At 67.5% G+C, this 113319-nt stretch carries 113 protein-coding genes, 5 pseudogenes and 1 riboswitch (2 of these 119 cut by a window edge); of the genes and pseudogenes, 74 read left to right on the forward strand and 44 right to left on the reverse strand.

Going from position 1 to position 113319, the window contains the following annotated elements:
- A protein-coding gene (locus V9G04_05045) for an FAD-dependent oxidoreductase (GenBank protein ID MEI2712664.1) crosses the window boundary here: on the forward strand, positions 1-327 show its 3' portion. 1065 nt of this gene lie to the left of the window's left edge; 327 of the gene's 1392 nt are visible here — the last part of the coding sequence; its start codon lies off the left edge, out of view; its stop codon occupies positions 325-327.
- Positions 328-339: 12 nt separating this feature from the next.
- Positions 340-1830: a CoA-acylating methylmalonate-semialdehyde dehydrogenase gene (locus V9G04_05050; GenBank protein MEI2712665.1), complete on the forward strand. Its 1491-nt coding sequence runs from the start codon at positions 340-342 to the stop codon at positions 1828-1830.
- Positions 1831-1955: 125 nt separating this feature from the next.
- Here the strand turns inward: V9G04_05050 and V9G04_05055 are convergent, their stop codons facing one another.
- Positions 1956-3323 carry an aspartate aminotransferase family protein gene (locus tag V9G04_05055; GenBank protein MEI2712666.1) on the reverse strand — a complete coding sequence of 456 codons (1368 nt, stop codon included), beginning with the start codon at positions 3321-3323 and terminating at the stop codon, positions 1956-1958.
- A 146-nt stretch (positions 3324-3469) separates the two neighbouring features.
- Between V9G04_05055 and V9G04_05060 the strand changes: the two genes are divergently transcribed.
- Genes V9G04_05060 through V9G04_05070 form a run of 3 tightly spaced genes read left to right on the forward strand, consistent with a single transcriptional unit; the run spans position 3470 to position 7763 of the window.
- Complete coding sequence (locus V9G04_05060; GenBank protein MEI2712667.1) at positions 3470-5047, forward strand: amidohydrolase; 1578 nt, start codon at positions 3470-3472, stop codon at positions 5045-5047.
- Between the two features lie 54 nt (positions 5048-5101).
- Entirely contained in the window at positions 5102-6538 is a 1437-nt protein-coding gene (locus V9G04_05065; protein ID MEI2712668.1) for a gamma-aminobutyraldehyde dehydrogenase, read from the forward strand.
- Position 6539: 1 nt separating this feature from the next.
- Complete coding sequence (locus V9G04_05070) at positions 6540-7763, forward strand: saccharopine dehydrogenase C-terminal domain-containing protein (protein ID MEI2712669.1); 1224 nt, start codon at positions 6540-6542, stop codon at positions 7761-7763.
- 284 nt (positions 7764-8047) lie between these two features.
- Here V9G04_05070 and gabT read toward each other — a convergent pair whose 3' ends face one another.
- Positions 8048-9394, reverse strand: coding sequence for a 4-aminobutyrate--2-oxoglutarate transaminase (gene gabT, locus V9G04_05075; GenBank protein MEI2712670.1), 1347 nt, complete (start codon positions 9392-9394; stop codon positions 8048-8050).
- Positions 9395-9501: 107 nt separating this feature from the next.
- Here gabT and V9G04_05080 point away from each other — a divergent pair, with 107 nt between their 5' ends.
- The gene (locus V9G04_05080; protein ID MEI2712671.1) at positions 9502-11397 is read left to right on the forward strand and encodes a propionyl-CoA synthetase; all 1896 of its coding nucleotides are present in this window, start codon (positions 9502-9504) and stop codon (positions 11395-11397) included.
- A gap of 55 nt (positions 11398-11452) precedes the next feature.
- Here the strand turns inward: V9G04_05080 and V9G04_05085 are convergent, their stop codons facing one another.
- From V9G04_05085 to V9G04_05100, 4 genes are read right to left on the reverse strand one after another with little or no spacing between them, the layout of a single operon-like run.
- Complete coding sequence (locus V9G04_05085; GenBank protein ID MEI2712672.1) at positions 11453-12496, reverse strand: ABC transporter ATP-binding protein; 1044 nt, start codon at positions 12494-12496, stop codon at positions 11453-11455.
- Complete coding sequence (locus V9G04_05090) at positions 12496-13281, reverse strand: ABC transporter permease subunit (GenBank protein MEI2712673.1); 786 nt, start codon at positions 13279-13281, stop codon at positions 12496-12498. The genes V9G04_05085 and V9G04_05090 overlap by 1 nt, the downstream gene beginning before the upstream one ends.
- On the reverse strand, positions 13278-14171 hold the full coding sequence (locus V9G04_05095) for an ABC transporter permease subunit (protein ID MEI2712674.1): 894 nt from the start codon (positions 14169-14171) through the stop codon (positions 13278-13280). Before V9G04_05095 ends, V9G04_05090 begins: the two co-directional genes overlap by 4 nt.
- Positions 14172-14175: 4 nt before the next feature.
- Positions 14176-15300: an ABC transporter substrate-binding protein gene (locus V9G04_05100; GenBank protein MEI2712675.1), complete on the reverse strand. Its 1125-nt coding sequence runs from the start codon at positions 15298-15300 to the stop codon at positions 14176-14178.
- Between the two features lie 124 nt (positions 15301-15424).
- Here V9G04_05100 and V9G04_05105 point away from each other — a divergent pair, with 124 nt between their 5' ends.
- Genes V9G04_05105 through ispG form a run of 3 tightly spaced genes read left to right on the forward strand, consistent with a single transcriptional unit; the run spans position 15425 to position 19106 of the window.
- Complete coding sequence (locus V9G04_05105) at positions 15425-16549, forward strand: 1-deoxy-D-xylulose-5-phosphate reductoisomerase (GenBank protein ID MEI2712676.1); 1125 nt, start codon at positions 15425-15427, stop codon at positions 16547-16549.
- Entirely contained in the window at positions 16549-17904 is a 1356-nt protein-coding gene (locus V9G04_05110) for a site-2 protease family protein (protein MEI2712677.1), read from the forward strand. Before V9G04_05105 ends, V9G04_05110 begins: the two co-directional genes overlap by 1 nt.
- A 47-nt stretch (positions 17905-17951) precedes the next feature.
- On the forward strand, positions 17952-19106 hold the full coding sequence (gene ispG / locus V9G04_05115) for a flavodoxin-dependent (E)-4-hydroxy-3-methylbut-2-enyl-diphosphate synthase (protein ID MEI2712678.1): 1155 nt from the start codon (positions 17952-17954) through the stop codon (positions 19104-19106).
- Here ispG and V9G04_05120 read toward each other — a convergent pair.
- Positions 19093-20097, reverse strand: a complete 1005-nt coding sequence (locus tag V9G04_05120) for a hypothetical protein (GenBank protein ID MEI2712679.1) — start codon at positions 20095-20097, stop codon at positions 19093-19095. The genes ispG and V9G04_05120 overlap by 14 nt on opposite strands.
- A 157-nt stretch (positions 20098-20254) precedes the next feature.
- On the opposite strand from V9G04_05120, the gene V9G04_05125 reads away from it, so the two are divergent.
- Positions 20255-21097 (forward strand): GNAT family N-acetyltransferase, encoded by an 843-nt coding sequence (locus V9G04_05125; protein MEI2712680.1) that lies wholly within the window; start codon positions 20255-20257, stop codon positions 21095-21097.
- Positions 21098-21166: 69 nt separating this feature from the next.
- On the opposite strand, the gene V9G04_05130 is transcribed toward V9G04_05125, so the two are convergent.
- Positions 21167-21883, reverse strand: a complete 717-nt coding sequence (locus V9G04_05130; protein ID MEI2712681.1) for a hypothetical protein — start codon at positions 21881-21883, stop codon at positions 21167-21169.
- Positions 21884-22038: 155 nt separating this feature from the next.
- Here V9G04_05130 and V9G04_05135 point away from each other — a divergent pair, with 155 nt between their 5' ends.
- Positions 22039-23814, forward strand: a complete 1776-nt coding sequence (locus V9G04_05135; protein ID MEI2712682.1) for a proline--tRNA ligase — start codon at positions 22039-22041, stop codon at positions 23812-23814.
- A gap of 147 nt (positions 23815-23961) precedes the next feature.
- Complete coding sequence (locus V9G04_05140; protein MEI2712683.1) at positions 23962-24675, forward strand: HAD family hydrolase; 714 nt, start codon at positions 23962-23964, stop codon at positions 24673-24675.
- On the opposite strand, the gene V9G04_05145 is transcribed toward V9G04_05140, so the two are convergent.
- The gene (locus V9G04_05145) at positions 24672-25100 is read right to left on the reverse strand and encodes a ferritin-like domain-containing protein (GenBank protein ID MEI2712684.1); all 429 of its coding nucleotides are present in this window, start codon (positions 25098-25100) and stop codon (positions 24672-24674) included. The two genes, V9G04_05140 and V9G04_05145, sit on opposite strands and share 4 nt — an antisense overlap.
- Complete coding sequence (locus V9G04_05150) at positions 25097-25606, reverse strand: hypothetical protein (GenBank protein MEI2712685.1); 510 nt, start codon at positions 25604-25606, stop codon at positions 25097-25099. The genes V9G04_05145 and V9G04_05150 overlap by 4 nt, the downstream gene beginning before the upstream one ends.
- An 86-nt stretch (positions 25607-25692) precedes the next feature.
- Here V9G04_05150 and rimP point away from each other — a divergent pair, with 86 nt between their 5' ends.
- The 9 genes from rimP (at position 25693) to V9G04_05195 (ending at position 34135) form a co-directional block, all read left to right on the forward strand.
- Positions 25693-26172, forward strand: coding sequence for a ribosome maturation factor RimP (gene rimP / locus V9G04_05155; GenBank protein MEI2712686.1), 480 nt, complete (start codon positions 25693-25695; stop codon positions 26170-26172).
- A complete protein-coding gene (gene nusA, locus V9G04_05160; protein ID MEI2712687.1) occupies positions 26172-27155 on the forward strand; it encodes a transcription termination factor NusA in 984 nt (327 codons plus the stop codon). Before rimP ends, nusA begins: the two co-directional genes overlap by 1 nt.
- A gap of 70 nt (positions 27156-27225) precedes the next feature.
- Complete coding sequence (locus V9G04_05165; protein MEI2712688.1) at positions 27226-27558, forward strand: YlxR family protein; 333 nt, start codon at positions 27226-27228, stop codon at positions 27556-27558.
- A 95-nt stretch (positions 27559-27653) separates the two neighbouring features.
- On the forward strand, positions 27654-30491 hold the full coding sequence (gene infB, locus V9G04_05170; protein MEI2712689.1) for a translation initiation factor IF-2: 2838 nt from the start codon (positions 27654-27656) through the stop codon (positions 30489-30491).
- A 108-nt stretch (positions 30492-30599) separates the two neighbouring features.
- On the forward strand, positions 30600-31061 hold the full coding sequence (gene rbfA / locus V9G04_05175; GenBank protein MEI2712690.1) for a 30S ribosome-binding factor RbfA: 462 nt from the start codon (positions 30600-30602) through the stop codon (positions 31059-31061).
- A complete protein-coding gene (truB, locus tag V9G04_05180) occupies positions 31048-31935 on the forward strand; it encodes a tRNA pseudouridine(55) synthase TruB (protein MEI2712691.1) in 888 nt (295 codons plus the stop codon). The genes rbfA and truB overlap by 14 nt, the downstream gene beginning before the upstream one ends.
- A gap of 38 nt (positions 31936-31973) precedes the next feature.
- On the forward strand, positions 31974-32915 hold the full coding sequence (locus V9G04_05185; GenBank protein MEI2712692.1) for a bifunctional riboflavin kinase/FAD synthetase: 942 nt from the start codon (positions 31974-31976) through the stop codon (positions 32913-32915).
- Positions 32912-33874 carry a hypothetical protein gene (locus V9G04_05190; protein MEI2712693.1) on the forward strand — a complete coding sequence of 321 codons (963 nt, stop codon included), beginning with the start codon at positions 32912-32914 and terminating at the stop codon, positions 33872-33874. Before V9G04_05185 ends, V9G04_05190 begins: the two co-directional genes overlap by 4 nt.
- Positions 33875-33898: 24 nt before the next feature.
- Entirely contained in the window at positions 33899-34135 is a 237-nt protein-coding gene (locus V9G04_05195) for a hypothetical protein (protein MEI2712694.1), read from the forward strand.
- 192 nt (positions 34136-34327) lie between these two features.
- Here V9G04_05195 and V9G04_05200 read toward each other — a convergent pair whose 3' ends face one another.
- On the reverse strand, positions 34328-36457 hold the full coding sequence (locus tag V9G04_05200; GenBank protein MEI2712695.1) for a molybdopterin-dependent oxidoreductase: 2130 nt from the start codon (positions 36455-36457) through the stop codon (positions 34328-34330).
- A 157-nt stretch (positions 36458-36614) separates the two neighbouring features.
- Here V9G04_05200 and V9G04_05205 point away from each other — a divergent pair, with 157 nt between their 5' ends.
- The 8 genes and pseudogenes from V9G04_05205 to V9G04_05240 all read left to right on the forward strand — a co-directional run bounded on the left by V9G04_05205 (position 36615) and on the right by V9G04_05240 (position 44638).
- Positions 36615-36959, forward strand: a complete 345-nt coding sequence (locus V9G04_05205) for a PadR family transcriptional regulator (protein MEI2712696.1) — start codon at positions 36615-36617, stop codon at positions 36957-36959.
- Complete coding sequence (locus V9G04_05210; GenBank protein MEI2712697.1) at positions 36956-37987, forward strand: hypothetical protein; 1032 nt, start codon at positions 36956-36958, stop codon at positions 37985-37987. The genes V9G04_05205 and V9G04_05210 overlap by 4 nt, the downstream gene beginning before the upstream one ends.
- A 127-nt stretch (positions 37988-38114) precedes the next feature.
- On the forward strand, positions 38115-38618 hold the full coding sequence (locus V9G04_05215) for a SigE family RNA polymerase sigma factor (protein ID MEI2712698.1): 504 nt from the start codon (positions 38115-38117) through the stop codon (positions 38616-38618).
- Positions 38618-39811: a hypothetical protein gene (locus V9G04_05220; protein ID MEI2712699.1), complete on the forward strand. Its 1194-nt coding sequence runs from the start codon at positions 38618-38620 to the stop codon at positions 39809-39811. The genes V9G04_05215 and V9G04_05220 overlap by 1 nt, the downstream gene beginning before the upstream one ends.
- A gap of 88 nt (positions 39812-39899) precedes the next feature.
- Positions 39900-40100 (forward strand): annotated as a pseudogene (locus V9G04_05225) (DUF6458 family protein).
- A 282-nt stretch (positions 40101-40382) separates the two neighbouring features.
- Positions 40383-40658 (forward strand): 30S ribosomal protein S15, encoded by a 276-nt coding sequence (gene rpsO, locus V9G04_05230; protein ID MEI2712700.1) that lies wholly within the window; start codon positions 40383-40385, stop codon positions 40656-40658.
- Between the two features lie 369 nt (positions 40659-41027).
- The gene (locus V9G04_05235) at positions 41028-43259 is read left to right on the forward strand and encodes a polyribonucleotide nucleotidyltransferase (GenBank protein MEI2712701.1); all 2232 of its coding nucleotides are present in this window, start codon (positions 41028-41030) and stop codon (positions 43257-43259) included.
- On the forward strand, positions 43256-44638 hold the full coding sequence (locus V9G04_05240) for a pitrilysin family protein (GenBank protein ID MEI2712702.1): 1383 nt from the start codon (positions 43256-43258) through the stop codon (positions 44636-44638). Before V9G04_05235 ends, V9G04_05240 begins: the two co-directional genes overlap by 4 nt.
- Before the next feature lie 86 nt (positions 44639-44724).
- Here V9G04_05240 and V9G04_05245 read toward each other — a convergent pair whose 3' ends face one another.
- Positions 44725-45240 (reverse strand): class I SAM-dependent methyltransferase, encoded by a 516-nt coding sequence (locus tag V9G04_05245; protein MEI2712703.1) that lies wholly within the window; start codon positions 45238-45240, stop codon positions 44725-44727.
- A gap of 86 nt (positions 45241-45326) precedes the next feature.
- On the opposite strand from V9G04_05245, the gene dapB reads away from it, so the two are divergent.
- A complete protein-coding gene (gene dapB, locus V9G04_05250) occupies positions 45327-46073 on the forward strand; it encodes a 4-hydroxy-tetrahydrodipicolinate reductase (GenBank protein ID MEI2712704.1) in 747 nt (248 codons plus the stop codon).
- Positions 46074-46110: 37 nt separating this feature from the next.
- Here the strand turns inward: dapB and V9G04_05255 are convergent, their stop codons facing one another.
- From V9G04_05255 to V9G04_05275, 5 genes are read right to left on the reverse strand one after another with little or no spacing between them, the layout of a single operon-like run.
- Positions 46111-46419, reverse strand: a complete 309-nt coding sequence (locus V9G04_05255; GenBank protein ID MEI2712705.1) for an AzlD domain-containing protein — start codon at positions 46417-46419, stop codon at positions 46111-46113.
- Complete coding sequence (locus V9G04_05260) at positions 46416-47177, reverse strand: AzlC family ABC transporter permease (protein MEI2712706.1); 762 nt, start codon at positions 47175-47177, stop codon at positions 46416-46418. The genes V9G04_05255 and V9G04_05260 overlap by 4 nt, the downstream gene beginning before the upstream one ends.
- 5 nt (positions 47178-47182) lie before the next feature.
- Complete coding sequence (locus tag V9G04_05265) at positions 47183-47701, reverse strand: GNAT family N-acetyltransferase (GenBank protein ID MEI2712707.1); 519 nt, start codon at positions 47699-47701, stop codon at positions 47183-47185.
- Positions 47702-47726: 25 nt separating this feature from the next.
- Complete coding sequence (locus V9G04_05270; GenBank protein ID MEI2712708.1) at positions 47727-48575, reverse strand: hypothetical protein; 849 nt, start codon at positions 48573-48575, stop codon at positions 47727-47729.
- A gap of 2 nt (positions 48576-48577) precedes the next feature.
- On the reverse strand, positions 48578-49174 hold the full coding sequence (locus V9G04_05275; GenBank protein MEI2712709.1) for a DUF3043 domain-containing protein: 597 nt from the start codon (positions 49172-49174) through the stop codon (positions 48578-48580).
- 184 nt (positions 49175-49358) lie between these two features.
- Between V9G04_05275 and V9G04_05280 the strand changes: the two genes are divergently transcribed.
- Genes V9G04_05280 through V9G04_05295 form a run of 4 tightly spaced genes read left to right on the forward strand, consistent with a single transcriptional unit; the run spans position 49359 to position 51967 of the window.
- Positions 49359-50150 (forward strand): PspA/IM30 family protein, encoded by a 792-nt coding sequence (locus tag V9G04_05280; protein ID MEI2712710.1) that lies wholly within the window; start codon positions 49359-49361, stop codon positions 50148-50150.
- The gene (locus V9G04_05285) at positions 50147-50425 is read left to right on the forward strand and encodes a hypothetical protein (GenBank protein MEI2712711.1); all 279 of its coding nucleotides are present in this window, start codon (positions 50147-50149) and stop codon (positions 50423-50425) included. Before V9G04_05280 ends, V9G04_05285 begins: the two co-directional genes overlap by 4 nt.
- A 30-nt stretch (positions 50426-50455) precedes the next feature.
- Complete coding sequence (gene htpX, locus V9G04_05290; protein MEI2712712.1) at positions 50456-51376, forward strand: zinc metalloprotease HtpX; 921 nt, start codon at positions 50456-50458, stop codon at positions 51374-51376.
- A gap of 12 nt (positions 51377-51388) precedes the next feature.
- Entirely contained in the window at positions 51389-51967 is a 579-nt protein-coding gene (locus V9G04_05295; protein MEI2712713.1) for a hypothetical protein, read from the forward strand.
- A 27-nt stretch (positions 51968-51994) separates the two neighbouring features.
- On the opposite strand, the gene nadA is transcribed toward V9G04_05295, so the two are convergent.
- The 3 genes from nadA to V9G04_05310 are packed head-to-tail and all read right to left on the reverse strand — an operon-like array spanning position 51995 to position 54445.
- Positions 51995-53167, reverse strand: coding sequence for a quinolinate synthase NadA (nadA, locus tag V9G04_05300; protein MEI2712714.1), 1173 nt, complete (start codon positions 53165-53167; stop codon positions 51995-51997).
- A 40-nt stretch (positions 53168-53207) separates the two neighbouring features.
- Positions 53208-53549, reverse strand: coding sequence for a hypothetical protein (locus V9G04_05305; protein MEI2712715.1), 342 nt, complete (start codon positions 53547-53549; stop codon positions 53208-53210).
- A gap of 5 nt (positions 53550-53554) precedes the next feature.
- The gene (locus V9G04_05310; GenBank protein MEI2712716.1) at positions 53555-54445 is read right to left on the reverse strand and encodes a GNAT family N-acetyltransferase; all 891 of its coding nucleotides are present in this window, start codon (positions 54443-54445) and stop codon (positions 53555-53557) included.
- A 26-nt stretch (positions 54446-54471) separates the two neighbouring features.
- Here V9G04_05310 and V9G04_05315 point away from each other — a divergent pair, with 26 nt between their 5' ends.
- Positions 54472-55560, forward strand: a complete 1089-nt coding sequence (locus tag V9G04_05315; GenBank protein ID MEI2712717.1) for a glycerate kinase — start codon at positions 54472-54474, stop codon at positions 55558-55560.
- Positions 55561-55650: 90 nt separating this feature from the next.
- Complete coding sequence (gene erpA, locus V9G04_05320; GenBank protein ID MEI2712718.1) at positions 55651-56007, forward strand: iron-sulfur cluster insertion protein ErpA; 357 nt, start codon at positions 55651-55653, stop codon at positions 56005-56007.
- A gap of 46 nt (positions 56008-56053) precedes the next feature.
- On the opposite strand, the gene V9G04_05325 is transcribed toward erpA, so the two are convergent.
- Entirely contained in the window at positions 56054-56290 is a 237-nt protein-coding gene (locus V9G04_05325) for a hypothetical protein (GenBank protein MEI2712719.1), read from the reverse strand.
- Positions 56291-56399: 109 nt separating this feature from the next.
- Here V9G04_05325 and V9G04_05330 point away from each other — a divergent pair, with 109 nt between their 5' ends.
- Complete coding sequence (locus V9G04_05330; protein ID MEI2712720.1) at positions 56400-57371, forward strand: carbohydrate kinase family protein; 972 nt, start codon at positions 56400-56402, stop codon at positions 57369-57371.
- Between the two features lie 31 nt (positions 57372-57402).
- Here the strand turns inward: V9G04_05330 and V9G04_05335 are convergent, their stop codons facing one another.
- On the reverse strand, positions 57403-57603 hold the full coding sequence (locus tag V9G04_05335) for a sulfurtransferase TusA family protein (GenBank protein MEI2712721.1): 201 nt from the start codon (positions 57601-57603) through the stop codon (positions 57403-57405).
- 145 nt (positions 57604-57748) lie between these two features.
- A pseudogene (locus V9G04_05340) lies at positions 57749-58768 on the reverse strand (aminotransferase class V-fold PLP-dependent enzyme).
- A gap of 110 nt (positions 58769-58878) precedes the next feature.
- On the opposite strand from V9G04_05340, the gene coxB reads away from it, so the two are divergent.
- From coxB to V9G04_05355, 3 genes are read left to right on the forward strand one after another with little or no spacing between them, the layout of a single operon-like run.
- The gene (gene coxB, locus V9G04_05345; protein ID MEI2712722.1) at positions 58879-59742 is read left to right on the forward strand and encodes a cytochrome c oxidase subunit II; all 864 of its coding nucleotides are present in this window, start codon (positions 58879-58881) and stop codon (positions 59740-59742) included.
- On the forward strand, positions 59739-61502 hold the full coding sequence (gene ctaD, locus V9G04_05350) for a cytochrome c oxidase subunit I (protein MEI2712723.1): 1764 nt from the start codon (positions 59739-59741) through the stop codon (positions 61500-61502). Before coxB ends, ctaD begins: the two co-directional genes overlap by 4 nt.
- Positions 61502-61942 carry a cytochrome c oxidase subunit 4 gene (locus tag V9G04_05355; protein MEI2712724.1) on the forward strand — a complete coding sequence of 147 codons (441 nt, stop codon included), beginning with the start codon at positions 61502-61504 and terminating at the stop codon, positions 61940-61942. Before ctaD ends, V9G04_05355 begins: the two co-directional genes overlap by 1 nt.
- Positions 61943-61946: 4 nt before the next feature.
- On the opposite strand, the gene istA is transcribed toward V9G04_05355, so the two are convergent.
- The 5 genes from istA to V9G04_05380 all read right to left on the reverse strand — a co-directional run bounded on the left by istA (position 61947) and on the right by V9G04_05380 (position 67818).
- Positions 61947-62903, reverse strand: a complete 957-nt coding sequence (istA, locus tag V9G04_05360; protein MEI2712725.1) for an IS21 family transposase — start codon at positions 62901-62903, stop codon at positions 61947-61949.
- Positions 62904-63442: 539 nt separating this feature from the next.
- Positions 63443-65200, reverse strand: coding sequence for a cytochrome bc complex cytochrome b subunit (locus V9G04_05365; protein MEI2712726.1), 1758 nt, complete (start codon positions 65198-65200; stop codon positions 63443-63445).
- Positions 65197-66264, reverse strand: a complete 1068-nt coding sequence (locus V9G04_05370; GenBank protein MEI2712727.1) for a Rieske 2Fe-2S domain-containing protein — start codon at positions 66262-66264, stop codon at positions 65197-65199. The genes V9G04_05365 and V9G04_05370 overlap by 4 nt, the downstream gene beginning before the upstream one ends.
- A complete protein-coding gene (locus V9G04_05375) occupies positions 66261-67067 on the reverse strand; it encodes a c-type cytochrome (protein ID MEI2712728.1) in 807 nt (268 codons plus the stop codon). Before V9G04_05375 ends, V9G04_05370 begins: the two co-directional genes overlap by 4 nt.
- 103 nt (positions 67068-67170) lie before the next feature.
- Positions 67171-67818 carry a heme-copper oxidase subunit III gene (locus V9G04_05380; GenBank protein MEI2712729.1) on the reverse strand — a complete coding sequence of 216 codons (648 nt, stop codon included), beginning with the start codon at positions 67816-67818 and terminating at the stop codon, positions 67171-67173.
- Positions 67819-67902: 84 nt separating this feature from the next.
- Between V9G04_05380 and V9G04_05385 the strand changes: the two genes are divergently transcribed.
- The 3 genes from V9G04_05385 to trpD are packed head-to-tail and all read left to right on the forward strand — an operon-like array spanning position 67903 to position 70303.
- Positions 67903-68832, forward strand: a complete 930-nt coding sequence (locus tag V9G04_05385) for a cytochrome c oxidase assembly protein (GenBank protein MEI2712730.1) — start codon at positions 67903-67905, stop codon at positions 68830-68832.
- A gap of 12 nt (positions 68833-68844) precedes the next feature.
- Entirely contained in the window at positions 68845-69270 is a 426-nt protein-coding gene (locus V9G04_05390; protein MEI2712731.1) for a hypothetical protein, read from the forward strand.
- Between the two features lie 4 nt (positions 69271-69274).
- The gene (gene trpD, locus V9G04_05395; GenBank protein MEI2712732.1) at positions 69275-70303 is read left to right on the forward strand and encodes an anthranilate phosphoribosyltransferase; all 1029 of its coding nucleotides are present in this window, start codon (positions 69275-69277) and stop codon (positions 70301-70303) included.
- A 12-nt stretch (positions 70304-70315) separates the two neighbouring features.
- On the opposite strand, the gene V9G04_05400 is transcribed toward trpD, so the two are convergent.
- The 3 genes from V9G04_05400 to V9G04_05410 form a co-directional block, all read right to left on the reverse strand.
- On the reverse strand, positions 70316-70942 hold the full coding sequence (locus V9G04_05400; protein MEI2712733.1) for a hypothetical protein: 627 nt from the start codon (positions 70940-70942) through the stop codon (positions 70316-70318).
- Between the two features lie 77 nt (positions 70943-71019).
- A complete protein-coding gene (locus V9G04_05405) occupies positions 71020-71298 on the reverse strand; it encodes an Lrp/AsnC ligand binding domain-containing protein (protein ID MEI2712734.1) in 279 nt (92 codons plus the stop codon).
- A 13-nt stretch (positions 71299-71311) separates the two neighbouring features.
- Positions 71312-73087, reverse strand: a complete 1776-nt coding sequence (locus V9G04_05410; GenBank protein ID MEI2712735.1) for a DEDD exonuclease domain-containing protein — start codon at positions 73085-73087, stop codon at positions 71312-71314.
- Positions 73088-73198: 111 nt separating this feature from the next.
- On the opposite strand from V9G04_05410, the gene V9G04_05415 reads away from it, so the two are divergent.
- The 4 genes from V9G04_05415 to V9G04_05430 all read left to right on the forward strand — a co-directional run bounded on the left by V9G04_05415 (position 73199) and on the right by V9G04_05430 (position 77293).
- Positions 73199-73468: a hypothetical protein gene (locus tag V9G04_05415; protein ID MEI2712736.1), complete on the forward strand. Its 270-nt coding sequence runs from the start codon at positions 73199-73201 to the stop codon at positions 73466-73468.
- A gap of 217 nt (positions 73469-73685) precedes the next feature.
- Positions 73686-73852, forward strand: a riboswitch (cyclic di-AMP (ydaO/yuaA leader).
- A 9-nt stretch (positions 73853-73861) separates the two neighbouring features.
- On the forward strand, positions 73862-74869 hold the full coding sequence (locus V9G04_05420; GenBank protein MEI2712737.1) for an NlpC/P60 family protein: 1008 nt from the start codon (positions 73862-73864) through the stop codon (positions 74867-74869).
- Between the two features lie 37 nt (positions 74870-74906).
- On the forward strand, positions 74907-76091 hold the full coding sequence (locus V9G04_05425; GenBank protein ID MEI2712738.1) for a hypothetical protein: 1185 nt from the start codon (positions 74907-74909) through the stop codon (positions 76089-76091).
- Positions 76088-77293, forward strand: coding sequence for a M48 family metallopeptidase (locus tag V9G04_05430; GenBank protein MEI2712739.1), 1206 nt, complete (start codon positions 76088-76090; stop codon positions 77291-77293). Before V9G04_05425 ends, V9G04_05430 begins: the two co-directional genes overlap by 4 nt.
- A 30-nt stretch (positions 77294-77323) precedes the next feature.
- On the opposite strand, the gene V9G04_05435 is transcribed toward V9G04_05430, so the two are convergent.
- Positions 77324-79216 carry an AMP-dependent synthetase/ligase gene (locus V9G04_05435; GenBank protein ID MEI2712740.1) on the reverse strand — a complete coding sequence of 631 codons (1893 nt, stop codon included), beginning with the start codon at positions 79214-79216 and terminating at the stop codon, positions 77324-77326.
- A 119-nt stretch (positions 79217-79335) separates the two neighbouring features.
- Between V9G04_05435 and V9G04_05440 the strand changes: the two genes are divergently transcribed.
- From V9G04_05440 to V9G04_05455, 4 genes are read left to right on the forward strand one after another with little or no spacing between them, the layout of a single operon-like run.
- On the forward strand, positions 79336-79770 hold the full coding sequence (locus V9G04_05440; GenBank protein MEI2712741.1) for an SRPBCC family protein: 435 nt from the start codon (positions 79336-79338) through the stop codon (positions 79768-79770).
- Positions 79771-79796: 26 nt separating this feature from the next.
- Positions 79797-80210, forward strand: coding sequence for a hypothetical protein (locus V9G04_05445; protein MEI2712742.1), 414 nt, complete (start codon positions 79797-79799; stop codon positions 80208-80210).
- On the forward strand, positions 80207-81163 hold the full coding sequence (locus V9G04_05450) for an ROK family protein (GenBank protein ID MEI2712743.1): 957 nt from the start codon (positions 80207-80209) through the stop codon (positions 81161-81163). Before V9G04_05445 ends, V9G04_05450 begins: the two co-directional genes overlap by 4 nt.
- Positions 81160-81618: a hypothetical protein gene (locus tag V9G04_05455; protein ID MEI2712744.1), complete on the forward strand. Its 459-nt coding sequence runs from the start codon at positions 81160-81162 to the stop codon at positions 81616-81618. The genes V9G04_05450 and V9G04_05455 overlap by 4 nt, the downstream gene beginning before the upstream one ends.
- On the opposite strand, the gene V9G04_05460 is transcribed toward V9G04_05455, so the two are convergent.
- Positions 81615-82394, reverse strand: coding sequence for an alpha/beta fold hydrolase (locus V9G04_05460; GenBank protein ID MEI2712745.1), 780 nt, complete (start codon positions 82392-82394; stop codon positions 81615-81617). The genes V9G04_05455 and V9G04_05460 overlap by 4 nt on opposite strands.
- A 59-nt stretch (positions 82395-82453) precedes the next feature.
- Here V9G04_05460 and V9G04_05465 point away from each other — a divergent pair, with 59 nt between their 5' ends.
- The 7 genes from V9G04_05465 to V9G04_05495 all read left to right on the forward strand — a co-directional run bounded on the left by V9G04_05465 (position 82454) and on the right by V9G04_05495 (position 88193).
- The gene (locus tag V9G04_05465) at positions 82454-83233 is read left to right on the forward strand and encodes a lysophospholipid acyltransferase family protein (GenBank protein MEI2712746.1); all 780 of its coding nucleotides are present in this window, start codon (positions 82454-82456) and stop codon (positions 83231-83233) included.
- Positions 83230-84345, forward strand: a complete 1116-nt coding sequence (locus V9G04_05470; GenBank protein MEI2712747.1) for a DUF5931 domain-containing protein — start codon at positions 83230-83232, stop codon at positions 84343-84345. The genes V9G04_05465 and V9G04_05470 overlap by 4 nt, the downstream gene beginning before the upstream one ends.
- Positions 84342-84857, forward strand: a complete 516-nt coding sequence (locus V9G04_05475) for a flavin reductase (GenBank protein ID MEI2712748.1) — start codon at positions 84342-84344, stop codon at positions 84855-84857. The genes V9G04_05470 and V9G04_05475 overlap by 4 nt, the downstream gene beginning before the upstream one ends.
- Before the next feature lie 22 nt (positions 84858-84879).
- The gene (locus tag V9G04_05480) at positions 84880-85527 is read left to right on the forward strand and encodes a response regulator transcription factor (GenBank protein ID MEI2712749.1); all 648 of its coding nucleotides are present in this window, start codon (positions 84880-84882) and stop codon (positions 85525-85527) included.
- A gap of 193 nt (positions 85528-85720) precedes the next feature.
- The gene (locus tag V9G04_05485; protein ID MEI2712750.1) at positions 85721-86209 is read left to right on the forward strand and encodes a hypothetical protein; all 489 of its coding nucleotides are present in this window, start codon (positions 85721-85723) and stop codon (positions 86207-86209) included.
- Positions 86206-87300, forward strand: coding sequence for a hypothetical protein (locus tag V9G04_05490; protein MEI2712751.1), 1095 nt, complete (start codon positions 86206-86208; stop codon positions 87298-87300). The genes V9G04_05485 and V9G04_05490 overlap by 4 nt, the downstream gene beginning before the upstream one ends.
- Positions 87297-88193 (forward strand): hypothetical protein, encoded by an 897-nt coding sequence (locus tag V9G04_05495; protein MEI2712752.1) that lies wholly within the window; start codon positions 87297-87299, stop codon positions 88191-88193. Before V9G04_05490 ends, V9G04_05495 begins: the two co-directional genes overlap by 4 nt.
- A 147-nt stretch (positions 88194-88340) precedes the next feature.
- On the opposite strand, the gene V9G04_05500 is transcribed toward V9G04_05495, so the two are convergent.
- The 4 genes from V9G04_05500 to V9G04_05515 are packed head-to-tail and all read right to left on the reverse strand — an operon-like array spanning position 88341 to position 91825.
- Complete coding sequence (locus tag V9G04_05500) at positions 88341-89144, reverse strand: FGGY-family carbohydrate kinase (GenBank protein ID MEI2712753.1); 804 nt, start codon at positions 89142-89144, stop codon at positions 88341-88343.
- Positions 89092-89811: an FGGY family carbohydrate kinase gene (locus V9G04_05505; protein ID MEI2712754.1), complete on the reverse strand. Its 720-nt coding sequence runs from the start codon at positions 89809-89811 to the stop codon at positions 89092-89094. Before V9G04_05505 ends, V9G04_05500 begins: the two co-directional genes overlap by 53 nt.
- The gene (locus tag V9G04_05510) at positions 89808-90629 is read right to left on the reverse strand and encodes a DUF1028 domain-containing protein (GenBank protein MEI2712755.1); all 822 of its coding nucleotides are present in this window, start codon (positions 90627-90629) and stop codon (positions 89808-89810) included. Before V9G04_05510 ends, V9G04_05505 begins: the two co-directional genes overlap by 4 nt.
- Complete coding sequence (locus V9G04_05515; GenBank protein MEI2712756.1) at positions 90626-91825, reverse strand: pyrophosphate--fructose-6-phosphate 1-phosphotransferase; 1200 nt, start codon at positions 91823-91825, stop codon at positions 90626-90628. The genes V9G04_05510 and V9G04_05515 overlap by 4 nt, the downstream gene beginning before the upstream one ends.
- Positions 91826-92077: 252 nt before the next feature.
- On the opposite strand from V9G04_05515, the pseudogene V9G04_05520 reads away from it, so the two are divergent.
- The 4 genes and pseudogenes from V9G04_05520 (at position 92078) to V9G04_05535 (ending at position 94801) form a co-directional block, all read left to right on the forward strand.
- Positions 92078-92857 (forward strand): annotated as a pseudogene (locus V9G04_05520) (APC family permease).
- Positions 92858-92954: 97 nt separating this feature from the next.
- A pseudogene (locus V9G04_05525) lies at positions 92955-93206 on the forward strand (amino acid permease).
- A gap of 24 nt (positions 93207-93230) precedes the next feature.
- Complete coding sequence (locus V9G04_05530) at positions 93231-93398, forward strand: hypothetical protein (protein MEI2712757.1); 168 nt, start codon at positions 93231-93233, stop codon at positions 93396-93398.
- 73 nt (positions 93399-93471) lie between these two features.
- A pseudogene (locus tag V9G04_05535) lies at positions 93472-94801 on the forward strand (3-deoxy-7-phosphoheptulonate synthase class II).
- A 45-nt stretch (positions 94802-94846) separates the two neighbouring features.
- Here V9G04_05535 and V9G04_05540 read toward each other — a convergent pair.
- The 3 genes from V9G04_05540 to pknB all read right to left on the reverse strand — a co-directional run bounded on the left by V9G04_05540 (position 94847) and on the right by pknB (position 99033).
- Entirely contained in the window at positions 94847-95674 is an 828-nt protein-coding gene (locus tag V9G04_05540) for a hypothetical protein (GenBank protein MEI2712758.1), read from the reverse strand.
- 48 nt (positions 95675-95722) lie between these two features.
- Positions 95723-96769, reverse strand: coding sequence for a 3-deoxy-7-phosphoheptulonate synthase (gene aroF / locus V9G04_05545; GenBank protein ID MEI2712759.1), 1047 nt, complete (start codon positions 96767-96769; stop codon positions 95723-95725).
- A gap of 200 nt (positions 96770-96969) precedes the next feature.
- On the reverse strand, positions 96970-99033 hold the full coding sequence (gene pknB / locus V9G04_05550; GenBank protein MEI2712760.1) for a Stk1 family PASTA domain-containing Ser/Thr kinase: 2064 nt from the start codon (positions 99031-99033) through the stop codon (positions 96970-96972).
- 116 nt (positions 99034-99149) lie between these two features.
- On the opposite strand from pknB, the gene V9G04_05555 reads away from it, so the two are divergent.
- From V9G04_05555 to V9G04_05565, 3 genes are read left to right on the forward strand one after another with little or no spacing between them, the layout of a single operon-like run.
- On the forward strand, positions 99150-99524 hold the full coding sequence (locus tag V9G04_05555; GenBank protein ID MEI2712761.1) for an Rv2175c family DNA-binding protein: 375 nt from the start codon (positions 99150-99152) through the stop codon (positions 99522-99524).
- A gap of 3 nt (positions 99525-99527) precedes the next feature.
- Positions 99528-99971: a ribonuclease domain-containing protein gene (locus tag V9G04_05560; protein ID MEI2712762.1), complete on the forward strand. Its 444-nt coding sequence runs from the start codon at positions 99528-99530 to the stop codon at positions 99969-99971.
- Positions 99968-100390 carry a barstar family protein gene (locus tag V9G04_05565; protein MEI2712763.1) on the forward strand — a complete coding sequence of 141 codons (423 nt, stop codon included), beginning with the start codon at positions 99968-99970 and terminating at the stop codon, positions 100388-100390. The genes V9G04_05560 and V9G04_05565 overlap by 4 nt, the downstream gene beginning before the upstream one ends.
- Here V9G04_05565 and V9G04_05570 read toward each other — a convergent pair whose 3' ends face one another.
- Positions 100391-101455, reverse strand: coding sequence for a polyprenyl synthetase family protein (locus V9G04_05570; GenBank protein MEI2712764.1), 1065 nt, complete (start codon positions 101453-101455; stop codon positions 100391-100393).
- Positions 101456-101535: 80 nt separating this feature from the next.
- Between V9G04_05570 and metF the strand changes: the two genes are divergently transcribed.
- Together metF and V9G04_05580 are read left to right on the forward strand one after the other, a co-directional pair.
- Positions 101536-102426, forward strand: coding sequence for a methylenetetrahydrofolate reductase [NAD(P)H] (gene metF, locus V9G04_05575; GenBank protein MEI2712765.1), 891 nt, complete (start codon positions 101536-101538; stop codon positions 102424-102426).
- A 10-nt stretch (positions 102427-102436) separates the two neighbouring features.
- Positions 102437-103051, forward strand: a complete 615-nt coding sequence (locus tag V9G04_05580; protein ID MEI2712766.1) for an SIMPL domain-containing protein — start codon at positions 102437-102439, stop codon at positions 103049-103051.
- 7 nt (positions 103052-103058) lie between these two features.
- Here V9G04_05580 and V9G04_05585 read toward each other — a convergent pair whose 3' ends face one another.
- The 3 genes from V9G04_05585 to V9G04_05595 form a co-directional block, all read right to left on the reverse strand.
- On the reverse strand, positions 103059-104369 hold the full coding sequence (locus V9G04_05585) for an NAD(P)/FAD-dependent oxidoreductase (protein ID MEI2712767.1): 1311 nt from the start codon (positions 104367-104369) through the stop codon (positions 103059-103061).
- Entirely contained in the window at positions 104369-104959 is a 591-nt protein-coding gene (locus V9G04_05590) for a DUF4126 domain-containing protein (GenBank protein MEI2712768.1), read from the reverse strand. Before V9G04_05590 ends, V9G04_05585 begins: the two co-directional genes overlap by 1 nt.
- Before the next feature lie 88 nt (positions 104960-105047).
- The gene (locus V9G04_05595) at positions 105048-105518 is read right to left on the reverse strand and encodes a YbaK/EbsC family protein (protein ID MEI2712769.1); all 471 of its coding nucleotides are present in this window, start codon (positions 105516-105518) and stop codon (positions 105048-105050) included.
- 49 nt (positions 105519-105567) lie between these two features.
- On the opposite strand from V9G04_05595, the gene V9G04_05600 reads away from it, so the two are divergent.
- The 7 genes from V9G04_05600 to dinB form a co-directional block, all read left to right on the forward strand.
- Positions 105568-106038 carry a hypothetical protein gene (locus V9G04_05600; GenBank protein ID MEI2712770.1) on the forward strand — a complete coding sequence of 157 codons (471 nt, stop codon included), beginning with the start codon at positions 105568-105570 and terminating at the stop codon, positions 106036-106038.
- Between the two features lie 400 nt (positions 106039-106438).
- The gene (locus V9G04_05605) at positions 106439-107173 is read left to right on the forward strand and encodes a hypothetical protein (protein MEI2712771.1); all 735 of its coding nucleotides are present in this window, start codon (positions 106439-106441) and stop codon (positions 107171-107173) included.
- Positions 107174-107461: 288 nt separating this feature from the next.
- Positions 107462-107818 (forward strand): DUF6504 family protein, encoded by a 357-nt coding sequence (locus V9G04_05610; protein ID MEI2712772.1) that lies wholly within the window; start codon positions 107462-107464, stop codon positions 107816-107818.
- 11 nt (positions 107819-107829) lie between these two features.
- A complete protein-coding gene (locus V9G04_05615; GenBank protein MEI2712773.1) occupies positions 107830-108276 on the forward strand; it encodes an SAV_6107 family HEPN domain-containing protein in 447 nt (148 codons plus the stop codon).
- 15 nt (positions 108277-108291) lie between these two features.
- The gene (gene dnaE, locus V9G04_05620) at positions 108292-112215 is read left to right on the forward strand and encodes a DNA polymerase III subunit alpha (GenBank protein ID MEI2712774.1); all 3924 of its coding nucleotides are present in this window, start codon (positions 108292-108294) and stop codon (positions 112213-112215) included.
- 19 nt (positions 112216-112234) lie between these two features.
- Entirely contained in the window at positions 112235-112972 is a 738-nt protein-coding gene (locus V9G04_05625; protein MEI2712775.1) for a methyltransferase domain-containing protein, read from the forward strand.
- 225 nt (positions 112973-113197) lie between these two features.
- A protein-coding gene (gene dinB, locus V9G04_05630; GenBank protein MEI2712776.1) for a DNA polymerase IV crosses the window boundary here: on the forward strand, positions 113198-113319 show its beginning. It continues 1096 nt past the right edge of the window; 122 of the gene's 1218 nt are visible here — the first part of the coding sequence; it begins with the start codon at positions 113198-113200; the stop codon falls past the right edge of the window.

The raw sequence follows: 113319 nt of genomic DNA on the forward strand, positions 1-113319 counted from the left end.
GTGATCGACACCTGCACCCGCTTCACCGCCTTCTACGGCACCGCGCTGGGCGACCGGGTGGCGTACGCCCTGGGCTTCACCGGTCTGGGTGTCGGCGCGACCCGCTTCGCCGCGGATGTGATGCTCGATCTGCTCAGCGGGCACGAGACGGAACGGACCGCGCTGCGGATGGTGCGCGAGAAGCCGCTGCCGTTCCCGCCGGAGCCGTTGCGCGCATTCGGCATCGGCCTGACGCGGCGAGAACTCGAACGATCCGACAACAACGCGGGCCGCCGCTCGCTGTGGCTCAAAGGGCTGGACGCTGCCGGCCTGGGCTTCGACTCCTGAGAGGAACCGACGATGAACGACCTGATCACGCATTGGAGTGGTGGAGCGCCGTGGACAGGCGCCGGAGAGCGGCGCGGAGACGTGTACGACCCCGCGACCGGGCAGGTCACGCGCGAGGTCGCGTTCGCGAGCAAGGCCGACGTCGACGAGGTGGTCGCCCAAGCGGTGACGGCCGGGCAGTCGTGGGCGCAGACGTCGCTGTCGGGGCGTACGTCGGTGTTGTTCGCCTTCCGTGAGGCGTTGTCACGGCGTCGCCACGAGTTCGCCGCCGCGATCACCGCCGAGCACGGCAAGGTGCTGGACGACGCTCTGGGGGAGGTCCAACGCGGTCTGGAGGTCGCGGAGTTCGCCTGTGGTGCGCCGCACCTGCTCAAGGGTGCGTTCAGCGAGCAGGTGTCGGGCGGAGTCGACGTGCACTCGATCCGGCAGCCCCTCGGTGTGGTCGCGGTGATCTCGCCGTTCAACTTCCCGGCGATGGTGCCGCTGTGGTTCGTGCCGATCGCGATCGCGTGCGGCAATGCGGTCGTGCTCAAACCGTCGGAGAAGGACCCGACCGCGTCGGTGCTGCTGGCGCAGTGCTGGCAGGAGGCGGGACTGCCTGCGGGTGTCTTCAACGTCGTGCACGGCGACAAGGAAGCCGTGGACTCGCTGCTCACCCACCCCGACATCGCTGCGGTGTCCTTCGTCGGTTCGACCCCGATCGCGAAGTACGTCTACGAAACCGGCACCGCGCACGGCAAGCGGGTGCAGGCCCTCGGCGGCGCCAAGAACCACATGGTGGTCATGCCCGACGCCGACCTGGAGGCTGCTGCGGATGCGGCCGTCTCGGCTGGGTTCGGCTCGGCGGGGGAGCGGTGCATGGCGATCTCGGCGCTGGTGTGTGTCGACCCGGTCGCGGACACCCTGGTCCCCCTGATCGCCGAGCGGATGGCAGGTTTGCGTACGGGCGACGGTCGCCGAGGTTGTGACATGGGCCCACTGGTGACCGGCGCCCACCGCGACAAGGTCGCGTCGTACGTCGAGGGTGGCGCCGACTCCGGCGCCGAGTTGGTGGTCGACGGTCGCGATGTCGAGCCCGACGGCGAGGCTGACGGGTTCTGGCTCGGGCCGACGCTCTTCGACCGGGTCCAGCCGGGGATGGCGCTCTATGACGACGAGATCTTCGGCCCGGTGCTGTCGGTGCTCCGCGTGGGTTCCCTCGACGAGGCGATCGAGGTGGTGAACGCGTCGCCTTACGGCAACGGCACCGCGATCTTCACCGCATCAGGTGGCGCCGCACGTCGCTACACCCACGAGGTGAGCGTCGGGATGATCGGCGTCAACGTCCCGATCCCGGTGCCGATGGCGTACTTCTCCTTCGGGGGTTGGAAGGACTCCCTCTTCGGCGACACCCACGCGCACGGGATGGAGGGGATCCACTTCTTCACCCGAGGCAAGGTCGTGACCACCCGGTGGTCCGAGCGCAGTTCGGGACTGGATCTGCAGTTCCCACAGAACCGGTGAATCAGTTCTGAAATCAGTTCTGAAATCAAGTTCCGGGAGGGCGACTCGATGTCACCCTCCCGGAACTGGCCCCCACGTCGCTCCCCACGGCACGTGGACTCATCCCACCCCTGGCCCGGTTGTCCTCACATCAGCGCTGCCGCCTTGTCGAGGACCGTACGCAAGATCTGCTCGATCTCGTCGAAGTGCTCCTGGCCGCACACCAGTGGCGGCGACAACTGGATCACCGGGTCGCCTCGATCGTCGGCACGGCAGTAGAGCCCCTCGGCGAGCAGTTGCTTGGAGACGAAGCCATAGAGGATGCGCTCGCACTCTTCGGCGTTGAAGGTCTCCTTGGTGGTCTGATCCTTGACCAGTTCGATGCCGAAGAAGTAGCCCTCGCCGCGCACATCGCCCACGATCGGCAGGTCGCGCAGTCGTTCCAGAGTCGCGCGGAACGCCACAGAATTGGCCTGGACGTGGTCGAGGATCTTCTCGTCTTCGAAGATCTGCAGGTTCTTCAGTCCCACCGCGGTGGCCACCGGGTGCCCGCCGAAGGTGTAACCGTGCGCGAACACTTCCGCACCCTTGGAGAACGGCTCGAAGAGCCGATCGGAGGCGATCATCGCGCCGAGCGGGGCGTACCCGGAGGTGATGCCCTTGGCGCAGGTGATGATGTCGGGTTCGTAACCGAACTTCTCGGCACCGAACATCGTGCCCAGCCGGCCGAACGCGCAGATCACCTCGTCGGAGACGAGGAGGACGTCGTACGCGTCGCAGATCTCGCGGACTCGCTGCCAATAGCCGGGCGGGGGAGGGAAGCAGCCGCCTGCGTTCTGCACCGGCTCCAAGAACACCGCGGCGACCGTGTCCGGGCCTTCGTTCTCGATCGCGACCGCGATCTGGTCGGCGGCCCAACGGCCGAACGCCTCGGGATCGTCGGCATGGATCGGTGCTCGATAGATGTTGGTGTTGGGCACCCGGAAGGTCGAGGGCACCAGCGGCTCGAACTGCTGTTTGAGGCTGGGCAGGCCGGTGATGGACAGCGCACCCTGCGTGGTGCCGTGGTACGCGATCGCCCGGGAGATCACCTTGTGCTTGAGCGGCTTGCCGGTGACTTTGAAGTAGTTCTTGGCCAACTTCCACGCCGACTCGACCGATTCGCCACCCCCGCTGGTGAAGAAGACGCGGTTGAGTGAGCCCGGAGCGTGGGACGCGATCTTCTCCGCCAACTCGATCGCTGCCGGATGGGCGTACGACCACAGCGGCATGAAAGCCAACTTCTTGGCCTGGTCGGCGGCGACCTGGGCGAGATCCTCACGTCCGTGGCCGAGTTGGGACACGAACAGTCCGGCGAGCGCATCGAGATAACGTCGGCCCTGGACGTCGTAGACATAGACGCCTTCGCCGCGCTCCATGATCGGGATCTCGACCGAGGCGTCATGGCGGGAGAAGTGCAGCCAGAGGTGATCGTGCGCAGCGCGCTGCAGCCGCTCGTAGTCGTGGTCGGACATGGCCTCGGGCACAGATGCTCCTGATGCAGGGGTACAGTCCACGCAATCCTGCCCTCAATGGCGACAGAAGGCAAGGAATTCGCAGTTGCAGAACTAGAATCCGACGAAATCCGCAGTGCTTTCCGAAGGATGGTAGGAATCGCTGCATGCGACTGCACTTCCACAACGGTGCGCTCTTCGACGGCCACCGCCACCATGACCACGCGGATCTCTGGGTCGAGGACGGGGTGATCGTCGCCGCACCCGGCGGCCCCGCGGACGAACGGATCGACCTCGCCGGCGGGTTGGTGGCGCCGGGTTTCATCGATGCCCATGCGCACCCCGTGCAGGGCGGTCTGGAACGGTTGCGATGCGACCTCTCGGGCGGCTCCACGCGCGATGACTACCGGGCCGCGGTCAAGGCGTACGCCGATGCGCACCCCGACGCCGAGTGGATCCTGGGTGGTGGCTGGGCGATGTCGGCGTTCCCCGGCGGCACCCCGAGCCGGGCGGATCTGGACGACCTGGTGCCGGACCGGCCGGTCTATCTGCCCAACCGCGACCACCACGGCGCCTGGGTCAACAGTCGCGCCCTCGAACTCGCAGGAGTCGACACCTCCACTCCGGATCCGCCTGATGGCAGGTTCGAGCGTGCTGCGGACGGCACCCCGACCGGCACCCTGCACGAAGGAGCGATGGCGGCAGTCGCGCGCCTGGTGCCTGCCGAGACCGACGACGACTTGTATGCCGGTCTCCTGGAAGGCCAGCAGTATCTCCACTCGTGCGGTGTCACCGGTTGGCAGGACGCGATCATCGGCAAGTACGCCGGCCACGGCGATCCGGCAACTGCCTACACCCGCGCAGTTGCCGAGGGCACCCTCACCGCCGAGGTGGTGGGCGCCCTGTGGTGGCGCCGCCGCGCGGGCGTGGAGCAGGTCGAGGAGTTGATTGCCCAACGTGCGGCGATCTCCAGTGCTCGCTTCCGGGCAACGAGCGTGAAGATCATGCAGGACGGTGTTGCCGAGAACTACACCGCCGCCATGAACGCGCCCTATCTGGATCGGTGTGGCCATCCGACCGACAACCGTGGCCACTCGTTCGTCGAGGCCGGTGCGCTTCGAGAGGCGGTCACGGCCCTGGCTGCGGCTGATTTTCAGGTGCACGTCCACGCGATCGGGGATCGCGGCGTACGCGAGGCGCTCGACGCCTTCGAAGCCGCGGCCCGCCCTGACCTGCTCCCGCACATCGCGCACCTGCAGGTGGTGGACCCGGTCGATGTGCCGCGCTTTGCCGACCTGGGCGTCACCGCCAACATGCAGATGTTGTGGGCCTGCCTGGAGGACCAGATGGCGGAGTTGACGATCCCGTTCCTCGGCCCGGAGCGCAGCGCCTGGCAATACCCCTTCGGGGCGCTGCACCGCTCGGGCGCGCCCCTGTGCGCGGGGTCCGACTGGCCGGTGTCCACACCTGACCCATTGCAGGCGATCCACACCGCGGTGACGCGGCTGTCGTACGAAGAAGCGACACCCGAGCCGTTCCTGCCTGAGCAGGCGTTGCCCTTGGAAGTCGCGTTCGCCGCCTACACCTCGGGCTCGGCGCGGATCAACCGGAGCCGGGCAGGAACGACGAACCCGGGCCGGCCAGCCGATCTGGTGGTGCTGGATCGGGATCCCTTCGCAGCGCCGATCGAGGAGATCGGGGCGACCCGGGTGGTGTCGACCTGGATCGGCGGTCGTCCGGTCTGATGGCCGAAGGTTGTCCCCTACCCGGGCGCAGGGCAGAGCACTAGGCTCCGCGAGATGACGGACCAGACCTTCCGAAACTTCATCGACGGCGAATCGGTGCCCGCCGCGAGCGGCGAGACCTACGACGTGCTCGACCCCACGACCGGGGAGGCGTACGCCACGGCACCGCTGTCCGGCCCCGAAGATGTCGACCGGGCGTACGCCGCCGCGACCCGCGCCTTCGAAGGCTGGGGGCGTACGACTCCCGCAGAGCGGCAACGGGCGCTCTTGCGGATCGCAGACGCGTTGGAGGCGCGCGCCGACGGGTTCGTCGCCGCCGAGGTGCTCGACACCGGGAAACCGGTGGGCCTCACCGCCGACGAAGAACTCCCACCGTGCGTGGACCAGTTCCGGTTCTTCGCCGGCGCTGCGCGGGTCTTGGAGGGCTTGTCCGCCGGGGAATACCTCAAGGACCACACGTCGTACGTCCGGCGCGAGCCCATCGGCGTGGTCGGCCAGGTGACTCCCTGGAACTACCCGCTGATGATGATGATCTGGAAGATCGCACCCGCACTCGCGGCGGGCAACACGATCGTCCTCAAACCGTCGGACACCACTCCGGCCACGTCGCTGATGCTCGCCGAGTTGTGTCAGGAGTTCCTGCCAAAGGGCGTGCTCAACGTGCTCGCGGGTGATCGCGAGACAGGCCGCGCGGTCGTCGAGCACGACGCGCCTGGGCTGGTGGCGATTACGGGGTCCGTACGAGCCGGACTGGAGGTGGCCGCCTCGGCGGCGCGCAAACTCAAGCGCGCCCACCTCGAACTCGGCGGCAAGGCGCCGGTGGTCGTCTTCGACGACGCCGACCTCGAGAAGGCGGCAGCAGGCATCGCGATGGCTGGCTACTTCAACGCCGGGCAAGACTGCACGGCCGCGACCCGAGTGCTGGCCGGGCCCGGCATCCACGACGACTTCGTGGCCGCCCTGGCCGAGCAGGCCCGCAACACCAAGACCGGGGCACCTGACGAAGAGGGCGTCGACTACGGCCCGATCAACAACGCGAATCAACTTGCCCACGTGTGCGGCCTGGTCGAGCGACTTCCCGACCACGCCAGCATCGCGGCGGGCGGACGACGCCAAGGCGACCGTGGCTACTTCTATGAGCCGACGGTCTTGTCGGGGCTACGCCAAGACGACGAGCAGATCCAGACCGAGATCTTCGGGCCGGTGATCACCGTGCAGCGATTCAGCGACGAATCCGAAGCGGTGCGCTGGGCCAACGACGTCGACTACGGATTGTCGGCCTCGGTGTGGACCCGCGATCACGGTCGGGCCATGCGGCTGACCCGTGATCTCGACTTCGGCTGCGTGTGGGTCAACACCCACATCCCGTTCCTGTCCGAGATGCCCCACGGCGGCTTCAAACACTCGGGCTACGGCAAGGACCTGTCGAAATACGGCCTTGAGGACTACACCCGGATCAAACACGTGATGCACTACATGGGAGAAGACTGAGATGAGAATCCTGCTGGTCGGAGCCGGGGGAGTCGGGGCGGCGTTCGCCGCGATTGCGGCCCGCCGCGACTTCTTCGAGGCGATGGTCATCGCCGACTACGCCCTGGAGTCGGCCGAACGTGCCGCGGCGATCGACGACCGGTTCACCGCAGCCCAGGTGGATGCCTCGTCGGCCGAATCCGTCGCTCAGTTGTGCCGCGACCACGAGATCACTCACGTGATGAACGCCGTGGACCCGCGCTTCGTGATGGGCATCTTCGAGGGTGCGTACGCCGCCGGTGCCGACTATCTGGACATGGCGATGTCACTCTCGCGACCGCACCCTGACGCGCCGTACGCCAAGTGCGGCGTCAAGCTCGGCGACGAACAGTTCGCAGTCGCGTCCGAGTGGGAGGCTGCCGGTCGGCTGGCGCTGGTCGGGATCGGCGTCGAGCCCGGACTCTCGGATGTGTTCGCGCGCTATGCGGCCGATCACGACTTCTCCGAGATTGACGAGCTGGGCACCCGTGACGGCTCCAACCTCACCGTCGAGGGTTACGACTTTGCGCCGTCGTTCTCGATCTGGACCACGATCGAGGAGTGCCTCAACCCGCCGGTGATCTATGAGAAGGCGCGCGCTGACGTGGACGGCGGCTGGTTCACCACACCGCCCTTCTCCGAGCCCGAGGTCTTCGACTTCCCCGAGGGGATCGGACCGGTCGAGTGCGTCAACGTGGAGCACGAGGAGGTGCTGTTGATGCCGCGCTGGGTGGATTGCAAGCGGGCGACTTTCAAGTACGGCCTGGGCGATGAGTTCATCGAAGTCTTGAAGGTGCTGCACAAGGTCGGGCTCGACAAGACTGAGCCGGTCCTGGTCAACGGAGCCGAAGTCTCACCGCGCGATGTCGTGGCAGCCTGCCTGCCCAACCCCGCCACTCTCGGCCCGCAGATGAAGGGCAAGACCTGCGCAGGTTTGTGGGTGACCGGCACCGGCAAGGACGGTCAGCCTCGTTCGACGTACTACTACCACGTCGTCGACAACGAGTGGACGATGGCTGAATACGGCCACCAATGCGTGGTGTGGCAGACCGCGATCAACCCGGTGGTGGCGCTGGAATTGCTCGCCACCGGGGTGTGGAGCGGGGCAGGCGTACTCGGCCCGGAGGCCTTCGACGCCGTGCCGTTCTTGGACCTGCTCACGGCCTACGGTTCCCCGTGGGGCGTCAAGGAGCTGGACCCCGCCTGAGGCGAGTCAGCCGAAGGGCCCCGACCCGGAGGGGGTCCGCTCGCGCGAACCCCCCCACCTGGTCAGACGCGGTTGAGGATGAAGATGAGTAGCGCGATGATCAGCAGTGCGCCGACGATCGTCCAGATCAATCCGGACCCTTGCATGGTCTTTACCTCCGGGGAACGTTGGCGTCACCCGATGTGACGCCTGCCCGGAACGTAATGCGACATAAGGCTCCCCAGGTCCACCCCGAAGGGGGGAATCCCGAACCCGCCGAGGGGTCACAAGATCTCGCCGAGGGGTCACGAAGTCGCGGCAAATGCCTCCGCGACCACGTCGAATGCTTCCTCCAACAACTCGTCGCTGATCGACAGCGGTGGCAAGAAGCGGAACACGTTGCCCCACGTGCCGCAGGTCAGCGTGACCACGCCAGCGGCGTGGCAGCGCTTGTTGATCTCGGCCGTACGAGCCGCGTCGGGCTCCAAGGTGCCCGGCTTGCACAACTCGATCGCCATCATCGCGCCGCGACCACGGATCTCGGCGATCACCGGGTGCTCGACCTGCAACGCCTCCAGGCGGCGTCGGATCAGCGACTCGATCGCCCGCGCACGAGCGTTGAGGTCATGGCTCTTCATCTCCTTAATCGCGCCGAGCGCAGCCGCGCAGGCGATCGGGTTGCCGCCGTACGTTCCGCCAAGGCCGCCAACATGCACCGCGTCCATGATCTCGGCGCGGCCGGTAACCGCAGCCAACGGAAGACCACCCGCGATGCCCTTGGCGGTGGTGATCAGGTCGGGCACGACGCCCTCGTGGTCGCAGGCGAACCATTCACCCGTACGCGCGAAGCCGCTCTGGATCTCGTCGGCGATGAAGACCACGTCGTGGTCGCGACACCAAGCAGCAAGCGCGGGCAGGAAGCCTTCGGCAGGAACGACGAAGCCGCCCTCGCCCAAGATCGGCTCGATCACCACACAGGCCAGGTTGCTGGCGCCGACCTGCTTGTCGATCGCATTGATCGCGCGGGCTGCGGCTTCCTCGCCCTTCATGGTGTCGCGCAGGGGGTAGGACAGCGGGACGCGGTAGACCTCGCCCGCGAACGGGCCGAAGCCTTGCTTGTAGGGCGCGACCTTCGCGGTCATCGCCATGGTGAGGTTCGTACGCCCGTGGTAGGCGTGGTCGAAGACGACGACGGCGTCCTTGCCGGTCGACACGCGCGCGATCTTGACGGCGTTCTCGACGGCCTCCGCGCCGGAGTTGAACAGCGCGGACTTTTTCGCGTGGTCGCCGGGAGTGAGTTCGGCCAGTGCTTCGCACACGTCGACGTACGCGTCGTACGGCGTCACCATGAAGCAGGTGTGGGTGAATCGGCGCACCTGATCGGCCACGCGCTCGGCCACTGAGTCGGCAGCATTGCCGACCGTGGTCACCGCGATGCCCGAGCCCAGATCGATCAGCGAGTTGCCGTCGACATCGACCAGGACGCCGCCGCCCGCAGCCTCCACGAAGACCGGCAGACCGGTCCCGACGCCATCGGCGACGTACTGCTTCTTGCGCGCCAACTTCTCGACCGAGACGGGTCCGGGGATCTCGGTGACGAGCCTGCGCTCCTGGGGAAGGGACGGGCCGCCGGGGGTAGTGCTCTCGCTCATGAGCGCACTCTAGGGCTCCGCCGGCATCGATGTCCGCCCGTCGCGGATTCGAGTCATTTTGGCGCAATGGCGTAGCGCTCTAGGGGCGCGCGCGGCAGGCTGTGCCTATGGGCGACTACCAGGAGATGTACGACCGATCGATCGCGGATCCCGAGAGTTTCTGGGGTGAGCAGGCGGGGCTGATCGACTGGATCAAGAAGCCACAACGCGTGCTCGATGCGGACAATCCGCCATTCTATCGCTGGTTCCCCGACGCCACCCTCAACACCTGCTACAACGCGCTCGACCGGCATGTGATCAACGGACACGCCGACCGCACTGCGCTGATCTACGACTCGGCAGTGACGGGCACCAAGAGCAGCCTGACGTACGCCCAACTCCTCGAAGAAGTCGCGGCCTTCGCGGGTGTCCTGCGCGCGCTCGGGGTCGAGAAGGGCGACCGGGTCGTGATCTACATGCCGATGATCCCCGAGGCGGTCATCGCGATGCTCGCCAGCGCCCGCCTCGGCGCCGTACACAGCGTGGTCTTCGGTGGGTTCGCGCCGCACGAGTTGGCCGTACGCATCGATGACGCCCAGCCCAAGGTCGTCGTCACCGCCAGCTGCGGCATCGAGCCCAGTCGCACGATCGAATACAAGCCCTTCGTCGACAAGGCCCTCGACCTGGCCGAGCACAAGCCGGGTGCCGTCGTGCTCAAGCAGCGCCCCGAGGTCACTGCGCAGATGCAGGATGGGCGCGACCTCGACTGGGATCTGGCGATGAAGGCCGGGCGTACGGATCCCGCCCCCTGCGTCGAGGTCGCCGCCACCGACCCGCTCTACGTGCTCTACACGTCGGGCACCACCGGCAAGCCGAAGGGCATCGTCCGCGACAACGGTGGCCACGCGGTCGCGATGGCGTGGTCCCTGCCCAACATCTATGGCTGCGGCGAGGGCGACGTGTGGTGGGCCGCCTCCGATGTCGGCTGGGTCGTCGGACACTCCTACATCGTGTACTCGCCCCTGATCAACGGCGCGACCACCGTGCTCTACGAAGGCAAGCCCGTGGGCACCCCCGACGCGGGTGCCTTCTGGCGGGTGATCAGCGAGTACGGCGTACGCGCCCTCTTCACCGCCCCCACCGCGATCCGCGCGATCAAGAAGGAGGACCCCGGGGCGGCGCTGCTGGCCGACTACGACCTCAGCACGCTGGAGACTCTCTTCCAGGCCGGTGAAAGACTCGACCCCGACACGTACGAATGGGCGAGCGCGAAGCTGGGCGTGCCAGTCGTCGACAACTGGTGGCAGACCGAGACCGGCTGGCCGATCGCTGCAAACCTGCGCGGCCTGGCTGAGGAAATGCCGATCAAGGCGGGCTCGCCGAGCGTGCCCGTGCCGGGGTACGACGTGCAGATCCTCGACGAGCACGGCCAACCGGTCGGTGCCGACACCGAGGGTGCGATCTGTCTCAAACTGCCGATGCCGCCAGGCACCCTGCCGACCTTGTGGGGTGATGATGACCGCTACGTCTCGTCGTACCTCTCGGCGTTCGACGGCTACTACCTCTCCGGCGACGGTGGCTACGTCGACTCTGACGGCTACCTCTACGTGATGGGGCGTACGGACGACGTGATCAACGTCGCCGGGCACCGACTTTCGACGGGGTCGATGGAGGCAGTCATCGCCCACCACCCCGACGTGGCCGAGTGCGCGGTCATCGGCATCGCCGACACCTTCAAGGGCCAACTGCCGCGCGGGTTCATCGTGTTGAAGACCGGCGTCGAGCGCGATCCCGATGACATCCGTGCCGAGTTGGTGAAGATGGTCCGCGAAGAGATCGGCGCGGTCGCGGCCTTCAAGGAGGTCGAGATCGTCGGCGGACTGCCCAAGACTCGCTCAGGCAAGATCCTGCGCAAGACGATGCGCGAGATCGCCGACGGCAAGGACGCGGTGGTGCCGTCCACGATCGAGGACGAAGGGGTGCTCGACCGGCTGCGGCCGGTGTTGCGCGGGGATGGGGAGTGAGGCGGACTCACGCTCCCACCTTCGCGGATGGCGGTCACGGCGCCGATGGCATTCGTCAGGCGTCGACGACCAGCACCGGGCTCGGGTCGAGGGTGACTCGAACCCGATCGCCGGGGGAGAGTTTGTTGGCCAGCGAGGAACGCATCTGGCACATCACGTGCTGACCGTCGCCGAGATCGGCGTACACCCGCGAGATCGGCCCGAGGAAGCCGACGGAAGCCACCGTGGCCGGACCGTCGGGAGCGGCCTCCAACGTGATCGCTTCGGGGCGCACCATCGCGACTCCTGAAGCGACCGATCCGTCCAGCGCCGGGACCTGGCTGCCCAAGACGCTCGCCACACCACCGGACACGGTGGCTGGCAACTTGTTGTGCAGCCCCACGAACTCGGCGACGAACGCGGTGGCCGGCTGGGCATAGAGCTCGGCCGGGGGAGCGAGTTGCTCGAGACGACCCGCGCTCATCACGCCGACCCGATCGGCGACGGCGAGGGCTTCTTCTTGATCGTGGGTGACGAAGAGGGTCGTCGTGCCGATCTCCAACTGCACCCGCCGGATCTCGTCACGCAGTTGAGCCCGCACCTTCGCATCCAGCGCCGACAGCGGCTCGTCAAGCAGCAACACCGACGGCTCGATCGCCAGCGCACGAGCCAAGGCGACGCGCTGCTGCTGGCCGCCGGAGAGTTGGTGGGCATAGCGGTCGGCGTGCTGGTTGAGCCCGACGAGTTCCAGCATCTCGCCCGCACGCTTGCGCCGCGCGGCACCGTCCTGCCCGCGCAGTTTCAACCCGAAGGCCACATTGTCGATCACCGTCATGTGGGGGAAGAGCGAGTACGCCTGGAAGACCATCCCCATGTCACGCTTGTTGGCCGGCACCCGGGTCAGATCGCGCCCGCCCACCGACACGGTGCCCGAGGTCGCGGTGTCGAGGCCGGCGAGGATCCGCAGCGCGGTGGTCTTGCCGCAACCCGACGGGCCGAGCAGCGCGATGAGTTCGCCGGGCTCCATGTGCAGCGTGAGGCCGTCGAGTGCGCGGACGGGGCCGTACACCCGAGTGAGGTCGGTCAGTTCGACTGCGAGGCCCAACGTGGAGTCGGTCATCAGGATCCCTTCTGGTGCCGGCGACGCTGGTCGGCGAGCGTGAGCAGGAGCAGCAAGAACGCGACCAGAGCCATCGACGCCAGCGCGGCAGCCATCGAGGCCTGCGGGTACTGCTTGTAGACCGCCACCATCTCGACCGGCAAGGTGTCGAAGAGCAGCAGCGAACTGAAGACGTACTCACCCATCACCAACGCCACCGAGATGAAGGCGGCCGACAGCACGCCGCTGATGATGTTGGGCATCACGATGCGGGTGATCACGGTCAACCAGCCGGCGCCGAGTGAGCGCGCGGCTTCGGCCAAGGTCGTCACGTCGATCGCGGCAAGCGCGGTGTCGACGGCGCGATAGGAGTAGGGCAGCACCAAGATGATGTACGCAAACGTCAGCGTCAGGGGTGAGCCGCCGAGCAGGTAGTAGACCCAGTCGTAGACGTTCTTGATGCCCACGACGATCACCAGCGCCGGGATCGTGAGCGGGAGCAGACACAAGAACTCGACCAGCCGGTTGACCTTGGGCACCCGCAAGCGGATCCAGATCATCGTGGGCACGAGCAGTACGACCATCCCGACCACCGTGAGCAGCGCCAGCAGCAGTGAGGCGATGATCGAGGAGCGCAGGTTGCGGTCGGTGATCATGAACTGCCAGGCGTCCAGCGTGCGTCCTTCGGCGGTGCCGCGGGCCTGGAGGCTGAAGTCGAGCAGCGCCAGCAGTGGCACGAAGAAGTATGCCGCGAAGGCGGCCAGCAAGAGCGCGCGTACGACCCGAAAGCCGGTCGAGTGGGTCACTTCATCCACCTCCCGGCGCGGCGCAGCAGCAGGGCGTACCCCGCCATCACGATCGCGACCACGACGATCATCTCGAGCGCGAGCGCGAAGCCGAAGTTGCGACCCGTCAGCAGCACCTCACTGGTGATCGCCTGCCGGATCAGCAACGGCACGATCGGCTGGCCCTGGGAGACCAGGACCGCCGCGGTGGCGTACGCCGCGAAAGCGTTGGCGAACAACAGCAGCAGCGAGCCCAGGAAGGCGGGGGTGAGCAGCGGAATGCCCACGTGCCGCCAGTATTGCCAGTTGTTGGCGCCGAGGTTGACCGCAGCCTCGCGCCACTCCTGACGCAGACCGTCGAGGGCTGGGGTGAAGACGATCACCATCAGGGGGATCTGGAAATAGACATAGACGACGATCAGACCCGGCAGGGAGAAGAGCCAGCCGCTGCCGAAGATGTTGAAGTCGCTCTGCTCCAGGACCCATGCGGTGATCAGGCCGACGGGGCCGATGGTGGCGATCCACGCGAATGCGAGCACGACGCCGCCGAACTGCGCCAGCACACCGGAGATCGACAGCGTGATCCGCTTGAGGAAGCTGTCGGGTCCGGCCGAGACGATCAGGTACGACAGCAGGGCGCCGAGGAAGGCACCGATCAGGGCGGTGCTCGCGGAGAGGATCAGCGAGCCTTTGAGCGCCGACAGCGCCGCGTCGCTGCTGAGCGCGCGGATGTTGGCGGTGGTGAAGGCCCCGGTCTCGGCGTCTTGGAAGGCGCCGATCGCGACCGTGACCGTCGGCACGATCAAGAAGATCGTGAGGAACAAGAAGAACGGGACGAGCGGCAGCAGCCGACCGAGGAGTCCGCTGACCGCGGATCCTCGACCGGACTGCTGCACGCTCGTCGTCGTCATGTGACTACTTGATCGCCTTCGACCAGTTGGCCGCGAGGAACTCTCCGGCGGTAGCGGTCTGCTCGTTGGTCGGGATCACCGGCTCGCCCTCGACGGCCGGGAGTGCGTCCCAGAGCTTCTGGTCGATCGTGCCGGCCTCGGCCATCGCGTCACCGCGAACGGGGCGAGCGCCGCCCTTGAGCCAGAGGTTCTGGCCCTCGTCGCTGTAGAGGAACTCCTGCCACAACCGTGCGGCAGCCGGGTGCGGTGCGTCGGCGTTGATGGCCTGGAAGTAGTAGCCGGCGATGACCGACTCCTTCGGGACGATGGTCTTCCACGTGTCGACATTGGCCGCCGCAGCAGCACCCAGGTAGTCCCAGTCGATGACGACCGGGGTGGTGCCCTGCTCGATGGTGGCCGTGTCAGGGTCGACCGTCAGGAAGTTGCCCGCCTTCTTGAGCTGCTTGAAGAACTTCACACCGGGCGCGATGTCGTCGGCCGAACCGCCGTTGGCGATCGAAGCCATCATCACACCGGAGAAGGCCGCACCGGCCTGGGTCGGGTCACCATTGAGCGCGACCTTGCCCTTGAATTCCGGCTTCAGCAGGTCCTTGACCGAGGTGATGTCCGGAACCTTCGCGGAGTCGTAGCCGATGGCCATGTAGCCGCCGTAGTCGTTGACCCACAGGCCGTTCTCGTCCTTGAACTGCGCCGGGATCTCGTCGAACGTCTCCACCTTGTACGGCGCGTACATGTCGGTGTTCGCCAGCGCCACCGACTGGCCGAGGTCGAAGACGTCGGGCGCGGTGTCCTTGCCCTTGTTCTGCTCTGCGGCGTTGATCTCGTCCTGAGAGGCGGCGGTCGGCTGCTGCGACTCGACCTCGATGTCGTACTTCTTCGAGAAGGTCTCGATGATCTCGCCGTAGTTGGCCCAGTCCGGCGGCAGGGCGATGACGTTGAGCTTGCCCTCCTCCTGAGCGGCCTTGACGAGCTCGTCCATGCCACCGAAGTCCTCGGCCGACGTGGCCTTGGCGGAGTCGACGCCCGACTCGGTCTTGGTGTCTCGCTCCTTCTCCGGCGCCGCGCAGGCCGCCAGGGAGAGCATCAGGGTCGCGCTGGCCAGTGCGGCCAGCATCCGACGGGTCTTCACAATCGCCTCCAGAGTGGAATTAGCCGCGCAAGGAACGCGTGGCACCCGAAAACTAGCCCGTCTCGGCCCGTTGTGGTGCAGAACCCAGGGAGCGGGATGGCAACGAATCGGTGACAATCTGGGGGTGACTCGTCGCGATCTCGTCGTTCTCGGTTCAACCGGCTCCATCGGAACGCAAGCCCTGGACCTGGTCCGTGCCAACCCAGACCGCTTCCGGGTCGTCGGCCTGACCGCGGGTGGCGGCAACCTCGAACTCTTCGAGCAGCAGGTGGCCGAATTCGCGCCGTCGTATTCCGGGCTGGGGGAGGAAGGCTCGGTCGAGGCTGCAGGTCTGGACGTGCATACCGTGCTCAACGGCATCACCGGCGCGGTCGGGCTGCGGCCCACCATTGCGGCGCTAGAAGCGGGCAACGTCTTGGCGCTGGCGAACAAGGAGTCGCTGATCATCGGCGGCTCCGTCGTGACCTCCAAGGCCGCCGAGGGACAGATCGTCCCGGTCGACTCCGAGCACAGTGCGCTCGCGCAGTGCCTACGCGCAGGTCGCGCCGAGGAGGTACGCAAGCTCGTCCTCACCGCCTCGGGTGGGCCGTTTCGTGGTCGTACGAGGGACCAACTCCTCGACGTAACCCTTGACCAGGCGCTGGCGCACCCGACCTGGGCGATGGGCCCGGTCGTGACGATCAACTCCGCGACCTTGGTCAACAAGGGCCTGGAGGTGATCGAGGCGCACCTGCTGTTCGGGCTGTCGTACGACCGGATCGAGGTCGTGGTGCATCCCACGAGCGTGGTGCACTCGATGGTGGAGTTCTTCGACGGGTCGACGTTGGCCCAGGCCAGTCCGCCGACCATGCTGATCCCGATCGCGCTCGGTCTGGCCTGGCCCGACCGCGTCCCCGACGCGGCGCCCGCCGTCGACTGGACCACCCACCAGCGGTGGGACTTCTACCCCCTTGACGACGAGGCGTTCCCCGCAGTCGCCCAAGCCCGTCGCGCCGGAACGCTGGGTGGCACCGCGCCGGCGGTGTACAACGCCGCCAACGAGGTGTGCGTACAGGCCTTCGTGGACGGCCGGGCCCGCTTCGTCGACATCGTGCCGACCGTCGCCGCCGCGCTGGACGCGCACGAAGAGGCCGCCTCGACAGCCACCGACGACGTACGCTCGGCGCGGGACCTCACCGTCGACGACGTCCTGGCCGCCGATGCCTGGGCCCGCGCCGAGGCGGACCGCCTGCTCACCCAAGGAACCTGATGACCGCCCTGCTCTACACCCTCGGGGTGCTCGCTTTCGTCTTCGCCATCTTGGCCTCGATCGGAATTCACGAACTCGGCCACATGATCCCGGCCAAGAAGTTCGGGGGCAAGGTCACCCAATACTTCGTCGGCTTCGGCCCGACGGTGTGGTCGAAGAAGGTGGGGGAGACCGAATACGGCATCAAGGGCGTCCCGCTCGGTGGGTACGTGAAGATCGTCGGGATGCTGCCGCCGGAGAAGCGCGACCAGCGCGCCGGCGTACCCGCACGCGACGAGGACGGCAACCTGCTCCTTCGCGAATCCAATACCGGCATGTTCGGCCAGTTGGTCGCCGACGCGCGCGACGCCGAGTGGGAGCACATCAGGCCCGAGGACGAGCCCCGCTTGTTCTACAAGATGTCGTGGTGGAAGAAGGTCGTCGTGATGGCGGGCGGCCCGACCACCAACATCTTGATCGCGTTCTTCGTCTTCTGGGGTGTCTTCGCGCTCTACGGCGAGCGGTCCTTGCAACCCGATGCAGGACGCCCCGTTATCGAGACGGTGTCGCGGTGCGTGCTGCCGTACGCCGAGAGCAACCGCTCGTGCACTCCCGACGACCCGCCCACCCCGGCGTACGAGGCGGGTCTGCGTCCCGGGGACGTGGTCACCTCCTTCAACGGCACCGCCACCAACTCCTGGGACCAGTTGCGTGAGCTGATCCGCGACAACGCCGACGGGCGCGCCGTGATCGGCTATGAGCGCAACGGCCAGGCGCGTGAGGGCACCACCAACACCACCGTGCAGGCCCGCCCCACGTCCGATACCAACCTGGATCTGACTCAGGTCGGCTTCCTGGGCGTGACGCCGACCAGTCACGTCGAGGTGGAGAAGGGCGGTCCGCTCTTCACCCTCGATCGGATGGGCACCATGACGGTCGAGAGCGTCAAGGCGCTCGCGACTCTGCCCGTGAAGGTCTGGCATGTCGGGTTGGCCATCGTCGGTGTCGAGGAGCGTGCGATCGACAGCCCGGTCAGCGTTGTCGGTGGCGGCCGGATCGCCGGTGAGGTCGCCTCGGCGGACCAGATCGGCGTCTCGGACAAACTCGTGACGCTGGCGATGCTGGTGGGCGGCTTCAACCTCTTCATCGGCCTGTTCAACTTCTTGCCGCTGCTGCCACTCGACGGCGGCCACATCGCGGGTGCGCTCTATGAGGCCGTACGCCGAGGTTTCGCCAAGTTGCGACGCCGTCCCGACCCCGGCTACGTCGATGTGGCCAAACTGCTCCCGGCGGCATACGTCGTCGCGGGGCTGCTGCTGGTGATGGGTGTGGTCCTGATCGTGGGCGACCTGGTGGTCCCCGTCCAACTCGGCTGACGCTTCGCCATTCCGGTGAAGTCGGCGCCCCCGGATACGCTGGAGACATGAGTACGTCCGTCGGTCTTGGCATGCCCGCACTCCCGCCCCCGGTCCTCGCGCCGCGTCGCCAGACCAGGCAGATCCAGGTGGGGTCGGTCGGGGTCGGCAGCGACCACCAGATCTCGGTGCAGTCGATGACCACCACGTTGACCGCCGACGTCAACAGCACCTTGCAGCAGATCGCCGAACTCACCGCCGCAGGTTGCGACATCGTCCGGGTGGCCTGCCCGAGTGCCGACGACGCCGAGGCGCTTCCCGCGATCGCCAAGAAGAGCCAGATCCCGGTGATCGCCGACATCCACTTCCAGCCGAAGTACGTGTTCGCGGCCATCGAGGCCGGTTGCGCTGCCGTACGCGTCAACCCGGGCAACATCAAGAGATTCGACGACCAGGTCAAGGAGATCGCCAAGGCCGCCAAGGACCACGGCACCTCCATCCGGATCGGCGTCAACGCCGGATCGCTGGACAAGCGCCTGATGGAGAAGTACGGCAAGGCCACCCCGGAGGCCCTGGTCGAGTCGGCGGTCTGGGAGGCCAGCCTGTTCGAGGAGCACGACTTCCACGACTTCAAGATCTCGGTCAAGCACAACGACCCCGTGGTGATGGTCCGGGCGTACGAACTGCTCGCCGAGGCAGGCGACTGGCCGCTGCACCTGGGCGTCACCGAGGCGGGTCCGGCCTTCCAAGGCACGATCAAGTCGAGTGTGGCCTTCGGTGCCCTGCTCAGCCAAGGCATCGGCGACACCATCCGCGTCTCTCTCAGCGCGCCCCCGGTCGAGGAGGTCAAGGTCGGTCTGCAGATCCTGCAGAGCCTCAACCTGCGTGAGCGCAAACTCGAGATCGTGTCCTGCCCCAGTTGCGGACGAGCTCAGGTCGACGTCTACACGCTGGCCGAGCAGGTCACCGCGGGCTTGGAGGGGATGGAGGTCCCGCTTCGGGTGGCGGTGATGGGCTGCGTCGTCAACGGTCCCGGCGAGGCCCGGGAGGCCGACCTGGGCGTGGCATCGGGCAACGGAAAGGGTCAGATCTTCGTCAAGGGCGAGGTCATCAAGACCGTGCCCGAGTCGCAGATCGTGGAGACCCTGATCGAAGAGGCGATGCGGATCGCCGAGGAGATGGAGTCGGTCGAGGGCGCCGGCGCCGAGGTCACGGTCGGCTGAACGGCAACCGCAGCGGCTGGCGGTAGACAGTCGACTTCGTGAAGGGTGTCGCCCGGTCACAGGTCGTGCCCACGCAGCGTACGAGTGCCTGCTTCTTGCGACCGATGGTCTCCAGGAGCAGCGCCTTGTCGGACTCCCAGCGCACGGTGCCGAACACCAGCGGGGCGTCGTAGGACGCCTTCAACCGGCCCTTGGCGGTGTGTACCGAGATCCGACCGGGGCCGAGCCCGTCAGCCATCAGGTGCATGGTGGCCACGCGTCGACCGTTGGGCGACATCGTGACGATCGCGTCGGTGCACGACTTCCAGATGGTCTGCTTCGGGGCACTGACCGGCACCAGTCGAGAGCAGCCACCGTCGTAGACGTCCTTGGTGAATACCGCCATCCGGTCCTGGGTCAGGTTCGCCCAATAGGCGGGCAGCTTGCTCACCCTGCGCACGGCGTCGGTCGAGATCGTCCACTCCCACGTCCCGACGACTTCGGATCCCCAGGCGGTCAGCAGCACCCGGTCTCCGGCAGCCGTCTCGACGGAGGCGTACGGGATCGCGAATCGCTTGCGGGCCACTTCCGCGCCGGTGGCGGTGTCGAGCACCACGACACGGGTGCGGTTGCGCCCCGCCCGCTGACGTAGCAGGTGGGCGCCGTCCTCGCTGAGGTCGGCTTGATAGAGGTCGTCTCCGGTCGCGATCACGGTCTGTGTTCCGGTCGGGGTGACCCGGCGGATGTCCACACTGCCCTGGTCGGTGCTGGTCAGCACGATGTGGTCGGCGCCTGCCGCCCCCAGGTAGGTGCCGTTGCGGGGCAGGGTGATCCGGGTGTCGCCGTCGACAAGGGTCCGGCCCGACACGTACGGCACTGCGGGCGCGGCGCCCTTGTCGAGTTGTGCGAAGTCGAGGTCGACGAGCGGTGCCGCCGCCACGGCTGCCGTACCCATGAACGTCACGGCCGCAAGCGCCGTCACCGCGGTGACTCGGCGACGAGTGAGGGGCATCCGGATCATCTGAACAACTCCCGAAGATAGGTGGCGCGGGCAGCCCTGGCACGGTCCAGGGACCTTCTACCAGCATTACGCCGCACGGGGACATGAGGTTGCCTCTCGCGCCCACATTTCTTTCGCGTCCCCGACTAAGGTCGCCCACGTGGAGACGATGACCTCCAGGGGCGTACGCGTGCTCGACCGAGCCGACGTGGCGGACTTCCTCGTGCTCACCCAGCGCGACCCGGTGGTCAACGTGTTCGCCGAATACCGCGCCCGCACCACCAACCTCGAGCCACGGTGGCTCGGTGGCAAGGTGCTGGGGCTACGCGACCTCGACGGCACCCTCGGGGCCGCGATGCATGTCGGTGCCAACCTGGTGCCGGTGTCCTGTTCGCCGGAGGCGGCGCGCGTCTTCGGCCGGTGGCTGCGACGCCAGCCCAGCCAGGTCTCGACGATCTTCGGCCGTGAGCCCGTCGTACGAGCATTCTGGGACGAGGTCGCACCTACCTGGCTCTCGCCGCGGGAGGAGCGTTGGGTCCAGCCCCACCTCGAACTCGCTGCGGACCCCCTCGTCGCGCCAGATCCGCTCGTGCGGCGCAGTGTCCCGGAGGATTTCGACCAGCTCTATCCGGCCTGCGTCGCGATGTACACCGAGGAGGTCGGGGTCTCGCCGGAGCTTCAAGGCACGCGTGAGCTGTATCGGGCCCGCGTACGCCAGCTGATCAGCCGAGGGTGGTCCTTCGCGCGCTATGAAGACGGTCGGCTCGTGTTCAAGGCCGAGATCGGCAGCGTCAGCACCCATGCGGCGCAGATCCAGGGGGTGTACGTGCCCGAGGACCTGCGCGGTCGGGGGCTGGCCACGGCGGGAATGGCGGCGGTAGCCAGACTCGTCCGGCGAGACATCGCCCCGGTCGTGTCGCTGTATGTCAACGACTGGAACATCGGCGCGCGACGGGCGTACGAACGGGTCGGGTTCCGGCAGACCGCAACCTTCGCGACCGTGATGTTCTGAGCGCACCTGCTCACCACAAAGGGGACGGCCCCGGTCGAAACCGGAGCCGCCCCCTCGGGTCGAAGGTGATCAGGGAACGATCGTCACCGTGATCGGAGTGCCGATCAGGTAGTCGTCGGCCGACGAGCCTGCGGTCGGGGTGTAGAACGCGCGGACCTCGTACGTGCCCGGCACGAAGTCGGTGAAGCAGCTCTTATAGGTGAAGTCGAACGTGCCACCCTCCTCGATGGCGTCCATGCACAGGTAGTCAGGACCGGAGATGCCCTTGGTGTACGGCGCCTTGTAGATGTCGACCCAACCACCGGTGCTGCCCGGCTTGCCCTTCCAGGTCACGGTGCCGCTGTAGTTGAACAGCTCGCCTGTGCTCATGGAGTAGGTGAAGGCCGTGGCGTTGGGCTGGATGCCACCGCTGTAGACGGTGAACTTCTTCTTCGCCGAGATCTTCTTGCCCTTGACCTTGGCCTTGATCCGGTACTTGCCGACGGCCAGCTCCGTGGGCAACTTGAACTTCGCCTTGCCCTTCTTGAGCTTCTTGACGGCGAACTTCTTGCCGTTGGCCGAGAGGACGACCTTGCCCTTCTTGGTGGCCTTGGTCTTGAACACGCCCTTGTCAGGCAACTGCTGGTAGTGCTGGTAGCCGCGGGCGAACGACAGTGAACTGGTGGCCTTCGCCTTCGCGGCGGTCCCGGTCGTGGGAGCGGCATTCGCGCCACCCGAGATGAGGACCGGGCCGGTGAGAGCGGCCGCGACCATGGTCGCGGCGACGGCGGCGGTGAACTTGCGCATGGAGTCTCCTGACTTGCGTGAGCATCGGGGCGCCTCGTTGAGAGGGCCTGTGTGCTTCATTGCCTGCTGCCCGCGTGGTTAAACGGCGCTGGCCGAGGAATCCCGTTCGATCTGTCGGTGCCGCCGCAGTTAGCCTTGCGCCCGTGACTGCTCGCATGCTCCGGATGTCCCAGTTGTTCGTGCGCACCTTGCGCGACGACCCGAACGACGCGGAGGTGCCCTCGCACAAGCTCCTGGTCCGCGCGGGCTACATCCGGCGTACGTCACCTGGCATGTACACCTGGCTGCCGCTCGGGCTGCGCGTGCTGCGCAACATCGAGCAGATCATCCGTGACGAGATGGACAACATCGGGGCCCAGGAAGTGTCGTTCCCCGCGCTGCTGCCCAAGGAGCCCTATGAGGCAACGGGCCGCTGGACCGACTACGGCCCCAACATCTTCCGGCTCAAGGACCGCAAGGGTGCCGACTACCTGCTCGGGCCCACGCACGAGGAGATGTTCACCCTCGCGGTCAAGGACCTCTATTCGTCCTACAAGGACCTGCCGCTGTGGATCTATCAGATCCAGACCAAGTACCGCGACGAAGCACGCCCCCGCGCGGGTCTGCTGCGTGGTCGCGAGTTCGTGATGAAGGACTCCTACTCCTTCGACGTCAGCGACGAGGGTCTCGACGCCTCCTATCAGGCGCACCGCGAGGCGTACGTCCGGATCTTCGACCGGCTGGGCTTCGACTACGTGATCGTGAAGGCGACCTCGGGGGCGATGGGCGGCTCGGCGAGTGAGGAGTTCCTGGCGACCGCCTCGGTCGGTGAGGACACGTACGTTCGGTGCAGCAACTGCGACTACGCCGCCAACGTCGAGGCGGTGCAGGTGCGCCCGCCTGCGGAGATGGCGTACGACGACGTTCCCGCGATGCACGCCGAAGACACGCCCGACTCGCCCACGATCGAGTCGTTGGTCAATCTGCTGAACACGAATTTCCCCCGCGAGGATCGTGCGTGGGAGGCCGCGGACACGTTGAAGAACGTGCTGGTGATGCTCAAGCACCCCGACGGCACCCGTGAGCCGCTGGCCATCGGTGTTCCCGGCGACCGCGAGATCGATCTCAAGCGACTCGAGGGCCAACTCGAACCCATCGAGGTCGAGGCGATGGACGAGGCCGAGATGCGCAAGCACCCGACCTTGGTGAAGGGCTATATCGGACCCACTGCGCTCGGCAGCGAGTCGGTCTCAGGCATCCGCTTCCTGGTGGATCCCCGACTCGTGACGGGCAGCCATTGGGTCACCGGCGCCAACGCTCCCGGTCAGCACGCCCTCGACGTCGTGGTCGGGCGCGACTTCACTCCCGACGGCACCATCGAGGCCGCGGACGTGCGCGAGGGTGACGAGTGCCCGCGGTGCTGGTCGGAATTGGGGGGCACCCTGCATACCGCGCGCGGCATCGAGATGGGCCACATCTTCCAATTGGGTCGCAAGTACGCCGACGCCCTCGGGCTTCAGGTGCTCGACGAGAACGGCAAGCTCGTGACGGTGACCATGGGGTCGTACGGCATCGGCCCGTCACGTGCGGTCGCCGCGATCGCGGAGAACACCCACGACGAGCTGGGATTGTGCTGGCCGCGCGAGATCGCGCCCGCCGACGTACACGTGGTCGCGGCAGGCAAGGACGCCGCGATGTTCGAGGCGGCCGAGAAGCTCTCTGCCGAACTCGTCGCCCGCGGCCTGACGGTGATTTACGACGATCGTGCCGGCAAGGTGTCTCCGGGTGTGAAGTTCAAGGACGCCGAGTTGCTCGGCGTGCCGACGATCGTCACGGTCGGCCGCGGCCTGGCCGACGGCAACGTCGAGGTGCGCGACCGCAAGTCGGGGGAGCGTACGGAGGTCTCCGTGGCCGAAGCCGCCGATCACATCGCGGCGCTCCCGCGGACCTGATCCCCACGTCGGGCGAGCTCAGCCCCCGTTTTGTCCGCTCAGCCCCCGGTTCGCCGGGGGTCGAGCGGACCGCGGTGCGCTCAACCCCCGCCGAGGCCCGCCGGGCCGAGGCCCGCCGGGCCGGGCCGGGCAGTAACTTGGCCTCCCATGAGCATCGACGCGGTGATCTTCGACTGGGGCGGCACCTTGACCCAATGGCACGACGTGGACTTCCACGCCGAATCGCTGGCCCTGGCGCAGGCGGTGATCACCACGCCGACACCCGACGACGACCACCACGCCCATGCCGCGCGACTGCACAACGCGGGCAGCGTGATCTGGGGCCGCAGCCGCGACCACCAGCAGAGCGCCACGATCGCGGACCTGTTCACCGAGGCCGGTCTCGAACACGACGAGGAGTTGCTCCAGGCGTACTTCGACTTCTGGCAGCCCCACACGCCGACCGACCCGCAGGTGCGTCCGTTGTGGGAGTGGCTGCACAACCAAGGCATCAAGGTCGGGGTGCTCTCCAACACGATCTGGCCGCGCGCGTGGCACGTCGGTTTCTTCGAGCGCGACGGGGTCTACGACCTGGTCGACGGTGACGTCTATACCAGCGAGATCGCGTGGACCAAGCCCGACGAGCGGGCTTTCCGGGCCGCGATGGACGCTGTGGGAGTGACCGACCCCGAGCGCTGCGTCTACGTCGGGGACCGACTCTTCGACGATGTGTACGGCGCCCAAAGCGCAGGCCTGCGGGCGATCCACATCCCGCACAGCAACATCCCTGATGAGCAGCGCGGCCACACCGAGGGCGAGCCGGATGCGGTGGTGCGCGAACTGAGCGAGATCGTCGACGTGATCGAGGCGTGGCGCGGTTAGGCGTACTCCGACAACCCGGGCAGCGCCGTCGGTGCCTCCCCGAGAGTGGTCAGGCGTACGCCCGTGTCGAGCAAGGCGTCCGCCGCGGCCAATCGTTGGTCGCCGACGGTATTGGCCACCAGGTCGGCGCAGATCTGCGCGCAGGCGTTCTCGATGTCCACCGCAACCGAACGCACCCCGGCGACAGTGTCGGTCGGACCTGACACGGCGTACGCCACCTCGGCCGCCACCGGTGTTTCGCCCAGGGAGCGCAACACCGCAGTAAGCGAATCGCGCCGCGCACGATGCCAGTCGTACGCCTCCACCAGTTGGGCAGACAACGCCGGCTCCGCCGATGCGGACGTACGCCCACCCAGCACGCCGTAGAGATACAAAGCCGCATGCTCAGCGCTCAGAGCGCGCTGCAACGCGTCGACGGTGGTCATGGCCCCTCCCGGAGAGCGGTGATCGCCTGGGCCGTGCCAGCTCGGATCCCGGCGAGCAGGCGCGCGAACTCCCCGCTGCGCACTGCGACAAGGCGCAGCGCCGTCGCCTCGATGAGGTCCTGCTCGGCTTGCAACGCGGCGGCGTACGCCCGGCGTGGCCGACCGGCAGCAGTGACCGGCGTGGGGTCGGTCTCCGACGGCCGTCCCGCCCCGTCGAGCACGTCGAGATGTTGCCGGTGCGCGCGCAGCAGCGGAGCGACCACGCGTCGCAAACCAGGGTGTCGAGTGCGTACGTCCTGCAGCAGCGCCACGAGAGCCAAGAGATCGGCGCGGGTCTGGTCCAGAACCTCCAGATCGGCGTCCTCGCTGGTGGTCGTCGGCGCACCACTGGTGGGCGCGGCGCTCGGCTCCGGGCGCTCGAACTCGCACCCACCCGTACCGAGCGACAGCATCGCCAGTCCGCCGAGCAACGCCGAGCGGCGAGACACGGGAAGGGTGGGCGGCACGCGTCGACCCTATCGATCCCGGGCGTCTCACCTTGCGCTTCCCCCGGCCGCTAGGGTGGCCGGAACAACAGCACAGGGAGGGACCCATGACGCGCGCCGACCAACTACGCGACGAGATCGAGACAGCGCTCATCGGACCCCTGAGCACACTCGGTCTCGACGTCGAAGCCGTCGAGATCACGCCGGCCGGGAAACGCCGGATCCTGCGCGTCGCCGTCGACGGCGACGGCGGAGTCACGCTCGACACCGTCGCGGATGCCACCCGCATGGTCTCCGACACCCTCGACTCGTCAGACGTGATGGGGGAGCAGCCCTACACGCTCGAAGTGACCTCGCGCGGGATCGACCGTCCACTCACTCTTCCGCGGCACTGGCGCCGCAATGTCGACCGACTGGTCAAGGTGACCTTGGCCGGGGGCGACACCTTCACCGGACGCATCGAGAAGTCCGACGACACCGGCGCCACCTGCGACGTCGAGGGCACCCGCCGCACGGTGTCGTACGACGAGATCGCCAAGGCGCTCGTCCAGATCGAGTTCAACCGCAAGTCGGAGGATGACCACTGATGGATATCGACCTGAGCATCCTGCGGATGCTGGAGCGCGAGAAGGAGATCTCCTTCGATGTCCTCGTCGAGGCGATCGAGCAGGCGCTGCTTACCGCCTACCACAAGACGCCCGGCGCCTCGCCGCAGGCGCGAGTCGTCCTCGACCGCAAGTCCGGACGAGTGACCGTCCTCGTGGCCGAACTCGACGACGAGGGCAACAAGATCGCCGAATACGAGCACACTCCCGACGACTTCGGCCGGATCGCGGCGACCACCGCCAAGCAGGTCATGCTGCAGCGGCTCAAGGACGCCGAGGACGAGGTGAAGTTCGGCGAGTTCTCCGGCAAGGAGGGCGATCTGATCTCCGGCACGATCCAGCAGGGTCGCAATCCCGACGACGTGATGATCGATCTCGGCCGGTTGGAGGCGCTGCTGCCCTTGGGCGAGCGGGTGCCCGGCGAGCGGTATCAGCACGGCACTCGGATCAAGACGATCGTGGTCTCGGTGCGCAAGGGCATGCGCGGTCCCCAGGTCACGCTCTCGCGTACGCACCCCAATCTGGTCAAGAAACTGTTCGCGTTGGAGGTCCCCGAGATCGCCGACGGATCGGTCGAGATCGCGGCCATCGCCCGTGAAGCCGGGCACCGGACCAAGATCGCCGTCACCTCGCACGTGGACGGGCTCAACGCCAAGGGCGCATGCATCGGACCGATGGGTCAGCGCGTACGCAATGTGATGGCCGAACTCCACGGCGAGAAGATCGACATCGTCGACTGGCACGACGATCCCGCCCGGCTGATCGCCAACGCACTCTCGCCGTCTCGGGTGACCTCGGTCGAGATCGTCGATCTCGAGGCGCGCTCGGCGCGGGTTGTCGTACCCGACTTCCAGCTTTCGCTGGCGATCGGCAAGGAGGGCCAGAACGCCCGGCTCGCGGCTCGCCTCACCGGCTGGCGCATCGACATCCGTTCCGACGAGGCGCCCGCCCCCATCGACGAATGAGGCGCCGGGGCGATCGCGCCCCAGCCCACCAGTTCGATATCCCGTGGCGCGACACGCTAGACTGCCACAAGTGGTTCGCACCTCGGATTCCCCTGCCCGGACGCCAGTCCGGACCTGCATCGGGTGTCGGGAACGGGCCGCGAAAAGCGAGTTGTTGCGGGTGGTCGCCGGCACGGACGCGCTCGGCCGCCCGGCCGTCGTACCCGATCCGGATGCCATCTGGCCAGGTCGTGGGGCGCACCTGCATCCCACGAGCGCGTGTTACGACCTCGCGGTGCGCCGGCGGGCGTTCACCAGAGCCCTTCGGGTTCAGGTGGGGCTGGCCAGCGAACCGGTGGGCGAGCACCTGCGCTCGCAGTCAACGAAAACGAACACCGACCAGGACTGGAGCACCAGCTCATGAGCACTCGATGAGTACCTCGAAATGAGTGTGCAACACCCCCACTAACGGTCGCCCCGAAACATGCCCAGACATGAGGGTCGGCCAGAAGGAGAAACGTGGCTAAGACCCGAGTGTCAGAACTCGCCAAGGAATACGGCATCACCAGCAAGGAGGCGATCAGCCTCCTCGGTGAGCTCGGTGAGTTCGTGAAGACAGCGTCCAGCAGTGTCGAACTGCCGGCCGTGATGAAGTTCAAGAAGGCTTACGGCGACGACCTGCTCGCCAAGCAGGCTTCCGCAGGTGCCGCCCCGGCCGCAGCCGACGCGCCCGCGCCGGCAGCATCCGGCTCCCCGTCTGATGCCGCATCTGATTCCGGCACGCAGGCGGCTGCGCCGACCCCCGCTCCGACGCCTGCGCCGGCCGCCGCTCCCGCCAAGCCGGCCGGACCGCGACCGGGTCCGCGACCCGGTCCGAAGGCACCGGCCGCAGAGCCGACGCCCGAGCCTGCGCCGGTCGTGGAGACCCAGCCGGAGCCGGTCGTGGAAAGCAAGCCCGAGCCGCCTGCGGCGACGCCACCGGCTGCTGCGGTCGAGACGGACGGCTCTCCCAAGCCCCCCGCGCCCCGCCCCGTCGGACGCCCTGGTGCTCCGCGCCCGGGCAACAACCCGTTTGCCTCCTCGCAAGGTATGGGTCGCCGACCGGCACCGCAGCCGGGGGCAGAAGACATCCCGCGCCCGCCGGCCGCCCGTGAGGGTGGCGCACCGGGTCGCCCGGGTATGCCTCGCCCCAACCCGGCGATGATGCCCAAGTCCCCAGCCGCTTTCGGCACCGGCCCGGCCGGTCGCCCCGGTCGTCCCGGCGCAGGTCCTGGCCGTCCCGGCGCTCCGGGGCGCGGTGCCCCGGGTCGTCCCGGTGCTGGGGCGGGTTCGGGTGCTCCCGGCCGCGGCGGCTTCGGCGGCGGTCCTGGTGGCGGTGCCCCCGGTGGTGGCCCCGGCGGTGGCCGTGGTCGTCCCGGTCAGCGTGGTCAGACCCAGGGTGCCTTCGGTCGCCCTGGTGGTCCGTCGCGTCGTGGCCGCAAGTCCAAGCGGGCTCGTCGTCAAGAGTTCGAGCAGATGGAAGCGCCCACGATCGGTGGCGTGCGCGTGCGCAAGGGCAACGGTGAGACCGTACGCATGGCGCGCGGCTCGTCCCTGACCGACTTCGCCGAGAAGATCAACGTCGACGCCGCTTCGCTGGTGCAGATGCTGTTCTCGCTCGGCGAGATGGTCACCGCGACCGAGTCCGTCAACGACGAGACCTTGGAGTTGCTGGGCGAGGAGCTCAACTACGTCGTCGAGGTCGTCTCGCCCGAGGACGAGGACCGCGAACTGCTCGAGTCCTTCGACCTGGAGTTCGGTTCCGACGAAGGTGACGAGGCGGACCTCGAAGTGCGCCCGCCGGTGGTGACCGTGATGGGTCACGTCGACCACGGAAAGACCAAGCTTCTCGACTCGCTGCGCAACGCCGACGTCGCCAAGGGGGAGGCCGGTGGCATCACCCAGCACATCGGTGCCTATCAGGTGCACGCAGACGTAGACGGCGAAGACCGTCCGATCACCTTCATCGACACCCCGGGTCACGAGGCGTTCACCGCCATGCGTGCGCGTGGTGCGCAGGCGACGGACATCGCGGTGTTGGTGGTCGCGGCAGACGATGGCGTGATGCCGCAGACGGTGGAGGCGCTCAACCACGCCAAGGCCGCCGGTGTGCCGGTCGTGGTCGCGGTGAACAAGATCGACAAGCCCGATTCCGACCCGACCAAGGTCCGCGGTCAACTGGCCGACTACGGCCTGGTGCCCGAGGAGTACGGCGGCGACACGATGTTCGTCGACGTGTCGGCGAAGTCGCAGCTCAACCTCGACAAGTTGCTTGAGGCGATCGTGCTGACGGCCGACGCGTCCTTGGACTTGCGCGCCAACCCCCACCAGGACGCCCAAGGTCTGGTCGTCGAGGCGCACCTCGACCGCGGTCGAGGTCCGGTCGCCACGATCCTGATCCAGCGCGGCACGCTGCGTGTGGGCGACACGGTCGTGGCCGGTCCGGCCCACGGTCGCGTACGCGCCATGCTCGACGAGCACGGCAACAGCATCGATGAGGCGACCCCGTCACGTCCGGCGATGGTGCTCGGTCTCACCGCGGTGCCGGGTGCCGGTCAGAACCTCCTCGTCGTCGAGGACGACCGCACCGCTCGCCAGATTGCCGAGAAGCGTGAGGCCCGCGAGCGCGCCGCCCTCCAGGCCCAACGTCGCGTACGCCGTACGCTCGAGGACTTCATGGCCTCCATGGAGAAGGGCGAGAGCCAGGAGCTCAACCTCATCCTCAAGGGCGACGTGTCCGGTTCGGTCGAGGCGCTCGAGGACTCACTGGCCAAGATCGACGTCGGCGACGAGGTGTCGCTGCGCGTGATCGATCGCGGTGTTGGTGCGATCACCGAGACCAACGTGATGCTGGCCGCGGCGTCCGACGCGATCATCATCGGCTTCAACGTCCGCCCGCAGGGCAAGGCAACGGAGTTGGCCGACAAGGAAGGCGTGGAGATCCGCTACTACAGCGTGATCTACCAGGCCATCGAAGAGATCGAGGCCGCGCTCAAGGGCATGCTCAAGCCCGAGTTCGAGGAGTCGACCCTGGGCCAGGCGGAGATCCGCGCGATCTTCCGCTCGTCCAAGATCGGCAACATCGCGGGCTGCATGGTCACGTCGGGTCTTATCCGCCGCAACGCCAAGGTGCGGGTCATTCGCGACGGCGCGGTCGTGGCGGACAACCTCGACCTGGCCTCGCTCAAGCGGGAGAAGGACGACGCGTCCGAGGTCCGCGAGGGCTTCGAGTGTGGTCTGGTGCTGCGCAACTTCCAGGACATCAAGGAAGGCGACATTGTCGAGGCCTTCGAAATGAAGGAGATCCCACGGTCGTGACCACCGAGACCGCCGGCACGCACTGCGCTGCGTTGTCGGCGGTCGCGGGCCGTCCACCGGTCGCGGGCACCTCACACCATCCACACCACTCACGAAAGAAGACGAGCGATGGCCAATCCTCGTGTGCGCAAGATCGCGGATCGCATCAAGGTGATCGTGGCGGAGATGCTGGAGCGCAGGATCAAGGATCCTCGTCTTGGTTTCGTGACCGTCACCGACGTCCGCGTCACCGGCGACACCCAGCAGGCAACGATCTATTACACGGTCCTCGGTGAGGACGAGAGCATCGCCAGCACGGCTGCCGCGCTGGAGTCTGCCAAGGGGCTGCTCCGCTCCGAGGTGGGCAAGCAACTCGGCATGCGCCACGTCCCCGCGCTCACGTTCGTGGCCGACCAGGTGCCCGAAGAGGCGCGCGCGATGGAAGAACTCCTCGCGCGGGCCAAGGCCCACGACGACGAGTTGGCGGCCCACCGCGGCACCACGTACGCCGGCGACGAGGACCCTTACAAGAAGCCACGCGAGGTCGCTGACGACGAGGACGACCTCGACGATCTCGATGACGAACGCTGAGCCGCGTCCTGGGCTGGTCATCGTCGACAAGCCCGCGGGCATCACGTCACACGATGTGGTGGCACGCGTACGCCGACTCGCGGGCACCCGCAAGGTCGGGCACGCGGGCACACTTGACCCGATGGCGACGGGTGTACTGGTCCTCGGGGTCGGCCGGGCGACCCGCCTGCTCGGTCATCTGATGCTCACCGAGAAGGCGTACGCCGCCACGGCCCGGCTCGGTGTCGCGACGACCACCGACGACGCGGAGGGTGAGATCACGGCCACGGCGAACACCAGCGCGATCTCCGAGGATGACGTACGCGCGGCCTTCGCCGCCTTCGTCGGCGAGATCGAGCAGGTTCCTACGGCCGTTTCGGCCATCAAGGTCGACGGCAAGCGGGCGTATCAGCGCGTACGTGACGGCGAGGAGGTCGTACTCAAAGCGCGTCCGGTGACGATCCACGACCTCGAGGTCTACGACGTCGTCCTGGGTGCGGATGTCGTCGACGTGACGTTCACCGTGCGGGGCTCCAGCGGAACCTACGTACGCGCATTGGCCCGCGACGCGGGCGCGGCTCTTGGTGTCGGTGGACACCTCACCTCGCTGCGTCGCACTGCTGTAGGAAGCTTCGACGACTCCCTGGCCAGCACCCTCGATGACCTTTCCGAGGACTTCCGCCTGCTGTCGATCGCGGACGCGGCGCGGGCCAGCTTCGCGTCGTACGACCTCGACGAGAAGCAGGCGGGCGACGTACGCGTCGGGCGCCCACTCGCGCTCTCCTTGCCGGATCTGGCGCCTGTGGCCGTATTCGCACCGGACGGGGAGTTCCTGGCGTTGTATGCCGCTGCCGGTGCGGACAGCGCGCGTCCCGTGGCAGTGTTCGTCGGCTGAGTCCGGATCGGTGAGCCGTGGAGTCTAGGATTTCGGCCGTGCAACTCGTGCGCTCCCTCGACGACATCCCGGCAGACCTCGCCGCGAGCGTGGTGACCATCGGCAACTTCGACGGCGTACATCTGGGTCACCAGCACGTGATCTCGCTGGCGCGCGCGCAGGCCGACGCCCTCGGCACCGACGTGGTCGCGGTGACCTTCGACCCCCATCCGTTCGCGGTGCTGCGCCCGGAGCACGCGCCCGTGATGCTGTCCGAACTCTCAGAGCGCGCCGGACTCCTTCGTACGGCCGGGGCAGATCACATTCTGGCGTTGCCTTTCGACTCCGACATGGCGGCGTGGTCTCCGACGGACTTCGTCGATCGGGTCCTGGTAGCCGGACTGCGTGCGGTGGTCGTCGTCGTCGGGGCAAACTTCCGGTTCGGTCGGCGAGCGTCCGGAGACGTGAACACCTTGAGTGCGCTGGGGGAGGACCGCGGGTTCCGGGTCGTGGCGGTGCCTTTGGACGGCGGGCCGCAGGTCTGGAGTTCGACGTACGTCCGCAACTGCCTGGCTGCCGGAGATGTGGCGGGTGCCGCCGAGGCATTGGGACGCCCGTACGCCGTGTCCGGTCCGGTGATCCGTGGCGACCAACGTGGGCGCGAACTCGGCTATCCGACCGCCAACGTCGCGTTCACCCCGGGGCTCGCCGCGCCGGCCGACGGCGTGTACGCCGGGTGGTTGACGCGCCTCGACACCGGCGAGCGGTTCCCGGCGGCCATCTCGGTGGGCACGAACCCGACCTTCGAGGGGCACCGCAAGCGCCGAGTGGAGGCGTACGCCCTCGATCGAGATGACCTGGAGCTCTATGGCACCGAGGTTCGCGTGGAGTTCGTCGAGCGCCTGCGCGGGATGGTCGCCTTCGACGGCGTCGAATCCCTGCTGGACGCGATGGCCGACGATGTCGCGCGAGCTCGCCAGATCTTGAGCGGTCCGGCGTGACCCTCTCGCCGCAGGAGCGGTGGTTCGTCGACAGAGGGCTGGCCTACTTCGCCGATCCCGTACGCGCCACCGTGTGGCGGCGGTTGGCCCTGCCGCGGCTGGTGCCCGCACTGCTCGTGCTCTTTCTCCTCTCGGTGTCCGCCGGGGTCCTCACCACCAAACTGATCCCCGGCGAGCAGTTGGCGTGGGTCGGTTTCACCGTGGGCGCGCAGTTGTTCGGCGTGCTGTGCCTGGCGTACGCACTCTTCGCGCTCCGGGCCGGCAGCATCACGCGCTGGGCTATCGGTCGAACCTTCGACAGCCTCTGGCAGCTCTATCCGCTGGTGACCAAGGCGCTGCCGATGCTGCTCGTCTTCATCACGTTTCTGTTCATCAACACCGAGGTCTGGCAGGTCGCCACAACCCTCAACGCCTCCACGATGGCGAGCGTGGTGTCGACCTTCGCGCTGCTGGCGGTGCTCTTCCTGTACGCCAGGCTGGCCAAAGTGGTCGGTCACTATGACGACAAACTTGATGGGCAGCGCGTCTGTGACGCGTGTGCCGGGACGCCCTTCGAGGCGTACGCCGACCTCGACGAACAACCGGGCATCGACGAGCCACTGGACCGCTTGGAGCGCGCCAACCTGGTGCTCGCGATGCTGGTCACCCAGGTAATCCAGGTGTTGCTGCTGTCGTTGGCAGTGATGGCGTTCTTCCTCCTGTTCGGCATGCTCACCATCAATGCCGACGTGGTGAAGTCGTGGACCGGGCACCCGCCCACGCCGATCCTGTGGGGACTGCTCAACCAGGAGATCCTGCGGGTCTCGGTGTTTCTCTCGGGGTTCGCCGCGCTCTATTTCACTGTCACGGCCGTCAACGACGAGACCTATCGACAGGAGTTCTTCGGGTCGCTGGAGGACGAGACCGAGCAGGCGCTGGCCGCGCGCGAGGTGTATCGGGCGATCCAACGCGCCGACTGACCTGTCGCGTGTGCTCTGCGGAATGTGCTCGACCTGTCGCGTCTGCTCTGCTGCTCTGCGGAAAAGCCGAGCATTAGCGACAGGTCGGCCGGTGGCGACGTGCTCGCACGCGACTCGTTCGTGCTCGGCAATGACAACACCGAAACGAGCCAGTCGATGTGGGCCATGCTCCGGCGCCGCAGAGGGCTGCCTGCCCGAATAGCGAGGGCTTATGGCGACCTGATCCCGTGGCCGGTGAAGTTCGAGCATCGCTGGGAGTAGTCCGTACTCATGTTGCGCCAGGAGAGCCGACGCCGACAGGATCTTCCTCTGACCGACGAAAGGCGGAGCACTTGCGGCGTGGAAAGAACGCCTGGCTGGTCCGATGTGCCAGCGAGACCCCGGGATCTCATCCGAGTCCCGACATGAACGTATGAACAGCGGCGCCTTGCGTAGGAGCCGTGAGCGATTGATCTACAGCGTGGATACGCGAACCGGGACGCCATTAAGGGCGTTGTTGCCCGAAATGTCCAGTCGCTGCGGATCGGTCAGATCGTTGATCGACACGCCTGGCGTCTTCGCGCTGCGTGACATCAGCACGCCCGCAAGGCCATGGCCATAACCATGGGGCAGCGACACCACGCCGCGCATCATGTCCACGTTGGCTTTCGCCTCGACTTCGACTGCACCGACACGAGAAGCCACGCGTACGACGTCGCCATCGGCTGCACCGGTCTCGGCGAGGTCATCGGGGTGGATGAAGAGTTCGTGGCGAGTTCGACCCCGGGTCAACCGGTCGGAGTTGTGCATCCACGAGTTGCAGTCCTGCTTGTGACGGCGCCCGATCAGCACAAGCCCGGCAGCGGGGGAGTGCGTACGCAAGCGGTCCAGGTCGGCGATGACGACCGGAGGGGCAAGATCGATGCGCTTGTTCTTCGTCTGCAACCGCGCGGGCATCGCATCAGGGCGCAGCGGCCCGAGGTCGATGCCCTGTGGCCGCGAGCGCAGCTTCTTGAGCGTGATGCCCGAGCCGGTCTGACGCAGCAGCACCGTCAGCATCCGCGTCGGGCTGATGCTGAGTCGCGCCGTGCTGATCGCGCGCGCCTTCAGCGCGGGCTTGCGATCGAGTCGCTTGATCGTACGGAGCGCGATCTCGCGATAGATCTGCCAGTCATGGCGCTGGTCGGCTTCCTTGGCGAAGACCGCCTGGGTGAAGCGAGCGGTGTCGCGCACCGCGAGCGCGTGGAAGACCAAGTCGTAGTGGTCACGCTCCAGTGCCGTGGTCGGCGGCAGAATGACGTCTGCATGGCGGGTGGTCTCGTTGACATAGATGTCGATCGACGCCATGAAATCGAGGTCACGCAGAGCCTGGTCGAGCCCGGCTCCGTCCGGCGTGGACAGCACCGGATTGCCCGCCATCGTCAACAGCGTCCGGATCTGTCCGTCTCCGGGTGTCTCGATCTCCTCACGCAGCACCGAGACGGGAAGTTCGCCCAGCGCCTCAGGCGCCTGGCGTACGCGCGAACGCCACTTGTCGTAGTGGCCGCGCCCGATCAGTCCCTTGCCGACCACGTCGATCGCGGGCCGGGTGAACATCGCGCCGCCGACCCGGTCCAACTTGGCGCCCACGATGTTGAGGCAATTGATCGCCCACTGGCAGATCGTCCCGAACTCGCCGGCCGACAGCCCGATCCGTCCGTAAACCACGGCTTCTGGAGTCGTGGCGAACTCGCGGGCAAGTCGGCGAATGTCGTCGGCGGGCACGTGGCTGTGTCGTTCGGCGAGTTCGGGAGTGAAGTCCGCGACCGCCGCTTCGAGAGTCGACAGGTTGTCGAGGTAGTCCGGCGGCTGCGCCATTCCTTCGGCGAAGATCACCTGCAACATCGCCAGCAGCACGAATGCATCGCTCCCGGGACGTACGAAGTGGTGCTCGTCGGCGACCTTCGCCGTCTCGGTGCGGCGAGGATCGAAGACGACCATCCGACCGCCGCGCTTGTGCAACGCCCGCAACCGGTTAGGGAAGTCGGGCACGGTCATGATCGAGCCGTTGGAGGCCATCGGGTTCCCCCCGAAGACCAAGAACAACTGCGTACGGTCGAGGTCCGGGATCGGCAACAGCAGCTGGTGGCCGAACATCCAATGCCCCACGAGCTGGTGGGGGAGTTGGTCCACGCTGGTGGCGCTGAACGTGTTCTTCGTACGCAGTGCCTTGATCATCCCGACGCCATGGGTCATCGAGCCGAGGCTGTGCGCGTTCGGGTTGCCCAGGTAGACGCCGATCGCATCCGGACCGCGGCTGTTGATCGCCTTGGCGAGGTTGTCCGCGACCAGGTCGTACGCCTCGTCCCAGCCGATCTCCTCCCAGCGTCCCTCCTCGGGTGACCCGACCCGCCTGACGGGGCGCTTGAGTCGGTCCGGGTCGCTGAAAACGTCACCGATCGCGACGCCTTTGGGACAGATGTGCCCACGCGAGAGCGGGTCGGCGTCGTTGCCTCGTACGGCCACCACCTCGCGCGGCTCGGCGCGCACCGTCAACCGGAGTCCGCAGATCGCCTCGCACAGATTGCAGACACCGATCACGGTGCGCTCTCCTGTGTTCGTCATAGGACTCATCATGGTCCACGTCGGTGACTAGACACCCGGTTTGGTCGCTCAGCCCCCGGATCTCCGGGGGTTGAGCGGACCACAGTCCGCTCGACCCCGGCCGACACGCCGGTTCCGCTGCGCGCACTACTGCGGAATCCGCACTACTCTCTCACGCATGGATACCACCCAACTCCTCAAGGGAGTGCTCGACCTGGCGGTGCTCGCCGTGGTCGACGCGGAGGACGGTTACGGCTATGACGTCGTACGCCGCCTGCGCGCCGGCGGGCTCGCTGATGTCGGGGACGCCTCCGTCTACGGCACGCTCCGCCGGCTCTATGCCGCCGGAGCTCTCACCTCGTACGTCGTTCCCTCCGAAGAGGGGCCGCACCGCAAGTACTACGGCATCACGCCGACCGGCCGAGACCAACTCAAGCGGCAACGCGATGACTGGCAGCACTTCGCCGACACCGTCTCAGCTCTGCTCGATTCCGACCTGACCACCAAGGGAGTGCCCGCATGAACGACACCATTCCGCTCCAGATCCGTCCCGACGTCGAGCAGTTCGTCGCGGCAGTACGCCAGCACTTCGCCGACCTGCCGAGCGAGGAGGTCGAGGACCTGCTGTCGGGGTTGGAAGCCGATGTCTCCGACTGGGTGGCGGAGGAGGGTCCGCAGGTGCTCGGCGATCCGGAGGTGTACGCCACCGAGTTGCGCGCCGCAGCGGGGCTCCCGGCGTACCAGCCCACCCGAAGCAGCCGGGACCTCTCGCCGAAGGCGCTCTTGGACGCAAGTGCCACCGGGTGGGCGCGGCTGCTCGACGCGTTGCCAGGCGACTTTGGCGCAGTGCTGCGCTCGGCTCGTCCGGCGTGGTGGGTGCTGCGTGCCTGGGTGGCCGTGATGCTGGTCAGCAGTCGCATTTGGGACGTGTGGCAGCAGGACGTGCCCTATCTGCCGACGCCCAGTGCAGGACTCGGCGCCGCGTTGGTCGCGATCGCGGCCGTCGTCAGCATCCAACTCGGCCGCGGCAAGTTCTGGCCCGGCACCAAGGGCACCGCTGCCCGGGTCGTGCTGCTGGGCCTGAACGCCTTCGCCATCGCCATGACCCCTCAAGTCGTCCAGAGCGTCGAATACACCGCCCAGAGCCAGTACGAGCGGATGACCGACGACACCTACGGGCAGAACGCCCTGATCAGCCCCGGGTATGGCGAGGTCTGCAACCTCCAGCCGTACGACTCCAGCGGCCAGCCGCTCTACGGCGTGCAGCTGTTTACCGAGGACGGGCAGCCTCTCAACGTGAATTGCTGCTGGGAGCAGCACGCCGCCTGGCAGTTGGGTGACGTGGCGCGGCGCAACGTCTTTCCGCAGGCGGAGATGGTCGGCGCGGGCGATCGCAGGTTTGCCAAACTGCGCCGCCTCACCGTGCCCGCCGTGACTGCGCCCAGGGGTGTCGAGGTGCCTGAGGGGACTGCGATGCAGTCGGAGGAAAAGAAGGCCCAAAGGAAGGCCCAAAAAAAGGCCCAGAAGAAGGTCCAGCGCAAACAGTCCTGACCCGGCAAGGTGGAGGATCACGGTCACCCCATGCCTGTGATCCTCCGCCTTGAGGATTTGCTGCGATGTCGAGAGCAACCTTCGCCCACGTCTGGGCGTGTACCCCCATGTGATTGGAGCAGCGCCCGTGGCGCCACCCGCGGCGGATGACTTCGAGGAGTACGCCGCCTCGGCCGGTCCGCGTCTCAAGCGACTCGCGTTCCTGCTCACCGGTGACCTCCACCAAGCCGAGGACCTGCTGCAGACCGCACTGGCCAAAACCATGGTGCGCTGGTCCAAGGTGCGCAGCTATGACCAACCGGATGCGTTCGTACGCCGGGTCATGGTCAATCAGCGCACCTCGTGGTGGCGCCGCGGCGCCACGCGCGAACTAGCGACCGAGCAGATGCCCGAGGTCACTTCTGCGTGCGGAGCCGAATCCGTCAACGACAGCCTCGCGCTGCTCGCCGCGCTCAAGGAACTGCCAAAGCGGCCGCGAGCTGCGGTGGTGCTGCGGCACTGGTGCGACCTGTCCGAGGCCGAGACCGCGCGCACCATGGGGTGCAGCGTCGGCACCGTGAAGAGCAACACCAGCAAAGGCCTTGCGCGGCTGCGTGAGTCCTTGGCCGACTCGTTCGAAGGAGAGTTCTGATGAGCCGCGACCTCTTCGACAGGCCGGCCGCGCTGGCCGATGCCGAGGCCCGCCCTGACCGTCTCGACGGCGTACGCACCAAGGCGCGCGCGATCACGCGCCGACGCCGGCTCGGTGTGGCCACCGCGGTCGCTGCTGCCGTCGTCCTCGGGGGAGTGGGAGTGCTCCAACTCCAAGACCGCGGCGACCGGGTGACGGAGGTGCCGGTGGCCACCGGGTCTCCCGCGCCGACCGACACGAGCCCCCAAGTCGAGATCGGCGTGACGCCACTGGACGCCACTCACTTCAGGGTTGCCTACACAGTGCGCGGCACCGCGCACGCGTTTGTCCCCGGTCGTGGCGACGCTGGTCCGCTCCTGCCCGGCACGTTAGGGCTGGACGACTCGGCGCTGGTGGGCGGCACCCGCGTCTACGTCGACGGCACCGAGCAGATCGGCTCTGACGGGGGAGACATCAAGTGTGTGGCGGGGACGCCGACCGTGGCGTTTGACGCCAGATGGGGTGACTCGTCGGACCGAGCGGAGCACTTGATCCTCGAAGTGGCCCGCGCCGGGACGTACGACGTACGCGTTGAGGCGACCTATTGCGGTGCCGGCGGGAAGATCGAGACCGCAGCCGCCGCGGTCCAGGTGACGACGCAGGAGCAGTCCGCGACTGTGACGGCCGAGATCAAGTCCGACGTCGATGGCGATGGTCGGCCCGACCAGGTGCGGACGACCGAGGTCGCCAACGAGGGCACAGGGGAGAGCGACAACAACGCGGTTGTGGTCACGACTGCGACCGCAAACACGATCAGCGTGAGCACCGGCCCGGGGTTCTCACTCACGGGCCTACAAGCCGTGCAACTCGACGACGGCGGTATGGAGATCGTGGCCGTGCCGGACGGCGGGGATAGGGTGCCCACCTTCGTGGCGACCTTCGTCAAGGGTCGCGGACTGGTCCTCGTCAAGCCCGTTGCGGGCAGTCTTGAGAGCGCCCCTGTGCCCTATCTGCGCGTCACGGGCGTCGTCGACGGAGAGTTACTGACCATCCGTACGACAGCCAAACTCGACGACCTCGATCCAGCCGGTGACAACTCCGTCGAGGTCTCCCGGTGGTCGTTGTGGACCGAAGCCCTCGGACTGCGCCCGGAGGGGATCGCCGGTCAGTGCATTGCGGGCACGGATTGGCGGACAGTCCATCCCTGCGAATGACGCCCATCGGGGTGGTTTGCCTTGGTTATCGGTGGGCATAAGTTGGGGCGCCCTCCAGGGCGGAGGGGTTTTTGAAAGGAGTCTCACCGTGGGTTACGGACTCGGCGTCTTCCTCGCGGCCATCGGCCTGATCCTCATCTACGCGCTCCAACTCGACATCCCCGGCATCACCGACGACACCCTCGGCTGGATCCTGGTCATCGCCGGTCTCCTGATCGTGCTCCTGACCGCCATCCAGATGAACAGCCGCCGGCGCGTGACCTCCAGCGCCACGACCACCGACTCGGCTGGGCGTCAGGCCACGAACCGAGCGTTCCTCGGACGTGCCTCCTCCGGCGGTCTGACACACGCACTCCGCGGGGCCCACTGGCGATTCGGCGCCGGTGGGCCTTGTGCAATTCTCGGACCGGCTCACGGCCCACGCTCGCGATTCGGAGGGCCGCGTACGACGCTGCTAATCTCACCCGGTTGCCCGAGTCGGGCGACACGCCGTACGAACGGCCGCGGATCCAAGTGCCCCGGTGAACAGGCCCGGGCGCGCCGCGCAACGAGAACCGAGAGGAGCCCCGTCATGTCACTTGGCACGGACGCGGAGACCAAGAAGAAGATCATCGCCGAATACGCCACCACCGAGGGCGACACCGGTTCCCCCGAGGTCCAGATCGCGCTGCTCACGCACCGCATCAGCCACCTCACCGAGCACCTCAAGCAGCACAAGCACGACCACCACACCCGTCGTGGTCTGCTGCTGCTCGTCGGCCAGCGTCGTCGTCTGCTCAACTACCTGCAGAAGACCGAGATCGAGCGGTACCGCTCCATCATCGAACGCCTCGGCCTGCGTCGCTGAACGACGTCATAGCGGGCATTGGCGGCGTTATCGTCGCTTGACGACCTTCTAGGTCGCCTGCGCTCCTCTGCCTTGCCACTGCCCGCACTGACGCCGTTCAGCCGAAGAGTTTTTGATTTCAAGCTTGCGGCTGAGTCGAACCCGCGAGGTTCGGCGACGCCACTTCGCCACTCACGCTGCAACTGGCTAGTGTGAGGCGTACGACAACTCAATATCCACAGATCCAGGAGCGCACCGCCCGTCCAGGCCCGGTCCTCGGTAGTGGTTTTCAGGTCCCTCAACACGGGGGAGCTGCGGACCTCGATCGAAGACCGGCTCATCATCACAGCGGCGGCGCGGGATCGCTCCGTGCACAGAAAGATGAGCACTTTGAGCTCTGAACCCACCATCTCCGCAGTCGAGACCGTGATCGATAACGGCAAGTTCGGCACGCGGACCGTCAAGTTCGAGACCGGGCTGCTGGCCCGCCAGGCCGCCGGTTCCGTGACGGCCTACCTCGACGACGACACCATGCTGCTGTCGGCGACGACGGCGTCGAAGTCGCCCAAGGACCACTTCGACTTCTTCCCCCTCACCGTTGACGTCGAGGAGCGGATGTACGCCGCGGGTCGCATCCCCGGCTCGTTCTTCCGTCGCGAGGGCCGCGCGTCCGAGGACGCGATCTTGACCTGCCGCCTGATCGACCGCCCGCTGCGCCCGACCTTCAAGAAGGGCCTGCGCAACGAGGTCCAGGTCGTGATCACCGTGCTCGCACTCGAGCCCAACACCCCGTACGACGTGCTCGCCATCAACGCCGCGTCGATGTCGACCCAGCTCTCCGGCCTGCCGTTCTCCGGCCCGGTCGGCGCCACCCGCGTCGCCCTGATCGAGGGCCAGTGGGTCGCCTTCCCCACCCACAGCCAACTCGAAGACGCCGTCTTCGACATGGTGATCGCCGGTCGCGTCACCGACTCCGGTGACGTCGCGATCATGATGGTCGAGGCCGAGTCCACCGAGTCGACCTGGAACCTCGTCCAGTCCGGCACCCAGGCTCCCACCGAGGAGATCGTGGCCGGCGGCATCGAGGCCGCCAAGGTCTTCATCAAGCAGCTCTGCGACGCGCAGTCCGAGCTGGCCAAGGAGGCCGCCAAGCCGGTCGGCGAGTTCCCGGTCTTCCTGGACTACCAAGACGACGTGTACGCCGCCGTCGAGGCCGCGGTCAAGGACCAGGTCGTCGCCGCTCAGCAGGTCGCCGACAAGCAGGACCGTGAAGCCGCCGTCGACGAGGTCAAGGGCATCCTGCTCGACACCCTCGGCGCCCAGTTCGAAGGTCGCGAGAAGGAGATCGGCGGGGCGTTCCAGGCGCTGAACAAGAAGGTCGTACGCGAGCGCATCCTGCGCGACAAGGTCCGCATCGACGGTCGCGGCCTGGCCGACATCCGTCCGCTGCACGCCGAGGTCGGCCTGATCCCGCGCGTGCACGGCTCGGCGCTGTTCGAGCGTGGCGAGACCCAGATCCTCGGCGTCACCACCCTCAACATGCTCACGATGGTGCAGAAGCTCGACACCTTGTCGCCCGAGACCGAGCGTCGCTACATGCACAACTACGTGTTCCCGCCTTTCTCCACCGGCGAGACCGGTCGTGTCGGTGCTCCCAAGCGTCGCGAGATCGGCCACGGTGCCCTCGCGGGCCGTGCGCTGATGCCGGTGCTGCCCACCAAGGAAGAGTTCCCGTACGCCATCCGCCAGGTCTCCGAGGCGATGGGCTCCAACGGCTCCACCTCGATGGGCTCGGTCTGCGCGTCCACCATGTCGCTGCTGCACGCCGGTGTGCCGCTGCGCGCCCCCGTCGCGGGTATCGCGATGGGCCTGGTCTCCGGTGAGATCGACGGCAAGACCGAGTACGTCGCGCTGACCGATATCCTCGGTGCCGAGGACGCCTTCGGCGACATGGACTTCAAGGTCGCCGGGACGCGTGAGTTCGTCACCGCGCTCCAGCTCGACACCAAGCTCGACGGCATCCCGGCCGAGGTGCTGGCGCAGGCGTTGACCCAGGCTCGCGACGCTCGCCACGCCATCCTCGACGTGATGAACGAGGCGATCGCCGCCCCCGAGGAGATGAGCGTCCACGCGCCGCGCATCATCGCGATCAAGGTGCCGGTCGACAAGATCGGCGAGGTCATCGGCCCCAAGGGCAAGGTGATCAACCAGATCCAGGACGACACGGGCGCGACGCTGTCCATCGAGGACGACGGCACGGTCTACATCGGCGCAACCAACGGCGACGCTGCCGAGGCGGCCAAGGCCGCGGTCAACGCGATCGCCAACCCGACCATGCCCGAGGTCGGCGAGCGCTACCTCGGCACGGTCGTCAAGACCACCAACTTCGGTGCCTTCGTGTCGCTGATGCCGGGCAAGGACGGGCTGCTGCACATCGGCAAGCTCCGCTCACTGGCCGGCGGCAAGCGGGTCGAGGCCGTCGAGGACGTGCTGAGCGTGGGTCAGAAGATCCAGGTCCAGATCGGTGAGATCGACGACCGCGGCAAGTTGTCCTTGATCCCCGTGGTCGAGGAAGCCGAGGGCGGGGACGCCGCTGACGAGAGCGCGGACAGCGCCGAGTGACCTCGAAGAAGTCCACCAAGACCGGCCGGCAGGCGACTGCCGGCCGGTCTTCGGTTTCCGCCCTGTCCTCGTCACAGCCCGCCGGCAGCACCCGTACGCTCCAACGCCTCCTCGATGACGAGGGCCGCGTCGTGTCGCGGGTACGCCGCACCGTGTTGCCCTCCGGGCTGCGGATCATCACCGAGGACATGGCAGGTGTACGCTCCGCCTCCGTCGGTGTCTGGGTAGGCGTCGGTTCGCGCGACGAGTCACCACGTCTGCACGGTTGCTCGCACTTCCTGGAGCACCTGCTCTTCAAGGGCACTCCCACGCGCAGTGCCCTGGAGATCTCGGCAGCCCTGGATGAGGTCGGCGGCGACTTCAACGCCTACACCGCCAAGGAGTACACCTGCTTCCACGCACGAGTTCTCGACGAGGACCTGCCCGTCGCCTTGGACGTGCTGGGCGACATGCTGACCTCGTCGGTGATCTCGCCGGCAGATGTCGAGGCCGAGCGCGAGGTGATCCTCGACGAGATCGCCATGCACGACGACGATCCCGATGACGTCGTACACAACCTCTTCGCCGCTGCAGCGTGGGGAGATTCCCCGTTGGGCCGCCCCATCGCGGGCACGACCACGTCCATCGAAGCGCTGACGCGCGAGCAGATCGTGCGCTTCTATCGTCGCCACTATGTGGCCGCCAAGATGGCGATCTCGGTAGCGGGCAATGTCGATCACGACGCGGTCGTACGCCAGGTGAAGCGTGCGTTCTCGGGCCATGGCTTCCTCAACACCGTGGCGGACCCGTCCACACCTCGCGTCGTGGCGAACGCGCGCCCTGTCGCCCGGGCCGAGGCCACGTCCACCCGTGCTTTCGAGCAGGTAAACCTCGTACTCGGGATGCGCGGGCTCACCCGCTCAGACCCTCGACGCTTCGCGTTGGGCGTACTCAACACGGCTTTGGGCGGCGGCACGTCCTCTCGGCTCTTCCAGGAGGTACGCGAGCAGCGCGGGTTGGCGTACGGCGTCTACTCCTTCGCCACCTCGCACGCCGACGCCGGGATGGTCGGGGTGAGTGTCGGCTGCTTGCCCAGCAAGGTGGAGGCGGTCCTCGACGTGGTGCGAGCCGAGCTCGCCAAGATCGCCGCGGACGGGATCACCGAGGACGAACTGCGGCGCGGCCAGGGCCAACTCACGCGCGGTCTGATCATGGGCATGGAGGATTCCGGCGCCCGGATGAGCAGGCTCGGCAAGGCCGAGATCCTCGAGGATCGGCTGTTGTCCTTCGACGCCGTAGTGGCCGGCATCGAAGGTGTCACCCTCGACGACGTACGCGCGCTCGCCGCGGACCTGTTCGCCCGCCCCGAGGTGCTGGCGGTCGTCGGCCCCGCACGCTGACCTGTCGCGTCTGCTCCGCGCGAGGGCGCCGACCTGTCGCGTCTGCTCCGCGCGAGGGCGCCGACCTGTCGCGTCTGCTCCGCGACTCAGCGGCGACCGATGATGCCGACGACCGGCGGTGCCTTCTGCTCGACGACCGAGACGCGGAATCCGCCCTGCTGCAGGGAGGCGGATGCCTTGCGCACGATATTGGGGACGAGCTCGGGGCGGTTGGCCTCATAGAAGAGGTAGACCGCGCCGCCCGGCAGCACCCGTTCGTGCAGCAGCGCGACCTCGTCGGAGCAGTCACGCACCCAGAAGAGGTTGACGTTGAAGGCGAAGACCTTGTTCAGCCGCTTGACCGGCACCCGCAAGGTCGCCAGATCGATCTGACGTACGGTCAATCGCCCGGCGTCGACGTACTTCTTGTTGCGACGCTTCGTACGGTCGACTCCCGACTCGCTGCGGTCGATCGCGAAGAGCTTCCCGGTCTGCAAGCGAGCACAGATCAACTCCGCACCCGCGCCCGGGCCGCAGCCGATCTCAAGCACGGAGTCGCTCGGCTGCACGTCCATGAGCTCGACCGCCCACCTGATGCGCGGCGGGATCTGCTGAAGTGGCATGGGGCCAAGACTGCCACTTGGCGATCCGTTCGTCAGGCACCGGCACTCCGGACGAGACGCGGGACTAGGTTTGCCCTGTGACTGAAGTGATGCGAGTGGGCGTTCTCGGCGCCCTCGGGAAGGTCGGGCGCGCTATCTGTGCTGCCGTCGAGGGGGCCGACGATCTGGTGCTGGCGGCAACGCTCGATGCAGGCGACAGCCTGGACGCGCTGCTGACCCAGGAGGTCCAGGCGATCGTCGATTTCACCCACCCCGATGCGGTGATGGCGAACCTGAAATTCTGCCTCGAGCACGATATCCATGCGGTGGTCGGCACGACCGGGTTCACCGACGAACGCCTGTCCACCCTCGAAGATCTCCTGCGCGAGCATCCGAGCACTGGCGTGCTGATCGCGCCCAACTTCTCGATCGGTGCGATCTTGATGATGCGCTTTGCCGAACTTGCGGCGCCGTTCTTCGAGTCGGCCGAGGTCATCGAGTTGCACCACCCCGACAAGGCCGATGCCCCGTCCGGCACGGCCGCGCGTACGGCCGCGCTTATCGCCGCCGCCCGCGAGCGTGCCGACCTGCCGACGCAACCGGACGCGACCTCCACAGGTTTGGAGGGCGCGCGCGGCGCCGATGTCGACGGCGTACGCGTGCACAGCGTGCGGGTGCGTGGGCTGGTCGCGCACCAGGAGGTGGTGTTGGGCACGCCGGGGGAGACCCTGACCATCCGGCACGACTCGCTGGACCGGATCTCGTTCGCGCCCGGGGTCCTCGCCGGGCTCCGGGCGATCGGCTCCCGGCCTGGGCTCACCGTCGGGTTGGACAAGTTCCTCGACCTGCCCTGACGGCAGGGTCTCGACCCTGCTCGACCGACCTGCGAGGTCAGCCCCAGCCCAGGGCGCGTACGGCGGCAGCCACCATCGCGGCCCCGAAGACGACCACGAGGAAGCCCTGTCTCAACAGCAGTGCCACCACCGCGAAGGCCAGGCCCGCGATCCGCGCGTCGAACTGCAACGACTGCCCATCGGCGAACACCTGCACCCCGATCAGCGCGGCCAGCAGCGCCACCGGGATCAGGTCGGCCACGCGCTGGACCAGCGGGTGTTCCAACACGGCCGCAGGCATCGCGAGGCCCGCGTACTTCAACAGATAACAGCCGACGCAGGCGATCAACAACGCGGTCCACGTCATCGGTCCGCCTCCTCGCCGTGGCCGGGCACGTCGGCAGGCCCGGGGATCTCGGTCGGATCCGGGGCCTTGGACAGCACGCCCGCGAGCAGCGCGACCCCTGCCGCGGCCAGCACCGGCACCCCGGCAGGCGTGAGAGGTACGACGCCCAGGGCGACCGCTGCCGCGACGACCGCGACGAGTTGATTGCGCCGGTCCTTCAGACGCGGCCACAGCAACGCCAAGAATGCGGCGCCGACCGCGGCGTCGAGACCGTACGTGCGCGGATCGCCGATCTGATTGCCCACGAGGGCCCCGATCAGCGTGGCGATGTTCCAGAAGACCAGGACGCCGACCCCGGTGGTAAGAAAGCCGGTGCGCACCGCCGGGACGCTTTCGCGAGTCACGCCCATCGCCGTGGATTCGTCGATCAGCAGGTGTGCCGCCGCGGCGCGTCGCCAGCCGTTCCAGCGCAACAACGGCGCCATCCGAAGGCCATAGAGCGTGTTGCGTGTGCCTAGCAGCAGCGCCGTGGCAGCTCCCGACAGCGGTGCTCCACCGGCGGCGGCAACACCGACGAGGGCGAACTGCGAGGCGCCGGTGAACATGACCAGCGACAGCACGCAGGTCTGCAACACCGAGAGTCCGGCGGCCACGGAGACGGCGCCGAACGAGATGCCGTACGTGCCTGTGGCGATCGCTACGGCCATGGAGTCCCGGATGATCGAGCGGCGCTGCCGCTCCCAGTCCGGCGGTGCGCCCAGCGGCAGCGAAGTGCTCATCCCACTCAGCCGATCCGGGTGTGCAGCCGCACCTGCTTGGTCTCGCCCCCCGCATCGTCGGTGGCCAGCGTGCGGTGGGCGCCATCGGGGGCCCAACCGGCCGATTCCAGGAACGTACGCATGGCGTCGTCCGTCGAGTCGACCCAGCACACTGCGCGCACGAAGCGGTCCGCCTGCAGGGTCTCCACGGCTGCCTGCACTAGCCGTGAGCCGTGCCCGAGACCGCGTTTGTCGGAGGCCACGGTCAGTTCGCTGACCTCGCCGTCACGCCCTGGTTCGCAGTCGGGATCGGCCGCAGGAGTCGTCAGGGTGAAGCCGACGATGGTGTTGCGTTCCAGGGCCACCAGGACGCGATTGCGGGCATCGCCGGGCTTGGTCAACGCCGCATGCCACTGCTCGGCAGGCACCGAGAAGTCCTCGGGGACCACGGCGCCGTAGCGTTCCCGCCAGGCTTGCGTCTGCAACGCCGCGATGGCGGCGCTGTCGTCGGACCAGGCGATCCGACACGACACGTCTGCGCTCACCGGGACTCCCCTCTTCGAGTGGTCTTCATGCGATGGCCGACTCGCTCGCGCGTTCCTCGGCTCCGTGGCCCACCGTGATCGAGCCGAGCATGGCCACGATCAGTCCGATCACGACCCAGGGTGTCCAGCCGTCGCGGATCCCATCGCCGAGCCAGAGTACGCCGACCAGGGCCGGTCCGACGGTCTCACCGACCACCATCGTGGCCGTCGAGACGGAGACGTCCGCATTGTCGAGGCCGCGCGAGTAGGCCCAGAAGGCGAACACCCCGAAGAGCACGGCCGCGATCGCTGCGAGGTAGCCGCCAGCGTCGAGCGGCCAGGCCTCCAGGCCGCGCACCGCGATGGCCACGCCGGCGTAGCCCAGACCGGCGAGCAGTCCGAGTCCCGCCCCCGATTTCACTACGCCTGACAACGTCAAGATGCCGAGCAGCACCGACCCGGCCAGGCACGCGGCTCCGTACGACCAGGACATGTCGGTGGACCCGGCGCTTCCGGCGCCTAGCGACAGCATCGCGATGCCGCCGACCACCAGGAGCAGGGCACCCCACTGGCCGGTGGCGACGCGCTCGCTGATCAGGCCCGCGCACAATGCCGTGACCGGCAGTGACATGGCGATGCCCGCCTGGGACAGATACAGCGGAAGCAGCCAGATGGAGACCGCGTGCAGCGCGAATCCGAGGCCGTACATCGCCAAGGTCAGCCAGATCAACGGTTGCCGTACGCCGTCACGGACGAAGGCGACCAGGTCGTCGGTGCCCGAGGGGAGCGTACGGACGGCACGTGCCTGCACGATCGCACCGATGCCGTAAACCAAAGCGGCCCCCAGCGCCGCGGCCAGCCCCGCGATGAAGGCGGCGTCGAAGTGGGCACCCACCGTCAGCGGTAGCGATCGGGAAGCGGCTGGCCGATCGTGACCTGACGCTTGGGCAGACGCAGGAATCGCACCTGCATGCCGCGCATCACCGCGTAGTAGATCGCGCCACGGGTGCTCTCGCCCGGGAATCGCTGCGCGAGTTCGCGGCGCAGCCTGATCCGGGTGAGCACGATGTCGACAATGCCGAGCAGCAACAGGCCGAACGTGATCGAGCTGCCGATCGATACCAGGTTCGGGCGACCTGAATAGCCGAACACCATCGAGATCAGCAGGCCCGGGATCAGCAACTCCAAGAACATCAGCTTGTGGTCGACCCAGTCGCGGATGAACCGGCGCATCGGACCGCGGTCACGGGCCGGCAGATAGCGCTCGTCGCCCCCGCGCATCGCCTCACGCGCCTTGGCGTTGCTCTCCTGCCGAGCGCGCTTGTTGGCCTCCGAGATCTCCTTGCGGGTCCGCGGGACCTTGGCGCGCGCCTTCGCGGCGGCCTCTGCCTCGCGGCGGGTCGGCGTGGGACGCCCCTTGCCGCCGGGTTTGGCGACGGACTGGGTGCTGGGGTCCGTGGTCTGCTCGGACTCTTTTTTGCGATTGAAGAACACGAAGACGCTTTCACTGAAGAGGTGCTTGGGCCTCAGCCTATCGCCGTCACCTCGGAACCCGGCCTCCAGACTTTCCCGCCGCCCACTGTCGGGCTCCTTGCGGTTCCGCCTAGGGTTGTGCGCAGCAGACGGGCCTACCGGCCGCGTCGTACGAACAGGCAATCCCGAGGAAGGCCACCCGCCCATGAGTCTCTGGCAGCGCATCACCATGATCTTCCGGTCGAAGGCCAACAAGGCACTCGACCGCGCTGAAGACCCTCGGGAGACGCTCGACTACAGCTATCAGCGTCAACTCGAACTGCTGGGGAAGGTACGCCGCGGTGTCGCGGACGTCGCGACTAGCCGCAAGCGTGTCGAACTCCAGGTCAATCAGCTCGAATCTCAGGCCCAGAAGCTCACGACCCAGGCCCAGAAGGCCATCGACATGGGTCGCGAAGACCTCGCACGTGAGGCGCTGACCCGCAAGTCCGGCCTCTCGGGGCAGATCGAGGGCCTGCGCGCCCAGCAGGCCCAACTGCAGGGCGAGGAGGAGAAGCTGACCCTGGCCCAGCAGCGCTTGCAGGCCAAGGTCGAAGCCTTCCGTACCAAGAAGGAGACCATCAAGGCCACCTATACCGCCGCCGAGGCGCAGACCCGGATCAACGAGGCGCTGTCGGGCATCGGCGAGGAGATGGGGGATGTCGGCCTGGCCATCCAGCGTGCCGAGGACAAGACGGCGCAGATGCAGGCGCGGGCCGGAGCCATCGACGAACTGATCGCCTCGGGCGCGCTCGACGACGTGACCGCCATCGGGGCCGGCGACGACATCGCGCGTGAACTCGACTCGATGAGTTCCGCCGCAGACGTGGAAGCCGAGTTGGCGCAGTTGAAGGGCGGCTCCAAGCCGGAGGCACTGACCACCTCCAGCGCCGGCGAGCCGATCCTCGAGGCCGAGGCGACCGAGACGGTCGAGGGCGAAAGCCGGCCGAACGCATGATCATCAGGATTCTGGGCGAGGGGCAGTTCGACCTTCCGGGCGAGGCGCTCGACGACATCAACCGCCTCGACGACGCGGTCGCCGCCGCGGTCAGCGCCGGGGACGAGGACGGCTTCGCGGCTGCCCTCGCGACGCTGCTGGAGGCCGTACGCGCCGAGGCCACGCCGCACTTTGCCGAAAGCCTCGACGAGTCCGACGTGATCTTGCCGATGGCCGACGCCACCCTCTCGGAGGTCGCCGACATGCTCAGCGACGAAGGGCTGATCCCCGGCTGACACCGGGATCGGCGCGAGGGGCAGGCGGAGTTGGCACGCACGAGGTTCGTCGGCGACACGGGACTAACCGTGCGCATGACGTCGGTGATGTTCATCCTCGGTGCGCTGTTCGTCGGGCTGATCGTGTCGCTGATGTTTCTGTTCGACCCTCGGTACGCGCCCTTCATCGCGTTGGTCGGGCTTGGCATCGCCTGGTGGCAGTGGTGGTCCTCGGACAAGGTGGCGATGCGGGCCATGCGGGCGCGTGAGGTCACCCCGGAGGAGGCCCCGGAACTTCACGGCATGATCGATCGGCTGTGCGCCTTGGCTGACATGCCCAAACCGCGGGTGGGCATCGCCGACACGCCGATGCCCAACGCCTTTGCCACCGGGCGCTCACCGGATCGAGCAGTGGTCTGCGTGACGACAGGCATCCTCGGTCTGCTCGACACCGAGGAACTCGAGGGGGTTCTGGCCCACGAACTCTCCCACGTGGCGCACCGCGACGTGCTGGTGATGACGATGGCCTCGTCGGCCGGGATCGTGGCCGGCATGTTGACCCGTTCAGCACAGTGGGGCGGGCTGGGCATGAGCAACCGTCGCTCCGGCAACAACGGGGGAGGCGCCCCCGCGTACCTCATCGCGTTGGCGGTCAGCCTCCTCGTGTATGCGATCAGCTTCTTCCTGACGCGACTGCTCTCGCGCTACCGAGAACTGTGCGCCGACCGATCAGGTGCCTACCTGACGATGAAGCCCGGTGCGCTCGCCTCAGCCCTGCAGAGGATCACCGGTGGCATCAACACCATTCCCAAACAGGACCTACGCGCCTCCAGCCCGCTGAACACGTTCTTCATCGCGCCGGCGATCTCCGGAGCGACCTTGCGCACGTTGACCTCGACGCATCCGTCGTTGGAGCAGCGGCTGGAACAGCTGGCCAGGATCCAGGCCGAACTAGGCCGCCCCGGTGTGTGAGTAGGCAACGACATGGGTTTGTGGCGCGACGTTCTCGGGCGGCGCCGGGAGGTGCCGCCCAATCTCGATCGGCTCTTTCTGGTGCCCTCCGCGGCTATCACGTTGGAGACCGCTCTTGGCCTGACACCGACCGGTGAGGGCTCGGTGTGCTTCCGTGCGCCGGGAGGCGCGGCGTACCAACTGCTCGAGCGTGACCTGGTGCAACTGCTCGGCGACGCCAGGGTGAGCAGCGTCCAGGATTCGTACGGCTTCACCTGGCTGGTGCTGCGCGGACAAGACGACGCCGACGGCACCCGCCTGGACTCTCTGTGCACCGACCTGCACGCGGTGAACACCACGTTGGAGAGTCAGGACTTCGACTCCGGACTCTTGTGCACGCTGGTGCTCTTCGCGGACCCGAGTGGTCGACGGGTGGGGCTGGTCTACCTCTACAAGCAGGGGACGTTCTATGCGTTCGCGCCCCACGGTCACGACGAGCGCGACAACCTGACCGAGATCCAGATCCGGGACGCGCTCGCCGAAGAGATGCCGATGGAGCCCGACATGGCCCGGTGGCTGGCCCTGTGGGGGGCGCCCGGGCTGTCCGGTTGAGGCCGCCCGGCCTGTGCCCTGCCGGTTTCAGTCGCGGTGGGACTTGCCCGGCAGCGCCAACATCCGGTCGAGAGCAACCTTGGCCTCGGCCTGAGTCGTCGGGTCCACCTCGATGCGGTTGACCACGACCCCGTTGACCAACGACTCCATCGCCCAGACCAGGTGCGGCAGGTCGATCCGGTTCATCGTGCTGCAATAGCAGACGTTGCGATCCAAGAAGACGATCGTCTTGTCGGGATGCGCGTCAGCCAGCCGCTTGACCAGGTTGAGTTCGGTGCCGATCGCCCACACCGAGCCAGCCGGAGCCGCCTCGATGGTCTTGATGATGAACTCGGTCGAGCCGATCAGATCGGCCTTCAGGACGACCTCGTGGGTGCACTCGGGGTGCACCAGGATGTTGATGCCGGGGTGCTTGTCTCGCAACTCGTCGACGACGTCGGGCGAGAAACGCCCGTGCACCGAACAATGCCCCTTCCACAAGATCATCCTGGCCGCCTGCAACTGCTCGGCGCTGAGCCCTCCGTGCGGCAACAACGGGTTCCAGACCACGCACTCGTCGAGCCCGATGCCGAGCTTGAGCACGGCCGTGTTGCGCCCCAGGTGCTGGTCGGGGAAGAAGAGGATCTTGGCGTCCGGCTTCTGCTCGAAGGCCCACTCCAGCGCGACGTCGGCGTTGGAGGACGTGCAGACCACGCCGCCGTTGCGACCGCAGAAGGCCTTGATGTCGGCAGAGGAGTTCATATAGGTCACCGGCACGACCGAGCCCTGCACGCCGGCGTCCGCCAAGGCGTCCCAGGCGTCCTCGACCTGGGTCAGCCGGGCCATGTCGGCCATCGAGCAGCCCGCCGCGAGGTCGGGGAGGACCACGATCTGGTCGTCCCCGGTGAGGATGTCGGCGGACTCGGCCATGAAGTGCACGCCGCAGAAGACGATGAACTCGGCATCCGGACGCGCCGCCGCGTCGCGCGCGAGTTTGAACGAGTCGCCGGTGACGTCTGCGAACTGGATCACCTCGTCGCGCTGGTAGTGGTGACCCAGCACGAAGACCCGTTCGCCCAGCGCATCCTTCGCCGCCGCCGCTCGCGCCACCAGGTCCGGGTCGGAGGGCGCGGGCAGGTCGCCTGGACACTCGACCCCGCGTTCGGAGTTGAGGTCACGACCCTTGCCCAAGGGCAGCAGCGGCAGATCCACGGTGCTCATGGTCGAATCCTAGGCGGCGGCACCGACCGTCGGTCCTGGGTCAGCCCCAGTGGGTGAAGTACGCGCCGATGAGCCCGGGCAGGAGCCCGAAGACCAACCAGGGCGAGAGCGGCGAGCGGCGGTGGATCAGCAGCGCCACCGTGACCGCCACGAAACCGAACATCGTGGCCACGACGAGGAGCCCGATCTTCACGCCGTTCGTGGCGTGATCGGCCGTGATCGCGACCAATGCGATGCCGAGTGCCAGATGCTCGATGGTGATGAAGGCCAGCGACGACAAGATGATCCGCTGGACGCGCTCGATGTTGGAATGGCGACGCACGGGGCGCGGCTGACCGGGCACCATCAGGTGCTTGCGTGGCGGGGGCGTCGAGGTGGTCACGGGTCTCACAGAAAGGTCGCGTGGGGGACGTACGGTGCGGGCACCGCGAGGTGGCGCACTGCAAGGAAACCACGTGGGTGGATCTCCAGCCGAACCGCCACCGCGATGTCCAGCGCCCAGGCGTTCGCGGGTGTGACATGTCCCATCTCCACGGCCCTGTCCGGCGCGGACGAGGCGAGCACCTCCCAGGTCAGCGCCGCAGCCGCTCGGCGACTCGTCGCCGCCAGGGCCAGCAGATTCCCGGTCGGGGTGGCGTACGCGTACCCGCTCCCACTCGACCGATCGATCACCACCAATCGATGCAAGCGCGCCAGCAACCCATGATCGGTGCCATGCGCAGCCCCGCGGGTGCGGCGATCGATCGAGTCCATCAACTCGAAGTCGCCAGGCCCCCCGTCTCGGACGTGGGCGATCCCGGCAGGCAACAGGGAGCGCTCGACGTGACCCCGAAGCGTGATTTGTGGGTGGAGGTCGAAACCGGCCTGACGATAACGACGCAACGCACCTTGATCCTGCGAGGCGTTGAACATGCCGCGCAGACAGCCCCGGCCGTGCGCCAGGGCCGCGTCCAGGAGCACCCGACCGACGCCTTGCCCCTGCGCACGCGGACTGACTGCGTACGACGCCAGGATCCACATGAGTTCGCGCACCATCGAGGTCGCGAAGCCCACGACCTCCCCTTGGCTCTCGGCGACCCAGCAGCCACCCGGATCGGTGGCCAGCAGGTGCGCGGTTCGCTCACGCCACACCTGTGCGCGATCCTGCGTACGCGGGGTCGGGTCGGGCCACGCACGTGCGTACGTCCGGCGGTCGACCTCCAGGTACGCAGCCGACGAGATCGCCTCACAGGCCGCGACATCGTCGCCGCGCATCGGCCGCACCACCAGGTCGCTCATACCGGGCAGCCTGTCAGGATGTGGGGATGCGTGTCCTGATCGCCCCCGACAAGTTCGCCGGCACGCTTACGGCGAACCAGGCTGCCGAAGCGATCGCGCTCGGCTGGGCCAGTCAGGCGCCCGGCGACGAACTGGATCTCGCGCCGATGTCCGATGGCGGGCCTGGGTTCGTCGACGTGCTGCACGCCGCACTGGGGGGCGAACTCCTGGCGACAGCCGTCCCCGGCCCCTTCGACGACCAGTTCGTCCCCGCCACCATGCTGCGCGTCGAAGACACTGTCTACCTCGAGTCCGCGCAGTCCGCCGGGCTGGAACTCACGGGCACCGAGCGCGCCGAGGAAGCCAGCAGCTATGGCGTGGGTGTCCAGGTGGCCTGGGCGGTGGGGCTCGGCGTACGCCGGATCGTCGTCGGCCTTGGTGGCACCGGGACCACCGACGGGGGAGCGGGGTTGCTGGGTGCTCTGGGTGCTCGCGCCGATGTGCCCCTCGATGAGGGCGTACGCGGGCTCGACGAGGTCAATGAAGTCGACCTCGCACCCGCTCTTGCGGCACTCCAGGACGTCGAATTGGTGGTCGCCTCCGACGTCGACAGTCCCCTCACCGGCATGTTCGGCGCAGCCAAGACCTTCGGCCCCCAGAAGGGGCTCGACCCGGACCGGATCGCCCCGGTCGACGCCGCGCTCGAGCGATTCGCCCAGGCGACGGATCGGCGTACGTCCCTCCTGCCGGGCGCGGGAGCCGCGGGCGGGTTGGGCTTCGCATTGATGGCGTTGGGGGCGACACGTGAGCCGGGCATCGCGCTGGTGGCCCGGGCCGTACGCCTGGCCGAGCGCGCTCGCGCCGCTCGGGTCGTGGTTACCGGGGAGGGCGCCTTCGACTTCTCCAGCCGTTCGGGCAAGGTGCCGTACGGCGTCGCGGAGATCGCCGCCGCCGCGTTGCGACCCTGTGTGGCGATCGCGGGCCGAGTCGACGTGGGCAACCGTGAGATGCGGGCGCTGGGGATCGAATCGGCGTACTCACTGACCGAGATAGTCGGTGCCGAGCGGGCCATGAGTGAGCCCGCGGAGGCGCTCGCGGAAACCGCGGCGCGGGTGGCGCGCTCCTGGTCGCACTGACCTGATTGCGACATGCGGGGAATAACCCGACGTGTGCGACCATTGGGAGAGGTAGTCGCAATCCAGTCGAGAAACTTCAGGGAGTCACCGATGACCGAGCAGGTCGAAACCGAGCGCCGCACCGACCAGATCAACCTGAGCCCGGTGGCGGCCGCGAAGGTCAACAGCCTCCTCGAGCAGGAGGGCCGCGACGACCTGGCTCTGCGCATCTCCGTGCAGCCGGGTGGGTGCAGCGGTCTGCGCTACCAGCTCTTCTTCGATGAGCGCACCCTCGACGGTGACGTCGTGACCGACTTCGACGGCGTCCACGTCGTGGTCGACCGGATGAGCGTGCCCTACCTCAACGGCGCGATGATCGACTTCGTCGACACCATCGAGAAGCAGGGCTTCACCATCGACAACCCCAACGCCACGGGTTCGTGCGCGTGCGGTGACTCGTTCCACTGAGTCAACGGCTTTATCAGCCGCTCTCGACTGGCCCAGCAGGATCGGGTCAGTCGAGATGCAATTCCAGAGCGTTCGCGAGCCGTACGGCGGCGGCGTCGATGGTGATTTCGCGCTTGGGCACCTCGCGCGGGTAGTCCTCGAAGTGGATGCTCGGCGCCGGGGTCATCACTTTGCGCGCCGCGCGGGCCAGGTGCGGCATCCGCGCCCCGAGGGCCTGGCAGTCGGCCGTCATCTCGGCGGGCGTGGACATCTCGTCGTAGATCCGGGGCATGGCATCGCTCATGGGCTCGACGATAAGGATTACCGACGAGTACCCGAAGGCGTACCGAAGAGTAGGTTGGCGTGTCGCGCGGACTAGGGGATCGCGCTGTCGACAAGTAGCGTGCTCTTACGTGTCGCTCTTGATCGCAGGCTCCATCGCAACCGACCACTTGATGACCTTCGGTGGCAAGTTCTCCGACTCGTTGATGGTTGACGCGCTGCACAAGCTCTCCGTCTCGTTCCTGGTCGACGACCTGGAGATCCGACGCGGGGGAGTAGCGCCCAACATGTGCTTCGGCCTGGCGCGTCTGGGCGTACGCCCCGTGCTGGTCGGCGCCGCGGGTGAGGACTTCGCCGACTACCGCTCGTGGCTGGAGCGGCACAACGTCGACTGCGCCTCCGTGCTGATCTCCTCCACCAAGCACACCGCGCGCTTCGTGTGTACGACCGACTCCACGATGGCGCAGTTCGCCTCCTTCTATCCGGGTGCGATGAGCGAGGCCCGGTTGATCGAGTTGGCACCGATCGTCGAGCGGGTCGGTGCGCCCGAGTTCGTACTGATCGGTGCGGACGACCCCGAGGCCATGCGTCGGCACACCCACGAGTGCCGCCAGCGCGGCTACGACTTCATCGCAGACTGCTCTCAGCAGTTGGCGTTCAGCGACGGAGAACTGATCCGCGACCTGATCGAGGGCGCCGCGATCTTGTTCAGCAACGAGTACGAGTCACACCTGATCGAGTCCAAGACCGAGTGGACCGCCGACGAGGTGCTCTCCAAGGTCGGCACCCAGGTCACCACGCTGGGCGCCGACGGCGTACGCATCCGTCGTGCCGGCCAGGACGACATCGTCGTGGCGGCTGTGCAGGATGTGACGGCCGTCGAGCCGACCGGTGTGGGTGACGCATTCCGGGCCGGCTTCCTGGCCGCCCTGTCCTGGGGGCTGGAGTCGGAGCGCGCGGCCGAGGTCGGATGCGTGCTCGCGGCTTACGTCGTGGAGACGGTCGGCACTCAGGAGTACGCGTTCACGCACGAGGAGTTCGTGGCGCGGGTGCGCAATTCGTACGGCGACGCGTCCGCCGAGATCATCGCCGCTCACCTCTGAGGAGTCCGCAGCGATCACCGCCGGATCGACGTCAGGACACGCGCCTGACCCGATAGCGCGCCACTCCGTCGAGGGCAGCGTCCTCTCCGAGGTACTCCTGGCCACGCAGGCGACACCATGCGGGGATATCGACCCGGGCCGCTGGATCCTCGGCGATCACGGCGAGCGTCTCGCCGACACCCACCTCGTGGAGGCGCTTGGCCAGCTCGATGACGGGCAGTGGGCAGAGCATTCCTCGACAGTCGAGTTCTCGTTCGGTCACACCCCGGCCTCCCTGCGCAAAGTGGCGATGACCTCGGTGACGGCTGTGCAGAAGCTGCGACTTGGGCACGCGTCGTAGTGCGGCCCAACGACACGCGTACGTTGCCGTGCGTCAGCGCGCCCATCGCGGCCAGCACATGGCTGGGCTCCAGCGAGGACGCGGTGCAAGCAGAGCCACTGGCGACGCCGAAACCACGGCGGTCGAGCTCGCGCACCAACGCCTCGCCGTTGACATAGAGCGCGGAGAACGTCACCAGGTGGGGGAGCCGAGCGTCTGGGTGCCCCACGACGTCGACGTCGGGCACCTGCGCCATCCGGGTGCGGATCACGGCGGTCAGGTCGCGCTGTCGCGAGCCGACCTCCTCGCGCTCCGACACGACTGCTTGGAGCGCGGCTGCGGCGGCGAGAGCGGCCGGCACATTCTCGAATCCCGTCGTACGCGGGTCGGCGCGATCGTCGTCGGGAAACGGCGGGCGCCAACGCGTCCGCTGCCGTACGAGCAACACCCCCACGCCCGCCGGTCCGCCCCACTTGTGCGCCGAACCGGCCGCGCTGGCCCACCCGGACGGCAGTGGGAGTCGTCCCATCGACGCACACGCGTCCAGGAACAGCGGCGCTGGTGACGACGCGGCCAACTCGGCGACCGGTTGCACGGTGCCGACCTCGTGATTCGCGGTCTGGCAGGCGATCACGTCCGCCTCGGCGGGCATCGCCGACAACACGACCCGGCCCTCGCGGTCCACCGGCACACTCGTCGGATCGCCGCCCCAACGCGCGGCGTGGATCACCGACGAATGCTCCACGGCCGTGTGTGCGATGACCGCTCGTCGGGCGCCCGGCCGGACCAGACCCAGCAGTCCCAGACGTACGGCATGGGTTCCGCTCGGCGTGAAGGTCACCTCGTCGGGGCGTACGCCCAGAGCCGACGCGGTGACCTCGCGCGCGTTGTCCAGCAGCAACCGCGAATCGCGTCCACGCCGATGCAGCCGACGCGGGTCGGCATAGGCGCGATCGAGCGCGGCAAGGAGGACTTCGCGGGCCGCCGGGTGGAGTGGTTCACCCGACGCGGAGTCCAGATCGACGAAGTCGCTGTCCACGTTGTGGAACCTACCGGTCGAATTCGTCCAGACCCGCACCCCCGGTCCCTCTTATGGGCCTGGATTCCGCTAGTCTGCGCAAGAGTTAGGGCCGTACGAGAGAGAGGCTCCCTGTGGGCGTGCCTGTGGGTGTGCAATCAGCCAAGGAGATGACTCGTCGTTGGCGACGCCGGAGCACGGCGGTCGTCATCGGATTGTCGCTGCTGTTGCTGGCTGGTTGCTCCGAGGAAGACAAGAACCAACTGCGTCATTACGCCTTCCCAGGCGATGACCCGCGAAACGCCACGGCGCAATCGCACTACATCTTCGACCTCTGGAAATGGGGTTGGATCGCAGCGATGATCACCGGCGTCATCGTGTGGGCGCTGATCTTCTACGCGTGCTGGGCCTTCCGCCGCCGCAGCGACGACGAGATCCCGGTGCAGACGCGCTACAACCTGCCGCTGGAGATCTTCTACACGTTGGCGCCGGTCATCATGGTCGTCGTCTTCTTCTTCCACACCGTGCAGGCGCAAAACGGCATCCTCAAGGATGTCGAACCCGACAACACCGTCGAGGTCGTCGGCTTCCAGTGGAGTTGGACGTTCAACTATCCCGATCAGCCAGCCGGTGAAGGCAAGAACATCTGGGAGTCCGGTGTGGCGGGTCCGCTGCCGACGCTCTACTTGCCGGTCAACGAGACCACGCAGTTCAACCTGAACTCGCCTGACGTCGTGCACTCCTTCTGGATCCCTGGCTTCCTGATGAAGATGGATGTCATTCCTGGCAAGGTCAACCACTTCCAGGTGAAGCCGCAGCAGATCGGTGAGTTCGCCGGCAAGTGCGCTGAGTTGTGTGGTGTCTCGCACTCTCGGATGCTGTTCAACGTCAAGGTCGTCTCGCGTGCCGACTTCGACGCCTACCTCGAGAAGCAGGCTGCGGCGGGCAACACCTCCGACGAGCCGATCCTCGGCAACCCGCACGTCATCACCCAGGCTGGGCTCAAGACCGACGAGTCAGGAGCAGAAGAGTGACCGCCACCGCTGCCACGCCGACCACCACGTCGGCCGCACCTACCAAGGGTCAGCAGGTCGTACGCCTGCTCACCACGACCGACCACAAACTGATCGGCAAGCTCTATCTGGTCACGGCCTTCTCGTGGTTCCTGATCGCCGGTGTGATGGCGCTGATCATGCGCAGCGAGTTGGCGTTCCCCGAGAACCAGCTCGTCAGCGACGAGGTCTTCAACCAACTCTTCACCATGCACGGCACGATCATGTTGCTGATGTTCGCGACGCCGTTGTTCTTCGGCTTCGCCAACGTGCTGATGCCGTTGCAGATCGGTGCGCCCAACGTCGCGTTCCCGCGCCTGAACATGCTGTCGTACTGGCTCTACCTCTTCGGTGGCCTGATCGCGGCGTCAGGCTTCCTGACCCCGGGCGGTGCGGCCAGTTTCGGCTGGTTTGCCTACACCCCGCTGTCGGATGCCGTACGTTCGCCGGGCGTCGGCGGTGACCTGTGGATCATGGGGCTGTGGATGGCCGGTCTCGGCACGATCCTCGGTGGCGTCAACTTCATCACCACGATCATCTGCATGCGAGCCCCCGGTATGACCATGTTCCGGATGCCGATCTTCACCTGGAACACGCTGGTTACCAGCCTCCTCGTGCTGATCATCTTCCCGATCCTGGCCGCCGCGTTGCTGGCCCTGGAGGCCGACCGCCAGCTCGGGGCGCACGTCTTCGACCCCTCGCACGGTGGCCCGATCCTGTGGCAGCACCTGTTCTGGTTCTTCGGTCACCCTGAGGTATACGTCCTGGCGATCCCGTTCTTCGGTGTGGTGTCCGAGATCATCCCGGTCTTCAGCCGCAAGCCGATCTTCGGCTACGTCGGCCTGGTCGGCGCGACGCTGGCCATCGCGATGCTGTCCGTGGCCGTGTGGGCCCACCACATGTTCGTCACCGGTTCTGTGGACCTGGCGTTCTTCTCCGGCATGACGTTCTTGATCGCGGTGCCCACGGGGGTGAAGTTCTTCAACTGGATCGGCACCATGTGGGGCGGCTCCCTGTCGTTCGACACTCCGATGCTGTGGACGGTCGGCTTCTTGACCACCTTCTTGTTCGGTGGTCTTACCGGTGTCATCTTGGCGTCGCCGCCGCTGGACTTCCACGTGTCCGACTCCTACTTCGTGGTGGCGCACTTCCACTACGTCGTCTTCGGCACCGTGGTGTTCGCGATGTTTGCGGGCTTCTACTTCTGGTGGCCCAAGATGACGGGGCGGATGCTCGACGAGAAGCTCGGCAAGATCCACTTCTGGCTGCTGTTCTTCGGCTTCCACCTGACGTTCTTGATCCAGCACTGGCTCGGGGTCGAGGGCATGCCGCGTCGTTACGCGGACTACCTGCCCAGCGACGGGTTCACGCTGCTCAACCAGATCTCGACGGTCGGCTCGTTCCTGCTGGCGCTGTCGTCCCTGCCGTTCTTCCTCAACGTCTACAAGTCGCGCAATGCGCCGCTCGTGGGCGTGGACGACCCGTGGGGCTGGGGACGCTCGCTCGAATGGGCCACGAGTTGCCCGCCGCCGCGTCACAACTTCCACACGCTCCCGCGGATCCGTTCGGAGTCGCCTGCCTTCGATCTGCACCACCCCGAAGTGGCTGCGCTCGAGTTGGAGCAGAACGACGCCGCTCGCCACGGTGACCCCGCGGACGCACCGGAGATGGCGGGCCGCGAGGACATGCTCGAAGGCCGCACCGGCCATGAGATCGCTGACGATTCGGAGGACAACCGCTGATGAAGATCGAGACCTGGATCTTCACGATCACCGCAGGATTCTTCCTGCTGGTCACCCCGGGGTACTGGCTGGCCACGGCCGCAAGCGCCGGTGAGCGCGGCGGTGCGCTCTCGGGCGGTGGCGACTGGACCGGCACTGTGGCACTCGCCATGACGTTCCTGCTCGCCGCCATGGTCGCTCTCTATCTGGGCTTCCATGCTCGTCAGATGGACGAGCGTCCAGAGGACAACAAGCAGGGCGAGATCGCCGACGGCGCTGGGGAGCTCGGGTTCTTCCCGCCGTACTCCTGGTGGCCGTTGTGGTGCGCGCTGTCGCTGGGCGTCATCGTGCTCGGCATTGCGGTTGGTGCCTGGTGGATGGTGATCATCGGCTTCGGTCTCGGTGGCCTCGCGCTCAGTGGCCTGGTGTTCGAGTACTACCGCGGCGAACACGCGCACTGAAACCTCATCGACGCAACGCCCGAGCTACGGCTCGGGCGTTGCGCATTTGTGGTGCGGGTAGGGCGTGGTCACGATGACCGCCCGGGCGCGCTGGAATCGGCGGCAGCGGCAACATCGCCGCCCGGTCGGCGTCAATCAAATCGCTCGGCGCGGCCTTGATCGTGCGGACCGTCCGGGCGTTCGCCTGGCCCAGCCAGTCGGTGAACTGGGTGTTGAAGTCGGCCGGTGAGGTGAACGTGCGACCTGGCATAAAGGAGGTCTCGAACCAGCCGTTGCGGCGTTCCACCACGCCCTTGGACTCAGGGTCTCGCGGCGGCAGCAACACGAGCTTGGTGGCCAGGGTGCCCATGAACGCGGCGACACCCTCGGCGCGACGTGGGCCGCGCCCGATGCCGGGCTCGTTGTCCCAGATCAGCCGCCGCGGGACCCGGCCCAGTTGCTGGATCAGCTCCCACGAGCCCAGCAGCAGGTCCTCGGTCTTCCGCGTCGGGATCATCCGTGCGGTCACGAACCGCGAATGTGCCGCAGTGATCACCAGCACCGGCAACAGCTTCGTGGTGCCATCCTCGAGCGGGATCTTCCTGGGCGGGAACCACAGATCGCACTGCGCCGCGTCACCCGCAGTCCAAGTGATCCGATCCGCGGGGTCGACGGGGCGGTGCTCGGGACGCAGCCGCCGCACGTTCTCGCTGAACCACCGGATCGAGCCCGTCCAGCCCACCCGCTCGGCCAGCACCGTGGCCGGCATGTCCGGAACCTCGATTAACAGCGCCCGCACGTGCGGCTCGTACTCCGTGAACGACGTCGGCCCCGGCGTCCGCACGTACCGCGGCGGCGCGTCCGAATTCACCGCCTTGATGACCGTGGTCCGCGAGATCCCCAGCCGCTCGGCGATCCGCGCCTTCGGCACCCCATCCGCAGCCAGCCTTCTGATCAGCGCCCAGTCCTCCAAAGTGATCACACTCCAATCGTTGAGTGCTCACTTTTCACCGCCGAAACTGTTCAGTTTTCGAGCGCCGCCGACAACTGGCAAGACGCCCGTGGAGGGGTCGGCACCATCTGGCGGGTTGCCCACGCGGACGATGCCAAGGACCGTTCGACGGAACGAAACGTCGAGAAGCCGGCGAGTTCGGTCTCGCGTCCCGGTTGGGTGATCCCCGTGGGCCTAGAGGCGGCAAGTGCGTCGGTGTATCGGGCCACGACCGACTTCTTGGAATCGATGAAGGAAGCCGCCATTCCACTGCGGGGTGCTCTGAGGCGTACTACGACCACACCCTGAAGCTTTCGGGCACCACTGCCACCTATCGCGCCGTCTTCCACAGCGACTGCGTCTACAAAGGGGTGACCACCATCTTGAAGGTCAGTTGGACACCGCAGTGAAACCACGCTGAGTCCAAAGGGATGAGGCGCAGAGGGGATGACCGAGCAGAAGAGCCCCGACAAGCATGAGGGGCGAAGCTCCAGTGGAGCCCGCCCCTCATGCTTGATCTGATCCGAGGTTCAGTGACCGCCTCGCAGCGGCACGTCGTCGGTGTTGCGCAGGTTGTGATCGTCGAACTCGTGACCGGCTGCGGGGTGGTCGAGGCCTTCCTGCAACTGGGCCTCGTGTTCGGCGTGGTGGTGCGCCTCCTCGAGTTCGGCAGCGGTCGGCTTGTCGACGTCGTCGCCGAACATCCGCTTGGAAAGCGTCGCCCGGATGCGCTGGCCGCGAGTGCCGGGGGAGGGGATGCCGTTGTCGTCGGTCTCCGACTCCAACGAATACACCTCGGGACGCTCGCGTGCGGTGAGGGTGTAGGCGCTCTCCTCATTGATCGGCAGGTGCCGCTCGGAGTAGCCGCCCTCGGCCGAGCGCATGATGATGCCGGTCTCATAGCCGTGCAGCAGTTTGTCGTTGTCCGCACGCTGCAAGGAGATGCACCAACGCTTGGTGAAGATGAACACGATCACCGGGATCACGAAGATCGCCACCCGCATGAAGTATGTGATCGAGTTCAGGCTGAGATGGAACTGCGTGGCCAGGATGTCATTGCCACCTGCGGCCCAGAGCAGGCCGTACAGCGTCACCATCGCGGCGAAGAACGCGGTCCGGTTGGGCGCGTTGCGCGGACGTTCGAGCAGGTGGTGGTCGCGCTTGTCGCCCTTGACCCACGCCTCGATGAACGGGTAGGCGAGGAACGCGGCAAACATCGCCACGGGCGCGATCTGGCCGGGAATCATCACGTTCCAGGAGATCGTGTGTCCGAAGATGTGCGTCTCCCAGCCCGGGAAGATGCGCAGCAGGCCTTCGGCCACACCCATGTACCAGTCAGGTTGGGAGCCGGCCGTCACCTTCGAGGGGTCGTACGGGCCGTACTTCCATACCGGGTTGATCGTCAGCAGGCCACCCATCAGGGCGGTGAAGCCGAACACGATGAAGAAGAAGCCACCCGCCTTGGCCAGGTAGACCGGGAGCATCGGGTAACCGACGACGTTCTCCTCGGTGCGGCCAGGACCGGCCCACTGCGTGTGCTTGTGGTAGACGAGCAGCAGCATGTGGGCGGCGATCAGCGCCAAGATCAGGGCGGGGATCAGCAGGATGTGGGCCATGTAGAGGCGCGAGACGATGATGTCGCCGGGGAACTCGCCGTCGAACATGAAGAACGACATATAGGTGCCCAGCAGCGGTGTTGCCTTGACCAGACCGTCGGCGATCCGCAGGCCGGTGCCCGAGAGCAGGTCGTCGGGAAGGGAGTAGCCCGCGAAGCCCTCCAGGATGCCGAGGAGGAGCAACAGTCCACCGATGATCCAGTTGATCTCACGGGGCTTGCGGAACGCACCGGTCAAGAAGACGCGCATCATGTGCACGAACATCGCGGCGATGAACAGCATCGCGGCCCAGTGGTGCATCTGACGCATCAACAGTCCGCCGCGGATGTCGAAGGACAGTTCGAGGGTCGAGGCGTACGCGTGCGACATCTCGACGCCGCGCAACTGGCTGTAGGAGCCTTCGTAGACGGTCTCACCCATGCTCGGGTTGAACCAGAACGTCAAGAACGTGCCGGTGAGCAGCAGGACGACGAAGCTCCACAGCGCGATCTCGCCGAGCATGAAGGACCAGTGGTCGGGGAAGACCTTGCGTAGGTTCTTCTTCATCATGCTCGCGAGACCGAGGCGGTCGTCGGCCCAGGTGGCGGCAGCGCCGGCCTTGCCGGGCTTGGTGGCCGTCGCGGCGTCGGTCGAGTTGCTCGTGGCGACCTTGCTGGTGTCGATGCGGCTCATAGCGAGTCCTTCGAGTCGCGCTCCCAGAAACTGGGGCCGACGGGTTCGTGGAAGCCTTCTGGTGCGATGAGGTAGCCCTCGTCGTCGACAGCCAACTTCAGTTGCGGCAACGCCCGTGCGGCCGGACCGAAGACGACTCGGCCGTTGTCGGCCAGGTCGAACGTCGACTGGTGGCAGGGGCAGAGCAGGTGGTGCGTCATCCGCTCGTTGAGCGCGATCGGGCAGCCCACGTGCGTGCAGATCTTGGAGTAGCACACGATGCCGTCGACGTCCCAGTTCTCACCGTCGGGACGCGACTTGATGTCCTTGGGGGGCATCCGCAGCAAGATGATCGCCGACTTGGTCTTCTCGACCAGGATGTCGTGACCGTGTAGGTAGTGCACGCCCGGACGCGGGTTGGCGACAGGGACCAACGGCTCCGGCTCGGCATTGACCAGGTCGCCGACCTCGAGGTCGCTGGGCTTGATCGGCGTGCCGACCACGTCGCGTACGACTCGCAGTCCGCCCTCGTCCCAGATCGTCTTGAGCAACGCGTCACCAGGCAGGGGACCGAGATCGCGCAGCATCACCAGCGGCGCGATACCCGCGAGGCCGACGGCGCCGAGCAGGGTGTTGCGTACGAGGGGGCGCCGACCGAGGCCGGACTCCTCGGCGCCGAGCTTGAGGATGTTGAGGGTTTCCGCGCGGTCCTCGTCCGACGACGCGGCCGGATGCCGCATTTCGACGATCTCGTGGTCACCCATGAGCTTGCGCGCCCACTGGATGATGCCGATGCCGATGCACAGGAACGCGCCGGCGAGCGTTGAGCCGAGCAGCACGTTGGAGGCACCGAGACCCAAGATGGTGTCGGGGTCCTCGCCGATCGCGAAGGAGAAGTAGCACACGACGAACGCGACGACGAACGCCATCGCGGCAAGGAAGAGCCCTGCGACCTGGCGCTCGGCGCGCTTCTCCGCGGCGCTGTCGACGTCGGTCGGACGCGGCCGGTGGGGCGCCAATCCCGGGTCGGGGATCGGTTCGGCGTGTTCGTTGCGGGTCACCACCGCCTTGTCGTGGTCGCTCACGCGTTCACCTCTTCAGTGTCGTTCTTGGAGGCACGCGTGGTGTGTGCCGCGATCCAGACGGCGAACCCCACGAGGCCGCCGATGCCGAACAGCCAGGCGAACATGCCCTCGGAGACCGGGCCGAGGCCACCGAGGCTGAAGCCGCCGTAGCCGGGGTTCTCCTCCAGTGATTTCAGGTACGCGATCACGTCACGCTTCTCGTCGGGCGACAGGTTGCCGTTGGAGAAGACGTCCATGTTGGACGGGCCGGTCAGCATGGCCTCGTAGATGTACTTGGACTCGACGCCACGGATCGTGGGGGCGTACCCACCGTTGGGCATTGCGCCGCCGGAGCCCTCGAAGTTGTGGCAGGCGGTGCAGTTGGTCAAGAAGATCTGCCCACCCCGCGTCACCGCGGCCTCCAACTCCTCGTCGCTGAGGCCGTCGGTGGAGTACTCGGAACCGTCCGGAATCGCCGGGCCGGGGCCGAGGGAGGCGACATACGCGGCCAGCGCGGCGATGTCTTCCTCGCTGTAGACCACAGGCTTGCGCGGCGCCTGGGCGTCGGGGCGCGCCATCGGCATCCGACCGGTGCCGACCTGGAAGTCCACGGCGGCGGCGCCGGCGCCGACCAGCGGCGGGCCGTAGTTGGTTCCCGAGACGCGCTGCTTGCCCTCGCCGTTGAGGCCGTGGCAGTACGCGCATCCCTGGATGAAGAGCTCGCGACCCTTGGCTACTAGTGCCGTGTCCGACTCGGCCTGCGTGGCCTGGGCGGGGGTGAACAGGGTGTAGAGCCCACCGGCCGCCACGAGGCCGAGCAACATCAAGATGAAGCCCGCGAAGCGGCCGCGACGATGACGGGAGATCCGTCCGGCGGTTCGGTTCAACAAACGCACGTCAAGTCCAATCTCAGGTGGGCTGCGAGGATCATTTGATCAGGTAGATGGCGGCGAACAAGGCGATCCAGACGACATCGACGAAGTGCCAGTAGTAGGACACGACGATGGCGCTGACCGCCTGCTCGTGAGTGAAACGCCGCGCAATATAGGTGCGCCCGAGCACGAAGAGGAAGGCGATGAGGCCACCGGTCACATGGATGCCGTGGAAGCCGGTGGCGAGATAGAACAGGGTGCCGTAGGCCGACGACGGGATCGTGAGGCCGTGGTGGACGAGTTCGGCGTACTCGAACGCCTGGCCGCCGATGAAGATCGAGCCCATGATGAACGTGAGGATGAACCACTCGCGCAGGCCCCACCCTGCGACCTTCCACACGGGCCCGGTGCGACCCACCTGGCCACGTTCAGCGGCGAAGACGCCGAGCTGGCAGGTCACCGAGGAGAGCACCAGGATGATGGTGTTGACCGAGGAGAACGGCACGTTCAATAGCTGAGTCTCCTGCGCCCACAAGGGCTCGCTCACCGAGCGCACGGTGAAGTAGGCCGCGAACAGTGCCGCGAAGAACATCAGCTCGCTGGAGAGCCAGATGATCGTGCCCACGCTGACCATGCTGGGTCGGTCGTGATGCCCGTGAAGTCGGGATGCCGGGAGAGCCGCTGCTGTCGCCACGGGCCTCATTATGACGATCCTTCGGCCCCTTGGCATCCCGACCCCCCGATTCGTGGACGTATCCTGGTCAGTGTGTGCCTTGGCCTGCCGTCGATGAGCCTGATCAGCCCCCTGCTCGCCTCGTCGGAGGCGGCGGGAGATCTCTCGCTGCCGCCCTTCACCTGGGGACGTGCGTTCACCGGTTGGGGTCTGGATCCCTACATGTTCGTCCTCACGGTGTGGGTCTGCGGGCTGTATCTGCTCGGGGTACGCACCCTGCGTGCTCGCGGTGACCATTGGCCCATCTCCAGGACCCTGTTCTTCTGCCTGGGGGGCATGGGGACGTTCTTCTTCGCGACCTCGTCGGGGATCGGTCGTTACGACACGACGCTGCTCAGCGCCCACATGATCCAGCACATGCTGATCACGATGGGTGCTCCGCTGTTGCTGGCGCTGGGCGCCCCGGTGACGCTAGCCCTGCGTACGTTGCCCAAACGCGGCCGGGCGGTGCTGCTGGCGGTGTTGCACTCGCGCGTCGCGAAGGTCCTCACCTTCCCCCCGTTGGTGTTCGCCCTGTTCGTCTTGAGCCCCTGGGCGCTGTATTTCTCCGGTTGGTACGAGGCCAGCTTGAACTCCGAGTACATCCATGAGATGACGCACGTGCACCTGATGCTGACCGGGTCGCTCTTCTTCTGGCCCCTGGCCGGGATCGACCCGGTGCCGGGCCGGGTGGGTTATCCCTTCCGCGTCCTGATGGTCTTGATGACGTTGCCGTTCCACGCGTTCTTGGGCATCACGATCATGGACCAGAACACCCCGCTGGCGGGTGACTACTATTCCGCGCTGCGAGAGGGACCGATGGGTTCCTGGCTGCCGCCGATGCTGGAGGATCAGCACTTGGCCGGAGGGATCCTGTGGGCCACCGGCGACCTGTTCGGCCTGCTGCTCTTCCTCGTGCTGTTCACCCAGTGGGTCCGGGCGTCGATGAAAGAGGCGGCGCGAGAAGACCGTCGGCTGGACCTCCTGGAAGCGCGGCATCGGTGAGTGGGCGGTAGCATGCCGGGCGTGAGTGACTCCGCGAATCCGCAGCCTCTCAAGGTGCTCGTCTACAGCGACGACGTGAACGTACGCCAGCAGGTGATCTTGGCGTTGGGCCGTCGTCCCCACCCCGACCTTCCCGAGGTCGAGTACGTCGAGGTAGCGACCGAGCCTGTCGTACTGCAGAACATGGATGCGGGCGGCATCGCCTTGGTGATCCTCGACGGGGAGGCCGTCCCCGCCGGCGGAATGGGCATCGCTAAGCAGCTCAAGGACGAGATCTACAAGTGTCCTCCGGTGCTGGTTCTGACCGGCCGACCCCAGGACGCGTGGTTGGCGACGTGGTCGCGCGCAGAGGCAGCCGTGTCTCACCCGCTCGACCCGATCCAGTTGGCAGAGACCGCGGTGGGCCTGCTGCGTTCACGCGTTCCGGCCACCTCCTGAAGACGTGAGTTCCACCTGGGCGGACATCCTGACCGCCTTGATCTCGCATGCGGATCTGCAGCCTGACCAGGCGCGCTGGGCGATGGGACAGATCCTGGAAGGCAATGCGACGCCGGCCCAGATCGCGGGCTTCGCGGTGGCGCTGCGTACCAAGGGTGAAGTGGCCGCCGAGATGACCGGGCTGGCCGACGCGATGCTGTCCGCCGCGAACCAGATCCAGGTGGAGGGCCGACTGCTCGACGTAGTGGGCACCGGCGCAGACCGTTCGATGTCGGTCAACATCTCCACTATGTCCGCGATCGTGGCTGCCGGTGCCGGTGTCACGGTGGTCAAGCACGGCAACCGGTCGGCGTCGTCGCTGTGCGGCTCGGCCGACGTGCTGGAGGCTTTGGGCGTACGCCTGGATCTGCCTCCTGAACGCGTTGGCGAGGTGGCGCGCGAAGCGGGCATCACGTTCTGCTTCTCGGCGGTCTTCCACCCCGCGATGAGGCATGCGGCGGTGCCGCGCCGCGAGCTCGGTGTCGGGACGGCCTTCAATTTCCTCGGCCCGCTGACCAACCCCTCGCGTCCCGCCGCTCAGGCGATCGGATGCGCCGATCCACGAATGGCGCCGGTCATGGCGCAGGTGTTCGCCGACCGTGGTGTCGATGCTTGGGTCTTCCGTGGGGATGACGGACTCGACGAACTCACCACCACCACGACCTCCCAGGTCTGGTGGGTGCACGACCACCAGGTGCAACACACCTCCTTGGAACCTTCGGTCCTCGGCCTGGCTCCTGCCACGACCGAGCAATTGCGCGGTGGTGACCCGGCTTTCAACGCGGAAGTGACCAGGCGGCTGTTGGCCGGCGAACCAGGACCGGTACGTGATGCGGTGCTGCTCAACGCGGGTGCGGCGCTCGCCGTCCACGGATCCCCTGACATCGCTCCTGCGGAGGCGATCGGGGCGGGCATTACGCGTGCTGCTGAGTCGATCGATTCCGGCGCTGCCGGTGAGAGCCTGGACCGGTGGATCGAGGCGACCACCGCCTGAACGGCGGTCGTGTCACAGGTCGAGGGCGTACGCCTCGCCATCGCGGCGAAACGCCTGCGGCAGCCGCGAGTAGTAGGGGTTGACCATGCCCGGCGGAGTCACCACACGGGTGAAGCCGCGTGCGCGCAATCGGTCGACACGCGACCAGACGAACTCGCCGGGGGAGAAGTCGCGGAAACGCGGCGTGACGTAGTCGAGTTGGACTCGCGCCACTTCGCCGTCGGGCCGGATCAGCACGATCCCGACGGTCTCGTCCCCGCGTAGCACCTGGAAGGCCAGGTCATCGGGCTGGGTGCCCGCGAAGCCCGGATAGAACTTGCGCAACTCGTCGAGGTGCACGTTCAGGAAGTGCTGGAAGTACGCATCGCGCGGGGCCACTTCCAGCACCTGGAAGGCATCCTCGTCGTGGCGTTCGCGCAGGAGCCGGACCAAGAAGAACAGATTGATCAGGCTGGTCGCCACGTTCATGCCGACCATCGGCCACACCTGGATCAAGGCATTGAAGGTTGCCAGAGAGATGCACGCGAGCAGGTTGAGCGCGCGCAACCGCAGGACCCGGGTTTGCAGCAGCGAATAGATCAGCAGGGCGCTGCCGCACCAGCCGAACAGAGAGAGCCAATTGTCGGCCAGCCATTCCACCTGGGCGAGATTAGTGGGCGTCCGGCCTGGCGGTCAGTATCGCCGCCGCCGCCAGTCGAGTCGGCGGGAACTCAGGCTCAGTCCAGCCCAAGCGAGAATGCGGCTTCGAGGTCGTGGCGCGAATAGGCGCGGAACGCGATGTGAGTCTCGGTGGAAAGCACGCCTGGGACCTTGTTGAGACGGTCGGCCACGACGCGTGCCACGTCCTCGTGCTGGCGGACCCGCACGAGTGCGATGAGGTCGATCTGTCCGGTGACGGAGTAGACCTCGCTCACCCCTTCGAGCGCCGCGATGCCCTCGGCGACCTCGGGAATGGACGCGACGTCGGCCTTCACGAAGACGATGGCGGTGATCATGGTCTCAGCCTAGTCATCGCACCGGCTGGTGGACCGTGGAGATCGCGCGCCGCTCGTCGAACGGCACCAGGCTGAGTCGGGACTGCTCGGTCGCGTCGTGCAGTGACAGGTGCCGAGCTGCCCCCGCGAGAGGGCAGGTCCATTCGCCGATCACGTCGACCAGGCGTACGCCCGGCGACTCCAGCCAGGCCAAGATCCGCTCGGTCTCCTCCGCGGTGGCTGCGGGCACAGGCCCCGGGCCGGCGGTGACGGTCTCAGCGCCCGCGCGCAGGCTCGCGACGTACGCGTGGGCGTCGGACGCGGGCGGGATGATTCCTGCGGCTGCCAGCCGGCCAAAACGGATGACGTGGACGGCCCAACGCCCCGAGTCGTCGCGCTGCGTCGCGATCAATTCGCTGCATTGCGTGAGCGCCTGAAGACGCTGCGTGCGCGACGCTGATCGGACGAAGGCCGCGAGGCGGTCGCGGTGCACTCGGGCCTCCTCGAAGCGTTCGGCGTCGGAGAGACGGGCCATCTTCCCCACGTGACTGTCCACAATCTCCTCCGGGTCGCGCCAGAGGGCACGACGCACCTGCTCGGTGAGGGCGGAGTAGGTCTGAGCGTCGGTGGACCCGTCGCACGGTGAAAGACATCTGCCCATCTCGGCCAGTACGCAGGCCGAGCGCGTCGGGGTCGCGGCGAGCCGGTCGGTGCATTGGCGGATGGGGAAGGTGTCGTGGATGGCGGCCAACACCTTGTCCGCGGTCTTGCGTGAGCCGAAAGGCCCCAGATAGTCCGCGTCGTCGTCGAGAACCCGGCGTACGAGTGAGAGGCGAGGCCAGGTCTCGCGAGTGAGCTTGATGAAGTGCACCTTCTCGGGGAAGCGCGATCGGCGGTTGTAGCGCGGCTTGTGCGTCGCGATCAGTCGCAGCTCGCGCACCTGCGCCTCCAGCGTGGTGGCGCACTCGATGCCGGTGACTCGAGTCGCGATCCCGACCATCTCGCCCATCCGGGAGCGGGTCTCGGAGCCGGTGAAGTAGCTGCGCACCCGGGTGCGCAGATCGCGTGACGTGCCGATGTACAGCACGCGATCCTGATCGTCTTGGAAGAGATAGACCCCCGGGGCGTGCGGTAGGGCCTCGGCGAGGTGGCGTTTGCGTCTCTGTGCGGGCGTCACGCGAGAGGTGAAGGTCTGCAATTCCTCCAACGTGTGCACCCCCAGTCCACCTAGGCGCTCCATCAGACCGTGCAGCACGTCGACGGTCGCGCGGGCGTCGGCCAGGGCGCGGTGATTGGGGGTCGTGGAGGAGTTGAACACCTGTGCCAGGGAGGAGAGCTTGCAGTTGGGCGCGTCGTCGCGGGTGATCACCCGTCGGGCGAGTCGGGCGGTGTCGAGCACTTCGAAGCGTGGCCAGGCGCGCCCCTGTTCCGCCGCGAAGTGGCGCAGGAAACCCACGTCGAAGGGGGCGTTGTGCGCCACCAGCACGCACCCTTGCGCGAACTCCAAGAACGCAGGTAGCGCACTCTCGATCCCGGGCGCGTCGTGGACCATCGAGTCGCTGATCCCGGTCAGCATCGCGATGAAGGGCGGGATCGCGCTGTGCGGATTGACCAGTGTCTGGAACTCACCGAGCACCTCGCCGCCGCAGACCTTGACGGCCCCGATCTCGGTGATCATGCAGCCCTGCTGCGCGGAGGCTCCGGTCGTCTCCAGGTCGACCACGCAGAACGTGATGTCGCGCAACGGACGCCCGAGTTCGTCGAGGCTCCGCTGGGGCTCCCAGCGAGCACGTACGGCGGTCGTCGTCATGACAACCGACGTTAGGTCCGAGCACCGACAAAGCCGCCGACACGCGGGCCGACACGCTGGCCGACACGCTGGCCAACCTAAATGTCGGTGCTCGATGACAGCGTGCCGGACATGGACACCACGACACCGGGGCAGACGCCCCCAGCCACACCGGAGCAGACGCCCCCAGCGCATGCGGCGCTCCACATCGACTGCGACACCTGCGTGGTGCGCGGCCTGGCCTGCCACGACTGTGTCGTGACGGTCCTGCTCGGCCCTCCGGAGGAGTTGAGTTTCGACGACGACGCCACCAGGGCTCTCGACGTACTCGCGGCGGGAGGACTCGTGCCACCACTGCGGATGGTCCATCCGGTCGCGTCGCCGCAGGTCGAGACGGCATGACTCGGGTCCTGACCCGAGTGTTCGTGCCCGGGTCTTCCAGCCCGGGTTTTCATGCCCTGTGACGCATGGTGTCGGTGTGATCTGTGTGACAGATTGAACGTGCGATCATCAGAAATTCCGGGGACACACGCCCATAACGACGCGATGAGTTGGCGCGCCCTTCCGCGGACGTTTAGCCTCGTGCGAGGCGCTCGTCCCAGTGACCCGCAAGGACCACGCGAGTGCCGCGCCGAATCCAAGACCCGCGACCAGTCGCGGATCACGGAACCGGGGAACCAACCACCCTGGGGTGAATCGACCAGGCCCGTGCGCGGGTCGGGCCGTAGGGCAGCGTCGTGCCCGAACCCGTCAGCTCACCCGGTAGGCGTACGACTGCAAGGAGTAGACCCGCTCGTGACTTTCCGCGATCGGTTGAGCACGCCGCGTGCTCGTTTCGCCATCGGTGCCCTCGGCCTCGCCGCAGCGGTCGGCTCGACCTTCGTGGTCGTCAACCCCGCCTCGGCCGAACCGTCGGTCGACCAGGTCAGCAAGCGCGTCGACACGCTCTACCACCAGGCCGAGGAGGCCCAAGAGCGCTATCACGATGCCACGTTGGAGTTGACCGACATCCAGCGCGACCTCAAGTCCCTCAAGGCCGATGAGCGCCGCCAGGCCGCGCGCCTCGAGCGCGCCCGTAGCGCCGTCGAGGACGCGATCGTGGGCCAGTACGAGGGGCAGAACCTCTCCGCGGTAGGCCAGGTCGTCGTGTCCGACGACCCACAGGCCTTCCTCAACCAGCTGTCCACGATGTCGGCCTACAGCGACTTCCAGGACCAACTGTTCTCCGAGTACTCCGTCGAGCTCAAGGCGCTCGACATTCGCCGAGACTCCACCGAGAAGCGTGCCGCCGAGGCTGCGGACGTGGAGCGCTCGCTGGCCAAGGAGAAGAAGCAGGTCGACGCCAAGTTGGCCGACGCCAAGGCACTCCTGGCCGATCTCAAGGAGAAGGAGCGCGCGTCCATCGTCTCGCGCGGCGGTTCTCCGATCGCGAGCAACATCGACGTGCCTGCCTCCGGTCGTGCCGGGATCGCGGTGCGCACCGCACTGGCGCAGGTGGGCGACGCCTACGTCTACGGTGCGATGGGGCCCAACGCCTTCGACTGCTCCGGTCTGACCATGTACGCGTGGGGCGCTGCGGGCGTCGGCCTGCCGCACTCGTCGCGGGCTCAGTTCAGCTCCGGCCCGCGGATCGCGGCCTCGCAGTTGCAGCCCGGCGACCTGGTCTTCTACTACAGCCCCATCAGTCACGTGGGGATGTACATCGGCAACGGGATGATCGTGCACGCGGCGAACCCGAGTTCGGGCGTGCTGGTCGCGCCGCTGTATTCGATGCCGTACGTCGGCGCGGTGCGCCCTGGCTGAGCACCGCAGTCGCTTGGCCGATCATCCGATTCGTTGGATGGTCGGCCTTTGCGTCCTTCTGGCCTTGATCGCCGGGGGGATCTCGTGGCGCGCCGCCGACGACCACGGCGACGTCGATCTGCCCGCCCCGCAGCTTCAGGAGTCGTTGTCGCAAAGCACGGTGCAGGCACTGCGTGGCTTTGCTCGCGCCGTCCGTACGCGAGACGCGCAGGCGGCCATCCGGTGGGGCGTACCCGACTCCTCGACCCTTCCGGACCTGGTGGACAACGCAACGGCGGCCCAGGTCCGCGGCTTCGCGCTGCGACTGATCGAGACGCGCACGCCACGACCCAACGGCAATTTCTCCGCCACGGTCGCGACGACGTGGGCGTACGCCGGCTTCGACAAGGCCATGGTGCGCACCGAACTCGACGCCAGGTTGCGGCGTACGCGTGACGGTGTGCGGTTGGTGGGTTTCGGTGGGGGTCCTGCGGCGTTGCCGGTATGGCTCGCCGGACCCGCGCAGATCCGGCGAGAGGGCGCGTTGTTGCTGGTCTCGCAGGCCACGCCCCACGCGACCGATGCCCTGCGGACCTACGCGCGCAGAGCCGTGCCGCTCGTCCGACGGATGCTGCCGGACTGGCCCGGGCGCCTCGTGGTCGAGGTGCCTGGTCGAGGCGGGCTCGCGGGTGCACTGGGTGCCGAGCCGGGGACCTACGACAACATCGCGGCGGTGACGGCCGCCCAGGACGGCTCCACTGCCCCGGATGCGCCGATCCACGTGTTCGTCAATGCCGACGTGCTGGGCAGGTTGCGCCCGGCCGGTGCCCAGGTCGTGCTCAGCCACGAAGCGACCCACGTCGCGACCCGCGCCGCAGGCAGCGCCCTTCCGTCGTGGGCGATCGAGGGGTTTGCCGACTACGTCGCTCTGCGTGATGTCGACCTGCCGTTGACCGTGACGGCCGGTCGGATCCGCGAGGTGGTGCGGCGGGACGGGCTTCCCGAGGCGCTGCCCGATGCGGCCGACTTCGAGCCCGGTGCGCCCGATCTCGAGGCGGCGTACGAATCCGCCTGGATCGCCTGGCGGGTCCTGGCCGACGCGCTGGAGGACGAGAAGCTGGTCGCCCTCTATCGGGAGGCCGACCGCAGCGGATCCATGGAGACATCCCTCTCCGCCGCCGGCATGCCGGCGGGAGACCTCACTGCCCGATGGCGGCAGGCCCTGGCAGAGCTCGCCTCATGAGCGCCAGGCGGTGGGCCTGGCTCACCCTGATCATCGGTCTCGCGGCCTTCCTGGTCGTGTTCTGGTGGCGGGTGCCCTGGCAGCCGGTGCCGGGAGGAACACCGGCGGCGGTGCCCGCGTCGGAGGTGTTCACCCGCGAGGAGATCGCGCGCGCTGAGCACTATTCCCGGTGGATCCGGGTCTGGTCGTGGTCCTCCCTGGTGATCAGTCTCCTCACGGTCGTGGCCCTGGCTCGCTCGCAGAGGCTGGGCGAGTGGCTCTCGCGCGGGCGATGGGCGCCGCGGGTCGCGATCGCCGTGGTGGTGGTGACGACCGTCGGCATGCTGACCACGCTGCCGACCGGACTGGCCGGATGGCGACTGCGGCGGATGCACGGATTGTCGACACAGCACTGGTGGGAGTACCTGCGCGACGACCTGCAGAGCACCGGCATCCAACTGGCGGTGCTGTCCTTGATGTTGATCGTGGCGGTGGGCTTGGCCCGGAAACGTCCTCGCGACTGGCCGCTGTGGGCGGGGCTGCTCGCGGCCGGGTTCGTCGTCGCAGGGTCGTACGTCTATCCGGTCGTCATCGAACCCGCGTTCAACGACTTCTCGTCACTGCCGGATGGCCCGTTGCGTACGCAGGTCTTCGAATTGGCCGACGCCCAGCACGTGGTGATCGAGGATGTCCTCGTCGCGGATGCGTCGCGGCGCACGACCACCCTGAACGCGTACGTGTCGGGCTTCGGCGCCACCAGGCGAGTCGTGCTCTACGACAACCTGGTCGAGGAGTTGCCCGACGACGAGGTGCTCGCGGTCGTGGCTCACGAACTGGCTCATGCGAGCCACGGCGACGTGGTGACCGGCACCCTGTTGGGCGCTGCCGGGACCTGGTGCGGAGTCGGGTTGCTCGGACTCCTCATGGGCGGCCGGATGTCGTCGGCGCGGACGGTGCCACTCGTGCTGGCGCTGATCGCGTTCGGCTCCCTGGCCGCGGCTCCGGTCGAGAACGCGATCAGCCGCAGACTCGAGACACGTGCCGACTACGAAGGACTGCTCGCCACCGGCGACGGCGCCCCGGTCGTACGCATGCAACGCCAGTTGGCGCTGCACTCCCTGGCCGATGCCACCCCACCGCGCTGGATGCACCTGTGGTTCGGCAGCCATCCGACGACCCTGCAACGGATCGCGCTGGCTCAGCGGTTCACGACCGAGCCCTGAACCAACTCACGGGCCAACTCAAGGGCCGCCTCACAGATAGAGCGCGGCGACGTCGTCCTTGAACTCACGCAGCACCACGTTTCGTTTGAGTTTGAGGCTGGGGGTGACGTGGCCGCGTTCCTCGGTCCAGTCCTGCGCCAGGATGCGGAACTTGCGGATCGACTCGGCCTTGGAGACAGACTCGTTCGCGGCGTCGATCGCCCCCTGGATCTCGCGGATCAAGGCGGGTTCGTGCAGCAGGTCCGCCGGCTCGGCCGACAGCCCGTTGGCCTTGGCCCAGGGGGCCAGGTGTTCCTCGTCCAGGGTGACGAGAGCGGCGATGAAGGGCTCACCGTCGCCGACGACCAGGCACTGCGACACCAGCGGATGAGCGCGTACGCGGTCTTCCAGGAGACCTGGCGCGACGTTCTTGCCGCCTGCGGTGACCAGGATCTCCTTCTTGCGGCCGGTGATCCGGACGAATCCCTCCTCGTCGATCTCGCCCAGATCTCCGGTGTGGAACCATCCCGCGTCGTCGAGGGCCTCGGCGGACGCCTCCGGATTGTGCCAATAGCCCGAGAAGACCTGCCCGCCCCGGAACAGCAGTTCCCCGTCGTGGGCTACGCGTACGTGCGTGCCGGGCAGCGGCCGGCCGACGGTGCCGACCTTCACCGCGTCGGGAAGGTTGACGGTCAGCGCAGCCGTGGTCTCGGTCAGGCCGTACCCCTCGAGAATGGTCAGCCCCACGCCCCGGTAGAAGTGGCCCAATCGCTCACCCAGCGGCGCGCCACCCGAGATGGCGTACCTGCATCGACCCCCGAGTGCGGCGCGGAATCTGCCGAAGAGCAGACGGGAGAACACGGCGTGCCGCGCGCGCACCGAGAGCGGCACCCGACCGGCCTCAAGGCCGCGTGAGTACGCGATCGCGGCGTCGGCCGCGCGTTGGAAGATCGCACCCTTCCCATCGGCGGTCGCGCGCTGCGAGGCGGTGTTGAAGATCTTCTCGAACACGCGCGGCACGGCGAGCACGAAGGTGGGCTGGAACTCGGCCAGGTCATCGACCAGGTTGCGGATGTCGGGTGCGTGGCGCACCCGCACCCGCTTCATCACGCAACCGACCTGGATGATGCGGGCGAAGACGTGCGCGAGGGGCAAGAAGAGCAGCGTGGACGCGTCCGGGTCGTCGAAGAGCACGTGGAGTTCGTCGGTCGCGACGGTCAGCTCGAACAGGAAGTTGCCATGCGTCAGGACGCATCCTTTCGGCCTCCCGGTGGTGCCACTGGTGTAGACGAACGTGGCGGCGGTCTGCGAGGTGGCACTGCGGCGGCGTTCGTCCCAGGTCGCGTCGGACACGTCGGCGCCGAGCCGAGACAACACCTCCACGGCGTTGTCTTCGATCGCCCACACGTGGTGCAAACACGCCAGGTCCGTCCGTACGCTCGTCACCTTGGCGGTATGGGCAGGGGTCTCCGTGATCACGGCCTTGGCCTCGGAGTCGCCGAGGATCCACGACACCTGCTCGGGTGAGGACGTCTCATAGATCGGCACGGTGACCGCTCCGGCGCTCCAGATCGCGTAGTCGAGCAGGGTCCACTCATAACGGGTGCGTGAGATGAGGGCCACCCGGTCCCCGGGCTCGATCCCGGAGGCGATCAGTCCCTTGGCGACCGCGCGTACCTCGTCGCGGAACTGCGCCGCGGTGACATCGGCCCAGCCGTCGCCGGCCGGCCCAGAGTCCGGCCCAGAGACCGGCCCAGAGACCGGCCCAGAGACCGGCCCAGAGACCGGCCCAGAGATCGGCCTGGAGAACAGAACGGCCTCGGGATGCTCCGAGGCGTTGCGTACCACCACGTCGGTCAGGTTCGCCGAGGGTGGGATCTCGTGGGTCAAAGGGTTGGCGAACTCGCGCACAGTTCCTCCGGGGATCACGACGGTGCCAGGCAACCGTGACAGTGTCGCAGGCGATCCCATGTCGTAGGGATGCCGGTCGCCCGGTGCGGGAAAGGACCGGGTGGCGCGGTAGTCTCCTTGGGCTGGCCCAGCGGATCTAGGTGGAGCACACAATGGCCGAACAGACTTCGTCCTCGATCGTCATCGAGGCGGAACCCGCCGACGTCATGGAGGTGATCGGCGACTTCTCGGCATACCCCGAGTGGGCCAAGGGCGTGAAGATCGCCGAGGTGCGCTCCGAGACCGACGGTTGGGCCGACCGTGTCCACTTCCTGCTCGACGTGCCGCCGATCCGAGACGAATACACGTTGGAATACCAATGGGACGGCTATGACGGGGTCACCTGGCGGCTGGTCGAGGGCAACGTGCTGACCCACATGGACGGGGCGTATCTGCTGCGCGACCTCGGTGGCAGCACCGAGGTCACCTATCGCCTGGCCCTCGACGTCTCGATCCCGTTGATCGGGATGATCAAGCGCAAGGGTGAGCGGATCATCATCGACACCGCACTCAAGGGCCTCAAGCAGCGCGTCGAGCGCGCCGACTGAGACTGGGCGAGGGTCGAGCGGAATTGGTGAGCGACGGACACGAGGAGGCCGCCGAAGGCGGTGCATCCCGTGACGAGGAGGTCGGCAGCCTCACCGATGAGACGCTGAAACTGTTCGGCGCTCTCTTCGACCAATCCGAGGGCTCTGCATTCGGTGCATCCTCGTGGGCGGACCGTGCCGCGGCCGCCGCGCATGACCTCAACGACCACATCGCCACGGGCAGTGCCGAATGTCGCGTGTGCCCCGTCTGCCGGGTCATCCACGCCTTCCGGGAGACCAGTCCGGAGGTGCGCGCGCACCTCCGGGTCGCCGGAGGCGCTCTGTTGGAGGCCGCGGCCGGCGTCTTGGCGAGCGCTCCGGATCTGAAGGAACAGCACGATGCGCGTCGCCGGGAGGCACGCCCCGAACCAGGTGACGAGGACGACCGGAGCGACGCATGACACCGCTCTGGGTGGGCGTCGATATCGGCGGTACGAAAGTGCTCGCGGCGGTGGTGGACGACCAGGGAAGGGTGGTGCGCTCGGCCACACTGCGTACGCCCGGTCGGCGGGTGGAGGTGGCCGTCGTGGAGGACACGCTGGTTGCTGCGGTGCGTGAGGTCGCCGCCGGAGCGCCGCTGCGAGGCGTCGGGATCGCTGCCGCTGGATTCGTGGATGCCGAGGGGGAGCGGGTGATGTTCGCCCCGCACCTGCCGTGGCGCGGCGAACGCGTACGAGAACGGCTGGCCGCTCGTCTCCAGACGCCTGTCGAACTCGACAACGATGCCAACTGCGCGGCGCTGGCCGAAGCGACGTACGGCGCTGCGCGTGGCGCACGTCTGGCCGTGATGATCACCCTCGGGACCGGCATCGGCGGTGCGGTGCTGATCGAGGGACGCGTGCTGAGGGGGGCGCATGGGATGGCCGGAGAGTTCGGCCATATGCAGGTCGTCCCCGACGGGGCGCCCTGCGAGTGTGGCAAACGGGGCTGCTGGGAGCAGTACTCCTCCGGCAACGCACTGGTGCGACACGTCCAGCAGGGTTGGGGCCGAGGTCCCACACTCCTGGAGGAGATGACCGAAGGGGACGTCACACGCCTGACCGGCCCGATGATCAGTCAGGCCGCTGCGGCAGGTGACCTGGTCGCCAAGTCCGCCTTCGCCTCGATCGGCGACTGGCTCGGCGTCGGAGCGGCGAACGTCGCCGCGGCTCTCGACCCCGAGGTGATCGTCGTCGGCGGCGGCGTCTCGGCCGCGGGCGAGCGGCTGCTCGAACCTGCTCGGGCGGCCCTCGCGCGATCCCTCGTCGGTGGCGACGCGCGCCCCGTGCCGCGGCTCGTGCCCGCCGAGTCCGGTCCTTTGTCGGGTGCCATCGGGGCCGCGGTGCTGGCTCGGACGCCTACGCTGGAGCAATGAACCCGCGCGAGGACGAACCCGACCTCGACCGCGCCTGGCGCGACATCGTCGACAATTTCGGGGAACGCGCCTGGCTGGAGGAGACCCCGGACCAGCCGACGCCTGAGCAGCCGACGCCCCACGACGCGGCCCCTCGCGACGAGGCTGGGTCGGGGCGCAACCTCTTCGAACCGGTGCCCGGCCTCGACATCTTCGCGCCGAAGTGGGACGACGACGAGGACTTCGTCCCGCCGCCACCGCCGGCGATGGTCCGGCCCGAGCCGCCGCGGCTGGTGGCGTGGGCGGGGGTCACCGTAGTCCCGTTGCTGATGCTCGCGCTCGCGCTGATCGGGACGACTCCGCCGCCCATGCTCGCGTACGCCTGCCTGGTCTGGGCCGTCGGCGGCTTCGCCTACCTGGTCTTCACGATGCCGCGCGGCCCGCGCGAACCCTGGGACAACGGGGCAAAGGTCTAACCGGTGACCCGGGCCACGAACTCCAGTGACTCGTCGAAGATCGCCTCGGCATCGTTGTCCAGCGTGGCCACGTGATAGCTGTCCTGGAGCAACCGCTCCGTGTAATCGCTGCTGGAGACGCTGGCACCGATGATGCGTGACGACGACGGATCCACCACGTGGTCGTCGATCGAGCGGAAGTAGAGGATCGGAGCCGTGATCCGCGAGAGGTCACCGCGCAACACCTTGTACGCCGAGAACATCGAGTCGGCCGCGCGCAGCGGGGTCTTCGGGTACGCGTACTCCTCTCCTCCGGGCTTCTTGATGTCGTTGCCGATGGCGGGGAACGCTGCCACGACGTGTTTGAGCAGCGGCAGCAGTTTGATGTCCTTGCGCTCGGAGTTGACCGCAGGATTGACCAGGATCACCCCCGCGATCCGGTCCGGGTGGTCGGCAGCGGTCCGCAGCGCCAGGGCGCCACCCATCGACAGACCGGCCACGACGACCTCGTCGTTCTCGGCCGCCAACTTCTCGAAGGCGCGGGTGATCTCGGCGTACCAGTCGGCCCAGCCGGTCTTGTTCATCTCCTGCCAGGTCGTGCCGTGTCCGGGCAGCCGAGGCATCTCGACGGCGTACCCCTGCGCAGCGAAGCGTTGCGCCCAAGGACGCACCGAATGTGGTGAGCCGGTGAACCCGTGGGACACCAGGATTCCGATTCGGCGACCGCCGGTCCTGGCCGGATCGGCGGGCGACGAGAACGGCTGGGCGTGCTCTTGGACATGATCGGCAATCGGCATGGCGCCGATTCTGCACTAGGGTCTATCCGTTGCGTAGCGCGCGGTGAAAGGTCGACAGCGTGTTCTATTGGTTCCTCAAGTGGGTGGCACTCGGGCCCCTGCTCCGGGTGATCTTCCGCCCGGTCACCGAGGGTGAGGAGAACGTGCCCGACAGCGGCCCGGCGATCCTGGCCAGCAACCACCTGTCGTACGCCGACTGGCTCTTCATGCCGCTGACCCTGCAGCGCCGAGTGACGTTCGTGGCCAAGGCTGAATATTTCACCACCCCGGGCATCAAGGGATGGTTCCAGAAGCTGTTCTTCTCGGGCGCGGGTCAGGTGCCGATCGATCGTACGAGCGCCTCGGCCGCCGAGGGCGCGCTCGCGTCCGCTACCCGGATCCTCGACGCGGGCGAACTCTTCGGCATCTACCCCGAAGGCACTCGCAGCCACGACGGTCGGCTCTATCGCGGCAAGACCGGCGTCGCGCGCTTGGCGCTGGAGACCCGGGTTCCGGTGATCCCGGTCGCGGTGGTCGGCACCGATGTGGTGGCTCCTCCCGGCAAGAAGTTCGGGTCCTTCACCCGTCCCGTAGTCCGCTTCGGCAAGCCGTTGGACTTCTCCCGCTACGAGGGCCTGGAGAACGACCGCTTCATCCTCCGCTCGATCACCGACGAGATCATGTACGAGATCATGCGGCTGTCCCAGCAGGAGTACGTCGACCTTTACGCCGGCCGGGCCAAGCAGTTGGCCCACCAGGCGGACAAGGAGGCCAAGGAGGCCGCTCGCAAGGCCAAGGCCGAGGCGAAGGCCGAGGCGGGCGACACCAGCGACGACGACGAGGCGAGGAAGGCGTCCTGAGCGCCGCGGCGCCCACGCGTCCCGAGACGGTCGTCGAGGACCGCCTCTTCGACGCCCTCGCGGTGCTGCGCTTGGTGCTCTTGGTCCACACGGCCGCGCTGACGGTCTGGCGGTGGGCCAACTTCGAGCGTCAGGGCCTTACCGTCGCCTGCCTGATCGTGTTGTGCGCCTGGACGTTCTTCGTGCTGTGGGCCTACCGCAGCAGGACCAGGCGAACCTCGGCCCTGTTGGTCGCCGACCTGACGGTCGCGGTCGCGATGCTGTTCTCGACTCCGGTGCTCAAGGGTCCGGACTTCAATGCCAGCTTCCCCGGCTTCTGGGTGGTGGGCGCCCTGCTCGCCTGGGCGGTGCAATGGCGCTGGCCGGGCGGCCTCGCCGCCGCCGTGGTCATCTCGGCTGTCGACCTCGGCGTACGCACCCACCTGGCCCAACATGACTTCGCCAACGTGTTCCTCCTGCTGCTCGCGGGCGCCATGGTCGGCTATCTGACGGACTCGCTGGTCGCGATGGCCCGAGCGCGTGAGGAGGCGCTGCGGGTTGCCGCGGTCGAGCAGGAGCGGACCCGGTTGGCGCGGGCGGTCCATGACGGAGTGCTCCAGGTCCTGGCCCTGGCTCAACGACGAGGAGGCCAGCCCGGTGGTGACAGCGAACTCGGCGCCCTGGCCGCCGAGCAGGAAGTGCGGCTGCGGGCGTTGATCCAGAGCCAGGACTCTCTTGATCACGATGCCGCCGATGCCGACCTTGCAGTGGCGTTGCAGGCGATGGCCGGACCTCGAGTCAGCGTGGCCGTGCCGGGCGAGCCCGTCGTGCTGGATGCGGGGCGTACCTCCGAAGTGGTCGCCGCCGTCGGTGCCTGTTTGGACAACATCCGCCAGCACGTGGGATCCGAGGCGTCGGCCTGGATCCTGTTGGAGCGCGAGGCGGATCAGGTCGTGGTCTCGATCCGTGACGAAGGGCCTGGCATCGCCGAGGGGAGACTCGCGGAAGCTGCCTCGCAGGGTCGCCTGGGCGTACGCCAGTCGATCCGGGGTCGGATCGAGGATCTGGGTGGCACCGCCGAGGTGACCAGCGGTGCGTGGGGCACGGAGTGGGAACTCGTGGTCCCGCTATGACGATCCACTCGGGGCATCCCTTCGCCACTCCGGAAGGCGACCGCGACCAGGTGCGAAGGTTGCGCGGCGCGCTCGGTGGCGCCGTGACGCTCTGGGCGGCAGGTTCGGGCGACGCCGCAGCCGTGCTGACCGTCACCTCCCTGCTCGTCGCGCCAGGAGATCCGGCACGCCTCGTCGCGCTGCTCGACCCCGACTCGGACCTGTGCGAACGACTGGGGGAGACCGGTCGTGCCGTCGTCACTGTCCTGGACTGGGCACAGCGAGACCTCGCGGACATCGCTGCCGGGGTGGCTCCGGCACCCGGTGGTTGGCGTCGCTTCGCCGAGTTCGAAGACACCGACTATGGTCCGCGGCTGCGCACCCTCGATACGTGGTGCCTGGTCTCGCTGGAGAGCGAGCGTACGGTCGGTTGGTCGCGCGAGGTGACCTGCGTGATCGAGGCCCTCAACGTTGGCGCGGGAGCGCCGCTGATCCATCGCCGCGGGCGTTATCAGCGCCCGGCTCCCGAATGACGGATTTGGCTAGGCTCGGCCCATGGACGAGGAAACCAAGCCGTTGCGGGTGATGGTGGTCGATGACCACCCGATGTGGCGCGACGCGGTCGAACGCGACCTGATCACTGCCGGATTCGATGTCGTCGGAGTAGCCGCGACCGGAGACGAGGCAGTGGCCCGACTCGGAGCCGTACGCCCCGACGTGCTGGTGCTGGACCTGCAGCTGCCTGGGCGAAGCGGCGTCGAGGTGACCCAGGCCGCCGCCGAATCCTGTCCGGACACCCGGGTGCTGGTGCTGTCCGCGTCCGGCGAGCACTCCGATGTGTTGGCGGCGGTCAAAGCGGGGGCCACGGGCTACCTGGTCAAGTCGGCCTCCAGTCGGGATCTCATCGAGGCCGTACGTCGGGTCGCCGAGGGTGTCCCCGTCTTCACACCCGGCCTCGCGGGCCTGGTGCTGGGGGAGTTGCGGCATGCGGACGAGAGCGACGACTCCGCGCTCACGCCGCGCGAGATCGAGGTGCTCAAGATGGTCGCCAAGGGGATGTCGTACAAGCAGATCGCCGAACGACTTGTCCTCTCGCATCGCACCGTGCAGAACCATGTGCAGAACACCTTGCGCAAACTGCAGTTGCACAACAGGGTGCAGTTGACCCGCTATGCCATCGAGCAGGGTCTCGACGACGACTGAGACGGTCGCGCTCGCCCGCGCCAACTCCCCTCCGAAGGTCGGGGAGGCATCAACGGCGGAAATGGGAGAGAATAGGGCGAGCCTTCGGGCAACCAATCGAGTCACTGGTGCGTCTGCATGGGTGCAGGCTGTTCTCCCAGACGTCGCACTACCCCCATCGATTTCGCAGGGCCGAGGAAGGAGACGAACGAAAATGCGCCGAGAGTACGACCGCAGATTCGACGCCTTCGTCGACTCCACCCGCGACCGGGCCTATCGCACGGCCTTCGCGGTGACGCGTGACGCCGAAGCCGCACGCCTGGCTCTTCAGGCTGCGTACGCCGACGCGTACGCCGGCTGGCGTCAACTGCGGCGCCAGGAGAATCGCGAGGTCGAGCTTCGTCGCCTGCTGGTGCAGCGCCTGCTGACCCGTCCCGGACGCCCGCTTGTGCCCACCCCCAGAGCGGCAGCGCCGGACGAGCAGGTCGTCGACGTCGACACCGTCTGGTCGGCGTTGAAGGAAGTGTCGACCGAGCACCGATTGCTCCTGGTGATGGCGCACTACGAGAATCTCTCCCTGGAGGACATGGCGGCTGCCTGCGGGATGTCGCGCGAGGCCGGTCAGGCACGGTTGGCGGAGGCCATGTCGGCTCTGCGTCAGGTTCTGATCGCCCCGGCCAAGCCGACCCGGCAGCGCGTATGAGCCTTCGGCTGACCGTCCGGGAGACCTTCGAACGTCACCTCGGAAGCCTCTCGGCGCCTTCCGTTGACCTCGACGAGATCCGCAAGGCGGGGATTCGGCCGCGCCGGATGCGGTTGCTCGCCATGGCCTTGGCGACGGCCGCAGTCGTGGCCTGCGTGGCGCTCGTGGTCGCGGTGACCCAGCGCCCTCCGGCGCCGACACCAGAGCAGACCGAACTGCCCGTGCTCAACTTCGCCGGCGGAGCCCGCGGCTTCTTCTCCGACGACGAGATCTATCTGGGTGGAGAACACTTCGATCGCGCCCTGGTCAAGGACCTGAGTTCGGCTGCCGTGCCCACCCTGTATGGAGTGGTGTTCTTCAGCGACGACCAGGCCGTACGAATGCTCAGCCAGGACGGCTCGGTGAGCACTCTCGCAGCCGCGCCCGCGCACCCCGCCGAATTCACGCCGTCGGTCGTGTTCGATGCCTACCGACCCGATCTGGCGTGGGTCACCCGCAGTGCCAAGGGCGTCTCGGTCTCGGTCTATGGGCTCTCCGGATCGGCTCGACTGATCGGCAGTTATCCGGTGCCGTGCTCGGGCGATGCCTGCCAGGACGTGCAGGTGGTCGGCCTCGATTTCGGCCACGTCTTCCTCGACACGCCGTCCGGATCTTTGGTCTTGACCCCGGCTGACGGCCCCAGAGCGCGCTGGCGTCCGGTCGCCGACGCTCCCGTTCTCGACGTACGCAACCGCGTCGTGCTGCTCCAGGGGCAGGGCCGGATGGCGTTGCGCGGTGACTCCGGTCTTGATCGCCAGTGGCGCGCGGCCGCGGCGGCGACGGAGACGTCCAGACTGACCTTCGAGGGAGCGCGCCAGACCGACGGCACCTTGTCGTTGCGCCCCACCCAGACCCGGGTCGCGCCGCTGCCTCTCGCGGTCCCGTCGGCCGAGGGCACAGAAGTGACGCTCGACAGCGATGGCTCGGCCTTCATCGGACAGCCCGAGGGCGACGGGGTGCGCTATTGGGATTGCGACCCGGCAGGCATCTGCTATCAGGTGGGCTTCGTCGAGGGCAAGACCAAGCCCGAGTTCCTCGGCCAGCGTCGATGAACGACGCGCTCCTCGCGCTGGCAGACGATCTCTATGCGTTGCCGCCGGGTGAGTTCACCGCGGCGCGGGACGCCTTGGTGCGAGAGCACCGGGCCGACAAGACGTTCGCGGCGGCGATCAAACGGCTTCCCAAAGCATCCGTGGCCGCGTACGTCGTCAACCTCCTGGTGCGTCGCGAATCCGAGCAGGTCGGTCAGATCCTCGACATGGGGGAGTCGCTGCGCGAGGCCGCGGCAGCGCTCGACGGTGAGGAACTGCGAACCCTCACCCGCCAGCGGCGAGCACTCACCGCTGCGGTCACCGCTATCGCGCGCACCGTCGCGGGGGAGGCGGGCGTGAAGGTCAGCGACGCGGTGGCGGATCAGGTCGAATCCACTCTCACCGCAGCCATGCTCAACGCCGATGCGGCGGCTGCCGTACGCAGTGGGCTGCTCACCGGGGCGCTGCGAGCCACCGGTCTCGACGACCTCGACGTGGGCGCCGTACTGGCGATTCCGGAGGCGCTGGGTTTCGCGGCGCCGGCACGGGCGGCCGCACCGGTCGCGAGGCCACAGCTCACGATCGTGCCACCGCCACCGGGGCCCGACCCGGCCGAGGTGAAGGCTGCGCACCAGCGGGTCCGCGAGGCCGACCAGGCGCTGCGTGCCGCGCAACGCGCTGTCACCCGCGCCGAGGGCCAACTGTCGCAACGACAGGCGGCCGTCCTGCAACTGGAAGCCGAGATCGAGGAATTGCGTGCAGAACTGGTCGGCCGTGAAGCAGCAGCGGATCAGGCGGATGCGGCGCTCACCCTGGCACAGACTGGAGTCGACGATGCCGTGGCCGAGGTCGCCCAGCGCACGCTCGACAAGGAGACGGCCGACGCCGCGCTCGCCGACTTGATCGGTGGTTGAGGAGGCGCGTAGCGCCGTCTCGAAACCACCCTTGCGTGCCCGGTGGTTTCGAGACGCTCGCGTGCGCTCGCTCCTCAACCACCGAATTGGCGACCCCGGATCGGTGGTTGAGGAGGCGCGTCGCGCCGTCTCGAAACCACTCCTGGGTCAGGTCGCCCAGCCGAGGCTGCGGGTGACCGCCTCGCGCCAGCGCGCGTGTGCGGCGTCGACCTTGGCCCGATCACCCGCCGGTGTGAACTCCTGATCCAAGGCCCAGGTCTGGCGCAACTCGTCGGTCGACGACCACACCCCGGTGCCGAGGCCGGCCAGGAAAGCCGCCCCGAGCGCGGTGGTCTCGACAAGCTTCGGCCGTTGCACGGGGACGCCGATCTGGTCGGCTTGCAGTTGGCACAGCAGGTCGTTGGCCGAAGCCCCGCCATCCACCCGCAGCGCCCCCACCTTGGGCATCGTGTCGAGCACGTCGCGCACCTCGAAGGTGATCGCCTCCAGGGTCGCGCGGACGATGTGGGCGCGGGTCGTACCCCGGGTGATCCCGATGATCAGGCCGCGTGCGTGTGGATCCCAATGCGGGGCACCGAGCCCGGTCAGCGCAGGCACGAAGACCACGTCGCCGCTGTCATCGACCGTACGCGCGATCGCCTCGGTCTCGGCGGCCGAGCCGACGATCTGCAGTCCGTCCCGCAACCACTGCACGGCGGCACCGGTCACGAAGATCGCGCCCTCGTTGGCGTACGTCATCTCCCCGTCGGGTGAGCGCCAGGCGGCGGTGGACAGCAGACCCGCCTCGGAGCGCTCGACCTGCGTGCCGGTGTTGGTCAGGATGAACGAGCCGGTGCCGTAGGTGCACTTGGAGTCCCCGACGTCGAAGCACGTCTGGCCGAAGAGGGCAGACTGTTGGTCACCGGCGATGCCGGCGATCGGGAAGCTCGAGATCGAGAAACGTACGCGGATCGGTCGTCGCGACCTCGCCCCAACTCGCTACCACCTCGGGCAGGCAGTCGCGGGGTACGCCGAAGAGTGCGCACAACTCGTCGGACCACTCGCCGGCCTCCAGGTCGAACAGCAGCGTGCGTGAGGCGTTGGAGACGTCGGTGACGTGGTGCAGTCCGCGCGTCATCCGCGCAATCAGATAGGAGTCCACCGTGCCGACCGCGTAGCGGCCCTGCTCCACCAGCGCCCAGGTGTGTGGCTCGTGTTCGGCCAGCCAGGTGAGCTTGGTGCCGGAGAAGTACGGGTCCAGCCGCAGCCCGGTCAGCAGCGAGACCCGGTCTTCGTGGCCCTCGTCGCGAAGCCGGTTGCAGATGTCGGCCGTACGCCGGTCCTGCCACACGATGGCGCGTCGCGGGGAGCCGAGCGTCTCGCGATCCCACAACAGGACCGTCTCACGCTGGTTGGTGATGCCGATCGCCTTCAGTTCGCCGGCGTCGACCTTGGTGAGCACCTCGCGGGTGGACTCCAGGGTTGCCTGCCAGATCTCTTCGGGGGAGTGCTCCACCCAGCCGGGCTTGGGGAAGTGCTGGGCGAACTCCTGATAGCCCTTGGCCGCGATGCGGCCGTCGTCGCAGACCACGACAGCGGTGACCCCGGTCGTACCTGCGTCGATCGCGAGCACGCTCACGGCTTCTCCTCCCCACGCAGGATCGCCAGCACCCGGCGGTCGATCCATTGCCCCGCGGGATCGACCCGCATTTCGTAGTTCTCGGTGCCGACCCACGCCCACAAGTCGTCGTGTCCCGCGGCATTGACCAGGCTGATGATCTCGTCATGGAGCGCGGGCGTGATCGCGACGCGTTCCTCGTCCGTGGACGCGGTCAGATAGAGGTCGTTGAGGTCGAGCAGGCGGCTCAACTCGGTCACCGGGTCGGCGTGATCGTCCACGCGCAGGTCGACGGCCACGTCGTCGTTGCCGCCGTAGCCTGCCTCTTCGCGTACGACGAAGAGTGCGGCGGCCTGCCGTCCGCGCTTGTCGCCACCGGCCTGGTCGCCTGCGGCGAGTGCGGCCAGCAGACGCCGGTCGAGTGTCTGCCCGGCGCTGGCGTGCCAGGCGTCGAGCATCGCGTCGACGACATGCTCACCGGCCAGGATATTGCCCTGGATGGCGACTCCGTCGGCCGTACGCGAGCCCGCCCAGTCGAAACACTGCGTGCCCGTATGCGAGGCGGCGTTGCCGTCCGAGTCGACGATGCCGACCTGCCGATGCTCACGTCCGGGGTCCTCCTCGAGGAGACGCTGCAATGCCACCTCCGCGTTCGCGCCCTCGTCGAGGTGGGCCAGCGCGAGCCCCTTGTACGCCACGTTGGCGTCGGCCTGGGTCGCGATCGCACCAACACCGGCGACAGCGGCCGGTACCGCCGAGCCGACAGCCAGAAACTTCGACGCCACCGCGACGCCCCACGACTCGCCGTCGTCGGATCGCGCCACGATGGAGAAGGTCATGCGGACTGCCCGATCTTCTTCAGCAGCTCCTGGAACCACGGCTGGGACACGTCGAAGGCCTTGTGGCCCGCCACGCGTTCGAACTCGACGGCACGCAACTCGTCGCCACGTTCCTCATCTTGTCCGATCAGACCTGGCTCGCCGCGCATCGCGGACTCGACGGCCAACTCTGCCATCTCGCGGATCAGCGCGAGGTCGGTGTCGTTGGCGCGGGCCGACCGGGAGAAGTAGCCGGACTTCTGCACCATCTTCTTCTCCGCCTCGATCCGCTTGGCGAACGAGTCGGCGAAGTAGCGACCGGGGTTGATCGTGTCCAACTGGACGTGGCCGAACGCATCACGTGCGACCTCCTCGCCCGACGCCTCCAGGCTCGCGATGATGTCCTCGACCCCCGCGCCCTCGGCGAGGAAGATGTTGACGCACCCGATCTCGTCCATCACGGCCTTCAGGCGCTCGGCCTCAGCGTCCAGGTCGATGTGCGTCTCGGGCACGTACACCGCGTGGATCGCCCACCTCTGTGGCGTCAGACCGATCTCGGGCAGCCACTCCTGCTCGGCGTGCCAGGCCATGTAGTCACGAGCGGCGGCCGCCGTGAGCCAACCGCAGGCACGGCCCATCACCTCGTGCACGATCAGCATCCGCGGGCTGGAGCCGTGCTCGGCCAGGATGTTCTGCGCGAACAGCGAGGCCTGCTCGGCCGCCGTCTGCGCACCCAGGGACTGACGGATCGGCACGATGTCGTTGTCGATGGTCTTGGGCAGACCGACCACGGTCAGATGTGAGCCCTGCTCTTCCAGGTACGCCGCGAGGTCGGCCGCCGCCGTGTTGGTGTCATCGCCGCCGATGGTGTGCAGGATGTCGATCCGGTCCTCGCGCAGCCGACGAGCGGCCACCTCGAGGGCGGTCTCGTCGGGACCGATCAGACCGCGCTTGCGGCAGTCCGCGTCGTTGGTGAGCTTCACGCGGCTGTTGCCGATGGGGCTGCCGCCGAAGCGATGCAACACCGCGGCGTTGGCACGGACCTCGGGTCCGATCTCCACCGAATTGCCGGTCAGCAGGCCGTGGTAGCCATGTCGGTAGGCGATGATCTCGACGTCGTGGTCCTGCGCGTCGTACGTCTCGATCAGAGCACCGATGGCGGAGGAGAGGCATGGGGCGTAACCGCCCGCGGTCAGGAGGGCAACTCGCTTGGTCACGACTCCACCCTAGTTTCGTACGGGCGTGGCGCGTGACAGGGGTGTGTGATCTGGGACACGATGAGCCGATGAGATCGGTCTAGACCGGTCGCAAACTCGGAGTGGAGGCAAGCCATGAGCGCAACCGCAGATGTCGAACCCGATCTGAACGGTCCCGAGCCTGACCTCAAGCGGGTGATGGGTCCCAAACTGCTGCTTCTCTTCATCATCGGTGACATCCTCGGCGCCGGCGTGTACGCCGTGACGGGCCAGATGGCCGGCGGTGTGGGCGGGATGGTGTGGCTGCCGTTCCTCCTGGCCTTCGTGGTCGCCACGATGACCGCGCTGTCGTACCTGGAGTTGGTTACCAAGTACCCGCAGGCGGCAGGGGCGGCGCTCTACACGCACAAAGCCTTCGGGATCCACTTCGTCACCTTCCTGGTCGCCTTCGCCGTGGTCTGCTCGGGCATCACGAGCGCTTCGACCTCGGCCAACGTGTTGGCCCAGAACCTGATGGGCGGACTGGAGGTCAACGGCTGGATCGATCAGGTGCCGGGGACGGGCACCATCATGGCGATCGCAATGGGCTTCATGATCCTGCTCGCACTGATCAACCTACGTGGTGTGGGCGAGTCGGTGAAGTTCAACGTCATCCTGACCCTCGTCGAGATGACGGCACTGGCCATCGTGATCCTGGTCGGCTTCTATGCGATCGCCCGCGGCGACGGGGACTTCAGCCGCGTCGTCGTCTTCGATGACCTGCAGGACAAGGGCATGTTCATGGCGATCACCCTTGCCACGTCGATCGCGTTCTTCGCGATGGTCGGGTTCGAGGACTCGGTCAACATGGTGGAGGAGGTCGAGAAGCCGGAGCGGATCTTCCCGCGCACGATGCTGACGGGCCTGGGTATCGCGGTCATCATCTACATGCTGGTGGCGGTCTCGGTCGTGGCCGTGCTGTCCCCAGGCGAGTTGAAGCAGATCAACGAATCGGAGGGCCGAGCCCTCCTCGAAGTGGTCAGCAAGGGCGCGCCCGACTTCCCGATCGACAAGATCTTCCCGTTCCTGGCGGTGTTCGCGGTTGCCAACACCGCGCTGATCAACATGCTGATGGCAAGCCGTTCTGCTCTACGGCCTGGCCAACCAGGACGTGCTCCCGCGTACGCTCGGCAAGGTCTCGCCCAACCGACGTTCGCCCTACATGGGCATCCTGTTCAGCACCCTGCTGGCGTTGGGCCTGATCTGGTATGTCGCGACCCAGTCGGATTCTCCGGTCGTCAGCCAACTCTCGACGACGACGGCACTCTTGCTGCTTGGTGTCTTCACGGTGGTCAACATCGCCTGCCTGGTGCTGCGCCGCGACACCGAGACCGAGGGCTTCTTCCGCTCGCCCGGACCGACCCCGCTGCTCGGCGCGATCTTCTCGGTGGCGCTGATCTTGATCCCATGGGGTGAACGCGACCCGATCGTCTACAAGATCGCCGGCGGCATGTTGGCCATCGGCGTGGTGCTGTGGGCGATCACCTGGCTGACCAACCGTGGCGTACGCGCGAAGAAGACCGGCTTCCGCGACGTCGATCATCTCGGCGGCTGACGGCGAATCGAGGAGGGCGGGGAGCGCGCCGTACGCTGGTGCGGTGCTGCTTCCCGACGACTCTGGGTCCCAGATCCCCGACTTGGCCACGCTGCACGGCCTCGGCGCCGCTCAGCAGCCCCGCTACCCCGACTCCGCCGCCGTCGACGCCGCCGTGTCCCGGCTGCGGACGATGCCGCCGCTGGTGTTCGCGGGCGAGTGCGACGAACTCACCACCAAACTCGGTGAGGTGGCGCAGGGCCGCGCGTTCCTGCTCCAAGGCGGCGACTGCGCCGAGACCTTCGCGGGCGTGACGGCCGACAACGTACGCAACAAGCTCCCGAGTGCTCTTGCAGATGGCGGTCGTGCTGACGTACGCCGCGTCGGTGCCCGTGGTGAAGCTCGGCCGCTTGGCCGGGCAGTATGCCAAGCCGCGATCGTCTGACCACGAGACCCGCGACGGCCTCACGCTCCCTGCGTACCGCGGCGACGCCGTCAACGGTTTCGACTTCACCGCCGCGGCCCGTGAGCCCGATCCTCAGCGCTTGCTCGACGTCTACAACTCCTCGGCCGCAACCCTCAACCTCGTGCGCGCATTCGTGACCGGCGGCTATGCCGATCTGCGTCAGGTGCACACCTGGAACACCGATTTCGTACGAGACTCGGTGGCCGGACAGGCGTACGAGAAGGTCGCGAGCGAGATCGACCGGGCGTTGCAGTTCATGGCAGCGATCGGCGCTGATCCCGACGAGTTCCACCGGGTCGACTTCCACTCCAGCCACGAGGCGCTGCTGTTGGAGTACGAGCACGCGATGACGCGGATCGACTCGCGCACCGCATTGCCGTACGACGTGTCGGGTCACTTCCTGTGGATCGGCGAGCGCACCCGTCAACTCGACGGCGCCCACATCGAGTTGCTCTCGCGCGTGCGCAACCCCATCGGCATCAAGCTCGGCCCGACCACGACGCCGGACGACGCCCTTGCGTACGCGTCGAAACTCAACCCGGAGAACGTGCCGGGACGGCTCACCTTCATCACCCGTTTCGGCGCCGGCAAGATCCGTGACGCCCTCCCGGCGCTGGTCGAGAAGGTCAAGGCCGAGGGCATCTCGGTGGCGTGGGTGTGCGACCCGATGCACGGCAACACCTTCGAGGCGTCGTCGGGATACAAGACCCGTCGTTTCGAGGATGTCATCGAGGAGGTGCAGGGCTTCTTCGACGTGCACCGCGCGCTGGACACCTGGCCCGGCGGCGTTCACGTCGAGCTCACCGGCGACGACGTCACCGAGTGCGTCGGTGGTGGCGAGTCGCTCGACGAGGCAGCACTGGCCCATCGCTATGAGTCGGTGTGCGACCCGCGACTCAACCGCGTGCAGTCCTTGGAGTTGGCGTTCCTCGTCGCACAGATGCTGCGCAAGGCCTGACGTACGCGCGTTCGTGACCCCTCGGCGAGAGTTTGTGACTCCTCGTCAGTCGGCGACGCCGCTGACCGCGATCTCTGCGATCGCGGTGAAGTCGCGCGGGTTCACCGAGCCCGGCGAGGAGACCGACACGATGCGCAGTTGCACATCGGCGGTACGGGTGGGAGTCACGTCGAGAGCCTGGTAGCCGGTGGCATCGATCAGGGTCTGCGAATAGGTCTCGCCGTTGATCAGCCATTCGACGGCGAGGACGCGACGGTTGGAGTGATACCAGTCGTAGTCGGTGCCGCTGGTGCTCGTGGTGGTCTTCGCCCAGCCGTTGATGATGCCGACCGAGGTCACGTCGACCTCCTGAGGGAAGCGCAGGGTGATCGTGCTCCCCGTGGCATCGCCGCTTTGGCGCCACGCGGTCTCGGGGTCGCCGTCGATGAGGTTCTCGCCGCCGAAGGTCACCTGGGTGCCGTCGACATCGTTGTTGGGCGGTGCGGAGCCGGGCACCTCGGCGGTAGCGAGTTCGGCGATCGGAGACGGATCGGCCGTAGGGCCGGTCTCTGCCGACTCGGACGTCGTGGGTTCGCTGTCCTGGGTCTGTTCGGAAGCCTCGGGTTCGGTGGCCTTGGTCGGTTCCGTCGACGTGACCGAAGTCTTGTCCTTGGCCTCGGGCTTGCTGGGCGCGGGTGCCTGGGTGATCAGGAAGGCACCGAGCAGGAAGGTCGCGACCAGCACTCCGGCGACGACGGCCCACGCGATCCACGCCGGCGCGCCAGGGGACTCGTCCCAATCCACGTCGTCGGTCCACGAGGTCGCGCGACCGCAATTGGGGCAGGCCTCAGCGTCGTCGGGGATCGACGTCGCGCAGGTGCGGCACTCGGTCATGGGGCTCCTTGCTCACCGGGTGCGGACACTCTAGGGGACCATGCGACGTCAGGAACGCACCCGTGTCCCCGCATCGACTCGACCCACTGCGGCGGGCAGTTTGCGACAAGCCGTGGCCAGGTCGCGCAGGTCACCGCCGAGGAGCGCCTGGGGGCCGTCGCACAGCGCGACCTCGGGCTCGGGGTGGACGTCGACGATGACGCCGTCGGCGCCGACCGCGATCGCGGCGCGCGACAACGGCACGACCAGGTCCTTGCGTCCGGCCGCGTGGGACGGGTCCACGATCACCGGCAGGTGGCTGCTGGCCTGGATCACCGGAACGGCGGAGATGTCCAAGGTGTTGCGCGTACTCGGCTCGAACGTCCGGATGCCGCGCTCACACAGCACCACGTCGAGGTTGCCGCGCTGGGCGATGTATTCGGCCGCCATCAGCCACTCCTCGATCGTCGCGGTCATCCCGCGCTTGAGCAGCACCGGCTTGCCCGCCTCCCCGGCTGCCTGGAGCAGGCCGAAGTTGGCCATGTTGCGGGTGCCGATCTGCAACATGTCGGCGTATTCGGCGACGATCGGCACGTCGCGGGCGTCGACCACCTCGGTCACGACCGGCAGACCGGTGGCTTCGCGGACGTCCGCCAGGATCTCCAGTCCGCGCACGCCCAGGCCCTGGAACGCGTACGGCGAGGTGCGCGGCTTGTAGGCGCCGCCCCGGATGATCGTGGCGCCGGCACCTTGTGCCATCCGGGCCGCTTCGAGAGTCTGCTCCGGCGTCTCCACCGCACACGGACCGGCGATGAAGGTGAAGGTGTCCGGACCGATCGGCACCCGGTGGCCGGCTCGCCCGACCCACACCGTCGAACGGTCCGGATGGTGTTGCCGTGAGACCAACTTGTAGGGGTCGCTGATCCGATGGACGTCCGCGACACCACGCAAAGTGCGCAGGTTGAGGTGGTGAAAGGAGTCCACGTCGCCGACCAGACCGATGATGGTCCGTACGACGCCCTTGGAGACGAAGGCCTCGCCGCCGACTCCTTCGACCTTGGCGACGACTGCCGCGACATCCTCGTCGGTGGCCTCGGGGCTCATCACGATGACCATGGGGGTTCCTCTCGTTCGTGGTCCGGCCCGGACGCACGAACGCCCCGGTCGGACCGGGGCGTGTGGGGTGTCGGATGCGTCAGTGAACGACCGGCACGGGTGCTCCCGGCAGGTGTCCGAAGAAATAGCGACGCATGGGAGGACCCTACGACCTCGCCCACGACGCGCGCGTGAGGATCCAGGATGCGGACGAGCAGGACTCAGACGAGATAGAGCGTGATGGTCGAACCCTTGGGCACCATCGCCCCCGAACCCGGATCGCTGCCCGAGACATAGCCCAGGCCGAGATAGATCGCCGACGGCTCGGTGCGTACGACGAACTCGAGCGCCTCCAGTTTGGCCGTGGCATCGGCCACCCCGCTGCTCTTGAGCCCGCCCGGCACCTCGATCAACTCGGGGCCCTTGGACACCGTCAACGTGACCTCGTCGCCCTTGTGCAGCGTGCCCGAGGCGGGGGTCTGCGAGATCACCTTGCCTTCGTCGACGGTGTCGGAGAAGACCTCGTCCGTCACCGTGACTACCAGCCCCTTGGCTTGCATCGCCGAGGTCGCGCGCGCGGCGTTCTTGCCGGTCCAGTCCTTGATCGAGATGGGCTTGGGACCCTTGCTGACGACCAGATCGACGGCCGTCCCCGGGCGCAGCGTCTTGCCTGCGGGCGGGATGCTGCGAATCACCTGGCCGGCGGGGATCTCCTCGTGCCAGCGTGCCAAGGATTTGCCGAAACTCAGGTGGGTGTCCTGGAGCGCGTCTTGGGCCGCGTCCTCGGTCTTGCCCTTCAGGGGTGGGACGTCGTACCTCTCCTTGCCCAGCGACAAGATCAGCGTGACCGTGCCGTGGTCGAGCACTCGGGCGCTGGGCTCCGGGTCGGTGCGGAGCACCTGCCCGGCCGGCACGGTCTCGGAAAAGTCGGGGGGCCCCTCGCGGCCCTGGAGCCCGGCCTTGGCCAACTTGGCGTCGGCCTGCTGTGCCGTCAGTCCCAGCAGGGCCGGCGTGCTGGTGTAGCGCGCCACCGCCCACCAGTAGCCCGCGCCGGTCAGACCGGCGATCAGCGCCAGCATCAGCAGCAGCACGATCGGGCCGCGCCGTGATCGACTGCGCGGTTGGACGACGACCGAGCGCGGGGGAGACGGAGCCCGGCCGGTCGGGTGCGCCACGGGGCGCGGCGACGCGGGAACGACCTCGTGGGCGTCCTCGCGCGACGTGGCCTCGATCGTGGTGGTGTGCTCGCGTGGGACGGGCGGGGCGATCTCGGGCTCCCGTCCGGAGAAGAAGGCCGCTTCGGGAGCGGCGACCGGGATGGTGTCCTCGGGCCGATGGGCCTCGCCCGAGTCGACGCAGACCGGACGCGGCCGCAGGTCGGCGGTCAGGTCGTCGTCGGTCTCCACCCCGTCGCGCAGTGCCTGGGAGACCCGCCGCACCAGATGCAGGAGTACGCCCGCATCGGCAGGTCGCTGGGTCCGGTCGCGTGACGTGGCGCGGGCCACGAGAGCATCGACGTAGTCGGGGATGTCCTCGGCGACGGTGCTGGGGGCGGGCACGTCGGCGTGGACGTGCTTGTACGCCACCGCGATCGGCGTTTCTCCCTCATGCGGCTTCTGGCCGGTGAGCAGTTCGAAGAGCAGCACCCCGAGCGCGTACACGTCGGCGCGTTCGTCGGCTTTGCCGTCGGTGACCAGTTCGGGCGCCAGATAGGACACCGTGCCGATCAGGACGCCGCCGGTGACCGTGTGCTGGGTGTCGGCGCTGATCGCCTTGGCAAGTCCGAAGTCTGCGACCTTGACGACGCTGCGATCGTCGGAGACCAGGACGTTCTCGGGTTTGACGTCGCGATGGATCAACCCCGCGCGGTGGGCCGCCGCGATGGCGGATACGACGGGTTCGAGGATCGCCAGCGCCCGAGTGGGTGCCAACGGGGCGCTGTCGGCGATCACGTCGCGCAGGGTCTGGCCGGGTACGTACTCCATCGCCAAGAAGGCGATGCCCTCGTCGGTGCCCTGGTCGTGGATCGCCACGATGTGGGGATGGGACAGCCGTGCTGCCGAGCGCGCCTCGCGTACGAACCGGGCCGCGAACTCCGCATCGTCACCCAAACCCGGGTGCATGATCTTGACCGCGACGGTGCGGTCGAGGCGGATGTCGGTGCCCAGGTAGACACTTGCCATGCCACCGCGGGCGATCCGCTCGCCGAGCAGATAGCGCCCCTCCAGCGTGCGGCCGGTCATCGCGTCCGGTCGCGCCACAGTGGTGTCACGTCGTGACTGCACGCTTCGACCTCCTGCCCGGCGGGGAAGACGCCGGCGACTCCTCGCGATTCTACGGACCGGCGCCAGCCAGATGGCGTTGCGCGACACCCGGCGTGGCGCGTGGCAGAGTTCGGGCCATGAGTGATGCGGTGCCGCTGTCGGAGGTCGACCTCGCCGAGCGGGTGGAGGAATGGATCGATTGGGCCGAGGCGGCTCGCCAACTCGGTGTCACCGTCGCCAAGGTGCGCACGATGATCCGCGATCACGAACTCGCCGCCGCGGTGCCTTTTCACCGCGCAGGACAGCAGGTGCCTGCGCTGTTCCTCAGCGACGGCCTCCCGGTCAAGGGCCTGGCGGGACTGCTGACCGTGCTCCACGACGCCGGTTTCGACGATCGGGAGAAGATCGCCTGGATCTTCGAGGACCAGGACCTGCCCGGTCGACCGATCGACGCGCTGCGCGAGAACCGCGGCTCCGAGGTCAAACGCCGTGCCCAGGCGCTCGGTTTCTGACCCGTGACCGATCGGAAGTCCTGGGCGATCCTTGCGCTAGCCGCCCTGGTGCTGGGGCTGTGGTGGTGGAGTCAGCAGGGTGGCGAGGAGCCCGTACGACAAGACGTCCGCGCGTCGCATTCGACGAGTCCCACTTCGGGTCAAAGCGGTGAAACCGACCCCGAATCCGGGCTGGCCTGGATCGAGGAGTCCGCACTGCCGGACCAGGCGCGTGACACGTTGGCGTTGATCGACGAGGGTGGCCCGTTCCCGTACGACAAGGACGACGACACTTTCGGCAACTTCGAGGGCATCCTGCCCGACCACCAGCGCGGCTATTACCGCGAATACACCGTGGTGACTCCCGGATTGAGCCATCGCGGCGCCAAGCGGATCGTGACCGGTGACGGTGGCGAGTTCTATTACACGGCCAACCACTACCAGAGCTTCGAGAGGATCAGGCGATGAGCGGTCTGGCGGGGATCTTGGCGCGACGTCGTGCGCCTGGCATCTATCTGTGGCACAGCGCCTACAGCGCCGAGGAGATCCGGCACACCGTGGAGCACGCCGGACAGCATTTCGCGCACGTCGACGGGTGGCGCGGTGACTCGAAAGCCGACTTCCTCGCCGCGATCGGGCAAGCCCTGGATTTCCCTGACTATTACGGACAGAACTTCGACGCGTTGGCTGACTGCCTGCACGACGTCGCGGCCGACACGGTGCTGCTCTGGGACGGTTGGGGACCGCTGGCGCGTGAGGACGAGCGCGCCTTCTCGGTCGCGCTGAGCGTGCTCGGGTCGCGCGTGAATGCCGACCGTGGGGGAGCGTTCACGGTGTTGCTGCGCGGCGACGGACCAGAGTTGCCGGGCATCGAGGAGTTGGACTAGTCAGACGGTCCGGTCCGTCACGGTCGCGGCGAGTTCTCGCAAGACGTCCTTGGCGCCCGCGTCGAGTTCGGCCTGCGCCAGCGCGCTCAGTGCGCGGTCGGTCAACGCCGCGATCGCATCCTCGACGGCAGCAGCCGCGCCCGCGTCGACGATGATCCGCCGCAGTGCGGCCACGTCGGCTTGTCCCAACTCGGTGCCGAGCGCCCGGTTGAGCCGGTCGCGATCCGAGGGGGAGGCGCCGTCGAGAGCCAGCGCGACCAACACGGTGCGTTTGCCCTCGACGAGGTCGTCTCCCGCCGGCTTGCCGGTCTCGTCGGGGTCACCGAAGACCCCGAGCAGGTCGTCGCGCAACTGGAAGGCCTCGCCGAGCGGAAGGCCGTACGCCGTGAGGTCGCGCAGCGCCTTCGGCCCGCCGCCCGCTAGCGCGGCGCCGATGTGCAGCGGCCGTTCCACCGAATACTTCGCGGACTTGAATCTCAGCACCCGCATCGCCTCGTCGACGTCGCTGTGTCCGCGCGCCTGCACGGATACGTCCAAGAACTGTCCGGCGATCACCTCGGTCCGGGTGTGGTCGAAGAGTTCCAAAGCGGAGGCCACTTCGGCGACCGGCAGCCCGCACAGACGCAGCAACTCGTCTGCCCAGGCCTGCAGGAGGTCCCCCAACAGGATCGCCGCGGCGGCGCCATAGCCGGTCGAGTCTCCGGGCCAGCCGGCGCCCGCGTGCTCCTCGGCGAAGAAGCGGTGCACGGCCGGGCGGCCCCGGCGGGTCTCGGACGCGTCCATGTAGTCGTCGTGGACCAGCGCGCTGGCATGCAACAACTCCAGGGATGCGCAGGCGCGCACCAGCGCGTCGGTGTCGACCGGCTCGGGCCGTACGGCTCGATAGCCCCACCAGCAGAAGGTCGCACGAAAGCGCTTGCCGCCCGCCACCGCCTGCCTGGCCTGTGCCAGCAGGCGTTCGGCGTCCGCGCCGAGCGGACCGAGCCGCTCGGCCTGACGGTCCAAGAACGCGTCGAGTTCGGTCTGCACGGCCGCGGCGAAGGCGGCGGGATCCCAGTCCGTCACCTCGCCGACCCTAGTGTGTGACCCTTTCGAAGGTTGGACAGCCTGTGTTTCGTCCTGCGCAACACCTAGGCTTGCGCAACGTGACTCCTGGAATCGGCCGCAGCATCCGCGAACTGCTCGACAGCGGTGAGCGGTCGTTCTCCTTCGAGTTCTTCCCGCCCAAGGACGCCGAGGGTGAAGAAGTCCTGTGGCGCTCGATCAGCGAGTTGGAGCCGCTGAAGCCGACGTTCGTGTCGGTGACCTACGGCGCCGGAGGATCGTCGCGCGACACGACCGTACGGATCACCGGTCGCATCGCTCACGAGACGTCGATGGTGCCGGTCGCGCACCTGACCTGCGTCGGCCACACCAGGGCCGAGATCGAGGAGATCCTTGATCAATATGCCAACGCCGGGGTGCGGCACCTGATGGCGTTGCGTGGCGATCCGGCAGAAGGCCCGCGCGCAGAGTGGACGCCCACCGAGGGTGGGTTGACGTACGCCAACGAGCTGGTCGAGTTGGCCGCCAATCGCGGAATCTTCCGCATCGGGGTGGCTGCCTTCCCCGAGAAGCACCCGGCGTCGAGTTCGCTCGACCACGACGCCGACGTGTTGGCCGCCAAGGCAGCGGCAGGGGCCGAGTTCGCGGTCACCCAGATGTTCTTCCGGGCCTCGGACTACTTCGACCTCGTCGAGCGGCTGGCCGAGCGCGGCGTGGACATCCCGATCGTCCCCGGCATCATGCCGATCCTCAACATCAGTGCCATCCAGCGGCAGGGTGAGTTGATCGGGACGGAGGTGCCGGCAGAGATCGTCGCGCGCATCGGTGCTCACGAAGGCGACGCCGCTGCCATGCGCGCCGAAGGCATTCGGGTGGCAGTCGAGCTGTGCGAGGAACTGCTCGACGGTGGTGCGCCCGGCCTGCACTTCTATACCCTCAATCGTTCCAAGGCGACCCGAGAGATCCTCGAGGCGCTGCGACTCGGAGTCTGAGGAGGCCGCTATGGACGCGACCGTCACCGTCACGGGGATCGGTCAGGCCAGCGCGGTGCCCGATGAGGCGACCGTACGCCTGGCTGCGGTACAGCGGGCCGCTAATGTGGGTGAGGCTTTCGCCGTGGTGAGCACGACGGTCGACACGATCGTCGAGATCGCGCAGCGTCACACCGAACGCACCCGGATCTCGACCCGGGACCTGGTGGTCTGGCCGGCGCACGACAACCAGGGTCAGCAGGTCGGGTGGGAGTGCCGACACAGTCTGAGCGTGACCCTGGCGGACCTGACCCAGGCGGGAGCGTTGATTACCGAGGTCGCCGCCGAAGTGGGGGAGCGGATGGTCATCGACGGCGTCGGGCTGTCGGTCTCGGATCCCTCCGCAGCGCTGGCGCGAGCCCGCGATGCGGCCATGAATGATGCCCGCGAGCGGGCCGAGCAGTATGCCCAGCACGCGGGCCTGTCGGTCGGGCAGGTGCTGCGCGTGAGCGAGGGTCCGGGGCACGCCGAGGCGCCCGTGGCCTTCGGGGGCGCCGAGCGGATGATGGCGATGAAGGACGCTTCGCTGGAGCCCGGCGAGCGCCAGGTCCCGGCCAGCGTCACGGTGACGTGGGCGCTGCTCTGACCTGGGGTCAGGCCGGCCCGATCACCTGAGCGACCAGGGCCGCTGACAGCCCGACGGCTGGGACTCCGGCTCCAGGAGTTGCGTGCGCACCAGCGGCATAAACGCCCGGGATCGGCGTACGCGGACCCAGCCGTGCGGCTACCGTGCCGCGGCCCTCCCACCGCACGCCCATCGGTGAGCCGGCGAACTGCTCGACCTGTTCACGGGGGGTGTGATCGAGGCGGCGTACGACCTGAGCTCGGACATCGAGACCGCCGCGAGCCAGGGCACGCAGCAGGTCCTCACCCAGCATGCCGCGGACGTGAACGGTCCAGGCGTGGTGCCCCTCGGGGGCTTGGCCGCCGGTGCGTACGGTCAACGTCGGGTCACCGTGCAGTACGACCTCCGCCGGCAGGTCGGGCACCTCGCCCTCCAGGCCCAGGAAGCACACGGTCGGGGGGAGCGCGGGCATCGTCTTGCGTACGGAAGGAGCCAGCGCGGGCACTCGGCGGGGATCGATCGCGACCACCACAGCGTCGGTGTCGAGGTCTCCCTCGCTGGTGTGTACGCCGACGGCGCGACCGTCCCGCACGGCCACGTCGCGTACGTCTGTGTTCAAGCTGATCTTGACCTTGCGGGTGCTCAGGCGCGTGACCAGGGCGTCGGTGAGCGCGGAGAGGCCGAAGGATCCGGCTGGACCGGGGATCGTCCAGAGGCCGAAGTTCTGCTCCAGATAGGCCGTGAGCCCGACCCACGCGGGGACGTCGCGCGGGTCATGACCTTGGGAGACGGCGTCGTAGGTGGCCAGGTGCTTGAGCCGCTCGTCCTTGAATGTCTTGCGCAGCCGTCTATGCAGGCTGGTGCGCTCGCGCAGGATCGCGGTCGCCGCCCGCTCGGCGTGGCGGGGATCGTACGGCCTCTCGTAGTAGTCGCGGCGCAGCGTGTGCCACACGTCGGCGAAGGAGTCGACGTACGACAGCCACGCGTCGCCCGCGCTCGTGGCTGCTTGCACCGCGTCGTACTGGCCCGCTCGGGTCTCGCCGGGCAGGGCGATCACGCTGCCGTCCTCGAAGCGGTGCTCGCGGATGATCGGCACGGGGACGAGGTCGAGTTCGCGTTCCAACGGGCGGCCGGACTTGCGGAAGAGATCGCGTACGACCGCCGGCAGGCCGGTGGTGGTCGGCCCGTTCTCCCAGGCGAAACCACCCTCCATGGTGCGCGACATCGCGCCGCCGAGGGCTCCCGAACGCTCCAGGAGGGTGACGTCATGGCCGAGTTTGGCCAAGCGGGCGGCACTGGCGAGTCCGCCGAAGCCGCCTCCGAGCACCGTGACGCGCATCAGGTGGCCAGTTGCGCAGGGTCTTTGCGCTTCCAGCGCCGCCAGCCGCGACGGATGAAGCGGGCGAGGAAGAACAGCCCGATGAGTCCGATCAGCAGCAGTGCTCCGGCAATGCTCGCCGCGATCTGGGGGTGATTGACGGCCAGGCCCACGACGCCTAGGACGGCGACGTCCTCACTGACACTGGCGACGAAGTTGGAGGCAGGCTCGGGGGAGGCGTTGATCGCCAGTCGTCCACCGGACTTCACCAGATGGGACAAGAAGGCCGCCAGACCACCGGTGACACCGGCGACGGCGTCGTTGAGGTTGCCCGCCTCGCCAGCAAGCAAGACGCCGATCACCGCGCCGACCGTGGGGCGGATCGCGGTCGAGATCGCATCCCAGGTCGAGTCGAGGTAGGGGATCTTGTCGGCGATGAACTCCATCGCGTAGAGGAACGTTGCGGCGCCCAGGACGTCCCAGCGTTGCAGAACGTCGGGAATCTCGGTGAAGTTGTTGAGGCGGTCGGCGACGCCGAGCACCAACACGACGAGGTAGGCGTTGAGGCCGCTGGCCCAACCGCTCGAGAAGACCAACGGCAAGGTGCCCATGGTGCTCACTTTCTGCTGCGCCGCCTGCGTGGCGGCGTCGAGAGGAAAACTACCGCCGTGCCGGCGCTATTCCGGGCTCTTCGCCCTGTCAGGCTACGTCGATCTCGACGGCGTCGGTCATCTGCTGGAGTTCTTCGTACGTCGTGGAGAAGACCGCCGCCGGGTGGCCGGCCGCGGCCCAGATCTCGTCGTACTGCCGCAGCCAGGGGTCGAGATAGGTCGCGATCGGGGCGGGGTGCGCGATGGGAGACACCCCGCCGATGACCTGCCCGGTGTGCTGCTTGACGAACTCAGGGGTGGCGCGAGCGAGCTTGTCGACGCCGATCGTGGCGGCTGCCTTCTTGGTATCCACGCGATGCCCGCCGGAGGTCAGGATCAGGATCGGCGTGCCATCGGCGTCGAAGAGCAGGCTGTTGGCGATCGCACCGACCGCGCAGCCCAAGGCATCGGCGGCCAGAGCCGCAGTGTGCACGGAGTCGGGAAGGATGACGACCCGTCCGGTGCCGCCCCGTAGGCTGTGCTCGGTCTTGAAGCGGGTGATCGCCTGGTGCTCGCTCATGGCATCGGACCTTAGTGAAACTTCCTCGCGAAAGTTGTGGTGGCCACAGATGGCGCAGTCGCGTCCCGCATCCGTACGACGTGTGGTCGCCTTGGTGTACGCGATGCTCGGCCTGCTGGCCGTCGGAACGGCGCTGACCTTCGTGTATCACGAGCAGTTGATCTTGTCGTGGGCCGAAGGCAACGAGGCGGCACAGACCATCTTGCGCGACGGTGGCATCGAGGCACTCGAACGCAGCGCGATCCACGTGCCGGGCTTCTCGGCGTTGGCGATCACCTCGTGCGTCACCTACGCGATGCTGGCCTGGGTGCTGGTGGCGTTCCTGCTCGGTCGCCACCACTGGGCGCGCTGGTCGCTGGTGGCGGTGATGGGATTCACGGCCTTTATGGGGGCGCTCGGTCTGGCGCAGTCCTTGCCGGTGCCTTTCGTGATCGTGTCGGCAGCCGGGGTCTTGATGGCGCTTGCGACGATCTTCTTCCTCTTCCGACGCGACCTGGGCGATTATCTGCGCCTGCTCTGAGGGGCTGCGGAGGGTAAGCGATTGCGACTAAAGCATGGCTTCCGGTCCGGGGGGTGAGCGTACGCTCACGGAACCGAGCAAACCCATTCGCGCCCGTGAGGTATGGAAATGGCGAAACGACACCAGGTCGGAAGACACTGATCCAAGAGAGTTGTCGGCCACAGAAAATCGAAACCCTTGGCGCGCCACTGAACGTCGCCACGATATTGCCCATATCTCCCCAACGCGCCAGTCGGGCTCGGGCCCCAAAAATGGTCTACTTGAACTGCTGGTGGGCAAGAATAGGAATATTCGCTACATGCGGGGTAATTGGGTGTTTCAAAGATGGCAATATTGAATGTCTTTACGCGTACCCGAGTTCCAACAAGGACAATCCCACGACGTAGGATAGAGGAGAATCGTGGAATTCAAGTCATTCAGCCCCATCCTTGCCGCTGCCAGTGTCGCCTTGGTGCTCTCGGGAGGCATCGCCTTAGCGACGACGCTGCACTCCTCGACTTCTGAGGCGACCGCTGCCACGCCTGCGCGCGTCGTGTCGAGCATGAGTGAACTTGCCGTCGCCGCCGAGTCCACCTTGGGCCAGACGATTGTGAAGTGGTCGGATGGCTCGTCTCGTGCGCAGCTCTATGACGGCGATGCTCGCGGACTCTCATCCTCGGAGTTAGATCAGGCTCGGGCTGCCGCCGTCTACTACCGCACGTCTGACGGATCGCACACCTGGGAATACGTCACCGGTGTGGCGGTCGATCGGCCGACCGAGCCCATGGGTTGTCCATCCCTGGGGTCGAATGGACCGCTTTTCGAATGCGAGGAGAGCGGATCGGTGGCCGACGGCACCTATACCCGCACCACCAGCACGTTGTCGATCCGCGTGGGTGGCACCGACAAGGACCCGCTCTTCACGACGACCGAGAATGTGCAGGAGCAGGTGCGAGAACATCCAGAGGATGCGCGCCTGATTCGCGAGGTCCGATCGTTTCGCGAAGGCAGTTATGTGAAGGTGGCGGAATTCGTCTACGGCAGTGAATCACTCGAACTGGCTGATGCTTTCCTGCTCAATGCAGCGGCAATGCAAGACATCGTCTCGGCCGACGAGTTGAATCTTCGTTTGCCGACTTCACTGTCGGCTGATTGAGCCTCGCGTCCACCGGTTGATCGGGGGTGGATCTCACCTCGGTTGCGCCAAAGAACTGCGGCCTTGGTGACCCCAGCTGCGCGGGATGCTCTCCCGGGGCCGCAGTTCTTCGAGCCCGGGGGACGGTCGGTTAAGGCTGCGCTGAGCGATTGAGCGTACGTCGTCTGGGCCGAGGGCAGCCGAAATGTCGGTCCTCGGTGCTGTGATCAGTTTCGATCTTGCGTCATTCGAACAGATGTTCGATACTGGATGCAGGGAGTCGAGGCCGGTGCGGCATGAGGAGGAGCGATGAGGCGGTACGAGGATCTGGTGGAGGTCCGGCGGGGAGTCGTCGGCGGGGCCGTGGGCGAGCCCGGCGAGGAAGGACCGGCGCAGTTCTTGTGGCGAGGGCGGCTGTGGAAGGTGCGCACGGTGCTGGCGCACTGGGTGGAGACCGGATCGTGGTGGCACTCCGACCGAGTGCGGGCCGTGGTGGGCAGCGACGACGCTGAGTTGGCTGGGGAGTCGGCTGGCTCGACCGATCTGCTCGCGGAGCGGGAGTTCTGGCGGGTCGAAGCCGGTCGCGGAGAAGGCGACGGCGGCGTCTTCGACCTGTCCTTCTCCTGGGACGAGGGCAGTTGGCAGCTCGTCGGCTGCGTGGATTGAGGCAGATCGCGATGTCCGATTTCCAGAGTCCACACAACCTCCCGGCGAGCACCCACTCCTATCTGGCGCGGGCGGCTGAGTCGCTGCACGAGGCCATCACCAGCACCGACGTGCCGACTCGCTATGCCTGCGCCCATGTGGCGGCGCTGCGGGCCGCGGCCGCCCTGCTGGCGGCCAAGGCGCGCCCGGCCGCCGGTCGCCGACGCCCTCAGAAGAACGCCTGGGTGCTGCTGGCCGAGGTCGCCCCCGAGCTTTCCGAGTGGGCCGGCTTCTTTGCTGCCGGGGCGGGCAAGCGTGCCGCTGCGGAGGCGGGTTCGACCCGGGCGGTCTGCGAACGTGAGGCCGATGACCTGGTCCGTGACGCAGACCGGTTCCTCTCAGTGGTCGAGCAGCAACTCGGGATGATGCCGCACGTGGCTTTGCCGGCACAGATCGCGGTGCCGTCGCGCACCGCCTGATCTGGGGGATCGACCATGGACCCCTTCGTGCATCTGCACGTCGCCTCGGGCTATTCGCTGCGCTATGGCGCGTCGCATCCACGCACGCTGGTCGAGCGCGCCGCGGAGCAGGAGATGGACACCCTTGCCCTCACCGATCGCGACGGCACCTATGGCGCGGTGAAGTTCGCCCGGGCCTGCTCGGCCGCTGGCATCCGGCCGGTGCTGGGCGTGGATCTGGCCTATCGCCCCGCTGGTCTCGACCCTTCGACTGGGCTCAGGACGAACTCGGCTCGACCACCTGCATCGGGTCGTGCTGCACCAGTGCGCGGCGGGGCGTTTCGTGATCTGTCTTTCGAGCAGGGTGGGCTGCCGCGGGTCACGCTGCTCGCTCATGCCGGTGGGCCTGGTGGGGGACGTGCGGGCTGGGCCGCGATCTGTCGACTCGTCTCGGCGGTCCATCTCGCGGGCGAGCGGGGCGACCCCGTCGCCACGCTCGACCTGATCGCCCCCTGGCTCGGCTCGGGCGATGTGCTGGTGCTGCTCGGACCCTCGACCGAGATGGGGCAGGCAGCGTCTCGGCGCCGTGACGACCTCGCGCTGGCGGCGCTTGCGCCGTGGCGCGAGGTCGTGGCGCCGGGGCGGTTGGTGGTGGAGTTGGTCTCACATCGGCTCCCCGGACAAGACGGTGCCTGGGGGCCGGGCACCTCGGCGCATGCCGCCAGGATGGCCGGGATCGCCCGTCGGGCCGGGCTTCCCGCCGTACTCACCAACGCGGTGCGTTATGCCGATCGCCTCGACGCGCCCACGGTGGACGTGCTCGACTCTGCCCGTCGCCTCGTCGCTCTCGACCGACGTCACCTCGACCGGCGCAACGCCGAGGGCTTCCTCAAGTCCGGCAAGCAGATGCACGAGGTGGCCGAGGAGATCTGTCGGCTCTCCGGTCTGGGGGAGTCGTCGCGCGAGGCGACCCGACTGCTGGCGACCACTCGCGCGGTGGCCGATCAGTGCGCGCTCGACCCGCGTACGGATCTGGGGATCGGGGAGGTGCACTTCCCCGAGTTCGAGACGACCTCGGGAGGTGCCGGTGAATCAGTCGTTGGTGTGCCGCCCGCGGATCTGGCGCTTCGGCTGCGGTGCGAGTCCGCGATCGGTGATCGCTATGGCAGTGCGCCGCGCCAACGCATCTGGAAGCGACTCGACGACGAACTCCAGACCATCGAAGCGCTCGGCTTCGCGTCCTACTTCCTCACCGTCGGCGACATCGCCGACCTGATCAAGGCCAAGGGCATCCGCGTGGCCGCGCGGGGCTCGGGAGCAGGCAGCCTGGTCAACTACCTGCTCGGCGTCTCCGGGGTCGACCCGCTGCGCCACGGCCTGTTGATGGAGCGGTTCCTCTCGCCGCTGCGCGGGGCGCTGCCCGACATCGACATCGATGTGGAGTCCGCGCGCCGCGAAGAGATCTATCGCGCGATCCTCGATCGCTACGGCGGTGAGCGTTGTGTGTGCGTCTCGATGATGGACACCTATCGGGTGCGCCATGCCGTACGCGATGTCGGTGCCGCGCTCGGCATGCCACCTGGCGAGATCGACTCGATCGCCAAGGCGTTTCCGCACATCCGCGCCCGCGATGCTCGCACCGCACTGCGCGAGCTCCCCGAGTTGCGGCTGGCCGGACTCAACAGTGAGCGACTCGACCTGATGTTCCGGTTGGTGGAGAGCCTCGACGGGTTGCCGCGCCACATCGCCGTGCATCCGTGCGGCGTCCTCCTCTCCGACGCCACCCTGCTCGACCGCACCCCGGTCGAAGCGTCGTACGCCGGCTTCCCGATGAGCCAGTTCGACAAGGACGACGTCGAAGACCTGGGCTTGCTCAAACTCGATGTGCTGGGCATCCGGATGCAGTCGTCGATGGCGTACGCGATTAAGGAGATCGCCCGCACCGATGCGGTCGAGGTCGATCTCGACGACGAGGTGCAGGTGTCCTTCGACGACCCGCAGACCTTCGAGATGATCAGCGCCGCCCGCACGCTCGGGGTCTTCCAGATCGAGTCGCCGGGGCAGCGCGAGTTGGTCGGCAAGTCGGGCATCGACTCGTTCGCCGACATCGTCACCGACATCTCCCTCTTCCGGCCCGGACCGGTCAAGAGCGACATGATCACGCCCTATCTGGAGGCCAAACAAGGCTGGGACGAACCACTCTTCCTCCACGAGGATCTACGTCCGATCCTTCAGGAGACGCAAGGGGTCGTGGTCTTCCACGAGCAACTCATCGAGATCATCGCGACCATCGCGGGCGTCAGCAATGCCGAAGGTGACGAGAAGCGCCGGATGCTCGGTGACGTCGAGGGGATGGCGCAGACCAAGGCGTGGCTCTTCCCGCGTGCGTTGGCTCGTGGGTACGACCTGGCGTTGGTCGAGCGGATCTGGAAGGTGATCGAGGCCTTCGCGTCCTTCGGGTTCTGCAAAGCCCATGCTGCGGCGTTCGCACTGCCGACCTATCAGTCAGCCTGGCTCAAAGCGCACTGGCCGGCGCATTTCCTGGCCGGCGTGCTCACCCATGACCCGGGCATGTATCCCAAGCGTCTGATCCTCGACGACGCACGCCAGTGCGGCATCACCGTGCGCGGCCTCGACGTCAACGCCAGCGCACAGCACTACGTCGTCGAGTCGGTGGCGACGGGGGAGGCGGACTCGAAGCCGGACCCACGTGAACGTGGTTGGCCAGATGGTCGCGCCTTCGCGATCCGGATCGCGTTGGAAGAGGTCAAGGGCATCACCACAGGCGAGATCGAGCGGATCATCGCCGGGCGCGACGAGGGCGAGGCGCCCTATCGCTCCCTCACCGACTTTTGGCACCGCGCCCACGTCTCGCGCCCGATCGTGGAGCGGTTGGTCCTGGCCGGTGGCTTCGACTCGATCTATCGGATCGGCGCGGCGGTGTCGCGAGCAGAGCGGACGTACGACCGGGTCACCCGGCGCGATCTGCTGCTGCAGGTGGCCGATCTCGACCGCTTCGGCAAGGCGGTCAGCAAGGCTGCCCGGGGGAGAGTGCGGGTGCGCAGCCGTCCGACCGTGCGCTCGGTCGAGCACGCCGCAGCATCCGCCGCTCGCAACAGCACCGACCCGACGATTCGTGAGCAGGCACCGGCGGTGGAACGACACGTCTTCGGCGAGGCAGGGATCTGGGCGAAGGCCTCCGCGCAGTCACGAGCCAGCGCCGAGCCTGAGGCGGTCACCTCGGTGCAATTGGCGCTCGACCTCGGTGACGCGCCGGGTGAGGGCGAGGTCAGCGGACTTCCCGAACTCGACGCCGAGGAGCGGATGCGTGCCGAACTCGAAATCCTCGGTCTCGACGCGAGCCAGCACGTCGTCGACGGTTATGCGGAGTTCCTCGACGCGCTCGGGGTGACCCGCAGTCGCGACCTGCTGGTCCGACGCAGCAAGGCCGAGGTGCTGGTGGCCGGCGTGAAGGTGGCCACCCAGACTCCACCGATCAGGTCGGGGCGGCGGGTCATCTTCGCGACCCTCGACGACACCACCGGGCCAGTCGATGCCACCTTCTTCGAGGACGCACAGGGCCCCTATGCCGCCACGGTGTTCGGCTCCTGGCTGCTGGTGATCCGTGGCGAGTTACGGCGTACGGGATATCGCGGCGTCTCCGTGCGTGCCACGGGAGCCTGGGACCTACCCGAACTCCATCGGATCTGGGAGGCAGAGGGAATCGAGGCCGTACGCGCGCACCTGGCGGTCGTACCCGTCGGCTATCAGGAGGTCGGTGACGAGACCACCGGGGCCAGTCGGGTGCTGGTGCATTCCAGTGGCTTCACGATGTCGCCCTATTCCGACATCAAACCTGCGGGGGAGGCGACTCGCGACGTAGCCCGCAAACTTGCCGGCGATCAGGAGTGGCAGCCCGCGCGATCGCTGTGGCACCGCAGCCCCGGGAGCTCGGGATGAGACCACTAGAGTTGTCGTCATGGCCACTGACCGTCCCAGCGACCGCCGCAACGCGATCCGCAGCGGAGTGGTCTGGTCGGCTCTTCGTGACTCCCTGGCCGAGGGTGGTGCGGAGCAGGCGCGGATCGTCGATATCGGTGGCGGCACCGGCGGCTTCGCCGTCCCGCTCGCCGAACTCGGTCATGACGTGCTGGTCCTCGACCCCAGCCCCGATGCGCTGGCCGCACTCGGCCGGCGTGCTGCCGAAGCCGGTGTCAGCGACCGAGTCACCGGCGTCCAAGGAGACGCCACCGACCTCAGCGCTGCCGGAGACGACGCCGACCTGGTGCTGTGCCACGGGGTGTTGGAAGTGGTCGGTGACCCCAGCGCGGCCCTGGCTGCCATTGCCGAGATCCTGCGACCCGGCGGGACGCTCAGCGTGCTGGCTGCACAGAAGTACGCCGGGGTCGTCGCGCGCGCTATGGCGGGTCACTTCCAGGCCGCCCACGATCTACTCGACGCGCCCGTCGGGCACCGCGAACCGGGTCGCGCCGGACAGCGTTTCACTCGCGACGACCTCGTCGGACTGCTCGCCAACGCAGGTCTGCAACCCCTGGAGGTGCACGCCATCCGGGTGTTCGCCGACCTGGTGCCGGGGTCGCTGCTCGACCTGGAGCCCGGCGCGAGCGCGGCACTGGTCGAACTCGAGCAGGCCGTCGCGACCCGCGCCGAGTTCCTCCCGCTCGCCGCGCAGTTGCACGTACTGGCCACGCGCTGAGGGTTGCGGTTGTCCGGCCTGCGGCCGGTCTTCGGCTGGGTGGTGTGGTACCGGTTGTCCGGCCTGCGGCCGGTCCTTGGCTGACTGGTGTGGTACCGGTTGTCCGGCCTGCGGCCGGTCTTCGGCTGACTGGCGTGCGGGTTGGCGCCGACGTGGCGCAAGCCGCCCTCCGCTGCGCTCCGGTGCGTTTGCGCCAAGTCGGCGTTGCCTCATGTTGGCGGGAGGATGGGCGTGACCGCCGCATCCGCGGCGGTCACGCCCATCCTCCACGTCGACATGGATGCGTTTTATGCGTCGGTGGCTACGCGGGAGCGACCTGAATTGCAAGAAGTCCCCGTCATCGTCGG

The sequence above is a fragment of the Nocardioides sp. genome (genome assembly GCA_037045645.1).
Classification (GTDB): domain Bacteria; phylum Actinomycetota; class Actinomycetes; order Propionibacteriales; family Nocardioidaceae; genus Nocardioides.

Excerpts from the sequence above, each read along its gene's own strand:
- V9G04_05050 (MEI2712665.1), top strand. The coding sequence starts at position 340 with ATGAACGACCTGATCACGCATTGGAGTGGTGGAGCGCCGTGGACAGGC.
- V9G04_05055 (MEI2712666.1), bottom strand. The coding sequence starts at position 3,323 with ATGTCCGACCACGACTACGAGCGGCTGCAGCGCGCTGCGCACGATCAC.
- V9G04_05060 (MEI2712667.1), top strand. The coding sequence starts at position 3,470 with ATGCGACTGCACTTCCACAACGGTGCGCTCTTCGACGGCCACCGCCAC.
- V9G04_05065 (MEI2712668.1), top strand. The coding sequence starts at position 5,102 with ATGACGGACCAGACCTTCCGAAACTTCATCGACGGCGAATCGGTGCCC.
- V9G04_05070 (MEI2712669.1), top strand. The coding sequence starts at position 6,540 with ATGAGAATCCTGCTGGTCGGAGCCGGGGGAGTCGGGGCGGCGTTCGCC.
- gabT (MEI2712670.1), bottom strand. The coding sequence starts at position 9,394 with ATGAGCGAGAGCACTACCCCCGGCGGCCCGTCCCTTCCCCAGGAGCGC.
- V9G04_05080 (MEI2712671.1), top strand. The coding sequence starts at position 9,502 with ATGGGCGACTACCAGGAGATGTACGACCGATCGATCGCGGATCCCGAG.
- V9G04_05085 (MEI2712672.1), bottom strand. The coding sequence starts at position 12,496 with ATGACCGACTCCACGTTGGGCCTCGCAGTCGAACTGACCGACCTCACT.
- V9G04_05095 (MEI2712674.1), bottom strand. The coding sequence starts at position 14,171 with ATGACGACGACGAGCGTGCAGCAGTCCGGTCGAGGATCCGCGGTCAGC.
- V9G04_05110 (MEI2712677.1), top strand. The coding sequence starts at position 16,549 with ATGACCGCCCTGCTCTACACCCTCGGGGTGCTCGCTTTCGTCTTCGCC.
- ispG (MEI2712678.1), top strand. The coding sequence starts at position 17,952 with ATGAGTACGTCCGTCGGTCTTGGCATGCCCGCACTCCCGCCCCCGGTC.
- V9G04_05120 (MEI2712679.1), bottom strand. The coding sequence starts at position 20,097 with ATGCCCCTCACTCGTCGCCGAGTCACCGCGGTGACGGCGCTTGCGGCC.
- V9G04_05125 (MEI2712680.1), top strand. The coding sequence starts at position 20,255 with ATGACCTCCAGGGGCGTACGCGTGCTCGACCGAGCCGACGTGGCGGAC.
- V9G04_05130 (MEI2712681.1), bottom strand. The coding sequence starts at position 21,883 with ATGCGCAAGTTCACCGCCGCCGTCGCCGCGACCATGGTCGCGGCCGCT.
- V9G04_05135 (MEI2712682.1), top strand. The coding sequence starts at position 22,039 with ATGCTCCGGATGTCCCAGTTGTTCGTGCGCACCTTGCGCGACGACCCG.
- V9G04_05140 (MEI2712683.1), top strand. The coding sequence starts at position 23,962 with ATGAGCATCGACGCGGTGATCTTCGACTGGGGCGGCACCTTGACCCAA.
- V9G04_05145 (MEI2712684.1), bottom strand. The coding sequence starts at position 25,100 with ATGACCACCGTCGACGCGTTGCAGCGCGCTCTGAGCGCTGAGCATGCG.
- rimP (MEI2712686.1), top strand. The coding sequence starts at position 25,693 with ATGACGCGCGCCGACCAACTACGCGACGAGATCGAGACAGCGCTCATC.
- nusA (MEI2712687.1), top strand. The coding sequence starts at position 26,172 with ATGGATATCGACCTGAGCATCCTGCGGATGCTGGAGCGCGAGAAGGAG.
- rbfA (MEI2712690.1), top strand. The coding sequence starts at position 30,600 with ATGGCCAATCCTCGTGTGCGCAAGATCGCGGATCGCATCAAGGTGATC.
- truB (MEI2712691.1), top strand. The coding sequence starts at position 31,048 with ATGACGAACGCTGAGCCGCGTCCTGGGCTGGTCATCGTCGACAAGCCC.
- V9G04_05200 (MEI2712695.1), bottom strand. The coding sequence starts at position 36,457 with ATGACGAACACAGGAGAGCGCACCGTGATCGGTGTCTGCAATCTGTGC.
- V9G04_05205 (MEI2712696.1), top strand. The coding sequence starts at position 36,615 with ATGGATACCACCCAACTCCTCAAGGGAGTGCTCGACCTGGCGGTGCTC.
- V9G04_05210 (MEI2712697.1), top strand. The coding sequence starts at position 36,956 with ATGAACGACACCATTCCGCTCCAGATCCGTCCCGACGTCGAGCAGTTC.
- V9G04_05220 (MEI2712699.1), top strand. The coding sequence starts at position 38,618 with ATGAGCCGCGACCTCTTCGACAGGCCGGCCGCGCTGGCCGATGCCGAG.
- rpsO (MEI2712700.1), top strand. The coding sequence starts at position 40,383 with ATGTCACTTGGCACGGACGCGGAGACCAAGAAGAAGATCATCGCCGAA.
- V9G04_05245 (MEI2712703.1), bottom strand. The coding sequence starts at position 45,240 with ATGCCACTTCAGCAGATCCCGCCGCGCATCAGGTGGGCGGTCGAGCTC.
- V9G04_05255 (MEI2712705.1), bottom strand. The coding sequence starts at position 46,419 with ATGACGTGGACCGCGTTGTTGATCGCCTGCGTCGGCTGTTATCTGTTG.
- V9G04_05260 (MEI2712706.1), bottom strand. The coding sequence starts at position 47,177 with ATGAGCACTTCGCTGCCGCTGGGCGCACCGCCGGACTGGGAGCGGCAG.
- V9G04_05280 (MEI2712710.1), top strand. The coding sequence starts at position 49,359 with ATGAGTCTCTGGCAGCGCATCACCATGATCTTCCGGTCGAAGGCCAAC.
- V9G04_05285 (MEI2712711.1), top strand. The coding sequence starts at position 50,147 with ATGATCATCAGGATTCTGGGCGAGGGGCAGTTCGACCTTCCGGGCGAG.
- V9G04_05295 (MEI2712713.1), top strand. The coding sequence starts at position 51,389 with ATGGGTTTGTGGCGCGACGTTCTCGGGCGGCGCCGGGAGGTGCCGCCC.
- nadA (MEI2712714.1), bottom strand. The coding sequence starts at position 53,167 with ATGAGCACCGTGGATCTGCCGCTGCTGCCCTTGGGCAAGGGTCGTGAC.
- V9G04_05310 (MEI2712716.1), bottom strand. The coding sequence starts at position 54,445 with ATGAGCGACCTGGTGGTGCGGCCGATGCGCGGCGACGATGTCGCGGCC.
- V9G04_05315 (MEI2712717.1), top strand. The coding sequence starts at position 54,472 with ATGCGTGTCCTGATCGCCCCCGACAAGTTCGCCGGCACGCTTACGGCG.
- erpA (MEI2712718.1), top strand. The coding sequence starts at position 55,651 with ATGACCGAGCAGGTCGAAACCGAGCGCCGCACCGACCAGATCAACCTG.
- V9G04_05325 (MEI2712719.1), bottom strand. The coding sequence starts at position 56,290 with ATGAGCGATGCCATGCCCCGGATCTACGACGAGATGTCCACGCCCGCC.
- V9G04_05335 (MEI2712721.1), bottom strand. The coding sequence starts at position 57,603 with ATGCTCTGCCCACTGCCCGTCATCGAGCTGGCCAAGCGCCTCCACGAG.
- coxB (MEI2712722.1), top strand. The coding sequence starts at position 58,879 with ATGACTCGTCGTTGGCGACGCCGGAGCACGGCGGTCGTCATCGGATTG.
- V9G04_05355 (MEI2712724.1), top strand. The coding sequence starts at position 61,502 with ATGAAGATCGAGACCTGGATCTTCACGATCACCGCAGGATTCTTCCTG.
- V9G04_05365 (MEI2712726.1), bottom strand. The coding sequence starts at position 65,200 with ATGAGCCGCATCGACACCAGCAAGGTCGCCACGAGCAACTCGACCGAC.
- V9G04_05375 (MEI2712728.1), bottom strand. The coding sequence starts at position 67,067 with ATGTTGCTCGGCCTCGTGGCGGCCGGTGGGCTCTACACCCTGTTCACC.
- V9G04_05380 (MEI2712729.1), bottom strand. The coding sequence starts at position 67,818 with ATGAGGCCCGTGGCGACAGCAGCGGCTCTCCCGGCATCCCGACTTCAC.
- V9G04_05385 (MEI2712730.1), top strand. The coding sequence starts at position 67,903 with ATGAGCCTGATCAGCCCCCTGCTCGCCTCGTCGGAGGCGGCGGGAGAT.
- V9G04_05390 (MEI2712731.1), top strand. The coding sequence starts at position 68,845 with ATGCCGGGCGTGAGTGACTCCGCGAATCCGCAGCCTCTCAAGGTGCTC.
- V9G04_05405 (MEI2712734.1), bottom strand. The coding sequence starts at position 71,298 with ATGATCACCGCCATCGTCTTCGTGAAGGCCGACGTCGCGTCCATTCCC.
- V9G04_05410 (MEI2712735.1), bottom strand. The coding sequence starts at position 73,087 with ATGACGACGACCGCCGTACGTGCTCGCTGGGAGCCCCAGCGGAGCCTC.
- V9G04_05415 (MEI2712736.1), top strand. The coding sequence starts at position 73,199 with ATGGACACCACGACACCGGGGCAGACGCCCCCAGCCACACCGGAGCAG.
- V9G04_05425 (MEI2712738.1), top strand. The coding sequence starts at position 74,907 with ATGGTCGGCCTTTGCGTCCTTCTGGCCTTGATCGCCGGGGGGATCTCG.
- V9G04_05430 (MEI2712739.1), top strand. The coding sequence starts at position 76,088 with ATGAGCGCCAGGCGGTGGGCCTGGCTCACCCTGATCATCGGTCTCGCG.
- V9G04_05440 (MEI2712741.1), top strand. The coding sequence starts at position 79,336 with ATGGCCGAACAGACTTCGTCCTCGATCGTCATCGAGGCGGAACCCGCC.
- V9G04_05450 (MEI2712743.1), top strand. The coding sequence starts at position 80,207 with ATGACACCGCTCTGGGTGGGCGTCGATATCGGCGGTACGAAAGTGCTC.
- V9G04_05455 (MEI2712744.1), top strand. The coding sequence starts at position 81,160 with ATGAACCCGCGCGAGGACGAACCCGACCTCGACCGCGCCTGGCGCGAC.
- V9G04_05460 (MEI2712745.1), bottom strand. The coding sequence starts at position 82,394 with ATGCCGATTGCCGATCATGTCCAAGAGCACGCCCAGCCGTTCTCGTCG.
- V9G04_05475 (MEI2712748.1), top strand. The coding sequence starts at position 84,342 with ATGACGATCCACTCGGGGCATCCCTTCGCCACTCCGGAAGGCGACCGC.
- V9G04_05480 (MEI2712749.1), top strand. The coding sequence starts at position 84,880 with ATGGACGAGGAAACCAAGCCGTTGCGGGTGATGGTGGTCGATGACCAC.
- V9G04_05485 (MEI2712750.1), top strand. The coding sequence starts at position 85,721 with ATGCGCCGAGAGTACGACCGCAGATTCGACGCCTTCGTCGACTCCACC.
- V9G04_05490 (MEI2712751.1), top strand. The coding sequence starts at position 86,206 with ATGAGCCTTCGGCTGACCGTCCGGGAGACCTTCGAACGTCACCTCGGA.
- V9G04_05495 (MEI2712752.1), top strand. The coding sequence starts at position 87,297 with ATGAACGACGCGCTCCTCGCGCTGGCAGACGATCTCTATGCGTTGCCG.
- V9G04_05510 (MEI2712755.1), bottom strand. The coding sequence starts at position 90,629 with ATGACCTTCTCCATCGTGGCGCGATCCGACGACGGCGAGTCGTGGGGC.
- V9G04_05540 (MEI2712758.1), bottom strand. The coding sequence starts at position 95,674 with ATGACCGAGTGCCGCACCTGCGCGACGTCGATCCCCGACGACGCTGAG.
- aroF (MEI2712759.1), bottom strand. The coding sequence starts at position 96,769 with ATGGTCATCGTGATGAGCCCCGAGGCCACCGACGAGGATGTCGCGGCA.
- V9G04_05555 (MEI2712761.1), top strand. The coding sequence starts at position 99,150 with ATGAGTGATGCGGTGCCGCTGTCGGAGGTCGACCTCGCCGAGCGGGTG.
- V9G04_05565 (MEI2712763.1), top strand. The coding sequence starts at position 99,968 with ATGAGCGGTCTGGCGGGGATCTTGGCGCGACGTCGTGCGCCTGGCATC.
- V9G04_05580 (MEI2712766.1), top strand. The coding sequence starts at position 102,437 with ATGGACGCGACCGTCACCGTCACGGGGATCGGTCAGGCCAGCGCGGTG.
- V9G04_05585 (MEI2712767.1), bottom strand. The coding sequence starts at position 104,369 with ATGCGCGTCACGGTGCTCGGAGGCGGCTTCGGCGGACTCGCCAGTGCC.
- V9G04_05590 (MEI2712768.1), bottom strand. The coding sequence starts at position 104,959 with ATGGGCACCTTGCCGTTGGTCTTCTCGAGCGGTTGGGCCAGCGGCCTC.
- V9G04_05595 (MEI2712769.1), bottom strand. The coding sequence starts at position 105,518 with ATGAGCGAGCACCAGGCGATCACCCGCTTCAAGACCGAGCACAGCCTA.
- V9G04_05600 (MEI2712770.1), top strand. The coding sequence starts at position 105,568 with ATGGCGCAGTCGCGTCCCGCATCCGTACGACGTGTGGTCGCCTTGGTG.
- V9G04_05610 (MEI2712772.1), top strand. The coding sequence starts at position 107,462 with ATGAGGCGGTACGAGGATCTGGTGGAGGTCCGGCGGGGAGTCGTCGGC.
- V9G04_05615 (MEI2712773.1), top strand. The coding sequence starts at position 107,830 with ATGTCCGATTTCCAGAGTCCACACAACCTCCCGGCGAGCACCCACTCC.
- dnaE (MEI2712774.1), top strand. The coding sequence starts at position 108,292 with ATGGACCCCTTCGTGCATCTGCACGTCGCCTCGGGCTATTCGCTGCGC.
- V9G04_05625 (MEI2712775.1), top strand. The coding sequence starts at position 112,235 with ATGGCCACTGACCGTCCCAGCGACCGCCGCAACGCGATCCGCAGCGGA.